The sequence below is a fragment of the Hymenobacter citatus genome, assembly GCF_014333615.1.
GTDB lineage: Bacteria > Bacteroidota > Bacteroidia > Cytophagales > Hymenobacteraceae > Hymenobacter > Hymenobacter citatus.
On the sequence record NZ_JACSCY010000004.1, the window covers coordinates 1 to 115,343 of the forward strand.

Here is a 115,343-nt window from a genome sequence, read left to right on the forward strand (position 1 = left end):
CCGCTGCCAGTCACGTCGCTATGTCCCCAGCCACCGCTGCCAGTCACGTCGCTATGTCCCCAGCCACCGCTGCCAGTCCGTGCCACGTCGCTATGTCCCCAGCCACCGCTGCCAGTCCGTGCCACGTCGCTATGTCCCCAGCCACCGCTGCCAGTCACGTCGCTATGTCCCCAGCCGCCGCTGCCAGTCACGTCGCTATGTCCCCAGCCACCGCTGCCAGTCACGTCGCTATGTCCCCAGCCACCGCTGCCAGTCACGTCGCTATGTCCCCAGCCACCGCTGCCAGTCCGTGCCACGTCGCTATGTCCCCAGCCACCGCTGCCAGTCCGTGCCACGTCGCTATGTCCCCAGCCACCGCTGCCAGTCACGTCGCTATGTCCCCAGCCGCCGCTGCCAGTCACGTCGCTATGTCCCCAGCCGCCGCTGCCAGTCACGTCGCTATGTCCCCAGCCACCGCTGCCAGTCACGTCGCTATGTCCCCAGCCACCGCTGCCAGTGATAGTACTCTCTGATTTAACTAAGAGATTATCGTTAGCACACAGCATTGTGCTAGTGAAAGAAGCAACTTGAAAAAGAGCGATAGTGAGGAGCTGAAACATGGCTATTTTTGTTTTGTGTGTGAGTCAAGTAATTGAACAACACAAAGTTGTAGCACTTTCTGCCCCTATTAAAGGAAGGGATTAGCCGTATTAAGACTAGCTATTTTATTAGTATTTTTTGTATTATCTATATAAAATATTGATTTTTATATTTTATATTTAGCTGAGGTGTGTGTGCTGATCATAAAAATGTGACATTATATATATACACAGGAAATAGTTATGATTTTACAAAAGAAGATTGATGCTGGTTGGTTTAAAAGGTTATTGTTGCTTAAATTGTGACTAACTATAAACGGCATAACTGTATTATTTTTTCTATGTGTTACTTTAAAAAAATGCGTTTCTGCAATGGAAGAGTTGAATAATCTGGTTAAAATTGTGACAGATAGAAAAATATCTGTATCACCTTTACTGAATTTGGGAGATAGAAAGGGGAGTAAGGAAAGCGCTCTTGTTTATTTAATAGAAAAGGATCCTGGAGCAACTTCCTCAAAAATTATAAAGGAGTTATATGGCAACACCACGGAAAGTACTTACGCATCCTTTCGTAAGCTCAAGTCACGAGTCCAGCAAAAACTACTGAATAATCTATACTTTCTGGATCATAACGATCCTCGTTTTCCTGTCTCCCGGAATTACGAAACGCAATGCATTCAACTTTTTCATCAGGCGAATATTCTCAAACTTGAAGGAGAGTATACGCTTTCCGAAAAGCTGATGCGGAAGTGCTTACGTATCGCTATGGACGCTGAGTTTACAACGTACAGTATACTCAGTGCGCGCGCATTGCGCACATTATATGTAGACAGGCGTCAGCCCACCCGCTTCGCTTCGGTGTCAGCAAAATTGAAAAGGCTTCAGGAGGTATCCGACCTAGAGGAAATTGCAGAGCATATCTATTGGGACACCAGAATGTCATCGGCGCATAATGTACAGACGCGCCGAGTCCTATTAGAAAAGCTGGCTAAATACATAGTAGAACTTGAAGGTCTGTATAAGAAAGCAAAAAGCTTCAACACGTTTAATTATCTGTATTTTAGTAAAATAAGCGAATATGAGCTCACTGGTGATTACAATAACATCATCAAGTACACCGCCGAAGTAAATCGGCAGTGGGAGCGAGGCAAGATCAATCAGAAGCGCTTCGACAAGCGGTTCAATAACTTTATGAGTGTATATGCTCACCTGCGGAGCCGGCAGGTGCATAAGGGATTGAAGCTGGCCGAAAAGTTTCTGCTAGATATTCACTACTCTTCAGGCAACTGGTTCTACTTCATGGAGCATTACTTCCTGCTGGCCATGCACGCAGGAAAGTATTCGCAGGCCCGGGAATTGCTAGCGGCTGCGCACAAAAATCCCTACTACCGTAAGCAGCGGGTAGCAGCCCAGCAGCGCTGGGATTTGTTTGAAGCCTACCTGCACTTTGTTTTTCCGGAAAGCTCTCCGTTGCGGGCCATGCACTTCGCCCGCTTTGTGCAATCGGTGCCCGACTTCAGCCGCGACAAGCAAGGGTATAATATTGCCATCCTAATCCTACAGTTTCTGTACTTCCTGCGCAATCATGAAACCGATGCGCTGCTTGCTCGCTTGGAAGGATTGCGGAAGTACCAACAGCGTCACCTGCGCGATGCGGCTACCCTGCGCAGTCAGCTCTTTCTGCGGATGCTGCTGCTGGTAGTAAAAGAAGACTTCAACCTGAAAAACAGCACCAAAAAAGGGCTAGTGCTACTAAACCGCTTGCGCGATGTTCCGCAGCCTGGTGAGGCATTTGCGGAAATAGAGATTATTCCCTACGAAGACCTGTGGCTGCTGACGCTGGACATCCTGCGCCAATGGCACGATGTAGATCCAGAACGAAAGCTGAGAAAATAAAAAGGCGGGCCCGTTTAATCGGGCCCGCCTTTTTATTTCCCAGTTATTTTGAACTCGGTGCGCCGGTTGAGCTGCCGGCCTCCATCCGTTGTATTGGGAGCCACGGGCTGGGTATCGCCGTAGCCGGCGGCGGTGAGGCGGTTAGAGTCTACGCCATGCTGGGTGAGGTAATCTACCACGGCTTTGGCGCGGCGCTGGCTCAGATCCTGGTTGTAGTCAGCTTTGCCTACATTATCGGTATGGCCGGATATTTCCAGGCGTAGGGTAGGAGCTTCGGCTAGCAGCTTTTGCAGGCGCTCCAGCTCCGCGGTACTCTCGGGACGGAGGGTAGCTTTGCCAAAGTCGAAGAAAATGTTGTTCAGCACCACTTTCACCCCGAGGTCTGCTTTTTTCAGGGCAATGTCTTTTACTACCTCAGCGTAGGCGGCGCCAGCCGGCACATCAAAGTTTTCGGAATAAAACAGGTAGCCATCCTGCCGCACCACAATGCCGTAGTTCACGCCCGAAGGCAACGACACTAGGTAGCGCCCCGACTGCGCGTTGGCCCGAAAGGCAGCAATCGTTTGATTGAGTACGTTGTCTACTACCTCAATGGTCGCCTCTACGGGCTGGTGCGTCATATCATCCGTCACGGTACCTTTCAGAATGGTAACCTGTGCAGTAGCAATAGGTACGGCAGCGGCCAGCAGCGTTTCCTTAACCGGTTGAGCCCGCGAAGCCAGCAGTTGGTCTTCCTGGCTAAGCACGGGCGGTTTTTCGGGGCCAAGAAACGTGATTTGGTAAATGTCTTTGGAGCCTAGCCCATCTTCCCGAAAGGATGAGTAATAGCCGTGCCGACCCGATGCTGAAATCACAAAAAACACATCATCATCTGGCGTATTGATGGGCCAGCCCAGGTTTTCGGGCTTGCCCCATTGGCCGTTTTCGTAGACCGATTTAAAGATGTCATACCCACCCATCGAGTTGTGACCCTCGGAAGAGAAGTACATGGTTTTGCCGTCGGGATGCAGGTAGACGCCTTCTTCGCCATACGGTGTATTAATAATAGGACCTAAGTTCTGTGCGGGGCCACGACCTTCGGGCTGAACGCGGTATATGTCGCGCCCGCCCAGGCCGCCTTCTTTATCCGTCACAAAATAGAGTGTGCGGCCATCCGGCGAGTAGGCCGCCGACGATTCGTGACCGCGGCTATTGATGCGCGAGCCTAGCTTCTGCGGCTTGCGCCACTCGGTGCCGCGCAGTTCGCTTTCGTGCAGGTCGCCGCCATTGTCTTCTACATATACTACTAACCGTTGACCATCGGGCGAAAGGCCCACGGTCGCATCGTGGCCGTCGGTGTTGATGGGCGCACCCAGGTTGAGGGCTGAGCTCCACTGGCCGTTGGGTAGGCGCGTGCTTTGGTAAATATCCTCGAAGAAACCACCCGTTTCGGGGTCCTTCTGGCCACCCGTAGAGGTAGCGCGGCGCGAGGTAAACAGGATAACCGATTCGTCGGCCGAAATCACTGGGCCGTAGTCGGGGTAGGGCGAGTTGACGCCGGCGCCGGCATTATCGATGAATACGCGCGCGGGCTTACGCGTAAGCTGCTGCCCATTTTCGCACTCCTTTATCTTCTTCTGAATATCCGCTGCCCAAGCCGCTTTGTCTTTGCTACTGGCGTTGGGCTGGGCTGCTTTATATTCTTTGATGGCTTCTGGCCAGCGTGCGTTCAGGTGTAGGCCCCGCCCGAGCAAATAGTGGATGGTTGGATCTACATCAGGATTGAGTTTGTAGGCTTTCTGCAAATACGCCAGCGCCTTTGGCTTAAATCCTGAATGCAGGTAGCAGTCCCCGATTTTTAAATTGAGCTGCGCATTATCGGGGTTGAACTTCTGGGCCGCCAAATAGTGCGGTAGTGCCAACTCATAGCGCGAAGGGTCCATATCGTACCAACCGTCGCCTTCTTTCAGTTCGCGCTGAGCCGTTTTCAATCCTTCTTTGTCGTTGCCGAAACGGTCTTTGCTAAATTCTACGTTTTGCGCTTGCGTAGTCAGCGTTAGCAAAAAGCCACACAGGGTTAACGCCAATTTTCCCCAGCGGTTTGCGGAGGTAGGCACACGAAGGTCTAGAGGTCGTTGCATCGTCACAGAAATCAGCCGTTCACTTATCTACTCACCGTTGCAGCCTGAATTGGCCGCGTATGTTTTGCCAATTTCTAAACCCAACTCAGCCGCCTTGCGCCAATCCTGGCAAGCCCCGCCGGCATCGCGCAGCATTTCGCGGGCGTGGCCACGATTGAGGTAGGCCTCAGCGTACTGCGGGTTGAGCGCAATGGCCTTGCTGGCATCATCTGCGGCCTTTTTATAATCTTCCAGCTTGAGGTAGGCAGCGGCCCGGTTATTCCAGGCAAAGGCGTAGCCAGCCTGCAAGGCCACGGCTTTGCTGAAATCGTCGGCGGCACCTTGGTAATCACCGGCCTCGTAGCGCGTGGCGCCGCGGTTGGAGTAGGCCACGGCATTATCCGTTTTTTTAGTCAGGTACTCATTGTAATCAACCAGTGCAGCTTTCAAGTCGCCGGCGCGGCGGCGGGTGGCCGCGCGGTTGAGCAAGGCCGGCAGCAAATCAGGCTGAAGTACCAATGCCTTGGTATAATCCTGAATGGCAGCCGCGTAGTTACCGAGCTGGCGCTGGGTGCTACCCCGATCATGATACGCGTAGGCGTAGGTAGGGTCTGTTTTGATAGCTTGGTCAAAATCGGCTCGGGCAGCTTGATAATCAGCCTTTTCGAAGCGCAGCGCGCCTCGGTAATACCAGGCGGGCGCGTAACCGGCTTGCAGCTCTGTAGCTTTCGTATAGTCCTGCTCTGCCTCATCGCGTAGCTTTAGCGCCTCGCGGGCCTGCCCCCGACCAAAATAGGAAGTGCCGGTAGGCTCCAATTGAATAGCGTGGTCGTAGTCTTGCACGGCAGGCTGATATTCCTGCAACTCATAGCGCGTAGTGGCGCGGTTGTAATACGCCTTGGCAAATTCAGGCTTGGTGGCCAGGGCTTTGTCAAAATCGAGCAGGGCGGCGCGGTAGCTTTTCTGATTATACTTGGCTACGCCGCTATTATAAAGCTTCTCCGCCAGCTGGTCGGGCGGGAGGGTAGTGGCTCGTACTGTATCTACCTGCGCATGAGCGGCGCCAGTGCACAACAGGCCAAAAGTCAACGCAACTATCTTTCGCATACTATTCCGCCGGACCGTACCAACGCGGAATAAATATAACTTCTATTACTGAAGGCTGCGCTAACTACTTGAAAATTCGTTTGTTAGTATAATTTAATCGGGGCAGAACAAAATAATCAGCCCAGATTTAGGCGCCAGAACCGAGTACTTACTGGGGCAGCTGCGTGCGCACCAACTCTTCCCACTCGGCCCGCAATGAGCCCGTGTGCACCGGTCGCCCAGCTCGGCGGTACCAATACGCAGCGTTTGTCTGGTCGCCTTCTTGGCGGTGAAGGCAGGCGTGCAGCCAGTTATACGTTGGGTCATCCTCGTGGTCTTGGGCGATAGCGTGGGCACGGTGCCATTCGTCGCGCCCGGCATACCATAAGGCTTCAAGTAAAGGGGTAAGGCCGGTTGGTGGTTCCGATTGGGTAAGGGTAGCGGTGAATTGCGTGCGGTTCATAGAGAAGGAGAGCTATAGTTTGTTTCTGTTTACGCAGAAAAACAAGGTTTGGTAAACCGCAACGGCTTCTTTGTGGTTGTGACAGCAAATGCCTTTCGCATAGCGGAGTTTCTGTATTTTTGCAGTACTCCGCTGAGAGTCAATCGTTGATTTTATTTCATTTAGCCCATTTCACGCAATGGCAACGTATCCTGAATACATGGTAGCTCCCATCCGCCAAGACCTCGTAGAGGCTGGCTTCGAGCAACTCATGACCCCCGAAGAAGTAGACGCCGCCCTTAATCCCGATCAAGGTACTGTGCTGGTGGCCGTGAACTCGGTGTGCGGTTGCGCCGCCGGCAAAGCCCGCCCGGCCCTGAAGCTGGCCGTGGCCAGCGCCGATAAAAAGCCCGACCGTCTGGTAACTGTGTTTGCCGGTATGGAAGCCGACGCGGTAAACAAAGTGCGTGAGCACCTGCTGCCCTACCCGCCTTCTTCGCCCTGCATCGCCCTATTCAAAGATGGCGAGTTGGTGCACATGATTGAGCGCTACCACATTGAAGGCAACGACATGATGCGTATTGCCAACAATCTGCAAGGTGCTTTTGAGGAGTACTGCTAATCACGGATTTTTCGGATTGGTTGGATTTTGTAGCCGATTCCTGTAAAAACAGAAGGACTTGCCATGTTGGCAAGTCCCTCTGTTTTTAAGCGAATACGGTTGGCAATCAAGTGAATTGTCTACAAAATCCGACCAATCCGTCTAATCCGAAAAATCCGTGAGCCTAGTTGGCCACTTCACTCAAGAATTTAATCCGCATCAGGCGCAGGTCTTCTTCGGTGTAATCGTCGGTGCCGAGTTCTTTGAGCGCTACGGCAATGTTGTCGGTGTTTGACTGCATGAAATAGTCGTAAATCTCATCCTGGCGCTCCTCGTCCAATACATTATTAATGTAGTAATCGAGGTTGAGTTTGGTACCAGCGTAACAGATGTGCTCAATTTCCTCCATCAGCTCGCGCATATCGAGGCCTTTGGAGGCGGCAATTTCCTCCAGGTCCATCTTTTTGTCGATTTGCTGGATGATGTAAATCTTGATTTTCGACTTGTTAACGGCCGATTTCACCACCACGTCGGCGGCTGTTTCAATGTCGTTTTCCTCTACATATTTCTTAATGAGGGCCAGGAACGGCGCCCCAAACTTCTGCGCCTTGCCCATGCCTACCCCGCCAATGTGGGCCAGGTCGTCCATCTTGGTGGGGAAGGTCGTCGCCATTTCCTTCAACGACGGGTCCTGAAACAGTACGTACGGCGGCAGGTTTTTCTGCTGGGCAGTCTTCTTCCGCAACGCCTTTAGCATGTCAAACAGCGTCTCGTCGTGACCGGCGGCCTGCTGTTCTCCCTCTTTTTCTTCTTCCTGCTGCACCTCTTCCTCGTAGTTATGGTCTTTGGTGAGCTTAATCGCGTAAGGATTTTCGATAAAGTCAAGTCCTTTGGCCGTAATTTTTACAACGCCAAAGCTCTCGATGTCCTTCTGCAAGAAGCCGTTAAGTAGTGCTTGCCGCAGTAGCGAGTGCCAGAACTGCGCATCGTGGTCTTTGCCCTGGCCGTAGACCGGCAGCTTGTTGTGGCCGTAGCTTTCTACGTGGGCGTTTTTCATGCCCATCAGCACCGTGCCGATGTGGTCGAGTCCGAACCGCTCGTTGGTTTGCACCACGGCTTTCAGAGCCATTAGCATTTCATCTTTCGCTTCGAAGCGCTCTTTGGGGTGGCGGCAGTTGTCGCAGAAGCCGCAGTCTTTCTCAAAGGTCTCGCCAAAGTAGTGCAGCAACTGCCGGCGGCGGCACACGGCCGAGTCGGCGTAGTTGGCCATTTCCTGAAGCAGCAGTTTGCCGTTGTCGCGCTCCGTTACGGGCTTGTCTTTGTTGAACTTCTCCAGCTTCACGATGTCGTCGTAGCTGTAGAACATCAGGCAGTTGCCCTCCAGGCCGTCGCGGCCGCCGCGGCCGGTTTCCTGGTAGTAGCCTTCTATGCTCTTAGGCGTGTCGTAGTGAATCACGAAGCGCACGTCGGGTTTGTCGATGCCCATGCCGAAGGCAATGGTGGCCACAATCACGTCAGCTTCCTCGTTCAGAAACGCATCCTGGTTGGCCATGCGCACGTGCGGGTCGAGACCGGCGTGGTAGGGTAGGGCCTTCACGTCGTTGACCTTCAGCAGCTCAGCAATTTCCTCTACCTTCTTGCGGCTCAGGCAATACACAATGCCGGCCTTGCCTTTGTGCTGTTTCACGTACTGAATCAGCTGCTTCTTGGTGTTGTGCTTGGGCCGCACCTCGTAGTACAGGTTGGTACGGTTGAACGAGGTTTTGAACACTGAGGCATCGTCCATTTGCAGGTTTTTCTGGATGTCCAGCTGCACCTTGGGCGTGGCCGTGGCCGTGAGGGCAATGATGGGCACATTAGCGCCCAGGTTATCGATGATGCCGCGAATTTTGCGGTACTCGGGCCGGAAATCGTGGCCCCACTCCGAGATGCAGTGCGCCTCATCAATAGCCACAAACGAAATAGTCGCCTTGTTCAGAAACTCAATGGTTTCGTCCTTGGTCAAGGACTCCGGCGCCACGTATAGCAGGCGTACTTCGCCGGTGATGACGTCCTTTTTCACCCGGTTCATTTCCGACTTCGACAAGGTCGAGTTCAAGAAGGCTGCGTTTACGCCGAACGCATTCAGCTGATCCACCTGATTCTTCATCAGGGCGATAAGCGGCGAAATAACGATGGCCGTGCCCGGCAATACCAACGCCGGCAGCTGGTAGCACAGGCTCTTACCCGCGCCGGTAGGCATAATCACGAAGGTGTTCTTGCCTTCGATGACATTCTGAATGACTGCTTCCTGGGTGCCGCGGAACTGACCGTACCCAAAAACTTCCTTTAACTTGCCTTTCAGATCAGCCTCTGGCAGGGGAGCTTGTTTAACGGCTGGCATAGACTTCCTCACTTCTCGGTTGGGTGATAGTAGACGAGAGTCTCAACTCATACTGAGTTGAATTCTCAAGCTAAGAAATTTTACAATAGCGGTGGAGGATGCCGAAAGCCAGAAGCGAAGTACTATTTCGAACTACCGCCAGCAGCAGCTTAACCGTTACGTAATATCAAATTTAGATTGAAAGCGCCTAACGACATCTACTCCGTCGCAAAAAAAGTGCTGTTGCAAGAAGCCGAGGCTATCCGGCAGGTAGCGGCGAGGCTGGATGCTACCCCAGATTTTGCACAATGTATAGCTGCCATCCTCGCGCTGCCGGGTAGGGTAGTCGTGACGGGCATTGGCAAGAGTGCCCACGTGGCCAGCAAAATAGTGGCTACTCTGAACTCGACGGGCACGCCCGCCCTATTCATGCACGCCGCCGATGCCATTCATGGCGACCTGGGTATGATTCAGCCGCAGGATTTTGTGGTAGCTATCAGCAAAAGCGGCGACACACCCGAGATAAAAGTGCTGGTGCCCTTGCTCAAGCGCCGAGGCGTGCCGCTGGCCGCGCTGGTAAGCAACGCCGATTCCTACCTGGCCCAACAGGCCGATTACGTGCTGCACGCGCCCATAGAGCGGGAAGCCTGCCCACTGAACCTGGCGCCTACCACCAGCACCACCGTAGCCCTTGCGGTTGGCGATGCGCTGGCCATGTGCCTGCTCGATGGTAGACAATTCACCTCCCAGGACTTTGCTACCCTGCATCCAGGCGGTACGCTGGGCAAGAAGCTCTATCTGAAGGTAGGCGACATTTCGGTGCAGAATGCCAAGCCACGCGTGAGTACGGAGGCGCCGCTCAAAGAAATTATTCTGGAAATCTCAGGGAAACGATTAGGCGCAACCGCCGTACTACACCCCGCTACCGACGAGCTGCAAGGCATTATCACCGATGGCGACCTGCGCCGGATGCTGACTAATTTCGATGATTTGGGGACCATTAGCGCCCGCGATATCATGACGCCGAGTCCGGTAACCGTAGATTTAGAGGACTTTGCCGTGGAAGCACTCAACCGCATGCAACAGCGAAATATCACGCAACTCGTAGTCCTCGATGGAAAGCAGTTCAGCGGATTCATCCACTTGCACGATTTATTACGGGAGGGCTTGATATAAGCTCCGTCTCGAATCTAATCATTATTAAAGTATAATTAATTTGGTATTGTGTAGCACTTGATAAATAAAATAGGATATTTGTACTTCTACAGTTGAATTTTTCTTATCTAAGACACTCCGCATCAGATTGTATGGCGCAGAATACCTACCTCGTTGTGATGGCCGGCGGCATTGGCAGCCGGTTTTGGCCATTTAGCCGCACGCATCATCCTAAGCAGTTCCATGATGTGATGGGTATCGGGCGCTCCATGCTGCAACTCACCATTGACCGCTTTGCTGAAATATGCCCGATTGAGAACGTATTTGTGGTAACCAATCGGGATTACCACGATTTGGTGCAGGAGCATTTGCCCCACCTACCCTCCGACCAGATCTTGGGTGAGCCCATTGGCCGCAATACAGCCCCGTGCATTGCCTACGCCAGCTACCGCATTGCTCAACGCGACCCACAAGCTACCATCATCGTATCGCCGGCCGACCACGCCGTGGTAAATGAGGAGGAGTTCCGGCGCGTTATCAGCCAAGCCGTAGATGCGGCCCGCTCCAATGACGTTCTGATTACGCTGGGCATTCAGCCCTCGCGCCCCGATACGGGCTATGGCTACATTCAGTACATGGATGATGCCGACAACTCCTTGCCCGGCGGCCTGTTCAAGGTGAAAACCTTCACAGAGAAGCCGAATCTAGAACTGGCACAGATGTTTGTGAGCAGCGGCGACTTCCTCTGGAACTCCGGCCTGTTTGTGTGGCGCGCCGATGTTATTCTGCACGCCTTCCGGCAATACCTGAGTGATATTTCGGAAGTGTTTGATGAGGGTGCTACCCAATTGGGTACAGCGCAGGAAGAGGACTTTATCTCGGAGGCGTATTCCCGTTGCCGCAACATCAGCATCGACTATGGTGTGATGGAAAAAGCAGATAACGTGTACGTCCTACCCGCCGACTTTGGCTGGAGCGACCTGGGTACTTGGGACTCGCTGCACCGCATCGGCAAGCGCGACGAGTGCAACAACGTTATCGACGGCGACGTGATTCTCTACGATACCTGCGAGTGCGTCATCAAAACCCCCTCTGAACGCCTAGTAGTGGTGCAGGGCTTGGATGGCTATATCGTGGCCGAGTACGACAACGTGTTGCTCATCTGCAAGCGCACCGAGGAACAGCGCGTGAAGGACTTCGTAGCTGATGTGAAGTCGAAAAAAGGGGTAGGGTATAATTAATCAGCCCTACCTAAATAAAAAGCGGCCGCCTGTACTGTACAGGCGGCCGCTTTTTATTTGATCCTACTTTACTGCTTAGCTGCTAATCGTTGGCGTAGTACTTCAAACAGCATAATACCGCTGGCAACAGACACGTTGAGCGAGCTTATTTGCCCGGCCATTGGGATACGTAGGGTATGGTCGGTGAGGCGTAGGTACTCAGGGGAAATGCCATCTTCTTCGCTACCCATGAGGATGGCTACGGGGCCGGTGAGGTCTACGGCGCCGGTTTCCAGGCTGTCCTCGGCCTTTTCGGTGCAGCCTACCACCTGAATGCCCGAGTCGTGGAGGAAACGGATGGTGTCCTTTAGGTTCGGCTCACGGCACACCGGAATCAGGTTGAGCGCACCAGCCGAGGTTTTCAGCGCGTCGCCGTTGATCTGGGCAGCACCGCGGCTGGGGACCACAATGGCGTGGGCACCCATACACTCGGCATTACGGGCGATAGAGCCAAAGTTGCGCACGTCCGTGATACGGTCCAGAATTAGCAGCAAAGGCGTCTTGCCTTCCTCAAACAGCCGTGCCACAACATTATCCAGCGGGGCGTAGTCAATAGGCGAGACGAACGCCACGGCACCTTGGTGATTCTTGCGCGTCAGGTTGTCGAGCTTTTCCAGCGGTACCATCGCCACCGGAATATTCGCCGCTTTCGCGAGGGCCGAAATATCCTGCGTGATGCTGTTTTTGGTGGTGCGCAGCAGGAAAATTTTCTCCAGCGTGCGACCAGCGTTTAGCGCTTCCAGAATAGGACGCAGGCCAAACAACATCTCAATGCTGCGGTCGGCAGCGGGCCGGTGGGGGTAGCGCGGCTTGTCGCCGTCGGCGCGGGGCTCACGGGGGCGCTCCTCGCGGTTGTCGCGGCGGGGTACGGGACGGTTGTTTTCGTCGTAGAAGGTGCGGCGCTCGGTTACCGGGCGGCTTGGGCGGTCAGTCCTTTTCTCCATTGGTCCACGGCGGCGTACCAAAGCATTTCATACTCAGGGCGGCGCACCAAATCATAGTTGTCGGGAGCAAAGGTACTGGGTTTGGCCCGGAACACATACGTGCCGCTGGCAATTGCCGGCGCGTGGTACACCCAGCGTTCCTCTGTGCCCGCCCGATACACCGCATCTGGCGGCCCCAACACCAAGTAGAGCATACCACGGTCGGTCATCCAGCCGGCTTTATGGGCCGAAAAAAGTCGGTTTGCTTCTGCTACCCTGCCATAATACATACGAATCATTTGCCGGGCCGTATTTTGATTGTTGCCTGCAATATTCAGCCAAAATGAATCGGTGGCCCGTTTTGGGTCGTTGGCTGAGTATATCTGTTTACGTTCAGCGGAGGTAGTCAGGTAGATGAGCGGCTCAATTAGCTCTGGCGCAGTAGTTATTTCCGGATAGGCATTATTCTCGGCCAGCAAACCCATTGCCGGCGTCTGTGCATCGTCTTGCAATGCATAAATACCCTGACCAGCCAGCCGTACCAACTGGCCTGGTCGGACATTCACCGTATCACGAATGGTGAGCGTGCGGGGCTGCGCAGGTTGTGCCGCAGGGTTGGTCATGGGCGGAAGGGCCGCGGCAAAGGCAGCATCGTACTGCTTTATCTTAAAAGGATGCTCCAGCCCGTAATAGGCTACCCCAAACGTCTCGTTGGTGCGCACGTAGCGTCGTAGGAGTGGGTCGCCCAGCGAGTCTACGAGCACATAAGGTCGCGTCAAACGGCTAGCAGTAAGCAGTAGCCACGCCTCGCCACTGGCATCAGGAAAGGGGGTAGGATCAGGCTGTACGCTGATGATTTGGTTGGCCTGCAAACGCGCTGCTGGCAAGATCACCTCCACTAACGTACCGTCTGGGGCTTGGCGCAGTTGCCGGGCCAAATGCCGTACTGAATCGCGCCACAGGGGCTGTTTGGCATCATAGCTGGCCCACACCGCTACGTATAGTGCCTTGCCAATAGGCGGCGCGCCCGCCGGAAATCGGACGTACAGCCGCAGGCTGTCCGCTTCGCGGCGGGTATCGGCCTGCGGACAGTTGGGGCGGTACTGGCCGCTGAAATCGTGGCGCGGTGGAAGAACGGCCTGCGTGCAAACTGGCAGCAGACTCAGCAGACAAAGCAGAAAGAGCTTCACACTAAACAGATTATAGAACAGAAGTAAACTTCTGGATACGTAAGAAGCGACGGCAAAGGCATTGTTCTGTGTTTTTGCATAGCTAATAAAAAGGCAAACAGCCGGCTTCCGTTAGAGAGACCGGCTGTTTGCCTTTTCAATAGTCAAGAAAGTGAGACTTACCTCCCGCCTTGCAGGTACGGCCCCAGCGTTTGCATGGCTTTGCTGGCTCGTTGCTGGTCGCCTACTTGCTGGGCTGCGAAGTAGATGCTTTGTAGCGTAATCAGCGCCTGGCTCACCTCCTGATCAAACAGGGCACTGCTGTGCGTGGTATAATAAGCCACGCTCCGCTCCGCCCGGCTAGTCATGAGGTCCATAATCTGGTTGGCCTTGGGCCGCTCGCCCACTGCTACCAGCGCGGGCACCAACTGCGGCGTGTAGTAGTCGTAGGGAATCGCCTTATCGGGCATCACCGTCAAGCATTTGTCTACTACCTTCTTAGCGGTAGCCGTGTCGCCATCGGCGAGGTAGGCATTGGCCAAGCGTACAAACTTGTCGCGGTAGTTAGCCGGGAAGCGCAGGTTGTTTTCGTCGTAGAAAATGCTGGCGTTGTCGAGGCCGCGGTACAGGAACTGGTTCATCAGCTTGTCATACATCAACGCTTTTTCCACGTAGCCATCGTCATTACTCTTCGGCGAATAGTTGGGGTCCCGGAGGGGTAGGATGCGGTAGGCCATGCCCTCTAGCTGAAAGTACGGCTGCAAGCCCAGCATATCCGACGGCACCACAGTGCTAGAGAAATAGATGGGCCGCTTCCAGTTGTTGGTGGCGAGCATATCCAGAATCACCAGGCTCTTCTTTTCAATGGCTCGTTTGCCAATGGAGAATTCCATTTTACCCACCAGCTGATTGCGACGGTCTTTCGGGATGATACCGCTTTGCAGTACCGCCGTGGTATCAATAGGCAAGTAGAAGCTTGGGGAGGGGAAGGAGAGCAGGGTAGGGCCGCCCTCGCCGTAGCTAACCTTCAGTAAGTCGCTGTTCTGACCTACAAGGCTGATAAAGTCCTTCAGGTTGACTTCGCCTACGCTGGGATTTTCGGCGTAGGGCAGGTAGTCGTTGGTGCCTTGGGCATAGCGCGAGCTGTCCAGCGAGATGGGTAGGGGCTGGCTCTGGTAGCTGCGGCGCTTCATCTGCGCGATGTACCAGTCCGTGTTGAGGTAGCTGAGCACGGCCACGCGTACGTCGGTGCGCACACCTTCTACTTCCTGAGCGTACCACAAGGGGAAGGTGTCGTTGTCGCCGTTGGTGAACAAGATGGCGTTCGGGGCGCACGAGTTGAGCAGGTTCTTGGCCGAGTCCACGGAGTTGTAGCGGCCCGAGCGGTCGTGGTCGTCCCAGCCCTGGGCCAGCAAGAGGCCTGGGGCCAGCAGCCCGAGCAGCGTCACGGCGCCCGCGCGGGCCGTGTCGGCTTTCACGACTTTGCCCAGCAAGTCGGCCAGGGCCAGCACGCCCAGCCCGATCCAGATGGCAAAGGCATAGGTGGCCCCCGTGAAGGTGTAGTCCCGCTCCCGCGGCTCAATCGGGGGCTGGTTCAGGTACACGACGATGGCCAGGCCCGTGAAGACGAACAGCAGGCCCACGATCAGCGCATTCTTGCCGTCGCGGCGGGCCTGGTAGAACAAGCCCAGCAGGCCTAGGATGAGCGGGATGGCAAAGAACTGGTTGCGGGCTTTGCTCTCAGCCACGCGCTCGGGCAGGCCCTGGCTGGTCTCGGTGGGCCACACGGTGCCGGCCTGCTGCACGTCCGACTCGCGCCCGGCGTAGTTCCACAAAAAGTAGCGCCAGAACATGTGCCCCATCTGGTAGCGAAACAAGAACGACAGGTTCTGCCCCATCGTCGGCTTCACCCCCTCGCGAATGTCGACCCACTTTTGGTATTCCTGAATATGGCGCGGGTCATTGCTATAAAGACGAGGAAGGAGCATTTTATCCTCGTCGCGGTACACCAGTTCCTGGCGTCGCTCGGCTACCACGTACTTATCGCCTTGGCGTACGTAGCGCGGGGCACCGTCCTGCTGGCTGACCGCTTGCGCGTTGAACTGCGGGCCGTAGAGCAAGGGCCGGTCGCCATACTGCTCGCGCTTGAGGTAGCTCACGAAGCTAAGCACGTCCTCGGGGTCGTTTTCGTTGATGGTGGGGTGGTAGGAGCTGCGAATCGGCACAATCAGGTAAGACGAGTAGCCAATCAGGATGAACACGAAGCACAGCATGAACGTGTTCAGCAACTGTGAGCGGCGCACGAAGCTTTGGCGGAAACCCAGCCAGATCAGCCCCACCAGCAGCAGCATAAACAGGACGATTCCTGAGTTAAAAGGTAGCCCCAGGTTATTGATAAAGAACACCTCGAAGTTGCCGGCCAGCGTGGGCAAGCCCGGAATAATGCCCACCAGAATAGCCCCCACCAGCACAAAGCTGACCACCAGCGTGGCGATACCACCGCCCCAATTCGGGTTGGTCTGCCGGCGGAAATAGTAGAGAAAGCCCAAGGCTGGAATGGCCAGTAGGTTCAACAGGTGCACGCCGATGCTCAGGCCAATCACATACGCCAGCAAGACCAGCCACTTGTCGGAGTCGGCCTCATCGGCGCGGTTCTCCCACTTCAGCATCAGCCACACCACCGCCGCCGTGCCCAAGGCCGACATGGCATACACCTCCGCCTCCTCGGCGTTGAACCAGAACGAGTCGGAAAAAGCAAACGACAACGCCCCCACCGCGCCGGCCCCCACAATCAGCAGGCTCTGGCCCAGGGTAGGGGCCAGGCCCCGGTCGTCGTGCAGGCCGGGGCGGCGCAGCACGAGCTTTTTCGCGAGCAGCGTGATGCTCCAGAACAGAAACAAGACGGTGAAAGCGCTGCTCACAGCCGAGAGGCCGTTGACGAGCACGGCCACTTTCGTCACGTCGCCGAAGCTAAGCAGCGAGACCAGGCGGCCGAGCAAGAGGAAGGTGGGGGCGCCGGGCGGGTGGGGCACAAGCAGCTTATAGGAACAGGCGATGAACTCGCCGCAGTCCCAGAACGAGGCCGTGGGCTCCAACGTGAGCAAATACACCAGCAGCGAGACGCCAAACACGCCCCAGCCCACACCATTATTCAATCGAGAATACGAACGCATACAGAAGTAAGAGTAGGCTGACGGAATGCTCCACCTGCCGCGGCACTAAAAAGGTTAAGCTAAAGAAGAAAGCATAGCGAGCGAAGCGCCAAAAATAGACAATAAATCGGGCCGTGTGTAGGCTAACGTTCGGAGAGAGTCTGAGAATGCGCGGGGCATAAAAAAAGCAGCCGGGGTGCCGACTGCTTTCCAAATATATAAAGAGGAGGGTAGAGAACTTAGTTTTGAAGAACTAAGCGCTTGGTGCTCACAACTTTCTCATTCATGAGCAAGCTGTAGAAATACATGCCGGCGGGTAGGTCCGATAGGTTTACAGGCATAGAAAACTCACCGGGAGCAGGCTGCAACGCAACCGTGCGTACTTCACGGCCCAGAATGTTGCTCAAGCGTAGCTTATATTCCTGTCCGGCTTTCTGCGTGATGGAAACCATCACCATGCCACGGGCCGGGTTGGGGTAGAGGCTTAGAGTAGAAGTCAGGGAGCGGGCACTTTCGCTGGCGCTGGTAGTGGCGGCAGGCGGCGTCACCGACGACTGCGCCGTAACGGGCATCGCCAGCAGCGTCAGCCGCACGCTCATAAACAGGCCAACCAAAAAAAGTCGTGTAAAGGTGTTCATGACATCGGGCAGGGTCAAAACCGACGGGTAGGAGTTGTCGGTTGAAATGGAAAAGATGAATTTTACTAGAATAGGTAGTACAACAAGCACGCCAGACCAGCGTTACGCCTTATTCGGTAGGCTTGTTACTGTCTTAGATGCTAATTGTAGCCGAAAGGTTGCGCATAATGTCATATAAAATCTAAAATTTAGATGAACTCCCTAAAATAATCGACAATTCAGATATAAACGTCGCAGATGCGGCTTGGTGTTCGTTCCATTTTTTTGGAATGAAGCTGTTGAGAAAGTTCCAAAGGCCGTCATGCTTCGACAAGCTCGGCATGACGTTCTTCTTTGCGCAGATATTACTTTAAGAACAAGTCTAAAGTATTCTCTGCCCTGCCGCGTCTACCTCCATACCAGTAGCATGCAGTGCTTAGCGATAAACGATTTCCTGTAGCCCAAACGCTCGCAACTCATGGTCGATGCGAACTAAGAGACGACCGGTAGGGTCGACCCCTTCAATCCAACCCGTTACTATTTGTCCTGCTACCTCATATAAAGCTGGCTGCTGGTAGCGATACAGCACATGAAGGTAATCCTGCTGCTGTTGCGCTACTTGCCCGGCTCGTAGTTGCAAATAGCGTGCTTCTAGGCTTTCTAAGAGCCGGGCAGCTAGTGCGGGCCGCACGTGTGGCCTGCCCGTAAGCAAGGCCAGTGAGGTAGCAGTAGGCATTGCAAAGTGCTGCTGATTGATATTTAAGCCAATTCCAACGATGCTATGCTGAATCTTTGCGCCGCTCAGCGTGTTCTCAATCAGTATTCCCCCTAGCTTTTGCGTACCGAAATACAAATCGTTCGGCCACTTCAGTCGTAGGGCTGGGTCTGGCCCGAGCAGGGTAGCAGCCCAGTCATGCACAGCCAGGGCCACGGCCCGGCTCAGCTGAAACTGATCGGTGGCGGCCAGAAAGGTAGGGCGCCACACCACCGAAAGCGTTAGGTTTTCGCCGGCTGCTGCCTCCCAGCGGTTGCCGCGTTGGCCCCGCCCAGCGGTCTGATTGTCGGTAATGACGGTACAGCCGTCGGTGGCGCTGTTTTTGACTACAAGATTATGGGCTTCCGTGTTGGTGGAAGCGCATTCGGGCAGCCAAAGCAGCTGTTGACCCGTGAAAAGCGTTTGGGGGGCAAGTTCCTCCACGTCTTTATTCGTATGTTGTGACGTTCAAACCTAATAATACCTTGATGAAAAGTACCCCGGTTCGGCAGGATTCGGACACATTGGCAGATATTGTAGTGCGCGGCATGCAGGACAAGAAAGGCGTCGACATCGTCGTGCTTAACCTGCAGGAGTTGAAGAATGCCGTAGCTGATTATTTCGTGATTTGCTCCGCTTCGTCTGATACGCAACTGGACGCGCTGGCGCGCTCCGTGGAAGAGGAAGTAGAGAAAGTAACTGGCCAGCAGCCCTGGCAAATGGAAGGCCGCACCAACCGAGAGTGGGTGCTGCTGGATTATGTAGACGTAGTAGTACACATTTTCCTACGCGACCGGCGCCAGTTCTACGCGCTGGAAGAGCTGTGGGGCGACGCTGAGATTACGTACGTAGAGGAAGAAGCCGCCACTCAGTAAGTTACGCGCGCCTACCCCGAACATTTAGCGCTGGCGGCGTGTTCCGCCTATGTTTTTCGCTTTAGCATTTCTAGTTCATGCCTGATCCAACGCCCAAAAAGAAAAAACCTACGCTGCCTTCCCCCGCCCCGCGGCCCGGAATGCAGTTGTGGGTGTTGCTGGGGCTGGTAGTGTTCATCCTTGGGGTGGTCTACTTCACCGGCACCAATTCTGCTACTAAAATCAATCAACAACGCTTCGAGCAGCTGCTGGCAGCTGGCGAGGTAAGCAAAATTACGCTGCTCAACGACAAGCTGGTGCAGGTAACGCTGACGCGCGAAGCCGCCCAGAAGAACCTAGCCAACCGCGACGCACGTAACCGGCCGGCGCTGGGTGCTACCAGTGCCAATGCCCCACAATACTACTTTCCGGTAGTGGATGGTAAGTCGTTTAAAGACGATCTGGACAAGCTCCAGGCAAACCTGCCAGCCGGCCAGAAGAAAATCGGGCTGGACATAGAGACCGATCAGGGCTATGGCCAGTACATCAGCACCTGGGGCGTCCTGATTCTGCTCTTTGTGGGCTTCTGGTTCCTGATGCGCCGCATGAGCGGAGCAGGTGGCCCCGGTGGCCAGATCTTTAATATCGGCAAATCCCGCGCTGCTTTGTTTGAGGGCGGCGACAAGGTGAAGGTGACGTTTAAGGACGTAGCCGGCCTGGAAGAAGCGAAGGAGGAAGTGGAGGAAATCGTAGAGTTCCTGCGCAACCCTTCCAAGTTCACGGTGCTTGGGGGTAAGATTCCGAAAGGCGCTTTGCTGGTAGGTCCTCCCGGTACGGGTAAAACTCTGCTAGCTAAAGCCGTAGCCGGTGAGGCCGACGTGCCTTTCTTCTCTCTATCGGGCTCCGACTTTGTGGAGATGTTTGTGGGGGTAGGCGCCGCCCGCGTGCGCGACCTGTTTAAGCAAGCCAAAGCCAAAGCGCCCTGCATCATCTTCATTGATGAGATTGATGCCATTGGCCGCAGCCGCAGCCGTGGCAATGTACCCGGCGGCAACGACGAGCGCGAAAACACGCTCAACTCCCTGCTGGTAGAGATGGACGGCTTCGGTACCGACTCAGGCGTTATCATCTTGGCCGCTACCAACCGCCCCGATACGCTGGACTCGGCGCTGCTGCGTCCTGGTCGTTTCGACCGCCAGATCAGCATCGATAAGCCCGACATTAACGGGCGCACGCAGATTTTCAACGTGCACTTGAAGCCGATTACGCTGAACGACGACGTGGAAGCGAAGAAGTTGGCTGCCCAAACGCCCGGTTTTGCCGGCGCCGAAATTGCCAACGTCTGCAACGAAGCCGCCCTCATTGCCGCCCGCCGCGACAAGAAGAAGGTAGGCATGCAGGACTTCACCGACGCCATCGACCGCGTGATTGGTGGTCTGGAGAAAAAGAACAAGATCATCAGCCCCGATGAAAAGCGCATTGTGGCCTACCACGAAGCCGGCCACGCCATTGCAGGCTGGTTCCTGGAGCACGCCGACCCCTTGGTGAAGGTGAGCATTGTACCACGTGGGGTAGCAGCCCTAGGGTATGCCCAGTACCTGCCCCGCGAGCAGTTCCTCTACAACACCGAGCAGCTAACCGACGAAATGTGCATGGCCTTGGGTGGCCGTGCCGCTGAAGAGTTGATTTTCGGTAAGATTTCGACGGGTGCGCTGAGTGACTTGGAGCGCATCACCAAGATGGCTTACTCCATCGTAACGATGTATGGTATGAACCCCAAACTGGGCAACATATCGTACTACGACTCGAAAGGTCAGAATGAGTACGGTTTCTCGAAGCCCTACTCGGAGGCTACCTCACAGATGATTGACGAGGAGGTACGCAGCATTATTGAAGCCGCCTATGCCCGCACCAAAAATCTGTTGACTGAGCGCAACAAAGAGTTGGAAACCATTGCCCAGGAGTTGCTGGCGAAGGAAGTGCTGTTGCAGGACGACCTGGAACGTTTAGTAGGTCCGCGCCCGTATGGTGCCCAAACTAGCTACCAGGCTCATATGGCTGGCACCGACCGCAGCGAAACGCTGAGCGAACTGAAGGACGAGCACCCTATCGCCCTTGGCGACGACTTGCCGGATATGAACCTACCCGGCATCGACGACAAGCCTGAGGGACCACGCTCTACCGATGTTCCCAGCGGCGGTGCCGTAACGCCGGTATAGTGTATTTGCTTTTGCATGCAGAAAGCCAGTGTCTCGTAAGAGGCGCTGGCTTTTTTGTGTTCGGATACTTCTCAAACTAAACTGTCATCCTGAGCATTCCGCGCATCAAGCGGCGACGAAGGACCTTTTCACGTGAGAACGACAGTCGTTGCTACAACTCGTTCTCACGTGAGAAAGTCCTTCGTCGCCGCTTGATGCGCGGAATGCTCAGGATGACAGACAAATTACTTCACGCTGACAGAACACTATACAGAAGCCCTTACCTTTGCCCCATGGCTGAGTCGTCTCGTGATATTCTGTTGCGCCGCATTCGGGGGGCGGTGCAAAAGCCGGCCCCGCAGCCGCCCGCGCCCGATTTTGGGCTGCCGCTGCACCCGCGTGTACCCGCTGAGGAGCTGGATATTGCGTTCGTAGAGAGCTTCCGGCGCATAGGGGGCGAGTTTTACTACTGCGAGTCGGAGGAGCATTTTTTCGATCAGCTTTTTATCTATAAAAAGGAGAAAGAGCTGAACAACCTGTACGTGTGGGAGCCGGAGCTGAAAAAGCTGTTGCACCAAGGCGGCATTGTCTTCAACGGCGACGAAACCGACTTCATCAGCAACGCCGACGCCGGCCTGACCACCTGCGAAGCGCTGATAGCCCGCACGGGTAGCATCTTGGTAAGTGCTGCCACGGCCAGCGGCCGCCGCCTTAGCATCTACCCCGATCAGCACTTGGTGCTGGCCCGCACCTCGCAGGTGGTAGCTGATATTGGCGACGGGCTAGCGCGGGTGCGCGAGCAGCACGGCGACAAGCTGCCCTCCATGATTTCCCTAACCACCGGCCCCAGCCGCACGGCCGATATTGAAAAAACGCTGGTGCTCGGTGCCCACGGCCCGCGCAGCCTCGTGCTGTTCTTACTGGATGACGCCACCTCGCCTGCCTGACTTAGCCCTACCCCCCGGCCGCCGGGTGTACTTTGCCTCTGATTTCCATTTGGGCACGCCCACGGCCGCCAGCTCTCTGGCGCGGGAGCGAAAAATTGTGCGCTGGCTGGACGAGGTGGCCGCCGATGCCGCCGCCATCTACCTGCTGGGCGACATTTTCGATTTCTGGTTTGAGTACCGCCACGCCATTCCGCGCGGCTTTATTCGGTTGCAAGGCAAGCTAGCCGAGCTGACGGATGCGGGCATCCCTATCATCTTCTTCACCGGCAACCACGATATGTGGATGTTCGACTACTTCACCCAGGAGTTGGGCATTCCCATTTACCGGCATCCGGTAAGTCAGCGCATTGGCGGGCACGAGTTTCATATGGGCCACGGCGACGGGCTGGGGCCGAAAGATTACGTGTATAAAGTGCTGAAGCGCGTGTTTGCCTCGCCCGTGTCGCAGTGGCTGTTTGCGCGCATCCACCCCAATCTGGGCATTGGTATTGCTAACGGCTGGAGTCGGCGGAGCCGCATTCAGAATACCAAGGTAGAAGAGGTGTACCAGGGCGACGCGGAGTGGCTGTTGCAATACTGCCGCGAGCTGGAGCCGCAGCACCACCACGAGTACTACATTTTCGGGCACCGCCACTTGCCGCTCGACGTAGAAGTAGCCCCCGGCAGCCGCTACCTCAACCTCGGCGAATGGGTCAATTTTTGTTCCTACGCGGTGTATGATGGTGAAAACCTGGTCCTTCGGTATTTCGAGCAAGCTGACTAACTGCCTCCTGCTGATAGGGAGCTTCTTGCTGCCCCTGGCAGGGGTAGGGCAGGTAATAGTGCCCGCGGCTGGCTCAGTAGCGCCGCCTAGCCGGCCGGTGCCGGTACCTACCACCACAGCCGCACCTACCCTCGCCGCCCCGGCCGCCGACGGCTGGACGCTGGTACGCACCATTAAGCTAGCTACTACCGGCGTGGCTTCTCTTGATAGGCGCGGCACGCTCTACGTGGTAGACCGGCAGAATAATATTGTGCAGCTAGGGGCCGAAGGGCAGGTACTAAACACCTACTCGCCGGCCCTGCCGGGGCACATAGCCCAGCTCGAAGCCTGGAATACCACCAAAATACTGGCTTTCTACGATGACCGCCAGCAACTGCTGCTGCTCGACCGGTTTCTGGCCCCCCTCACGCAAGTACGCACCGCCGATTTCCTGGACGGCACCATCCGCGCCGCCACCATCGCGCCCGATGAGCGCCTGTGGCTGTTCGATGAAAGCAACATTGCCCTGGAGCAGTTCGACCTAGCGCAGCAACGCCCTACCATCACCACACCCATGGACCTGCTGGTGGGTAGGAGCAAGCCCGATTTCCGCTTCCTCAGGCAGTATCAGAACAACGTGTATTTGGTAGACAGGGTAGGGGGCATTCTGGTGTTTGATAATCTAGGGAACTACCGCAAAAAGCTGCCCTTCTCGGGTCTAAGCTATGTGGGCTTCTTGGGAGACGAGCTGTATTACGTGGCCGATAATGCCCTGCATTTCTTTCATCTCTATAACTTCACAGACCGCGCCCTGCCCTTGCCAACAGCCGATGTGCAGCAGGTATTGGTGAGCGAGCAGTATGCGTATGTGCTGCTGCCAAAAGAAATTCGGGTGTATACGCTAGCGGGCGCTCCGAAGTAAGTGGAATAGCAATTAAACGGTACAGGATTTGAGTTGTCTAAGAAATAAGAGCGTGATAGGGTAGGGAGTAGTAGGGTTATACGACCTTTATTCCCAGTCGCATCGCTCCCACTTTCTAACTCCTCATCTCCATGATAACCCTACTAAAAAGAAGTGCGTTGGCTTGGGTATGCTTGCTGATGCTAGGTGTCGTGGCTCCCTGGACTGCCACAGCGCAACCCAGCGTGAGCGTCACGTACCAAACCTTCTACGACGAGCTGAGCCCCTACGGCCGCTGGGTGCAAGACCCCGACTACGGCTACGTGTGGCTACCCAATGTGGGCCCCGACTTTCAACCCTACAGCACCAATGGCTACTGGGCCATGACGGAGTACGGCAACACCTGGGTATCGAACTACGACTGGGGCTGGGCGCCGTTTCACTACGGCCGCTGGCGCTACTCCGACTACTACGGCTGGAGCTGGCTGCCCGGCACTGAGTGGGGGCCGGCCTGGGTGAGCTGGCGCAGCGGCGGCGGCTACTACGGCTGGGCGCCGCTGGGGCCAAGTGTGAACATCAACGTATCCTTCGGGCCGCGCTACGTGGTGCCAAACACGGCGTGGGTATTTGTGCCCCAGCAATACATAGTGAGCCCGCGCTGGCATGACTACTACGTGCGTCCGGCCCGCAACGTCACCATCATCAACAATACCACGATTATCAATAACACCTATGTGCAGAACAACCGCACGTATGTAGCCGGCCCGCGCCGTAGCGAGCTGGAAGCCGTAACTCGCAGCCGCGTAAACGTATACAACGTGAGCAACGTGAACCGGCCGGGCCGCGTGGCGATGCAGCAAAACTCGCTGGGCTTCTACCGGCCCGATGTGCGTACTGGCCGGGCCGATGCGCCGCGCACCGTGGAGCGCCGCTTCGACAATGGCGCCGATAACCGCGGCGACTACCGCAGCCGGGGTAGGGTAGTGAGTGCTGGCACCGATACTCGCCCCGAATATGGCGCCATGCGGGAGCGGCGGGATAGATCTGGCTATAATCAGCCGCGCACTCTGGCCGATGCCGACCGCGCCTACCCCGCGCAGCGCCCAGAGCGTACGCAGCCCTTCGGCGACGCAGCTGCTGCTCCTAATAATCCCGAGCGCGCCGCATGGGGTGGCTACAGTGGCCGCGGCCGGGTGGGGCAGCGCAACGAGGTGCAGCCGGAGCGGCAGCTTGGTCAGCAGCGCGAAGGCCGGGGCCAATGGCAGCGTGCAGAGCAGGCCCCACAACGCCAGCAGGCTGCGCCCCAGCTCCAGCAGATGCAACAGCCACCGGCTGGCCGAAGTGAGCAAAGCGAGGGTAGCCGCTCCTTTGGACAAGGCGGCGGTAGCCGCGGCCGGGTGCGGTAAGCCAGTACAAAGTTTGAGTTTACAGAAGCCTTCTGCACGCATTGCAGAAGGCTTTTTTTTGCTGGTTGGCGGGCGGAAGCTGAGCGCTACAGTAAATTCGGATTCAGGGTGTAGTGTTTAGAAAAGCAGCATGTTAAGTCTCGTCGTTGCTGACGTTGTGCAGGCTGTCGAAAGCCGTTGACGTGCTCCACATTGAGACCCAACCTATGGTGTCTCTACCTCCTACAGGTGCACTGACTTCGAAACTGCCCTAGTAACTCGCCCGAGTACCGCGCATACTTTTGAGCGGCTGGGTAGGTCGGCGCCAAGGGCCCTTCTCTTTCCCAAAACCCGACCTGCGGGAAAGCTCCCGGGCGGCCAGACGCCCGCCCAAGCCCACATCGACAAGCTGCTGCACTACGTGGTAGAAGGCAACATGAAGCTCGACGACATCATCACTCACCACCTACCCCCGTCGGAAACCCCCACGGCTACGACATCTTCAAGAGGAAGAAAGACAACTGCGTGAAGATGGTATGACGCCGTAGCGCCTCCACGCAATCAAGCTGATTTTGCGCCGCGCCCCTATTCCCTTTCCGGAGTAGGGGCGCTTTGTTTTGGGTGGCGGCAAGAATGGCATACGGCAAATGAAGAAGTCTGCCAAAACAATATTGGTACATTAAATGTAGGTACATCATTGAACGCCGACATGCTACCCGTTTCCTACATAATCTGAAGTAGCTGTTTCGCAAGTGATGCCCTCACCGGCCATCGGGCCGTTTTTCATTCCAATTTTTTATGAACATTCTCAACATCGTTTCCAGCCCTCGCGGCGACCAATCGTTCAGCATCAAGCTAGCCGACGGCATTATCAGCAAGTTGCAGGAGGCCAACCCTGGCAGCACCATAACCACCCGCGACCTGGCCACCAACCCCTTTCCGCACCTGGAAGCCGCCAAGCTCCAGTCGCTCTTCACGCCCGCTCCCGACCGCACCCCCGAGCAGCAAGCCGCCGCCAAGCACTCCGACGATGCCATTGCCGAAGTGCAAGCCGCTGACGTTGTGGTGATTGGCGCCCCACTCTACAACTTCGGTATTCCTTCCGTGCTCAAGGCGTGGGTGGACCATCTGTGCCGCGCCGGCATCACGTTCAAATACGTGGATGGTCAGCCGCAGGGCCTCATCAAGGGTAAGAAGGTGTACGTGGCCATGTCCAGCGGTGGCATCTACTCCGAAGGCCCTGCTGCGTCCTACGATTTCGTGGCGCCCTACCTGCAAGCCGTGCTCGGCTTCCTGGGCATGACGGACGTAACTGTGGTGCGCGTAGAAGGCGTGTCGATTCCCGGCGTGCAGGATACGGCCCTAGAAAAAGCCCTGGCTACGCTGCAACTCGAGCCTGCCGACGCGGCCGTATAAGCGCGAGCCGCAGCGCTTTACTACCCCCTGCGCATCAACGAGCCGGACAGACTATAGCCTGTCCGGCTCGTTGGCGTATAAGGGTACTGCACCCGCTGCATGGCGGCTTGCGTATGAATGGGCACCGCAGGCAGTATCTTGCCAGCTCTGCCTGGTACCTGGTTTTCCTTGTCGTTGCCTTTTTCTTATGACCAAAACTGTCTTCATTGCCACGGCCGAACCCTACAGCGGCAAATCCCTGATAGCCTTGGGCCTGGTAAATATGCTGCTCAGCAAAGCCCAAAAGGTAGGCTACTTCAAGCCCATCATTGATGCCAGTCCGCGGGAAAAGAAGGACATACGCCTCCAAACGGTGCTCCAGCACTTCAAGCTGCCCATCGCTTACGAAGACACCTACGCCTACACCCGGCCGGAGGTGCTGCGCCTGATTGAAACCAACGGCCAGGGCGAAATCATCGATACCATCATCCACAAATTCAAGCAGATAGAGGAAAACTACGACTTCACGGTGGTGGAGGGTAGTGATTTTGTAGGGCCGGGCACGGCCTTCGAGTTTGGCTACAATGCGCAGATTGCCAAGAACCTAGGCGCCCCAGTTATCCTCGTAATTTCGGGTGACGATAAGCCTACCGCCCAGATCATCAACACCGTGCTCACTACCCTGCGCAGCTTCGAAACCAACGAGGTGCAGGTGCTGATGGTGGTAGTAAACAAGGTAGCCCCCGCGCAGGTCGACGACGTGCGCGAGCTGCTGCAAACCCAGCTCCCCGCCGAGCTGATCTTGGCCGTGATTCCGGCCGAGAAAGAACTATCGCAGCCGACCATGCGCGAGATATACGAGGGGCTGGGCGCCAAGCTGCTATTTGGGGAGGAGTCGCTGACCAACCAGGTCGACAACTTCGTGACCGGGGCCATGCAGGTGCCCAACTTCCTCAACTTCCTCAAACCCAACGTGCTGATTGTGACGCCCGGCGACCGGGGCGACATTATTATTTGCGCCTTGCAGGCCAACCTATCGGCCAGCTACCCGCGGGTGGCTGGCATTGTGCTCACGGCCGGCTCGGAGCCCGAGGCGCCCGTATTGCGGCTGATTGAAGGGTTGCAGACGGTGGTACCAATTATAGCCGTGCCCACCGGCACTTTCGAAACCAGCACCCGCGTGGCGGCCGTCAAATCGCGCATCACTCCCGATAACACGCGCAAGATTCGGCTGGCCATCAACACCTTCGAGCGCTACGTGGATATGGCAGCGCTGGAAGAGAAGATGGTGAGCTTCCGCTCCGAGGGCATCACGCCGCACATGTTCCAGTACCGGTTGTTGCAGTGGGCGCGGCGTCAGCGCAAGCACATTGTGCTACCCGAAGGCAACGACGACCGGATTCTGCGCGCCGCCGCCCACCTGTTGCGCCAAGAAGTAGTCGACCTCACCATCCTGGGCAACCCCGACGAGGTAGCGGCCTCCATAAAACGCTTAGGGCTGACCCTACCCCTGGGCCACGTGCAGGTGGTCGACCCGGTGCAGTCGCCCCACTACCCCGAGTACGTGGAGACGTTCTACGAGCTGCGCAAGGCCAAGGGCGTGAACCAGGACATGGCCCGTGACCTGCTCCGCGACGTGTCCTACTTCGGCTCGATGATGGTGTATAAGGGCCACGCCGACGGCATGGTGTCGGGGGCGGTGCACACCACCCAGCACACTATTCGGCCGGCGTTGCAGTTCATCAAAACCAAGCCGGGCATGTCGGTGGTGTCGTCGGTGTTCTTCATGTGCCTACCCGACCGCGTGGCCGTGTTCGGCGACTGCGCCGTGAACCCCAACCCCACCGCCGAGCAGCTGGCCGAAATTGCCATGGCCTCCGCCGACAGCAGCAAGGCCTTCGGCATCGAGCCGCGCGTGGCGATGCTGTCGTACTCCTCGGGCACGTCCGGCGAGGGCGCCGATGTGGACAAAGTGCGCAAGGCTACCCAACTAGTCCGCGAAAAACGCCCCGATCTGAAGGTGGAAGGTCCTATCCAGTACGACGCCGCCGTAGACCCCCTGGTGGGCCGCCAGAAGCTACCCGGTTCCGAGGTGGCCGGCCAGGCCAGCGTGCTCATCTTCCCCGACCTCAACACCGGCAACAACACCTACAAAGCCGTGCAACGCGAAACCGGCGCCCTAGCTATTGGGCCGGTTTTGCAAGGATTGAATAAACCCGTAAATGATTTGAGCCGTGGGTGTACGGTGGATGATATCCTGAACACGGTGATTATCACGGCCATCCAGGCCCAGCAGGGGTAGGGGGGCGCGCCTACATGCGTGCTACTTTGTTTGCGAAACTTATAAAGTGTTGCTGTTGATCTTAGAAATAATGGGAATGATTCCGTACAACGAGGAAAACGAGTCGCCGCTTGGGTCGTCTACAAACTTTTGGACCTTGGTAAATGGAAATATGATATTGTTGTCTGATAATTTGACTGCCCATATGCCGGGTTCGTGTTCAATCCATTTGCCACCATAAGAACTGATGATGCATTCTCCCAAATAAGCGCCGGTTTTGAGGACATACTTCTGCTGTTCAGTCTCTGGTTTACTTTCCAAGAAGGTTTCTACCTCTTGCAGACCTGCTTCACTGCAGACCGGCCTTATTTCCGCCGACTGTAATTCAATTCCAAACGCTCCGGCCAAGTTTTGAATATCGGAGACGCCAGTAATCTTATCTGATTTGTCAGTGCAGGATACGAAGCAGCATAGTACTAAAGCTGTGCGTATATTCTTTATCATATCGAAGCTGGGGTATGGGGATAAACGGCCATGACGTTAGAAGATAAGTTCTAATAGGTAGCATGCAGCACAATAAGGTAGATGGTTTTTGGTCCTCAGCTGTAGTGCTATGACGCTGTTGGGTACTGAAGGTCCGTTACCGCTACCTGCACGACTTTGCCATTCTGAGATACGACAACGCAGGCGTTTTCTCGTTTTTTACGATCAAGCAGCCGCTGAATGGCCAATTTGCTGCCTGTCAGTACTTTGTCTCTGATTTCAATGTGCTTCATGGTCAGCCAAGGTAATAAACGTGTGCCATTTTTCAGGTGAAGCAACCCCCGCTTCGCCGGTTTCACTCCTTTCTGCAATAACTTCCGGTGTCGTGTTAGAGTTGTCAATCAACAGCCAAAAATCGGCTATATCTTTATACAGGCGCATGAAGTTGCTGATACCGGCATAGTACCTTCGTGTGATGGTAAGGTCTGGAATGCTGTGGCCACCTTCTGCAACCCGACTCCGTACCCGCTCCTTTGCCAACTCAGGAGAGTCGAGCCAATAATAAATCAGGTTGATGGTATAGCCAGCGGCTTTGGCTCGCTGAATCAGCCCCACGAAGCTTCTGGTTGACAGAGTTGTTTCGAAGGCGAAGTCCTCTCGCAGTACCATCAGATCGTCAATCCGCCGTAGCATGATCCTGCCGGCTGCTACAGCAGCTTTTTCGGGTTGAAAAGGAGAAAGCCCACGCGCAATTTCATCGGCGTTAACAAACTCACGTACGTAAAGCAACTCCGGCAGCACCGTGTATGAAGCGGTTGTTTTGCCTGCGCCGTTGCAGCCGGATATGATGAATAGTTCAGGCAATGCTTTTAGGTGCAATTAACATAAACTTACCCATATGAATTGCGCTGGTCGCAGAACAGCCCAGCCGTGCAGCATCGGAGTTGAAATGCTGCCGTTCTCTGTAAATTGCCGCAACCTGTGCCAGTCCGAAGTCATAAACCAGTCATGCTGAGCCTGTCGAAACATCTCGCGTGCTGACATCAGAGTAGTAATCCTGCGTCAGCACGCGAGATGTTTCGATAAGCTCAGCATGACGTTCTCCTTTCTTTTAAAATACAACTACCGCACTCTCCCAACCCCTTATGCCCTCCGGATTTTTTGCCCTCCTCGATGATATTTCGGCCTTGGTGAAGGCCAGCGCGGCCAGTCTGGACGACGTGCCTACCCAGATAGCCAAGACCACCGGCAAAGTATCCGGCATTGTGATTGACGATACGGCCGTGACGCCCAAGTACGTCGTGGGCCTCGACCCATCCCGCGAGCTGTCCATCATCTTTCAGATTGCGAAGAAGTCCCTAATCAACAAGCTGCTGATCTTAACCCCGGCTGCCTTGCTACTCGGCTATTTTGCCCCGTGGGCCATCACGCCCATTCTGATGGTAGGCGGCGCGTACTTATGTTTCGAGGGCTACGAAAAGGTGCACTCCATCTTCAGCAAAAGCCACGAGGTAGACCCCGAGAGCGAAGAAGTAGCAGTGATTACGCCCGAGGAGCTGGAAAAGCAGCGCGTAGCCAGCGCCGTGCGCACGGACATTATTCTATCCGCCGAAATTATGGCCATTGCCTACAGCCAGGTAAACGGCCAACCCCTCACAAACCAGCTTCTAGTGATGCTGGCCGTGGCCGTGTTCATCACGGTAGGGGTATACGGCTTCGTGGGCCTCATCGTGAAGATGGATGATATAGGCGTGCACTTCGCCAAAGGCGACTATAGCCCTACCGTCCAAAACATCGGGCGCGGCATGGTGAAGTTTATGCCGCATTTCCTAAGTATCCTGGGGTACGTGGGCACGGCCGCCATGCTGTGGGTAGGCGCCGAAATCATTGCCCACGGTATTCCCTTCACCGCCCATTTGCTGCACGAACTGGAACACGCCTTAGCCAACATACCAGCCGTAGCGTGGCTGGCAAAGGTGCTGGCGTGCGGTGTATTTGGGTTGGCTGTTGGGTTTGTTATTGAGAAGGTAGTGGGGGTAGTGAAGGGGATAATGCCTGGTAAAGGATAAATTGTTGATAGCGTGGTAGTTTAGATGTTTGCGATAGTGCAGAAAGAGAAAGCTGTCAGTCGAGGTTTGTAATAAAGATAAATATAATTACCAAATTTTAGTATTTAACGTCAAGTTGCATTACTGAAAATACCCTGTTGCCTGCCGTATATTCATTCGATTAGTCCGTTGATTTTATAATTAATACGAGTTGGATAATAGTTGTTCAAAGGATGTGTTAGTTTTTCAGTCTTAGGTATGTAAGAATGTATGTAACGTACCAGTTCAAAAAGCGTTTTATCTGCTGAATGGACAACGCAAAAGCCAATAAGTTTTTTTCCGTCTTCTGTCGTCCAAGCTCGTCCCTTTCCTTCTCTAAAGTTTATAATAAAACCTCTGTTCAAAACAAATATTGCGTCGGGTTGTGAATAAAAATTAATATATTTATAATTATTTGCTAAATTATTTGCAACTGTATCAAGAGTAAGCTGACTATCAACAGCAACTACGATATATGGAATTCGTTCTAGAAAATATTCTGCGTCTTCGATCTCTCCATAAAATTTGTCGCCATTACTAGGCTTTCGTTTTAACATTTTTAGCCTCTCGCAATTTTTTACAATTCTTGGAATTTCTTGGCTTGTAATAGTCTTTTTGACTTGTATAACAAAATCTACTCCTTCCGCAATTAAGGGCTGACCATACTTAGCACTGAATGGTTGATACTGGTTATTTATACAAATATCTATTTCGTCTGTGCGATTGCCAAAAGAATCAATTATTTCAACTCCGATAGAATTAAAATTAGAGTTGTAGTTTTCTTTAATAAAGTCAGCGATGATCTTTTCATTTTGACCACCTTTAACATCAGAGTCGCCATAAATTGATTTTATTTTTTCGAATTCATGATTCAGAATTTGGCTTTGTTTGATAAGGTATTGTTCAATGTTGTTGTTCATTTTGACCATGTCGGTTAATAAAGTAGGTAATATTTCTGTTGCCAAATTGACAATAGTTGTTTGGTTTCGGTTATGTCTACTTAGCTCGCAGGTAGATTTTGGTTATATGTATATTGATGGTATTATAACCGAAACAAACAATGCTGTAGCCCAATGCTATTAAGTCATGAAGTATGACGGTTTGTTGCCTAACATGGAGTAGTAAATGTAACAAACTACCCTGCAGTGGCAAGTTTTGCTGTTTTGCTCATAGCTACTACACCGCGTCGCTGGTTCGTACTCTACCGTCGCAACTTCCGTACAGCCTCCATAAACGCTACTATGGCTCCTGCCAGGAAGTGAAACCAGGACAAGCCTACAACCCATGAACATCTTCGTTATCAACTGCGGCAGCAGCTCCATCAAGTATCAACTGTTTCGCTGGCTTACCGAGCAGCCGGTGTGCAGCGGGCTGGTAGAGCGCATCGGGGCCGATAATGCCACCATCACCCACAAGGTGTTCAACGACGCCCACGACCCCACCACCCAGCAACTCGCGCTGGCCCTACCCGACCACGAAGCCGGTCTGCGCGAGGTAGTGAAGCTGCTCACCGACCCCACCGCCGGCGTGCTCCACGACCCGGCCGAGATAACCGTGGTGGGCCACCGCGTGGTGCACGGCGGGGAAAGCTTTGCCGCCACCACGTTTATTGACGCGGAGGTGAAGGCCGAAATCCGCCGTTTGTTTGCGCTGGCGCCCCTGCACAACCCCGCCAATCTGCTGGGCATAGAGGTGGCCGAGCGCATCTTCCCGCAGGCCCGGCAAGTGGCGGTATTCGATACGGCCTTTCACCAAACCCTACCCGAATACGCCTTCCGCTACGCCCTGCCCGAGGAGCTGTACACCGAGCAGCGCATCCGGGTGTACGGCTTCCACGGCACCAGCCACAAGTACGTGGCCGAGCAGGCCGCTGCCTACCTCGGCCAGCCCGATGCCCGCCTGATTACCATTCACCTGGGCAACGGGTGCAGCATGGCGGCCGTACGAGGCGGTAAGTCCCTGGATACCAGCATGGGCTTCGGGCCGCTCATGGGCTTGGTGATGGGCACCCGTTCCGGCGACCTGGACCCCTCGGTGGTGCTGCACCTGCTGCAAGAGCTGCACTACACGCCCGCGCAAATCAGCAACCTGCTGAACAAGGAAAGCGGCATGCTGGGCCTCACCGGCTTCAGCGACATGCGCGACATCACGGCCGCCCTCAACCAGGGCGACGCCCGCGCCCAGTTGGCCTACGACCTCTACGCCTACCGCATCCGCAAGTACATCGGCGCCTACGCCGCCGTGCTCAACGGACTCGACGCGCTGGTGTTCACGGCAGGGGTAGGCGAAAACGACGCCCTGGTGCGCCAGCTAGCCTGCCAAAACCTCGATTTCCTCGGCATCCAGTTCGACGAAGCCAAAAACCAAACCCGCGCCCCCGGCCTGCGCGAAATCAACCTCCCCGAGTCGCGGGTGAAGGTGCTGGTGGTGCCCACCAACGAGGAGCTGGAAATAGCGCAGCAGTGCGCGGCGTTGGTGGAAGGGAAGTAGTTTTCCTCGTGTCATCCTGAGCTTGCGAAGGACCTTCTCACGTTAGAACGAGTCGTTGTTACGTTTGTCGTCCTGACGTGAGAAGGTCCTTCGCAAGCTCAGGATGACAGTATAAATAACGACTCTTCTTGACGTAATAAGGTCCTTCGCAAGCTCAGGATGACAGTATAAACAACGACTCGTTCACGCGTGATAAGGTCCTTCGCAAGCTCAGGATGACACAGTAAACAAAGGCTATATGAAGTGATACAAAAACGTAATCACGCCATTGTACGCCGGTTTCTTCTGGCCTTCAATGTCCATTTTTACCTCAATGCTGGCTTTGGCGATGCCGCGCAAGTCCTTTACCGACAACAATTTAGCGTGTAGGCGCACCCTACTATCTACGAGCACGGGCTGGTTGAAGCGCAGCTGCTCAATCTCGTAGTTCACCTGCATCTTCAGGTTCTCGATGGCGATAATCTGGTTCCAGAAGTAGGGTAGGAGCGAAACGGTGAGGTAGCCGTGGGCAATGGGCGCCCCAAATGGCGACTCGGTGCGGGCCCGCTCGGTGTCCGTGTGAATCCACTGGTGGTCGAGGGTAGCGGCGGCAAACTGGTTGATTTGCTCCTGCGTGATAGTGAAATAGTCGGAGGTACCGAGGTGCCGCCCTTCGTGTTGCAACAGTTCGGCCAGGCTGCGGATCGTAAGCTTGCTCATGAGGAAAAAGGGTAGGGGAGTGTGGTTGGTGCTGCAAGTATAGGCAGTTGCGCACAGTTGCGGTGCCTACGATGGTGGGTGTGGAGAAGGTTACGCGGCGGTGTTTAGGCCAGATTTGGGCCAGCTACCCCCGTACCCGCTAATTCTCTATCTTTGTTGAAACCCGATTTCGTGCGGCTTTAGGCCGCCTCATCATAGATAGATTATTAGCCGTGGCTTGCACTTCCTGTTCCTCCGGGGGCGGCTGCTCTACTACATCCGTTGGGGGCTGTGGCTCCAAAGGGGGCTGTAGTTCTGGCGGCTGCAACCGACTAAATGTATTCGACTGGCTCCAGGACGTAGACCTGCCCAGTGATTTTAAAGGCTTCGACATTGTCGAAATTCGCTTCAAAGGCGGCCGTAAAGACTTCTACCGCAACGCTTCCTACCTACCTCTCACCACCGGCGATGCTGTGGTGATAGAAGCCGCCGGCAACGGCTGGCACCTGGGCCATGTGTCGCTGAAAGGCGAGCTGGTGCGCCTGCAAATGAAGAAGAAAAAGGTGCCCACCGACAGCAAGGAAATCCGCAACATCCTGCGCATTGCCTCTTCTGACGACGTGGAGCGCTGGGAAGCCGTGCGCGACCTGGAAACCGGCACCATGTTCCGGGCCCGCTCGGTGGTGGAAGAGCTGCGCCTGAAAATGAAGCTCTCCGACGTGGAGTACCAGGCCGACCGCACCCGCGCCACGTTCTTCTACTCCGCCGACGACCGGGTGGACTTCCGCGACCTGATTAAGCGCCTGGCCGACGAGTTTCGGGTGCGGGTGGAGATGCGCCAGATTTCGTTGCGCCACGAGGCCGGCCGCCTGGGCGGCATCGGCTCGTGCGGGCGCGAGCTGTGCTGCTCCACCTGGCTCACCGATTTCAAAAGCGTGAGCACCACTGCGGCCCGCTACCAGAACCTCAGCCTGAATCCCGCCAAGCTCTCGGGCCAGTGTGGGCGTTTGAAGTGCTGTCTGAACTACGAGCTGGACACCTACCTCGATGCCCTGAAGGACATTCCGCAGGTGCAGCGCCCCTTGCAAACCGAGCGCGGCGACGCGTTTTTGCAGAAGACCGACATCTTCAAGAAGCGCATGTGGTTTGCCTTCCGCGGCGACAACAACTGGGTGATGCTGCCCACTGAGCGCGTGCGCGAGGTGCAGGAGATGAACAAGCGCGGCGAAAAGCCCGAAAACCTGCTGCCGCCCGTGCGCGAGGAAGACAAAGCGCCCGACCTCTCGGCCATCGTGGAGGGTAGCCTCGACCGCCTCGACGATAAGATTGCCGCCTCCAAACGCGGCAAGCGCAAGCGCAAAGGCGGTGCTGGCGAAACAGAAAACGTTGCGCGTGCAGCGCGTCCGCCCCGGTCGGCCACCTCGGAGCGCCCCGAAAGATCAGAACGTTCTGAACGGCCAGAGCGGCCCGAACGAACGGAGCGGCCAGAGCGCCCCGAGCGCACCCGTAGCGGCGACCGGCCACCCCGGCCGGCTGTACCCGCTGCCGATGCGCCTACCCCCGCAGCCGGAGAGGCAGCCGGAGCATCGGAAGAGAGTCGCCGGCCTCGTGGCGCGGCCGCCAAGCCGCTCAACCGCCGCAACAACCGCGGCCGCGGTGAAAAAGGCGACCGACCAGAGCGGCCCCAGAATGCTGAAGGTCGCCCTACCCCGGAAAGCGGTGCTCCTCGCGAGGAACGTCCGCCCCGCGCCAACAACGACCGGCGCCCACCCCGCGCGCCCTCACCCGAAGGCGGCGAAGCCTCCGCCCGCCCCCGCGACCGGAATGACCGCAACCGCCGGCGCGGCGACCGGCCCGGCCGCACGGGCGGCGATACGTCCACTCCTCCTACCCCGCCTGCCCCGCCTGCGGCTTCCTAATTTTTGTATGCATCGTTCTTTTCGTTTTCCATCGTTGTTGTTGGGGGTGGCGTTGGTAGCCTTGCTGGCGGCCTGCAATCCAAATCAGGTGTTTGAGAAAAACCTTGATTTTGACGACCGCACGTGGGCCGTGCAGGAAAAGCCCACGTTCGAGTTTCAGATTGAGGACACCACCCAGCGCTACGATGTGTACTTCAATGTGCGCAACACGTCGTCGTATGGCTACTACAACCTGTATGTGCGGCACACGCTGGTGGGCCCCGACGGCAAGCAGCTTTCGCGACTCCTGCACCAGATGATTCTGATGGACCCGCAGACTGGCGAGCCGCTGGGCAGCGGGGCCGGCGACATCTTCGACCACCAGTTTCTGGCCCTACCCCGCCAGCAGTTTCACCGGCCGGGTACGTACAAGGTGATGCTGGAGCAGTACATGCGGCAAGATCAACTGCCCGACATCATGGCCGTGGGCGTGCGGGTAGTGAAGAGCGCCGCCCAATAGCAGAAGCACAGACTACCCTACCTACAACCAAAAAGCGCCCCGGCTCATGTGAGCCGGGGCGCTTTTTGGTTGTAGGTAGGGTAGAAGAAAGTGCGTTTAGATGCGCTCTACCTTCACGGCGTTCTGGCCTTTCTTGCCATCGATGACATCAAACGAAACCCGGTCATTTTCCTGGATTTCGTGGATTAGGCCGGTTTGGTGTACAAAAATTTCCTGGTTGGTATCATCCTGCACGATGAAGCCGTAGCCTTTGGCTTCGTTGAAGAATTTTACAGTACCCGTTTTCATGGAATGCTATGGTAATGGTTGAGTTAGCGAATCGGGGGTAAATCTACGGGTATTTCTGTATTTGCAGCAGCGCCAAATACAGGCGAAATGCGAATAGAAAAGGAGGGTAGCATGAGATGTAGTGGGGAGATGCTGTAGCCGGAATTTGCTGTTCGTGAACAGGATAAGCCAAGATTTTTTCTGGTTCTGATCTTAACTCATCCGGAAAGCAGTGCGTATAAAATTAAATACCCACCCGATCATTTTCTCACTACAACCACCCCCACACCATGGAACCGAAAGAGAAAAACCAGGATAATCAGTACAGTAATTCGTCGGCCAATACTGCACTCACCAACAAAACCGGCCAGGACGCCAAGATGGGTGCCGACGCCAGCCAGACGCTGGCTAATAACCCCAACCAACCGGAGACTCCCGGTATGAAATCCGGAGAAAATAAAGATAAAAATGCCGTGTCGAGCCAATCGTTGGCCAACTCTGAAATGAGCGTAGGCAAAGGCGCCGTAACAGGCGAGCAAGGCAATCAGAAAAACAAGGAAGCCAACCCGGCCGACATGAAGATGTCGTCGTCGAAGAGTAATAGCAAAGCCTCGACGGATAAAGACAAAAAGCAGCCTGCTACGGTACAAGCCAGCAGCAAAGACAAAACCAAGAAATCGGACGGCAGCAAGCAGGCACTTCGCAACGTAGCCGGTACTAGCAACGTGGACGACGCCAGCAACAGCACCACCGACATGTACCGCGACCATGAGCGTCGCGAAAACGAAAACAGTGGTGCCGGCCGCGGCGAGTTTGGTAGCCAAGGCTACGGCGGCACGCACGGCGGCTACGGCAACCAGTACCGTGAGCCCGAAACCCGCGGCAACTACTACAACGATGAACAAGACCGGCGCTATGGTGGCAACTACGGCTCCGGCGGCTACCACCCCCAAGACGACCACAACCGAGACCGGCGCAATGCCCCGCACTACGGCAGCGACTATGACCGTAGCTACCAGGGAGCGTACAACCGGTCGTATTCTTCCACCCAAAATTCTAACGCTATGAACAACGAAAATCAACGTCGTGATTCGTATGGAAATCAGAATCGCGATAATCAGAACCGATACAACGACGACAACTACCGTAACAACCAGCGCGGCAACGACGACTACCGTGGCAACTCGCAAGGCTGGATGAACAACTCATCCAACCAGCAAGGCGGTAACTATCGCAACGACAACAACTACCAAGGCGGCTTCCAGAACGATAATGGCTCGCGCCAGGGCCGCGGTGGCTACAGCAACGACTACGGCAACTCGTCGATGGGCGGCAGCAACTATAGCGAAAACCGGGGCTACGATGCCAACCGCAGCAGCTACAGCAATGAGTACCGCAACCAAAACGAGGACTACCGCTCGTCGCGCGGAGGCTACGACAACCAAGGCTCGCAGCAAGGTCCCGACCGTAACAACTACGGCAACGGCTATGGCCGCTCGAACAACTACGGCGACCAGCAGCGCAACAGCCGCCACAATGATGAGCAATACGGCAGCAACTCGCGCAACGACAGCTACCGCAACGACTACAACCGCTCGGATGAGCGCGACCGGGGTGGCTATGGCAATGGCCGCAACAGCTACGGTGGCAACAGCAATAGTGGCTACGGCTCGCAGGGCGGCTCTTATAATGATGAGTACGGCTCCGCAAACCGGAACCAAAATGGCAGCTGGCAGGGCTCGCCCGACCGCGGCGACTACCGCTATCAGGACCGTAACCAGCAGAATTACGGCGAGCAGCGCCGCGACCAATACCGCAATCAGCACGACGATTCGGACTACGGCTCTGCCCCCCGCCGCAACCGTGGCCGCGACAATGACAACAACAACGACTACTAAGCGTGCTGACTACGAAAGAAAAGGCCTCCCCACGTTGGGGAGGCCTTTTTGTTGCTACTAGCAAGCAGAGAAACGGGGCAGCTCTACACTTCCTGTTCGGAATGCTGATGCTTTTGCAAGTAAATGCGGAAGGTAGTGCCTTGCCCTACTTCGCTCTCCACTTCAATATGCCCTCCGTGCGACTGCACCAAGCGGTTTACCAGAAACAAGCCCAGCCCAGTGCCTTCGCCTGCATCGGGGTGGAAGCGGCGGAACAATTGAAACAGCTCGGCGCCGTGGCGTTTCAGGTCGATGCCCAGGCCATTGTCCTGCACTTCGAGTACGGAGGCGTCGTGAAGTACCAGGGTGCGCAGGTGAATGGTGGGCTGCCGATTGTGGTGGCGGTATTTGAGCGCATTTGCCAGGAGATTGAGCAGAATGGTGCGCAGATTGCTGCGCACATACTGCAACGAGGGTAGAGCGTCGAAATTGGTGGAAACCGTGGCCTGCTCGGCCATTAGTTGCGGGCGCAGGGTTTGCAGCACATCGGCCATGAGAGAAGCCAGATCTACCTCTTCCTGCACATGCGTGCCGGGTAGGCGCTCTACCTGCACGGCCGCGGCCAGATCGGTGATGGTAGATGTGAGGTTCTGCAACGATTCATCAATCAGGCGGAGCAGAATAGCTTCCTCGGGGTCGTGGAAGGTAGCCGCGCGGCGCAGCTCGTCGAATAAGCCACGGAGGTTGTTGACGGGTTGCCGCAAATCATGCGAGGCCGCGTACACAAAGTTGTCCAGGTCGGCATTGGTGCGGGCCAGCTGTTGGTTGGCGGTGGCCAGCTCCTGGTTGCGCAGGCGCACTTCTTCGTTGGCAGCCAGCAGGCGGGCGTTGGTGTCGTCTACCTGCTGGCGAGCAGCGGTAAGATCGGCCAACGACTCGCGCAAGTCTTGGTTTATGGCCTGTAGCTGGCCGTTGTACCGCGCTTCGTATTGGCGCCACTCATTTTTCTCAATGGCGTGGATAACCGTTTTATACAGCAACTCCGGGTCGAATTGCTGCTTTACCAGGTAGTCGAGGGCGCCGCTGCTGAGGGCGCGCACGGCCAGGGCTTCGCTGCCACCGCCCGTAATCATCACCACGCACAGCGTATTGGGCGGTGTGCGCTGTTTTAACTCGGCCAGCACCTCCAGCCCGTCGGTATCCAGTAAGTTATAATCCAGCAGAACGCAATCGGGGCGGTGGGTTGCAAACAGCTCCACGCCTGTTTCCCCCGAGTCGGCCTCATAGATGGTCATACGCTCCTGCCCCGCCTGCTTATCGAGGTAGCGCTTATAGAGCATCCGGTCCTGCTCATTGTCGTCAATGAGTAAAATCTTTTTCAACGGATAGGAGCTTAAATAGAAAGCGGCAACTGCGATGCCTGTAGCCAATAGTGGATAATCAATTCAACCTTCTCCTCTAGCACAGTATACTCAATGGGCTTGGTGAGGTAGCTGTTGGCGCCCAGGCGGTAGCACTCTTCCACGTCGCGGCGGTTGGTAGAAGTGGTGAACACGATAACCGGAATAGACAGCAAGCGAGGGTCGTGCTTGAGCACATCGAGCACCGCCCGGCCATCGGTGCCGGGCATGTTCAGGTCGAGTAGGATGAAAGCGGGCAGATGAGCTGGCCAGTCGGGGTGCTGTCCGTATCCCTGCAAGTACTCCAGCGCCTGGTCGCCATCTTCGCAGCGCAGCAGCTGGTTGGGTAGGGCATGTTTGCGAAAGGCCCGTCCCAGCGCCGTAAAGTCTTCCAGACTATCTTCCACTACCAGGATGGGTTGGGTGAAGGGAACTATCATAGAGCTTTGGGAAGAGAGAAATAGAAAGTGGCGCCTTCTCCGAGTACGGATTCAACCCACAGTTTGCCGCCATGTTTTTCAATCATTTTTTTGGCAATGGCCAAACCAACACCCGTGCCGCCGCCATACTTATCCTGTGCGTGCAACCGTTTGAAAATCTTAAAGATGTTTTCGTGGTGCTTGGGGTCGATGCCAATGCCTTGGTCGCGCACGTAAAACACATCAAACTGCTCAAGCGACGGAAAACCTATCGTGGAGGAAGTGCTAGCGGTGGCTACCCCTATAGTGACGTATTTCTCTGGAGAGTTGCTGTAGCGCATGGCATTGGTAATCAAATTATTGAATACCTCGCCCAGGCGGATGGGGTCAGCTAGGATGGTAGGAAGCGGGCCGGCCACCGTAACGGTGGTGTGGGTTTGCTCCAGACGAGGGGCCAGCAGTTCTAGCACGCCATTCACCAACGCGTTCATATCCGTCTGGACCGGCACGAGGTCCATACGGCCTACCCGCGAAATCTGCAGCAACGACTCAATGAGGGACTCCATGCGCTGGCTGAGTCGGACCAGCGTTTGAAGCTTGCTTACGCCTTCCGCATCGAGGCGGTCGGCGTAGTCTTCGAGCAGGAAGATGGAGTAGTTATGAATGCCTCGCAACGGCTCTTTCAAATCGTGCGAGGCCACGTAGGCAAAAGAGTCCAGCTCGTCGTTGCTGCGCTCCAGCTCGGCATTGAGACGGCTGAGGCTGGTGGCGCGGGCTTGCAGCTCATTGAAAATCTTGAGGCGGATATCGGCAATGTGCAGGCGCAGCTCCTGAGCGGCTTCTATTTCCAGTGGCAGCCAGGCAGCAGCCGTGTTTTCTACCGTTTGCTTCCAGGCCTCAAACGACTGCCGCGGCGACAGAAAAATCTGGCCGTCGGCCTTGGTTTCCACCTTCTGCGTGCGGCCGGCCCACGTAACGGTCTGAAGTTGCTCGGGCCGAAACCACAGAATGTAATCGTTGGCAGCCTGAGCCAGCGTGATGGCCAGAATACCACTGGCTGTGCCCCGAATGGCCACCCCATCGGGGTTGAGTTGGGTGTAGGAGTCGGTATGGAAAACATCCTGCGGCGCGTGCTGGCGTAGCCACGCTACCACATCCCATATTTGGTCGGGGGTAGGGGTGGTGCCCAGCGTAACAATTTCGCCCTCAAAGCAGATAGCAGCGCCGCCACACGCAAATACATTCAGCAGCGTAGCCGTGTGCTGGTACAAGCCGGTTATGAAATCGGCCGAGCTATTCATCTGCTCAAACAGCCGTGCCTGGGTTTTCTGAATATGCAGCTGGTAGGCCTGCAAATCCTGCTGTTCCTTGGTAGGAAGCAGGGCCGAGAAGGTTTTACCAATGAACAGGCACAACTCCCGCAACTCGTAGCTCACCAAATGGGGCGTGAGGTGGTGGCAGGTAATCATACCCCACAGCTTACCCTCCCGAATAACGGAAATAGTCATGGTGGCCGCCGAGCCCAGGTTGTGCAGGTACTCCAGGTGAATGGGCGACACGCTGCGCAGCACGGCATGCGTCATGTCGGGGGGGCGGCCCGTGGTGGGGTTGCGCACCGGCACCAGTGGGGCCGGTTGGTAAGAAGCATCCGGAATGAAGCGCAGCCAGTTTTTGAGGTACATGGCCCGTGCCTGCTGCGGAATATCGGTGGCGGGGTAGTGCAGGCCCAGCCACGGGTCCAGGTCGGGGCGGATGGCTTCGGCCACTACCTCGCCACTCTCATCGGCCGCAAAGCGGTACATGGCTACCCGATCAAACCCCGTGATGTTGCGCACCTGCTCCACCGCGTGTTGGCAAAAGTCGAGCACGGAGGTGGCACCCAGCATCTGGCCCAGAGCCGTGTTCAAGGTGGCCAAATCCACCACGCCGGGACTATTAGAGTCAACTGGCTCGAACTCGGCCCATAGCAGGCCATCGTAGCGGTGCACAATGAGCTTGTAGAACGGCTGCCCAGGCGTGTGGTGTAGTTGCACGCCCAGCAGCTTGGGCGTTTCGGTGAGGGTAGGCCAGAGGGCATCTAGCTCTGCCAGCTGCGTGGGGGGTAGCAGCCGCTCCAGGCCCGCGCCCAGCAGCTCATGGGCTGGAATGCCCAGCAGCTCCTGCGTATTTGCGCTGGCCTGCACCACCCGCTGCGTTTGCTCATCCAGGCACAGCAGGAACCCATACGGCTGCACCGACCCCGGGATATGAATCGGCTCCCGGTCGCAGTTGGTGAGGGTCGTCGGCATATCCGACAAAAGCTCGCTGGTATAACTTACGGTTGACTGATCCACGCGTGTAAGTGTTGAAAGGTAAGCACGGCCGACTGCACAATTTCTGTCTGCTCCTCAGTGGTAGCCGCTGCCGTCAGCAGCTGACAAAAACTTTTCCACATTGGTCCCGTGCGCTCCGCGTAGCCTGTAAAATAGGTTTGCAGCGGAATATCGGCCTTGGCTAGTTGCCGCCTAATTACTTGTCCGCCCAGGGTAGAGCCCTCTAGTACATACATGGCCCCCAGCAATTGCGCACGGGTGCGCAACGGTGGCAAAGTAGGGCAAAGTACTGGCTCCGATGGGTTGTTGGTCTGCGCCATATCCTCCAGAATCAGATGGGCACGGTAGCGTTGGTCTAGCTGCCACTCTGGTCCAAATGCATCGGCATGTGCCCGCAACTGGGTTTCGTAGGGCTGCAAAAAACCATATATCCGGCGCAGAAAATGCGCCGTAGCCGCCTGAGAAACTGTTCCTGCCGTCAGCTCCTGATTGAACGTGTTTTGCTCCAGCGCATCGTGGTAAGGCCGGGTTTCAACACGCAATCGGGACAGAATATCAGGATGTTCGGCAGTAACAGACATAAGCGGATGAGAGAGAAAAGAACAGTAAAAGTAATTGCTACACGGAAAAGTTATGAGTTGCGAGTTGTCGGGAGGCTGTATTGTAGGCCGCGTAGCAACCGAAGGTTTGTAGAACAACACCAGTGTTACAACCCGCGCCGCGTAGCGAGGTAAGGAACGTATGGCTGACTCCTGCGCCGCTATGTGGCGCAGGAGTCAGCCATACCCGTGTGGTGCTGCAACCCTATGGGCACTACGCGGCTTCTGCTACTGTAGCCGCCCGAATAACTCGCAACTCAACTACTCTTCCGGCTGGAACTGCGCCTTGTAATCATTGGCAAATTGCTGGATGGTGTGGGGAGCGTGGCCGGTAAGTGCTTGCACTTCGTTGCTGACAGTAGCGGCGTGGCCGGCGCGGTAATCGGCGTATAGGGCCAGCAATTCGTCTACCCGCTCGGCGGGCAGCTCCTGCATGGCCGCGCGGGCGTCGTCTTCCGAAACCGGTACGTAACGCACTTCCTGGCCCGTGGCCTGGCTAAGGGCCTCGGCTACCTGCTGGCCGGTGAGAGCAGCTGGTCCGGTGAGGTGGTAAGCCTGGCCGGCGTAAGCGGCGGGGTCGGTGGTGAGCAAGGTGGCCGCGGCGGCAGCAATATCACGCACATCAATGTAGGCTACCTGCGCATCGGAAAGGGGTAGGTAGAATTTGCCTTCATCTCGGATAGTAGCACAGTGCTGGTGCACAAAGTTCTGCATAAAGCCTTCGGGGCGCAGTACGGCATATGGCAGGCCGCTAGCGGCTACCAGCTGTTCTATCTCGCGGTGGCGCTGGTCAATTTCAATCTGTGAATCGCGGCCAGCGCCGGCGGCCGAAAGCTGCACCAGCTGCCGTATGCCTGCTTGCCGAGCGGCCGCAAGCAGGAGCCGCGCCAGCTCCACTTGGTCGGGGGTAGGCGGGGGAAGCAGGAACACGCGCTCGACACCGGTAAGGGCTACTGCCAGCGTTTCCGGGTTGTGGTAATCTATTTCCACCAGCTGCACATCGGGGTTGAGGTGCTTCAGCCGGTCGCCTTTGATAATAGAATGTACGCCCGCCCGAACCGTGACGCCACGGTTGGTCAGTGCTTTCACCAGTTCAGTGCCGATAGTACCCGTAGCGCCGGTAACAAGAATGGTAGATGCCATACTATAGAAAGTGTGAGTTGCGAGTTTGTGAAGTTGTGCATGAAAGCGCCTGTCATCTTGCGCTTGCAAAAGGCTTTCTCACGCGATAACCGATAGTCGTTCTCGCGTGAGAAGGTCCTTTGTCGCCGCTTGAGACGCGGAAGGCTCAGGATGACAGATGCACTGTTGCTTACGGCAACAGGCGTAAAACAGCCAACTAGTGCGGTTGCTATTGGTGCGTCACCTGGTAGAGCCGGCCCTTCTCGCTGCTGATCATGAAATCGTGTTGATTGATGAAGGAGAGGGCCTCTACCTGATGATCAATGGGTAGGCGCAGCATCTGTTTGGCGCCGTCGAACAAGCGTTTGCCGGGCTCGCGCTGAAACAGATACACGCGTCCGCGCCCCAGTAGGGCCACCGTGCGGCCGTCGGGGCTGAGGTCGGCGGCCGTAATCCAGGTGTCGAGCAGCAGGCTGTCGGCTAGGCGGGCCACATACGTGCCAGGCCGGGCCGGCAGCACGTATTGCTTCACCCACAAATCCTCGGGGCTGCGGTTTTTGGTGAACAGATAGAGGCTATCTTGAGAATAGTAAAAGGCCTCGCAATCGAAGTTGCGGTTGCTTTTCTTGGGCGGAAAGGCCCGCTGATCGGGGTAGGCAAACCGAATGGTATCAATCTGCTGAAAGGTAGGGCCGCTGAGGCGATACACGGCCAGGTTGCGGCGCTTGTTCTGGTTATTGCCGAAGTCGCCGAGGTAGAGGCGCTGCTCGTCGTCGTGAGCTAGGTCTTCCCAGTCAATGTTGGTGAGCGGGGCCAGATCCAGGGTTTTCAGCAAGTCGCCCTGGCGGGTAATCTGATAGAGGTGGGAGCTGTTGCCGCCGTCGCTATGCGTCCACAGGTCGCCTACCTTGTTGGCCGGCGCCAGCCCCGAGTTTTCCGTCACCTTGCCTTTTGGCAGCCGCCCCACCTGCTCGGTAGTATACTGCCTGCTGACATCCACAAACCGGCTGCGGGCCGACTTATCGGCGCAGCCGCTCAGCAGGAACGCGCACCCAGCTAGCAGGGCACAAGCAGTACGGGAAAGAAATTGGGAAGCGGAAGGCATAGGCTAGTTGCCGGGCATACGTAGCCGCCGCCACTGCCGTTGCGGCAGTGGGCAGGCCCCCCGAAACCATTGTATTCTTCATCCAAAAAACAGCTTTTGCAGAAGTATCTTACAGGAAACATCCATTGCGCTTCTTCTCCACCCGCTATGCGTTTTCTTCTGGCGTTGCTGCTCTGCCTGCCAGCTCTATTGAGCGCCCGTGCGCAAACCGCCTACCCTCCGGCTGATAGCAGCGCCGCGTGGCGGCCAGCGCGCACCCTGCGCGTGGCCGTGCCCCTCACGCTGCTGGCTGTGGCCTACGCGGGCAAAAATGAAAACGTGGTGGACGAGTGGAAAGAGCACCTGCGCGACGAAACCCGCGAAGCCTTCCCGCGCTTCCATACCAAAATCGACGACTACACGCGCCGCGCGCCGCTGTGGGGTGCCTACGGGCTGATGGCTGTGGGCGTACGCGGCGAGCGGGGTGCAGTGGCTTTCACCCTCAACTATGCCCTGGCGCACGTGGTCAGCTCCACGGTGGTATCCAAGCTCAAACACTACACCCACGAGCAGCGCCCCGACGTAGCCGGCGACTTCAGCTCCTTTCCCTCCGCCCACACCGCCGACGCCTTCCTAACGGCCACGCTCCTGCACGAGCAGTTTGGCAAAGAGCATCCTTGGGTGAGCGTAGCAGGCTATACCGTGGCCACAGCCACCGGCGCCATGCGCGTGCTCAACGACCGGCACTGGGCATCCGATGTGGTGGCTGGGGCCAGCATCGGGTTTTTGTCGGCCGAGGCGGTGTGGCGGCTCTACCCGCACCTGGCGCGGCTGGTGCCCGGCAAGGTAGGCGGCTGGCTGACGGTAGTGCCCGCCTACGCGCCCGGCCAGACGCTGGGCCTGGTGGCGGTGCTGCGCCCCGGCAGCGCCGTGGCTCAGAGCCGTAGGTAGGGCAGGAGCTTCTCGTACGTGGCCTCGTCCAGAATGCGAATCTGGCGCAAATCGGTGGCCTGCCGGAACGGGCCGTGCTGCTGGCGGTAGGCCACTACCACCCGCGCCAGGCGCTTGCCCACGTAGGGGTGCGCCTGCAACAGCTCGAAGGGGGCGTTGTTGATGTCGATGGGGGTAGGGGCGAAGGAGCCCGTCACGAAGGTGTATTTGCGCAGGCTGTCTACCAGATCAGGGGCGTCGCGTAGGCTGTAGATTTCGGCCAATTGCCCCGCCCGTACAAAGCCACCCAGCCGCACGCGGTACTCCACCACGCGTGCCGAAAGCCCCCGCCCGATGCCGCGAATCTGCATCAGCTGGGTGGTATCGGCCGTGTTCAGGTCGAAGGCCGCCAGGTGGGTAGGCTTGCGCGGAAACTTGCTGGCCGGGTAGGGCGCCCGGTCGGGGAATTTTTTATCAAATTTCTGATCCTGGCGGGCATAGGCCGTGCGGGCGGGCATCGTCTCGGGGAGCTGCATGTAGGGCGCCAGCCGCTGGTACACCGAGTCGGGCAGGCCGTAGGTGCGCCGGATTTGCTCCTTGGCCTTGAAGCCGCCTATCACGTCGCGGAAGTGCACCAGGCGCTCGGCCAGGAAGTGACCTAGGCCGCGGGCTTCCCAGTTGCGGGCCGTTAGGGCATTGGGGTCGAAGGGTGCCAGTGCCACCTGGGGCACCGCGGGGTAGCGGCCGGGATAAGTGCGGCGGGCATAGCGGGCGGCTTCGGGCTGGCGGCGGGCAGCCAGTTCTGTGGTCAACTGGTTGAGTTGGCGCTGGTCGGCTGCTGGGTTGTAGTGGGGTAGGGCTGGGCGCAGGAGCATCGGCACAAACAGCCACGCCAGCAGCAGGAGCAGCAACACTAGAAAACCGGAGGTTTCGCGGCGCGAAAAGCCGAAGTAGCGCCGCACGAGGGTAGGTAGCCAAGCAGCGCGTTTGCGCGGGGTAGGAGCGGGCTTGAGGCCAGGCATAAAGGAGTAGCTTAACGATAGAGCATAAAGGCAATAGCCGGAGAGTGCGTATCTAAAATCGGGCCGCGGCAACGGGCAGGGACGCGGAAACCCGCGCATGGGGTTGCCTCAACGCCCTCGCTGCCGTATCATTACTGTTTCTTCCGATGTTCCTGCCCGGAGCTACCCGCCAGTCACCGCCCGCTATGAGCCAGCCCGCTACCCGCACCACCGACTTCCTCGACCAGCTCACGGCCGATCTGCGCGCTTTGCAGGCCACCGCGGCGCAGGAGTTTCGCCCCCTCACCGACGACCAACTGAACCGTCGGCCTGGCCCGGGCAAGTGGAGCGTGGGGCAGTGCCTGGAGCACCTCAACATCATCGGGGGCCTCTACCTACCCCTGATAGCGCGCAAGTTGCAACAGGCCCAGGGCCGCAGCTCCCGCCCCGCCGATACCATAAAGCGTGGCTTGATAGGGCGCCGCATGACGGAGGCCATGCGCGTGCCGGCCAGCGAAAAAGTCATCAAATCGCCCCAGCAGTACGCTCCCAGCGGCTCGCGCCTACCGCGCACGGTGGTAGAGGTATTCAACCGGCAAGCCGATGAGCTGGTGGGGCTGCTGCAACAGGCGCGCGGGGTCAACATCAACGCCATCCGCATCCCCAACGTGGTGATACCATTGCTACGCCTGCGCCTCACCGACCAGTTGGAGCTGCTGGTGGTGCACGCCCAGCGCCACATCGCCCAGGCCGAGCGGGTGCTGGAAGGCGGGAAGTAGGGTAGGAGAGACCGTCATGCTGAGCGCAGCGCAGCGAAGTCGAAGCATCTCGCGTGCTCCCGGTAATTACTACCTGCCATCAGCACGCGAGATGCTTCGACTCCGCTGCGCTGCGCTCAGTATGACGGTCAAAAAGAAAAACGGTAGCGCCGTATGGAATCCGGGCAGGTTCTGCATCTGAAATGCATAAACTTGTTCAGATTTCCGTTTCCTACCCATGCGCTACTTCCTGCTGCTCACGCTTGGCCTGTTTCTGATGTTTACTGCCGGCTCCTCCGCCCTCACCTCGCCCCCCGACGGCCCCAATCCGAAGAAATGGAAGCAGATTGATGCCCTGCTGAAGAAGGATCAGACCGCCTCGGCCGGCAAGCTGGTGGAGGAAATTTACCAGCAAGCCCGTCGCCAGCAAGACACGCCCGAGTACCTGCGCGCCCTGCTCTACAAGCTGCGCATTCTGGAAGAAAAAGAGGAAAACGACGACGAAAAAGCCATTGCCTTAGTCGAAAAGGACCTGCAAACGGCCAAGTTTCCGGCCCGCCCAATTCTGCATAGCCTGTTGGCTCAACTCTACGCCAGATACTACCAACAGCACCGCTACCAGCTCTACAACCGCACCCCCGGCGGCGCCCAACCCTCCGACAGCCTCGCCACTTGGGATGCCGCCCGCCTCGGCAATGCCATCATCACGCATTACCGGGCTTCTCTTGAGGACGAGCCCCAGCGCCAGCAGCAGTTGCAGCTCTCGAAGCTCGGCTACGCCGTCCGTGGCGGCGACGCCGAGGGCCGTGCCCTGCGCCCTACCCTCTACGACCTGCTGGCCCACCGCGCCGTAGATGGCCTCGGCAACGACGAGTTCTACGTGACGCGTCCCACCGAACAGTTCGAGTTGAAAAATCCGGCTTTGCTCGGTTCTGCCCAAGATTTTGCCCGCCTGCCCCTACAAGCACCTACCGCCGATTCGCTCAACGGTCAGTTTCACGCGCTACGGGTGTGGCAGCAGATTACGCAGTTTCGCCTCACAGATACCAAAAACCTGGCGGCGCTGGCCGATGTGGATTTGCAGCGCCTGCGCTTTGTGTGGCAGCACGCCACGTTTGCCGACAAGGACTCGCTCTACCGCGCTGCCCTAGTGCGCGGCGCCGAAACGTACCGCGCCCTACCTAGTAGCACAGAGTTTCTGGTAGCAGCGGCTGCAACGTTGGAAGAAACCCAGCCAGCCCAAGCGCTGAAACTTGCTCAGGAAGCCGAAAAGCAGTTCCCGAAGTCACGCGGGGGGCAGCTGGCGCGGGTGCTGCGGCAGCGCATCGAGCAGGTGACAGTCGGCTTTACTACCGAAGATGTGGTGCTGCCCAACCAACCCTGGCTGCTGAAGCTGGACGTGCGCAACACCCAGCGCCTCTACGCCACCGCCTACCGCGTGAGCAGTGCCTACAATCTGCGCCTGACGGAGCCAGACACTTCCAATGAGCCATTCAACTTTCAAAAAACCTTTGCCCGCGCCCTGGCCGGCAAGCCCGCCGCCACCTGGACGCTCGACCTGCCTACCCCCGCCGACTACCGCGCCCACACCGTGCAGCACGCCGGGCCGGCCCTACCGCTGGGTTACTATATCATCCTGCTCAGTACCGCTCCCGAAAATCCAGCCCGGAAGCGGCCGGGCGTCGTAACGGCCCGGTCTTTTTTGAGCGTGAGTGAGTTGAGCCAGGTGCACCGCAACACGGCATCGGGTATGGAGCTGCTGGTGCTGCATCGCCAGAGCGGCGAGGCCCTACCCGGCGTGCGGGTTCTACCCTTATTTCAATATTATAGCCAGAAAGAAGAGGCTTACCAGCAACGGCGTGGTACCCCTTCACTCACCAGTGCCGAAGGAACAGCTCAGATTCTAATGGGCATGAAGACCGGTGACAACAACCGGCTACAAAGTATTTTCCTCACGCGCGGCACCGATTCGCTGCTGGTAGAAAACCTGAACGGCTACTACTTCCCGCGCCGTAGCCAGACGCCCGAGGCGGAGAAGCCCCAACGCCGCACCTTCCTCTACACCGACCGCGCCATTTACCGGCCCGGCCAGACGCTCTACTTCAAAGGTATCCTGACAGAAAGCCGCGCCGGTAAAAACCAGCTGCTCACGGGCCAGTCCGTAGCCGTGCGCCTGCGCGACGTGAACGGCCAGACTGTGCAAACGCTCAATTTCACTACGTCTGATTTTGGCTCCTTCCACGGCTCTATTGTACTACCCACCGGCCTGCTCAACGGCGAAATGGCTCTGGAAACCGACAACGGTAGCGTGGGCTTCGCGGTGGAAGACTACAAGCGCCCTACCTTTCAGGTGACGTTTGCGCCGGTGCAGGGCACGCCCGTGCTGGGCCAGCAAATAGCAATGCGTGGCACCGCTACGGCCTACGCCGGCCAGGCCATTGATGGGGCCACGGTGCAGTACCGGGTGGTGCGGCGCACGGTGTGGCCGCTGTTCGGGCGCAGCTACGGCCGCCCCATCTACCCAGGCGGTGGCGCGGACGTGGAAATCAGCAACGGCACTGCCCAAACCGATTCGGCGGGCGGTTTCGTGGTGACCTTCACGGCCAAAGGCGAAGCGCCGGACGGCAACCGCCGCGGCCCCTGGCAGCCCGGCTACGTGTTCAGCGTCACGGCCGACGTGACCGACGCGGCCGGCGAAACCCGCACCGGCGAGCAAACGGTGAGTCTGGGCACCAATGCCCTCACGCTACGTCTGGAAGTGCCCGAACTGCTGAACCGCGAGGATTTGCCCGCGCTCCAAATACTCAGCACCAACGCTACCGGCGAGGCCGTGCCCGCCCGCGGCACGTTGCGCCTCTACCGTCTCGTGCCGCCCGCCCGCACCCTGCGCCCCCGCGCTTGGGAGCGGCCCGAGCGTGAAGCCCTACCCCGCAAGGAATTCAAGCAGAAATTCCCGCTCGACGCCTACGCCCAGGAAGACAACGACAGCACCTGGGCCCGCACGCTGGTGGCCACCCAGGAGTTTACCACCGCGCAAAGTCCGGCGCTGCCTGCGCTGGCCGCCGAGCTGGCCCGCCAGCAACCCGGCCGCTACCTGTTGCAGGTTACCGCTACCCCCACCACCGACACCAAGGCTACAGAAGCCACCACCGAGCAATTCTTCACGCTGTTTTCGACCCAGAGCGCGGCCCTTCCCGTGCCTACCCCAGATTGGTTTGTGCCGCTGCAAGACAGCGTGGCACCCGGCCAGCCGGCCCGGTTCCTGGTCGGCAGCTCTGAGGCCGGCGCACGCATTCTGCTCGAAGCCGAGGCCAAGGGCGAAACCCTGCGCCACGAGTGGCTGACGCTTTCGGCCGGTGAGCAGCGCGTGGTGGAAATCCCGACTACCGCCGCGCTGGAAGGCACGCAGCTTTACCTGCACCTCACGCAAGTATGCGACAACCGCCTCTACCAGCACAACATCACCGTACAGGTCGTCACGCCGCCCGCACCGCTACGCATCAGCCTCGCCACGTTCCGCGACAAGCTCCAACCCGGCCAAAAGGAAACCTGGCGCGTTACGATTCATAGCGCCGACGGCAAACCGGCCAAGGCGGAATTGCTGGCTTCGCTCTATGATAAGTCGTTGGATGTGTTCCGCCCGCACTCCTTTATGGAACTGGATTTTCCAAAACCCTACTATCAGGCTATGTTGGCTTGGAATGGGCGGTTTGGGACAACGAATGGGGGTGAACTGTTTGAAGATCGTGAGCAGGTAAGCGACGCTCCTACCTTATTCTATCCGCATTTAACTTGGTGGGGTTACTCGCTTGGCGATGAGGAAAGTGCCAATGACTATTTGTTAGCGCCGCGGAATGGGAAAGTGAAATTTACGCCTCCCGTTGTAAAGCGTGATGAGGAAGTGCTGAGAATAGCAAGTGGAGCCCAGATGATGAGTCTTGGTGTAGCTCGGGGCACTGCTACAGATTCCTTTACACCGCCCCCACCTCCACCTCCAAACGCATCCCCTGCGCCTGGCGAAACAGACGACTTGCCAGATATGGATAGGTTACAACTCGCCCCCGACCTCTCCACTGTCTCTACCCGCACCGACTTCCGCGAAACCGCCTTCTGGCTGCCCGACCTGCGCACCAACGACAAAGGCGAAACCGTGCTGGAATTCCAGATGCCCGAAGCCGTGACGCGCTGGCAGCTCCTGACCCTGGCCCACGACCAGCAGCTACACACCGGCACGCTGGCCCGCACCCTCGTCACGCAGAAGCAGTTGCAAGTGACCACCAACGCCCCGCGCTTCTTCCGCCAGGGCGACCAGCTCACGCTCTCGGCCAAAATCAGCAACCTCACGGTGCAGGCAGCAAGCGGCCACGCCCAGCTGTTCCTGCTCGACGCCCGCACCCAGCAGCCGCTGAAAGAGTTGATTGTAAGCCCGGCGCAGCAGCCGTTCAGTCTGAACGGCAACGCCAGCACCGCCCTCAGTTGGAACATCACCATCCCCGAAACCGCCGAGGGCCAGGTGCCGCTGGAAGCCATTACCTACCGGGTGGTAGCGCAGGGTCAGTTGTCAGTTGTTAGTGAGCAGTTATCAGGAAAACAGAAGCGAAAGCAACGTCGCCAGAACAACCTGACAACTAACAACCAACAACTAACAACTATAGAAGACGGCGAGGAAAACATGCTGCCGGTGCTGCCCAACCGCCTGCTCATCACCGAGAGCCTACCCTTACCAATCGTAGGCGCGGGCACCAAGACGTTTGACTTGCAGAAGCTGACGAGCACCACCTCGCCTACTCGGCGCAACTACTCGCTCACGCTGGAAATGACGCAGAAACCGGCGTGGTACGCCGTGCAGGCGCTGCCCTACCTCATGGAGTATCCGTATGAGTGCTCGGAGCAGGTGTTTAGCCGCCTCTACGCCAACTTGTTGGCGGCTAGTATTCTGAAGCAGAATCCGCGCATCAAACCGGTGCTAGCCGAGTGGCAGCGCGCCGCCCAGAGCGGCGATAAACAGGCCCTCACCAGCAAGCTCGAACAAAACCAGGAGCTGAAAGCCCTGCTGCTGCAAGAAACCCCGTGGGTGCGCGACGCCCAGACCGACACCGAGCGTATGCGCCGCCTCGCCGAGCTGTTCGACGAGCCCCGCCTGCAAGCCGAAACCACCAAAGCGCTGGCCAAACTGGCCCAAATGCAGCTACCCGACGGCGCTTTCCCGTGGTTCGAGAAGATGCCCGCCGACCGCTACATCACCCAACTCATTGTAGCGGGTTTCGGCAAGCTGCGCAAGCTAAATGCCTTCGACGCTACCCAGAACCCGCAGGCACAGCAAGTGCTAACCCGGGCGCTGGCCTACCTCGATGGACAGTTGCAGAAAGACTACGCCGACCTGCGCAAGCAGAAAAACGTCAACCTGGAAGAGAACCACCTGAGCCCTACCCAGGTGCAGGCCCTGTACGCCCGCAGCTTCTGGCCGAAACCGGCTGTTGCCAACGCCGCTCAGCCTGCTGCTGCCTACTATCAACAGCAATTGGCTACCTACTGGCCCCAGCAAAACCGCTATCTGCAAGGCCTGGCGGCCCTCACGCTACACCGCGCTAGCAACCCAAAAACGGCCCAGCAAATTATGATGGCCCTCACCGAAAACGCCCTGCACTCGCCCGAACTGGGCATGTACTGGAAAGACGTGCGTGCCGGCTACTACTGGCAAGAGGCCCCCACCGAAACGCAAGCCGCCCTCATCGAAGCCTACGACGAAGTAGCCAACAACCAGCAAGCCGTAGACGAAATGAAGCTCTGGCTGCTCAAGCAAAAGCAAACCCGCAACTGGGAAAGCACCCGCGCCACCGCCGATGCCTGCTACGCCCTGCTGCTGCGCGGCTCCGACTGGCTCACACCTACCCAGCCCATCCAGGTAACGGTAGGCGGCGAGCCAGTGACGCCCAACAAGCTGGAAGCCGGGACCGGCTACTTCAAAAACACCTGGTTGGGTGCGGAGGTGAAGCCCGCGCAGGGCCGCGTGACCGTGACCAAGCCCGACGCCGGCGTGGCCTGGGGTGCACTCTACTGGCAATACTTCGAGCAAATCGACAAGATTACACCCGCCACCACGGGCTTGCAGCTCACGCGTCAGCTATTCCGGGAGCAGCGTACAGCAGGCGGGCCGGTGCTGGAGCCCCTTACGCCTAGCGCCCCCTTGCGGGTAGGCGACGTGCTGGTGGTGCGCCTCGTACTGCGCGCCGACCGCGACCTGGAATACGTGCACCTGAAAGACCAGCGCGCCGCCGGGTTGGAGCTGATCAACCAGCTTTCGGGCTACCAGTACCAGTCGGGGCTGGGCTACTACGAGAGTCCGCGCGATGCGGCCACCAACTTTTTTATCAGTTATTTCCCCAAGGGCACACACACGTTCGAGTACCGTTTGCGAGCGGCGCAGGCCGGTAATTTCTCGGGCGGCTTGTCGCAGTTGCAGTGCTTGTATGCACCGGAATTCTCGGCTCACTCGGCTGGGCAGCGAGTGCAGATTGCCCTGTAGGGGCGCCTTGCAGGCGCCCGTCGTATGGGGTATTGGCAAGCGTTTGTGCAGAGTGCGAACTGTTTAGCTCGTAGCTATGATTGTAGTCAACTTTGACACTCTGGCCCGATAACTGTACTTTTGTAGCTTCTTAGGATTTCAAATGTGATGTTGATGAATAAAATCTTAGTGCTTGCCGGTCTGTTGCTCTGTAGTGCTCCAGCCTTGGCGCAAAGCCATAAGAAGCCAGAGCCAGCCGCCGTGCCGGATGGAAAGATGGCCGTTCCTGTGTCGCCGGTGCTGCCGGGTGAGGAAAACCTAACGGCCCGCGAGCGGGTGGAGCGCGATATGCTGATGCCTACCCGCCGCAACCGCGCCGCCACTCTGCAAGCCGCCGAAGAAGCCGAGGAAACTACCACTACAGCGCCCGAAACACACGGCCCGGCCGTACCCGAAGAGTCGCCCGCGGCCCCCGAGCCAGAGGCCAAGCCCGCTGCCTCCGCGCACCGCACCACCTCCCATCGGCGGCGCAGCAGCTCGGCGCACCGCAGCACTGCCGCCCGTAAAAAGACTACAACCCGCAAACCGGTGGCCCACCATACCACCACACGCAGGCGGCGCTAATACCAGCGCACTCTATAGCATAGAAACAAGAAGGACGAGCCATAGTAGCTCGTCCTTCTTGTTGTAAGTGGGTAGGCTGCCTACGCGTCTTGGGGCATGAGGCGCACCACGAGGCCATCGAGGCGGGGCGTGATGCGGATTTGGCACGACAGGCGACTGGCATCGGTGAGGATGGGTAGGGACTCCAGCATGTATAGCTCGTCGTCGCTGGGCTCCAGGAGGGCAGGGCCGGCCAGCACCTCCACGTGGCAGGTGCCGCATAGGGCCATACCCCCACACGTGGCCTGAATGTCGTAGCCGGAAGCCTTCATTACCTCCATCAGGCTCAGGCCCATATCCGTAGGGGCAATAATCTCGGTGCGCTGGCCGGGGGCATCTTCCACATATACCCGGACTTCGGTGGCGTCTAAACTCATAGGTAGGGCGTCGGTTGTAAAACAGAGGGTAGGGAGCGGCTACCTTGGGGTAGCTACCCCGCAAAGGTAACAGCGGGCGGCGGGTAGCGCTTACGTTGCCGTGTGCACTGCCTGCCGCCCGCTGCGAGTTTAACAGTTTAGCCGAAATTATTTGCCGGCAGCCACCGCTTACAGGGTAGGTACCCCGTTCACAGTGGTATACTTCAGCACATATTTTTTATCGGGGTAGATGTGCTTGTAAGCACCCTGGGCCATGAGAGCGGCCTCGTGGAAGCCGCACAAAATCAGTTTCAGCTTGCCGGGATACGTGTTGATGTCGCCGATAGCGAAGATGCCGGGCACGTTGGTGGAGTAATCCAGTGTGTCCACTTTCACGGCATTGTCCTCAATCTCCAAACCCCACTCGCCAATAGGGCCGAGCTTGGGCGTGAGGCCGAACAGAGGCACAAACGCATCCACCGGCACCTGCTCCGGCTCGCCATTGTTGCCCGTGATGGTCACGTGGGAGAGCGTGCCGTTGCCGTGCACGTGGGTCACGTTGCTGCTGAGTACCAGCCGCACTTTGCCGGCTTCGTGCAAGTTCTTCACCTTCTCGGCCGAGTCGGCGGCGCCGCGGAAGGTGGTGCCGCGGTGCACCAGCGTCACTTCCTTGGCCACATCGGCCAGGAAAATGGTCCAGTCGAGGGCTGAGTCGCCGCCGCCGGCAATCACCAGGCGCTTGTCGCGGAAGTGCTCGGGGTCGCGCACCATGTAGTACACGCCTTTGCCACCCTCAAAGCTTTCCAGCGACTCTACGGCCGGTTTGCGCGGCTCAAACGAGCCCAAACCGCCGGCAATGGCAATGGCCTTGCAGTGAATCTCGGTGCCATCGGTGGTGGTCAGCTGGAAGGAGCCGTCGTCGAGCTTCTCAAATTTCTCTACCCGCTCGCCCAGCGTGAAGGTGGGGTGGAAGGGGGCAATTTGCTCCATCAGGTTCTGCACCAAATCACCAGCCAGCACCGACGGGAAGCCGGGGATATCGTAGATGGGCTTCTTGGGATAAATCTCGGAGAGCTGCCCGCCTACCTGGGGTAGGGCGTCTACTACGTGGCAGCGCAGCTTCAGCAAGCCAGCTTCAAATACAGCAAATAGCCCCACCGGGCCAGCGCCGATAATGCAGATATCGGTGGAAATAGAACTCATCAGGAACAGCGAAAATGAGAAAACAAACAGCGCCCGGTCAGGACGTTATCTAAACAAACAGAAAGCGCAAATCGTTGGCGGAAAACAGCAAAATGCCCAGGAAAAAACATGGGTACTACCGCATTGCTACCCCCACTACGGAGTTGCGCCCGCAAAGATAGCACCGCCTGCCTTACGCTTCAGCCGAAGCGGGTGAGTTGGCGTAAGCAGGACGCATAGGCCGCACCATGCGGCGGTGCTCCACCGTACCCGCACTGGCTGGGCGGTGTTTGGTTGCCTGCTTATGGCGCTTACCCCACCAGATGTAAAAACCCGTAACGGGTAGGGTAGCAATCAGCAGGCTGGCCAGAAAGGCGATGATCTTACCAGGTAGGCCAAGGACCGAGCCCACGTGAATATCGTAGTTCATCATCACCAGCAACTCGCCTTTGGGCTTCTCGTGGTAGGTTTCTACCTTCTCAAATTGCCCCGCCGCCGAGTAAGTGAGTTGGCCGGATTGGTAGCGGCTGTTGCCTAGCGCAGCGCGTAGCGTAATGGGCTGCTCGGGGGTAGGCTTACCTGTTGAAATGGCTTTGGCTTGGGGTAAGCGCTGCCAGGCGTCGCGTAGGGCCGCGTCGGTGGCTGTAGGGGGCGGGGCCAGCTGAACCGCGAGCGGAAGGTCGGGTTTGGCGCCTTCTTTACTGCCTTTTCCACCCTTGCCACCCCGGCCGCCGGCAAGTTCTGTCTGGCCGGTAGCCAGGTAGGTGATGCCCTGCTTCATCCAGTTGAACGACCACGTGAGGCCCGTGAGAGCAATGATGAGGGCTACCAACGTAAGATAGAAGCCCACGGTGTTGTGCAAATCGTAATTCAGGCGCTTGCGGGTGGCATTCCATTTCACTGTGAAGCGCTGCTTGCGGGCGGCCTTGTTTTTGGGCCACCACAGCACCAGTCCCGAGAGCAGCAAAAACACGAAAATCAGCGTGCTCCAGCCCACAATGTACTCGCCGGCCGTGCCCAGCCACAAGCCCCAGTGCAGCCATTTCACCACCTGAAAAAACTCGTACTTGTTATCAAGCACGCCGTTCACCTGGCCCGTGTAGGGGTTCACGTACACCGTGCGGTGATACTCAATCATGTTCCCGAAGTAGGGCTCCCCGGCGTTGCCCTTGTAGGTCATAAACGTCCAGGCGCGGGTAGGGTCGGCGTAGGTGGTGCCGTTTTGCAGGGGCTTATCGGGACCCAGGGCTTCCTGCGCTTTCGCCCACACCGCGCTCAGCGGCAACGGCTGCGCCTGAGCCGGTGCTTCTACACGCACCAGATCCTGGTGCAAAACATCAAAAAGCTCCTTCTGAAACACATAGATGCAACCGGTGAGGGCCACAATAAACACGACTAGCCCAGACGAGAGTCCGAGCCAGAGGTGCAGCTTACCGACGAGTTTCTTGAACGTCATGCGCTGAGGGGTTAGCGGTTAGAAGTTGTAGCCGATGTTCAGGCGGAAGTTGGTGGGTGCCTCGGCCTGCCAGGAGTAGAAGGCGCCCGTGGTGGCCGTGCCCGCGTAGTAGCTGGCGCCGTTGTAGTTGTAGCGGTTGGTGAGGTTGTTCACCAGCAGGTTCACGTTCATGCGCTCGTTCTGCCACGAGATGCCGCCATCCAGCCGGAAGTAGCTGTCGGGCAGCAGTAGGCCCACGCCACCCAAACCGGCGTAGCGGTCGAGCTGCCACTGGTAGCCACCCGAGAGACCAAAACCGCGCAAGGCGCCCTGCTGAAAGCGGTAGGTGAGCCAGCCGTTGTTGGTGTGCTTGGCCGCGCCGCCCAGCTTGCGGCCCTGGTTGCTGGGCGCCACAATGTCGCCGGCGATGTTGCGGCGCGGGTTGTCCTTGGTCACTTCGGGGTCCAGGTAGGCGTAGTTCAGCACCGCGTTGAGGCCGGGCAGCAGCTCGCCGGTCAGGTCAACTTCCACGCCACGCGAGCGAACTTCGCCTACCTGAATCTGCGAGTTGGGGTTGCGCTCCAGGTTTGCCCGGTTGTTGTCGGGCGCCAGTACATTGGTTTTGGTGATGTTGAAGGCCGTCACGGTCGACGAGAAACGGCCGTCCATCCAGTTGCGCTTCACGCCTACCTCGGTGTTGCGGCCCCGCTGCGGGTCGAAGGGCACGTTGTTGATATCAACCCCCGCCACCGGGATAAACGACTGGTCGTACAGAGCATACACAGAAGTATTGGGGGCCACCGTGGCGCTCAGGCCCACGCGGGGCGTCACTACATCATCCTGGGCGCGGGAGCGCACGTTGTAGTTGTTGGAGTAGCGGGCAGCCAGCGTTAGGCGCAGGCGGTTGTCGAAGAAGCCCAGCTCGTCCTGCACGTAAGCGCCAGCGTAGCGAATGAAGCCTTTATATGGTCCGCTACGGCTCAGGCTCTGCGCCCGGTTGGGAGTACCCAGGGTAGCCGGCGCCGAGGTAGGGTACTGCGTGTAGGTGGGGTCGTCGAGGCGGCCCAGGTCGAGGGCCATGGTGCCATATTGGGCAAAAGCAGCATCGTACGACTAGAGGCATCGAAGCCCACAATGATGCGGTGCTGGATGGGGCCAGTCGTCACGTTGCCGTTCACAAACACTTGGCCTAGGGTGCTGGTGTTGTCTACGTCGTAGCTGCTCACCGAGCGTTGCAGCACGTTCGGGCCAATTAGGCGTTTGGAGCGGGTAGGGGTAGGCACAAACGAGCTATCAGCCACCCACGTCGACAGGCCGCGCATCTTGTAGGAGAGGTAGGAAACCTGCCCCGTCACCTTCCAATTGTCATTGAACTGATGCTCCACAGTCAGGAAGGAACTATGGTCGCTCACGTTTGATTTGCCCATCAACGGGTCGTATATGGACACGTTGCGCGACACGGACTTGAAGCCATCAGGCGAGAACAGGTAGTTGCCGGCTTGCGAAAACTGGGAGCGTTGGTAGGTATACTGCGCCGTGATGGTGGTGCGCTCGTCGAGCTGGTAGCGCAGGGAGGGTGCCAGGGCCACGCGGTTGTTGAACTCGTAACCGGCGTAGGAGTCGCTGGTCTGGCCCATTAGGTTGAGGCGGTATTGCAGCTTGCCGTCGTTGCTGAGCTTGCCGTCGATGTCGGTGGTAGCGCGGTAGGTGCCGAAGCTGCCCAGCGTGAGGCCTACAGATTTGCGGCCCGTGCCGGTAGGTGTTTTGGTCACCACGTTGTAAAAACCGCCAGGCTCAGTATTGGCCATCAAGAACCCGCCGGGGCCCTTCACAAACTCAATCCGGTCTACAAACGACATATCCTCCATCAGCGGCCCGAAGTAGTTGCCCACATTCATGCCATTGCGCAGCGAGCCAAAGCCCGAGTTAAACCCGCGGATGGTGATGCGGGCATACACGTTGTTCCAGTGACCGGGGGCTACCACGCCGCTCACGTTGCGCGTCACGCCCTCCGTAGGATTGAAGATCTGCTGATCGGCCAGCAGCTTGCTGGTTACTACCTGAATGTTCTGCGGAGCCTCTAGCAGCGGCTCGCCCAGCCGCAACGACTCCGAGGGTTTGTTGCGGTTATAACGGTCGTGCTCACCCGTCACGACTACTTCCTGCAAGCGCTGGTTCGATGGGTTCAGCACAAAGTTGGCCGTCACGGTTTGGTCGGCCCCTACCGTCACCACGCGTTCCTGTGTCACAAAACCTACCATACGTACCCCCAGCGTGTAGGTGCCAGGCACCACATTAGCAAGCCGAAAATCACCGTCGGCATCGGTGTTCATACCCAGCGACGTGCCCTGCAGCCCTATCGAAACACCAGCCGTAGGTTGGCCATTACCATCTGTGATGCGGCCTTGCACTGTGCCGGTTTGGGCGTTGCTAATGAAGCTGCTGAAAAGAAACACGAAAATGCCGAAAGCGCGGTACAGGAAAGGAAACGGTGTGCTCATAGAAGAGGCGGTAGGTTGAGCCGCAAAGCTACAAGCAGAATCTGTTTATTTATACTTAATCTAATTAAAAATAAGAGATGTAAGTTTATCAGAGGATGAGGTGCAACTGTATTGCATTGGACACTAGTTATTTACAGCCGCTCAGTTTTTTTGTGTCATGCGGTAGATTCCGAAATTGACTTCAACCTGTCGGACACCGGTTGGCTTGTCATGCTTGCTGCCGTGGAGTTGTTTGCATAGGCAGCCCGATGCACTTCAACTTCTCGTACAGTTGAGCTTGGTTAATAAACTTCGTATATTGTTGTAGCCTAGTGCGTTGCTTGACTTATCCACTTGCTGTCTTATAGAGCATATGCCCGTCACTCCTACGCCGCAAAGCGAGCAGGCCCGGCTGCTTGCCTTGCAACCCTACCTCTCGCTTAAAGCAACGCCGGATGCAGTGTTCGACGAGGTAGCCCATCTGGTAGCCCGGCAGTTCGAGGTGCCTATCGTATTCATCGCCCTCATTGATGCCGAGCAGATGTGGATTAAAGCAAACTCTGGCATGCCCCGACCCAACCGGGTGGCCCGGCAGGAAAGCGTTTGCGCCCAGTCCGTCATGCAAAACGATATGACCATCTACGCCGACCTGCCGCGCGATGCTCCCCAACTTGCGCAGTTGAAGCTAGTACGGGACTATCAAATGCGTTTCTACGTATCCCAGCCGCTGCAAACGGATGCAGGATACAACATTGGTACCCTGTGCCTGATTGGGCGCTACGAGCGGCATTTTAGTACGCAGGAGCAGCAGCACCTACGTTTGTTTTCTCAGGCGGTAATGCAATTATTACGCTTGCGGCTGTTGCTGCCAGATGCACCAGGCCAACCGTCATTAAAGTGGGCCGATCTACGTGAGCAGCTAGCGCAAGTGGCCATGCAACTAGACCCAGTATGGCAGCCAGCGGAAATGCAATACCAACCGCTCTATGTGCCCTGGGAGAAAAATCTTGTTGGCCTGCACCACAACCTGCTGCCCGAGAGCCTGCACCGACATGTGCAGCGCCTCATTGCGAGTAGCAACTAACGTATTCTCATTCTAGGCAAAGTTGAACCGAAACTGTTGCCTACTGAATAAAAAAGGCCCTCAGATTGCTCTGAGGGCCTTTTCTTGTGGTCGCGTAGGGAGTCGAACCCCAAACCTCCTGATTCGTAGTCAGGTGCTCTATCCAGTTGAGCTACGCGACCGTTTTCCTGTTACGGTGTGCAAAGATAACAGCAGATTTTTCCGAAAAACAAGCTGAGTCGCATTTTACAGGAGAAAAAAGGCAAGAAAATATGCAAGCAACTGATTTTCAGATTTAATAATTTTCGTGTTTTTCCACTTGTCTGTTTAAAGCGCGCTGTACGGCCCGGTTGAAAACGTAGTAAAGACCCAGCGCAGCTACGGCCAGCAGCACCAGTACCAGAATTTTGCCGGTAGTACCGGTGTCGGGGTTGTGCAGCAGCGAGAGTGCATCCTGGGCCTGGGTGCCTATCCAGTAGAAGAACAGGCTGCGCGGTAGCATGCCAAGCACGCTGGCACTCAGAAAGCGGGTGCGGTCTACGCCGAGGATGGCTAGCACAAAGGTCATGAGGGCGAAGGGTAGGACAGGGGCCAGGCGCACCAGCAGAATCAGCTGCCAGCTCTGGTGGCGCAACTCCTGCATAATGGCTTCGGCCTTTGGGAAAGAATGCACAAAGCGGAGCAGCTTGCCTTGGTCGAGGCGGGTAGCCAGCTCGTAGCCCAGCAGCGCCGCCAGCGCATAGGCGACGATGGTACCTGGCAAGCCGGACCAGCCCAGGAAAAAACCCGTGAGCAGCACCGCTACCGTGGAGTGCACCAGCGAAAACGCCAATACCAGTACCATTAGCCCAAAATACAGCAGCATTTGGGGTAGAGAAAGGTCGCGCAGCAACTCCTGATGCTCATACAACAGGTACGTAACGGCCGAGCTACCCACTACGGGTAGCACTACCAGCAAAAACATAGACAGCAGCGAAGACGCGTTGGTGCGGAACAACGCTTTCAGGGTAGAGAGCATAGGCAAAGAAAAACAGGCTGGCAAAACTACCAGCCTGTTTGCTCTTACGGATTTGTAGCGCGTGTCGCTACGCTTCTGGTTCCGATGGTGGCGTTTCGCCTGTGTCGAGGGCCAGTTGCTCGTCGTTGCTTTTGGCGCCGAAAAAGCGCCGGATGGCCGTCCAGGCGCCGGCCAGCAAGCCCAGCGCTACCTTCCAGAACTTAAGCAGGGTGATAAGGATGACCTTGCCAAACTTCAGAATCACGGCGAAGAAGCCCACTTTAGCCAGCACCTTGCCCGCTACCAGGCCACCAATGCTGTAAGCGGCTACCTCATCAATACCGGGGCTAAAATCGGCGTAGCGCAGGCCCTTAGCGAAGGCTACCCCATCGATAACCGTAGGGATAGTGCCCCGGATTTCGGCTAGCTGCGCGGGCGTGCCCACGGCGTTGAGCACCAGCACGCCCTTGCGACCCAACAGGCGCAGGTTGTAGTTGAGGGTATGCTCGGGCTCGTCGCCAAACTGCAATTCCTTGGCCCAGTGCAGGGCGTTTTTGTCTTTGTCGTAGTAGGGCTTGGCGGCCCAGCCCAGGAGTTGCACGGTTTCGTAGCCGGCCTCGGTACGCTCCTCGTTCTCATCGGCCACGTCGCCCTGCATTTCCTCCAGCAGGTCGTCGTAGTTGATTTTATCGGCGTCATCGTCCTTTACATAGCCCATCGACTCGTAGCGGATAATAAAGGCCCAGCTTTTCTCATCCAGCGGGCCATAGGCGGCCGGCACCAGCATCCCCAGCGACTCTTGTTTGGGGTTGCCCCACCAATCGGTGAGCACGTGGCGGCTCTGGGCCGAGTCGAGGTAGCGGAAACCCTGCGGCACGGTCAGCTCGCCTACCCCGCCGGGCAGCGTGATGCGGCCCTGCTGGTAGTGCAGCGTGGCTTGCAGCGAGTCGATAACAAATTTGCGCCGGGCGGCCTCAGCATCGGGTGGCGCATCGGCCGCGGAGGCGGCCAGGCCCGTGCAGAGGGTAAGCAATAGGAGTAAGATTTTTTTCATAAAGAATAAAAATGGAGAAAGAATGAAATTGAATTTTGCCAACAAGATAGCTACTTGATAGTTAACTACTATAGAGAAAACTGGATGTTGTGGTGAGGCCCAGGCAAGTGCCCGCGTCCTTTTACCTTTGAGCACGCCCTTTTAGGGTGTTTGCTTCTCCTGTCCACCCCACTACAATATGAAATTCGGAACCAAAGCCATCCACGCCGGCGTGCACCCCGACCCGGCCACCGGCGCCATCATGACGCCCATCTACCAGACTTCCACCTACGTGCAGACCTCGCCCGGCCAAAACCAGGGCTACGAGTACTCGCGTACGCACAACCCTACCCGCTCGCAACTGCAAGATGCGGTGGCAGCGCTGGAAGGCGGCAAGCACGGGCTGGCCTTCGCCTCGGGCATGGCCGTGGTCGACTGTATCATCAAGCTACTGCAACCCGGCGATGAGGTGATTTCCACCAACGACCTCTACGGCGGCAGCTACCGCATCTTCACCAAAGTGTTTGCGCCGCTGGGCATCAAATTTCACTTTGTGCCGATGCACGACATGACGGCCGTGCGCGAAAAGGTGACGGATAAGACCAAGCTGATTTGGGTGGAAACGCCTACCAATCCGCTGCTCAACATCATCGACATCGAAGCTGCCGCCGAGGTAGCCCACGAGGCCGGCGCCCTGCTGGTAGTCGACAACACCTTCTCGACGCCCTACCTGCAAACCCCGCTGGCCCTGGGTGCCGATATTGTGATGCACTCCCTCACCAAGTACATGGGCGGCCACTCCGACGTAGTGATGGGTGCCCTGGTAGTAAACGACGACGCGCTACAGCAACGCCTGGCCTTCCTGCAAAACTCCTGCGGCGGCACGCCCGGCCCCCAGGACTGCTTCTTGGTGCTGCGCGGCCTCAAAACCCTGCACCTGCGCATGCAGCGCCACTGTGAAAACGGCCGGGCCGTGGCCGAGTACCTGCAAGCGCATCCGAAGGTAGAAAAGGTGTTTTGGCCGGGATTCCCCGAGCACCCCAACCATGCAGTGGCCGCCAAGCAAATGCGCGATTTCGGGGGCATGATTTCCTTTGTACTGAAAGGCGACAAGCAGGAAGACGCCATTGCCGTGCTGGAAAAGCTGAAACTCTTCACCCTGGCCGAAAGCCTAGGCGGGGTAGAAAGCCTCTCCGGTCATCCCGCTACCATGACGCACGCTAGTATTCCGGCCGAGGAGCGTCGCAAAGCCGGCCTCTCCGACTCGCTTATTCGCCTAAGCGTGGGCATCGAGGACATTGAGGATCTGCTGGAAGACCTGGGCCAGGCCATTGGGTAGGGGCAGGGCAAACAGCCTGTCGGTAAAATATAACGGGTAGCGAATCGTCTACTTCCCTACCCGTTCAAACAGAACGTCACTTCGACCAGCACGCGAGAGTTTTCCGCTGGTCGAAGTGACGTTCTGCTTTTCCTGATCGGCTGATTACGTCATACTATGAAAATCTCCTCCCGCTTCGACGGCAAGCGCTACCACAACGCCCTACCCACCTCTATGTCGACGGCCAGTAGCTACTGGCAGATGGCCCGACGCTGGCTCTTTGGCAAGGAGCAGCGCGTGCCCAAGCCGCCATTGGCCGGTTTTTCGGTGGATGTGGCCGCGCTGGCTCAGCCCGTGCCGTCAGACGCGTTGCGGGCTACCTGGCTGGGGCACTCCACGGTACTGCTGGAAATCGACGGCCGCCGCTTCCTGACCGACCCGGTGTGGCGCTCCTACAGTTCGCCAGTCAATTTTATGGGACCGAAGCGCTTCTTCCCCAACCCGCTACCCCTGCCACAGATACCGCCGCTGGATGGCGTGCTCCTCTCCCACGACCACTACGACCACCTCGACCCCATCGCCATACGGGCGCTGGCGCGCACGGGCGTACCGTTCTTCTGCCCCTTAGGGGTAGGGCAGCACCTGCGTCGCTGGGGCGTGGCCGCCGATAAGATTACGGAACAGGACTGGTGGCAGGAAGTGGCGTTAGCACCCGATTTTACGCTGGTGGCTACGCCCGCCCGGCACTTCTCCGGCCGTCGCCTCGGCCTCGATCAGGATGCCACACTGTGGGCGTCGTGGGTGCTGCGGGGGCCTACCCACCGCGCGTTCTTCGGCGGCGACTCCGGCCCGTTTGCCGCCGCCTTTCAGCAAATAGGCGACACCTACGGCCCCTTCGACCTGGCCATGTTGGAAATAGGCGCCGCCGACCCCGACTGGGCCGACGTGCACATGGGCCCTACCGTGGCCGTAGCCGCCCACCAAGCCCTACGCGGCCGGGCGCTGCTGCCCATCCATTGGGGTACCTTCAACCTGGCCTACCACGCCTGGACCGCCCCCGTCGAGGAAGTGCAGCAAGCTGCTACCACGGCTGGCGTAGCACTGCTACTACCCCGGCCCGGCGAGCGGGTAGAGGCGGTGCAAGCACCGTATGTATCGGGGTGGTGGAAATAGGGGGAGAAACAAGTACGTGATAAGTGACTTTGTTAGCAAACTACCTTAAAACCGGTTCAGGAAGTCGTCAGGCCGTCATGCGTGATCTAACATCTGCTTGTCGAAGCATGACGGCCCTTTTGCATTTGAAAGCTTCCCAGGCAGCTTCTTATGCTATCAATATTGAATCTGTAAGTTTCCTTTTCGTAGGCTAGGAAGGCTAATAGAAGGTCGTGTTGTCTAACGCTAAACAGCATTAGACAACACGACCTTCTATATTTGAGCAATGGTTATGAAAAAAATATACCCGCACATATGGCTGTATGCCATGCTGTTTATTATGCTCCTGTTACTAGTGCCTCGAGCTGGTTTTGAAGGAGATGTAGGGTGTTGGGTTCGATGGGGCACGCACATCCATGACCAGGGTTTACGAAATGCTTACGAGCATCCTGGTAACAACTACAATCCGTTTTATCATTATGTATTGTGGGCCTACGGTAAGCTGGTAGGCACGCCAGAAAAGATCCAGCGGTATCGGCACGCGCTGAAGGCTTTCACTCTTTTGTTTGATTTTGCGGGGGCTATTATGCTTGCGGCACTGGCTACACCGGGTAGTCAACGCCGGTTTATGCTATCATTACTACTGCTGTTTAATATTGGGTACCTCTACAACACGCTGGTGTGGGAGCAGATAGATGCTATTCTAACCTTCTTTGCAGCATTAGCAGTAGTGCTGGCATTGCGTAAAAACATCACCCTGAGCGTATTAGCGTATGTAATTGCTTTTAATGTCAAACCGCAGGCCATTATATTTCTGCCGCCTCTATTCTTTCTTTGGTTGCCTTTATTGCGTACCCGTGGTATCGTAATAGGGCAGGCCATAGGTGCAGCAGTAGTATTGCAACTACTTATCTTGACGCCTTTTGTGTGGATGGCTGAGCGCAGTGGCTGGCCACGGCTGGTGGAAATCAACCTGCATGCCGCTGATATGTATCCATTCATCTCCATGAGTGCCCGTAACTTATGGACGTTTATTGCACCAGACGGCCCATTTCCGTTGATATCTGCCTGGGACGATACCACAGTAGGTGCTTTAGGCCTAACGTATCGCCAGTGGGGACTTATCCTTTTTATGTTGTGCTCGGCAATAGCTCTGCTACCCTTGCTATTGTTGTGTCTTATGGCTTTCCGGCAGAAGCGACAACAATACGTTGTGCGGGAACAAGCTCTAGTGCTGATCAGCTGTGCTACCATCCCGCTGCTCTTCACGTACTTGAATACGCAAATGCACGAGCGATATTGGCATGCGGCTGTACTGTTTTTGGGTGGCTACGGATTCCTGACGGGGCGTTATCAATTGCTGATATTAGTATCAGTGGCTTATACTATTCAGTTGGAGGCCATTCTACGCTTCTTAGAACTCAAGAACTATGGGACATTGCTATTTAACGCTTGGTTAAACGCTACGATGTTTACGGTTAGCGTTGTATGGGCTATTGCGGAAATCTACCGAATTGCTCCTGTACGGCGTATGTGGGCGAGTCTAACATCATCAATACAAGGCAGCAACAGAGTAAGTAACCCCTTGGTTGCTAGTGTAGAATAGAGTTGTTACAGCCATACTAATAGGCTCTTGAAGCACTATAGCTAGTAACGTTGCAATAGACAAAATAACGTGCCTCTTCACGCTTGTAGCAGATGCCTCCTGCTGTCATCATGGCGTAGGGTTAGTTGTAATCCTGCGGGCTGGAGAAGCTGTTTACATTCCTTTTATCGTGATTGCGCTAAGAACAAGTGCCACTGCTCACCGGCGGCCCATCACTTAGGCGCTTTGAATCCAACTTATCACGTACATCGATCTAGTTGAGAAAGTCTAAGAGGACGCTGCTGTGTACTGTTGCTACAGCGAAGAAGGGCCATGCAAGCTCCTTGTATCTAGCTGGAGAAGGTAGGAGAAGGGCCTACTTGCGCGTAGCTTTGTTACCGGATGATTAGTTATGGATTCTATGAAAAATGTATGCAAGAGGCAAGGCCAGTAAGCTATATAGCTGGTAGCTGGCGGTGGAAGTGGAAAGATGCGGCTTGCTACGGGCTCTTGCTATTGCTAGTGTGGGTGATGAGTGGCGACGCTCGCCATCAGGCAGATGGGTATAGTTGGTGGCAATGGTCGTCGTATGCGACTGAGCATGGGCTGGCGAATGTATACAAGGTGTGGCGTAATGATTACCCGCCCCTGTACCATTATGTATTATATGGGTTTGGAAAGTTGCTGGATAGCCCAGAGGCAATTTGTCGCAACTTGCATTACCTTAAGCTGGTAACCCTGCTCTTTGATTTCGGTGGCGCACTGCTAGTTGCTTCGTTAGCATCCACTCGTCGACAGGGAGTATGGATATCGTTGTTCTTGCTGCTCAATGTGGCATACTTGTATAATACACTGGCTTGGCAGCAGGTAGATGCTATCTACACCTGTCTATGCTTTGGGGCGCTGTTAGCCGCCTTGCGAGGTCGATCTGTTGTGGCAGGGGTGCTGATCGTGCTGGCGCTCAACATGAAGCTACAGTCTGTTATTTTCATTCCTCCTGTGGTGCTGGTACTACTGCCGCACTGGCAACTGACCCCAAAGGTGCTGGTATATACAATAGTAGCAAGCGCGCTGCTGCAACTGATCATTTTACTACCCTTTATCTGGGGCGGCGACCGTAACTACCTGCCTCAGATTTGGCTGATCACGCGCAGCGCCGGGGACCGGTACCCTTACATCTCACTTAATGCTTTTAATCTTTGGTATCTACTGACTTGGGCGTCTTCCTTGATGAATGTGTCTGATACTTTATGCTTTGCAGGCCATCCTTATAAGCATTGGGGACTGTTGCTGTTCGCAATGGCTTCGGCAATAACGTTGTGGCCGCTGTTTCGGCAAACAATGCGGCTGCTTGTACGCCGCCACGTGATGGGCGCGGAGCAGTATGCGTTGGTGTTGCTAAGCTGCGGTTTGCTGCCCATAGTATTTAGTTACTTCAACACACAAATGCACGAGCGGTATTGGCACGCAGCATTGCTTTTTCTGGCTGGGTACGGCTACCTGACAAAAAAATACTGGTTGTACGGGCTCACGTCCATTGCATACTTTCTAAATCTGGAAGCTGTATTGCAGTTGCTGCACCACGACCCATACTGGTTGTATAATCCTCAGCTAGTGGCTGCAATGTTCACAATAGTGCTAATCATTGGCATCATGCAAGCCTACAAACTTATGTACAAAAACGCGCACTCTACTCTGATAGCGGAGCCAGTGGCTATCCTTCGTAGTGCGTAGCGAGGCATAGATGGTAATCTAGAAACAGGAGCGAGTACGTATATCTGGCACAATCGGGTGAAGCATCTACCCGGAGCCTTACCATGCAGAGTATTATTGCGTTTTTACTATCCCTGTCTTTATTGGCCTGTACGCACACCGATGTAGCGCCCACGCCAACTGTACCACCAGCGCCGGCTGCTACAGTCAGTTTTTTATCCTTAGGCGATTCCTATACCATTGGCGAGGGCGTGGCTGAACAGGCCCGTTGGAGTGTGCAACTGGCGCAGCAACTGCGCCAGCACGGCACCAATGTAGCCGCGCCCGACCTTATTGCCCGCACCGGTTGGACAACCCAGGACCTGCAACGGGCCATGGCGGCCTCCGATAATCGGCGTACCTACGGGCTGGTGTCATTGCTGATTGGCGTCAATGACCAGTACCAGGGCGAGCGTGCCGCCGACTATCGGCCTCGTTTGCGCGAACTGCTGCAAACGGCTACACGCTTTGCCGGCGGCAGCCCCGGCCGGGTAGTTGTACTCTCCATCCCAGACTGGGGACACACGCCTTACGCCCAAGGGCGAAACCGGGTACAGATTGGACAGGAAATCGACCAGTTCAACGAGGTGGCACGACAGGAGTGCCAGCAGGCCGGTATTGCCTTCGTAGACATTACCGGCCTCACGCGCGCCGCCACTAACGATGCCTCGCAGTTTGCGCCCGATGGCCTACATTATTCTGGTTTGCAGATGGCAAAATGGGCGGAGGCAACACTACCGGTTGTGCAGAAACTAGTATCTACAAACGCAAAATAGGTGCAGAAGCAAGTGCTGCCATAGTGGCTAATCGTGTGTTAGTGCACTGGTCGCTTGAGGCATTTAGGCAGATGCTACAACTATCGTATTAGGCAGGCAGTATACTTATTTCGTCGAAATCTATACATCCTGCAAAGTATTCTGTTCTACAGCAGAAACCGTAGCTAAGGGCCTCGCAGATTGTTGTTGGCATTGTGCTGAATGCTCGCCAGAAGTTACACTCATTTTTTGCCCTCTTTTTGAAACCATATGCGCCAAACCTTACTCACTTCTATTGTGTGTGCCAGTCTGTTGCCCGCCGCCGCGTGGGCCCAGACGCAGACCGTAACCGGCCGCGTGACTGGCCCCACCGGTGCCGCCCTACCCGGCGTAACGGTGCTGGAAAAAGGTACCAGCAACGGCACCTCTACCGACGCGGACGGCCGCTACCGCCTGGCAGTGCCTACGTCGGCTACCCTCATTTTCTCGGCCATTGGGCAAACCTCACAGGAAATCCCATTAAATGGCCGCTCCGTGCTCAACGCCCGCTTGCAGGACGCCAGCACCGACCTTAGCGAGGTGGTGGTAACCGGCTCACGCGCCACCGAGGGTCGTTCCAACATCCTTACCACGGCACCGGTCGATGTTATTTCGGCCCGCGAGATTAAAGCCTTTGCCCAGACCGATGTGAGCCAAGTGCTTACCTACGTGGCGCCTTCTTTTCAATCGTCGCGGCAGGCTATTGCCGATGGTACCGACTTTGTGGATCCGGCCAGTCTGCGCGGCCTCGGTCCCGACCAAGTGCTGGTGCTGGTGAACGGCAAGCGTCGCCACAACTCGGCCTTGGTAAACATCAACGGTACGGTGGGTAGGGGCTCGGTGGGCACCGACCTCAACGTAATTCCCACGGCCAGCATCAAGCGCATCGAAGTGCTGCGCGATGGTGCCTCAGCCTTATATGGCTCTGATGCCATTGCGGGCGTTATCAACATTCAGCTCAAAGACGACTCGACGGGCGTGACCAGCACCGGCTACTACGGCCAGACGGTGGAAAGTGACGGCAAAACCGAGCAAGTTGATATCAATGTGGGCATTGGCCTGAACAAGCGCGGCTTTCTGGACCTGAGTGGGCAGCTTCTGAATCGTGGCTACACCGACCGCTCCTTTGCCGACCGGACGCCACTGATCTACCTGGGTAGCGGCGGGGCCTACCCGGCTTCTGCCAACACGGAGGAGGCTCGTCGCGCCCTCAAGGCGCAAGACGACGCGCTGGTAGCAGCCAATGGCTACGACCGGCGAAACCTGCGCGTGGGACAATCGGCCACGCGCAACTTTGGCGGCTTCCTAAACGGGGCCTACCGTCTGGGGCGCGGCTATGAGGTATACCTATCGGGGGGCGCGTCGTACCGCACGGGCAAGGGCTCAGGCTTCAGCCGCCTACCCAACCAGGCCACGCAGAGCGACCTGACCATCTTCCCAAACGGCTACCTACCCTTCATCAACACTACTATCTACGACCAGTCGGCTATTGTGGGCGTGCGCAATACATTCGGCGGTTTTGCGGTTGATCTGAGCAACACCTTCGGCCGCAACGAGTTGCGCTACGACGTTAGCAACTCCGTGAATGCCTCCCTGCCCCAGGGACCCGGCATTGTGAACCCCATGGACTTCTACGCGGGCCGACTGGCGTTTCTGCAAAACACTACCAACCTAAGCGTATCGCGGCGTTTTATGGATGTGGGGCCGTTGGCTAGCCTAAACGTAGCCGCCGGGGGCGAGTTTCGGTACGATAACTTCCTGATTGGCAAGGGTGAGTACGCTTCGTATATCAATGGCGGCCGCAGAATAAACGGTGCGCCTACCGCCTCTGGTGCTCAGGTATTTCCAGGGTATCAGCCCCAGGACGAAGTGAACAAGGGCCGCACCAACGTGGCGGGCTACCTCGATTTTGAAAGCGACATCACGGATAAGCTGCTGGTGCATTTGGCCGGCCGGGCCGAGCGCTACAGCGACTTTGGCGGCAACGTGAGCGGCCAGTTGGGCGCCCGCTACAGCATTTTGCGCACGGTGGCTGTGCGCGGCTCCATTGGCAATGGTTTCCGTGCGCCCTCGTTGCAGCAGCGCTACTTCACCAACACCAGCACGCAGTTTATCAGTGGATTACCCAACCAGGTGCTCACCGTCAACAACGACAACCCCATTGTGCGCAACAGTTTTGATGACCCGAGCCAGCGTGGGTTTGGGGTAGGGTCGCTGAAACAAGAGAAGTCGAAGAACTATAGCTTGGGCCTGACCAGCAGCATCGGCCGCACGTTCACGCTGACGGTAGACGCCTACCAGATTGATATTCGCGACCGGATTGTGCTGTCATCACAGTTTGCCAAAAGTAACCCAGCCGTTACGCCGCCTACCATTGTCGACCAGATTCTGGCGGGTCGCGACGTGAGCCGGGTGCAGTTCTTTGCCAATGCTGTGAATACCCGCACCCAAGGCATTGATATTGTGGCTAATGAGCGCCTGCCCTTGGGCGAGAACAGCCGCCTGACGCTGACGGCCGCCGCCAACTTCAACAAAACGGAAGTGACCAGTTTCAACAGTACGTCCTCTACCATCAACAACGACCAGACGGTAGGCACCGGCAACCTGCAAAACACGCTCTTCGACCGGCAACAGCGCACCCGCCTCGAATACGGCAACCCGCGCAGCAAAATCAACCTGTCGGCGGCGTATACCCGCGGTATTTTCGGCGTGGAGGCCCGCACGGTACGCTTCGGCGAAATCCGCTCGGCCGACGCCAACCCGGCCCGCGCCAACCTCGACCAGACCTTCTCAGCCAAATGGATTACCGACCTGACGCTGAATGCGCAAATTACCAAGCAAATAGGACTGGCCATCGGCTCCAACAACCTGTTCAACGTGTATCCCGACAAGATTTACGTGAATCCGCGCAACGACCCAAACAATTTCTCAGTTGACCCCAATCTGAGCTATAGTTCTTCGCTGGACAACTCCAACCGAGGCCGTTATTTATACAGCGCCAACCAGTTTGGCTTCAACGGCGCGTTTTACTTTGCCCGCGTAAGCGTTTCGCTGTAAGTGCAAGACTGCTAAGCAAAAGGGCCAGCCTTCTGAGAAGGCTGGCCCTTTTGCTTAGGGTAGGAAGCTATGGGACTATTGCCCGCCAGTAGTCGCCGCCGAGTTACTATCCAGAATCTGAAACAGCTCGTTGAGCTTGGGCGTGAGGATGATTTCCGTGCGACGGTTCAGGGCTTTATCGGCGGCGTTGTCGTTGGGGGCTACGGGTAGGTACTGCGAGCGGCCGGAGGCCGTCACGCGCTGGGGCGCTACCCCGCTCACGGTGAGCAAACGGGCAATTTCGGTGGCGCGCAGCACGCTCAGGTCCCAGTTGTCCTGCATGCCGGCCGTGCCACGCGTGATGGGTACATTGTCGGTGTGGCCTTCCACCACCACGTTCACATCGGGTTGCTCCTGTAGCACCTGGGCCAGCTTTTTGAGGGCATCCTGGCCTTTGGGGTCTACCTTGGTAGAGCCCGATTTGAACAGCAGTTGCTCCGAAAGTGACACGTATACTTTGCCGTTGCGCAACTCCACCTTCAGGTCGTTGGATTTGAAGCCGAGCAGCGCGTTGTTGACTTTGGCGCGCAGGTCGTTCACGGCTTTGTCTTTGGCGGCCAGCGCCTGCTGTAACTCCGCCAGGCGGGCTTCGCGGGTTTTCAGATCAGCATTCAGCTGGTCGATTTGCGTGCGGCTTTTTTTCAGGTTCACGTCCAGCTCGCCTAGCTCGGCTTCGCGGCGGGCCAGGTCCTTGGCTACCTTGTCGTAGTCGGCCGATTTGTTGGCCATGGCCCGGTCGCTGTTCTTGAGCAGCTTGTCGTACGAGTCGTTCAGCTCGCCATACAGGCTCTGCGTTTTGCGCAGGATGTTGCCCGTTTGCGTAGAATCATTCACGAGGCGCTTCTTGTCGAGGCGCAGTTGGGCCAGCTCGTCGTTGGCTTTCTGCAACTCGGCCACTGCCTGGCGTTGGCGCTTTTCCAGATCTTCTTTGGCTTGCTGGGTAGCGGTTTGGCGAGCCTGCAATTCATCGTATTTGCGGGAGGCTACGCAGCTGGGTAGGGTAGTAGAAGCAGCCACTACAAGCGCGGCTAAGGTCAGCGAAGAGAATTTATACACGGAATAAACGTAGGTGAAACAGCAAGAGTAACGGAATAGTCCGATAGGGCCTACCCTGTAGCAAGGTAGCCAGTTGCGGGGGCAACTTCCAATTCTTCTGGCTGGCTCAAATCAAATTTCGGACTATCTTTGTTCTTGCTCGATGCTAATTACAGCGTTATAAGTCAGATAGTTAGCTTAAATTTCTGTCTGAGTTTTAGAAATAGCCAAGCAATTCTTCCGGCCAAAAATCCGGCCCGTAGCCACCCGGCGTAGTATCTTTGTCGTCACACGCTAGTATCCGCCCCTCAATCTTTACCTGATGTCTTGGTTTAAACGCGTAGAAAAAGGCATTGTCACGCCCACGGAGGAAAAAAAGGAAACCCCCGACGGCTTGTGGTACAAGTGCCCGGAATGCAAAACCGTGGCCACCATGGCCGAGCACAAGCGCCTGCTCTACACCTGCGCCAACTGCAACCACCACGACCGCATCAACTCAGCCGAGTATTTCGAGGTGCTGTTTGATGACAACCAGTTTACGGAACTGGACGCCGACCTCACTTCCGGCGACCCGCTGCACTTCGTCGATACCAAGCCCTACCCCCAGCGCGTGGCGGCTACCGAGCGCGCCACCGGCCTGCACGATGCCGTGCGCACGGCGTATGGCCGCAGCCAGGGTGCCGAGCTGGTGATTGCCTGCATGGATTTCAAATTTATTGGCGGCTCCATGGGCTCGGTGGTAGGCGAGAAGATTGCCCGCGCCATCGACTACGCCCGCCAGCACCGCATCCCGTTCCTGATGATCAGCAAATCGGGGGGCGCGCGCATGATGGAAGCCGGCTACTCTCTGATGCAGATGGCCAAAACGTCGGCCAAGCTGGCCCTGCTTTCCGAAGCCGGTGTGCCCTACGTATCCTTGCTCACCGACCCCACCACGGGCGGCGTAACGGCCTCGTTTGCCATGCTGGGCGATTTTAATATTGCCGAGCCGGGTGCACTCATTGGTTTCGCCGGTCCGCGCGTGATCAAAGAAACCATTGGCAAAGACTTGCCGAAAGATTTCCAAAGCTCCGAGTTCGTGTTGGAGCATGGCTTCCTCGATTTCATTGTAGATCGTAAAGACCTGAAGCAGAAGCTGGCCGATTTGCTGCACCTGCTACGCCTTGCCGCAGTGGCAGAGCCTGCAACCGCGACGGCAGCCCGCCGTTAGAGTAATTGCCGGCAAAAGCGGCAAGCTTTTTGAAAAAGCCTCTTCAACTGTATTATTCACATGTTGAAGAGGCTTTTTTTGTGTTGAGGTGCTTGACTTAGATAGCCTTACAGATAGAAAGCAATTTCGAACAAACATTTTCGGCCGAAGTACAGTACCCAACACCGGACAACCATCGTTTCTCTTTCCCTACATTTTTCACCAAAGTTCCTACTGATGAAATCTCCTAACGCAATTATTTCGCTGTGCCTGGCACTGATGCTGTTTTTGGGCTCGTGCGCTACTTCGCGCAACCCCAACATTCCGGACGCCAACGGCACTGGCCCACGCAAAACCGGCATGAATAAAACCACTAAGGGTGGCTTGCTGGGTGCTGGTGGCGGCGCTGTAGTAGGTGGCGTACTCGGCCGCGTAATCGGCGGCTCGGGTGGTACAGCTGCCGGCGCTATTATTGGTGCTGCCGTAGGTGGTGGTGCTGGTGCCCTCATTGGCCGCAAAATGGACAAGCAGGCCGAAGAGTTACAGCGCGATATGCAGAACGCTAAGGTAGAGCGCGTGGGCGAAGGCATTAAAGTGACCTTCGACTCGGGCATCCTGTTCGATACCAACAAATCGGATCTGCGTCCAGCTTCAATGACGGAAATCCAGAAGATGGCTACTACCCTGAAGAAGTACCCCGACACCAACATCCTGGTAGAAGGCCACACCGACAACACCGGCACCGACGCCATCAACGACCCCTTGTCGTTGCGCCGCGCCCAGGCCGTGGCCAACTACACGCAGACGCAGGGCGTAGATGCTTCGCGCATCACTACCAACGGCTACGGCTCGAAGCAGCCCATTGCGGATAACTCGACGGAAGCTGGTCGTCAGGCCAACCGCCGCGTAGAAATTGCCATTTTCGCCAACGAAAAAATGAAAAAGGCTGCCGAAAACGGCACGCTGTAAGCTCAACTATAGCGTAAGGCAAAGGGCTACTCCACACCGGGGTAGCCCTTTTGCGTGTAAGAGTTCGGCAAAAAGGAGCATACCTCAACTTGAAGTAGTAGCCTTACGTTATAAAGCCTAAATTTTTCTCATTCAGGCCGTTTTTGCGCCTTTTATGATAGCAAGACCATGAAGAAGTTACGTTTGCTCGCCCTTGCCGGCGCTTGTTTTTTTATGACAGAATGCCGGACTAGCACGGCCGTAGGCGCTGGTGCTGGTGCCGTAGGTGGCGGCCTGATTGGTGGTGGCAAAGGCGCGGCCATTGGGGCTGGGGTAGGCGCTATAGGTGGTTCGCTCTATGGCAAAAGTCGCGATAAGAAAAAACGCGAGCAGCGCCGGGAAGAACGCCGTAACCGTCGCAATAACTAGCCCAGCAATATACTTCGCGGGCAATAGCAGCAGAAGGACTATCCACGATGGGTAGTCCTTCTGCTTTTAGCGTTGGTATCAAATACCGTATTTCGCTGCTAGCGCAGTGGCGAACCAGAAGACTCCAAAGGGCAATTATTTGATAATCAAAAAGCAACTAAGAATTGTGCTGAAGGCATAACAAATAGGGGGATTTTGGCAAGGTGGTTGCCAATAGGCCCATAGCAGTCCGGTGCTGTGCGTATTCTCTCCCATTTATTTGATTTTCATGAAAACTTCCCGTTCCATCCTTTCTTTGCTGCTAGCGTTGCTCTTGCTGGGTAGCCACTTCGCCGAAGCGCAAACCACCACCAAAAAGCCCATGAGTAAAACCGCGAAGGGTGGCCTGCTGGGTGCCGGTGGTGGTGCCCTGGTGGGCGGCGTGCTGGGCCGTGTAATTGGTGGTAAAAACAGCACCGCTGGCGGTGCTATTATTGGCGCTGCTGTGGGTGGCGGTGCGGGCGCTCTTATTGGCCGCCGCATGGATAAGCAGGCGGCCGAGTTGAAGCGTGAAATGGCCGGTGCTACCGTGGAGCGCGTAGGCGAAGGAATCAAAATCACGTTCGACTCGGGTATCTTGTTTGCCAAGAACTCTTCGACGCTGACCTCTGCCGCGCAGGAAAACATTGCCACCTTGGCTGCTACCCTCAAAAAATACGGCGACACCAACGTACTGGTAGAAGGCCACACCGATAACACTGGCACCGACGCCATCAACAACCCGTTGTCGCAGCGCCGGGCGCAGGCTGTGGCTAATTACACCCAGAGCCAAGGCGTAGACGCTTCGCGCTTCCAGGTGACCGGCTACGGCTCGAAGCAGCCGATTGCCGATAACTCGACGGAGGCCGGCCGTAGCGCCAACCGCCGTGTGGAAGTGGCTATTTATGCCAATGAGAAATTGAAGAAAGCGGCCGAGAAAGGCACTATCTAATACAATTCGCGTTGCCAGGTACTACAGTCGGCGGCTTTCCTACCCAGGGAAGCCGCTGCTTTTTTTGGGGGTAGGGAGGCAACTCCGCGGGGCGCTTGTGGGTAGAAAGCACATGACCAACGCCGCCCCGCTTTCGCCCGCCCAGAAAACCTGGCAAAACCACCTGATCCTAAACGATTTTTACGGCGAATTATCCTCCACCCCGCGGCGCACACCCATGCGCGAGTTGATCAGCACGGTGTTGTCGCATCGCACCACGCACGCCGACGAGGAACTGGCCTACTCCCGTATGCTGGAAACCTTCGGCGACTGGGAAGGCGTGCTGGCCGCGCCTACCCCCGAGTTGGCCCACGCCATCCGTACCACGCGCTGGCCCGATACGCAGGCGCCACGCATCCAAGATATTCTGCGCCGCATCAAGGCCGAACGGGGCGAGTTTACGCTGGATTTCCTGGCCGACTGGCCCACCGAACAGGGCTTGCAGTGGCTGACCGACATGCCCGGCATCGGCCTGAAAACGGCCTCACTGGTGTTGCTGTTCAACTTCCAAAAGCCCGTATTGCCAGTCGATACGCACGTGCACCGCATTGCCCAGCGGGTAGGGATGATTGGGCCAAAGGTTTCGGCGGAGCGGGCGCACAAGCTGCTGTTGGAGCAACTGCCCCAGGATGCACGCGTACTGCTCAACTTTCACAAGCATAACTACTGGCACGGCCAGCGCGTGTGCCTCTACACCAAGCCTGACTGCGCCCGCTGCCCGCTCAAAGCCTTCTGCGACTATTACATGGAGCACTATGGGCCGGCCACGCCTGAGGCGCTGGCTGCTACCCCCAAGCGCTGGGATACGGCCTGGGGGGAGTTGCCACATTAGCTTCTGTTAAGCAGCAGGCTATATTAAGCTCTATACTATCTCAATAGATCAATTCTGGCTTTCACTTCATCATGAAAGGCATGCAGGGAGGTAGGGACATTCGCTTTGTTAGCGTCCATGTACCAATATCTTTTCTCCCCATCCTGTTGTATTTCCACATAGTACGTGTAAGCATCAAGTATCGCAACAATGTTGACGTCTCCATTTGGCATGGCTAGCAAGCTTGCTGGGATCTTGTCCGATAAACCCTTAACCTGATCATATAAGGCTTGACTCCTCAATGCGTACTTCCCTTGACGGTCCGGATGTGGATAGGCAGGAATAGTGTCTTCATACAAGTGTTGCTGCACGTTGTCAAGCTTGTATGTTTTAAAGCATTCACCAGAGCACTCCTGGGAGAAGGCTCCAAATACTATGTAATCTGATTTAGGGGAAGTTTCTTCTTTTGAGCACGCAGAAAATAGGGACAAGCTCAAGAGGATAGCGGCGATTTTTAATAGTCTCATGTGAAATTAAGTATAGATGGTGTTAATGGTAGAGCCTTCCGCAACCAATAAGGTTGCAAGGCTTGCCATGTAGTATCAGGTAATATCTACCTTCGTATTCTTATGCGCCTTGTTCGTCATCCGGTTCTGTGCAATTATTACGTCACCTACCGGTGCAATGCGAAGTGCTCATTCTGTGATATTTGGGAGAAGCCATCGCCCTATATCAAGCTGGAAGATGTAGAGCAAAACCTGCGCGACTTGAAGCGGCTGGGCGTGTCGGTGGTGGATTTTACGGGTGGTGAGCCGCTGCTGCATCGCCAGATACACGAGTTTGTGGGGCTGGCGCACGACATGGGCTTCATCACCACGCTCACCACCAACTGTCTGCTCTACCCCAAATACGCCGAGCGGCTGCGCGGCAAAGTAGACATGCTGCACTTTTCTCTCGATGCCTCCGAGAAAGAAGTGCACGACCGGGGTAGGGGCGTGGCTTGCTACGATTTTGTGCTGGAAAGCATCCGGGTGGCACGGGAGTTGGGCGAGCGGCCGGATATTCTGTTCACCGTTTTCCGCGAAAACCTGAAGGACCTGGAAGCCGTGTACCGCGACATCGCGCAGCCCAACAAGCTGATGCTGATTCTGAACCCAGCTTTTGAATACAACGGCGTAGACACCGGCGAGCAGCTGACGATTGAAGAGCTAGATTACCTTTCCGCTTTTGGTCGTCGCAAAGGTGTGTATCTCAACGAGGCCTTCATTCAACTCCGCCGCGACGGCGGCAACCACGTGGCCGCGCCCGTGTGCCGTGCCGCCAGCACTACCCTGGTTATCTCGCCCAGCAACGAGCTGGTGCTACCCTGCTACCATCTGGGCCAGCAGAAGTTTCCGGTAGAGGGCCGGTTGTTTGACCTCTACAACTCCACCGAAGTGCAGCGCCTTGCCGCGTTGGAAGGCCGCCTACCCCAGTGCGAAGGCTGCACCATCAACTGCTACATGCAGCCCAGCTTCGCCGTCGAAACCAGTAAGTATTTCTGGCAGGCCCTACCCAGCACCGTGAAGTATAACGTAGCCAAAGGCACCTGGAAACGGATGCTGACGCGGTGAAGTGGTGAGTGGTGAGTGGCAAGGTCATCCTGAGCTTGCGAAGGACCTTATCACGCCAGAACGACAAGCGTACCAACGACTCGTTCAACTGGCAGAAGGTCCTTCACTGCGTTCAGGATGACAACCGTATTTTTACGTACCATCTCACTACTCACCACTCACCATCTCACCACTCCTTATGCTTCTCCTACCTGTTCGCGGAAAACAACCTGAAATTGGTCCTGACTGCTACGTGGCCGATAATGCTACTATTGTGGGCGATGTGGTGCTGGGCGCCCGCTGTACCGTGTGGTTCAACGCCATTATTCGCGGCGACGTGAACAGCATCCGCATCGGCGAGCAGACTAATATCCAAGATGGTGTGGTGATTCACTGCACTTACCAGCGGGCAGCTACGGTCATTGGTAGCCGCGTAAGCATTGGGCACCGCGCCATCGTGCACGGCTGTACTGTGGAAGACGACGTGCTAATTGGCATGGGCGCCATCGTGATGGACCACGCGGTGGTAGGCACGGGCTGCATTATTGCGGCTGGCGCGGTGGTGCTGGAAAACACGCAGTGCGAGCCGGGCTACCTCTACGCCGGCATTCCGGCCCGCAAAATCAAGCCCGTGACCGACGAGCAGCGCGCTACCATTCAGCGCACGGCTGATAACTATGTGCAGTACGCAAGTTGGTTCAAGGTAGAAAACCAGATAAAATAAAAAGGTCGTCCTGCTGAGCTTGTCGAAACATCTCTACCATAAATAATTACTATCAGTAGAGATGCTTCGACAAGCTCAGCAGGACGGCTTATTCGCCAACTTTTCCTACAAATCCAGCTCCTCGGCCGTCTCCTCCAGCTCCTGCGGACGCGTTACGCGAAGCTGTACCAGCTCTACGGCGCGGCGGGAGCGTTGCAGCACCCGGAATTCGTAGTTGTCGAGGATGGCCGTGTCGCCTACGTCGGGAATGTTGCCGTAGATCATGTTCAGCAGGCCGCCTACCGTCTCGTAGTCGTCACCTTCGGGGAGAGGGTAGGGGAGATACTCGTTGGCATCGGGGATGGGTGTGGCGGTATTCACGCGGTATTCGTTTTCCGATACCTTTTCCACCACCGGCACTTCGTTGTCGTACTCGTCCTGGATTTCGCCTACCAGCTCCTCAATGATGTCCTCAATCGTCACAATACCCGACACGCCACCAAACTCATCGCTCACGATGGCCATGTGCATGTGCTTGCGCTGAAACTGGCGCAGCAAGCGGTTGATTTTCTTGGTTTCCGGTACGAAATAGGCTGGCCGCATAATGCGCGACACTACAATCGGCTCGCTACGGCGCACAATCTGTAGCAAGTCTTTCACGTAGAGCACACCCACGATGTTGTCGATGCTATCCTCGTACACCGGAATGCGCGAGTAGCCTTCGCTGTACGCAATTTCCAGTACCTGATCCTGAGGCGCGTTGATGTCGATGGCTGCAATCTTGGTGCGGGGCACCATAATCTGCTTCACCATGCGGTCGTTGAACTCGAATACATTTTCGAGCAGCTCGTGCTCCGAGTCCTGCAACTCGCCGCTTTGCATGCTTTGGTCGAGCAGCAGGCGCAGTTCCTCGGTGGTGTGCACCTCGGAGCTGTGCGAAACTTGTCCGCCAAACAGGCCGGCCACGGCGTTGGAGAGCTTGTTGAGCACCCAAATCAGCGGAAATGTGATGATGTAAAAGCCACGCAGCGGCGCGGCAATGGCCATCGAAATAGTCTCGGGCTTCTGGATGGCCAGTACCTTGGGGGCCTGCTCGCCAATTACGATGTGCAACGACGTGATGACGATAAACGAGGCGGCTACCACCGAAAACGTGTGTACCGTCACGTCGCTCACGCCAATGCCCAAGCTATGCAAAATGCTCAGTACCACATCCGATACCACGCTCTCGCCAATCCAGCCCAGTGCCAACGATGCCAGCGTAATGCCTAGCTGCGTGGCCGAGAGGTAGGCATCTAGGTTTTGCAGCATGCTCAGCGTGAGGGTAGCCAGGCGGTTGCCGCCCTGGGCCTTCAGCTCAATCTGCGAGCTGCGCACTTTCACCAGCGCAAACTCAGCTGCCACAAAAAATCCATTCAGCAAAACAAGCAGAATGGTAAACAAGATCTTTAAGCCCATAGGTGCGGACGCTGCAGCTCACGCGGCTCAGCGCCCTTTGTATCGCAAAAATACGAGATTATTGGCAAGCGGTTGGGGCAGTCGGCTGTTAAGTAAGTAAGCTGCCGTTTCAAACCTCTGCTGGTGAAAGCGGTTAGCTCCGCAGGATAATGTGTCAGCGTGCAACTCTGACACACTAATTTTGTGTTAGTTCCTACCGTTCTTTGTGCTACGCAAGCTCTGCCGTGTCGAAAAAAAGTTTATGTCTATTCTCAAAAAGCTAGTACCGCTGCTGGTGCTGTTGTTATTGCCGCTGTGGCCCGTTGCCGCGCAAGTGCTCACGCCCACCAAGCTCACGGCCGCCGTCAGCAAAACCACCGCGAAGGTAGGCGACGAAATCGACCTGATTGTGAATGCGCGCATGGATGCCAACTGGCACCTATACGCCACCAACTTCGACCCCGATCTGGGGCCAACGGTTTTCACGCTCACCATTCCTAAGAATGCCGCGTACGCGCTGGTCGGCCCGCCGAAATCGGTAGGGGAGAAGAAGAAATTCGACGACGTGTTTAAGGGCGACGTCACGTATTTTGAAGGCACAGGCCAGATCAAGCAGCGCATCAAAATTCTCCAGCCTGGCACCCTCACCATCAAAGCGGAAGCCGACTACCAAACCTGCACCGATGTAGACGGACGTTGCGTGCCTGGCAACGATGCGCTTTCGTTTGGTCCGATTACGGTAACCGGCACGGCTGCTACCCCCAGCACGGGAGCCGTAACGCCACCCGCCACCTCCACATCGACCACTACCTCTCCCACGGCGACGCCCACGATGCCTACCGCCACGGCGGCCGTAACGCCCGAATCTACGACGGCAATGGCCGCAACCGATGCCACCCCGGCACCTACTGCCGATACGGCTACCCTGGCCTCTGCAGCAACTGCGGAGCTGGCTGCGAGTCCGGCGGCTGTTACGGCGGTTCCTACCCCGGCAGCTTCGGTAGCGGCCACGGCCCCGGCTGTCGATCCGGCGGCGGGCGGCTTGTGGGCTTTTGCCTTCGGTGCCTTCGTATTTGGGCTGGGTGCGTTGATTACGCCCTGTGTTTTTCCGCTGATTCCGATGACGGTTTCGTTTTTCACCAGCGGGGGCGACAGCCGGCAGCGGGGCATCACGAAGGCCGTGGTCTACGGCTTGTCCATCATCTTTATTTATGTAGTGATTGGCCTGCTGGTGACGGTGTTGCTGGGGGCCGATGGCCTCAACCTTATCAGCACGCACTGGTTGCCCAACCTGATTTTCTTCGCGGTTTTCGTCACGTTTGGCTTGTCGTTTTTGGGCTTGTTCGAGATTACCTTACCCCATGGCATGGTCAATAAGATTGACGCGCAGGCCGACAAAGGCGGCTGGGGCGGCGTGTTTTTCATGGCCCTCACGCTAGTAGTGGTGTCGTTTTCGTGCACGGGCCCCATTGTGGCAACTATTCTGAGCTTGGCTGCGCAGGGCCAGCGCGTGACACCGGTGGTTGGGATGCTAGGCTTTTCGCTGGCGTTTGCGCTGCCGTTCACGTTGTTTGCCATCTTTCCGGCCTGGTTGAAAAGCCTACCCCGCTCCGGCGGCTGGCTGAACACGGTGAAAGTGGTGCTGGGCTTTGTAGAGCTGATGCTGGCGCTGAAATTCCTGAGCATGGCCGACCTCGCCTACCATTGGAACCTGCTCTCCCGCGACCTATACCTCACCATCTGGATTACGCTTTCGGGCCTATTGGGCCTCTACCTGCTGGGCCGCTTCAAACTCTCCCACGACTCCGACCTGCCTCACCTGAGCGTTGGCCGGCTGCTGATGGCCGTGCTGGCGTTTGGTTTTATGGTGTACCTGGTGCCGGGCCTGTTTGGCGCACCGCTGCCGCTGCTGGCCGGCTACCTGCCGCCCCAAACCAGCCACGATTTCTCGCTGGCCTCGGCTGCTACCCCTATGGCGCCGGCTACCTCCGCTACCAACACGCTCTGCGAAGAGCCCCGCTACGCCGACTTCCTGGAGTTGCCCCACGGCCTACACGGCTACTTTGACCTGGCCCAAGCCCAGCGCTGTGCCCGCGCACTGGATAAGCCCATCTTTATCGACTTCACCGGCCACGCCTGCGTGAACTGCCGCAAGATGGAAGCCACCGTGTGGAGCGACCCGCAAGTACTCAAGCGCCTGCGCGACGACTACGTGGTAGTGGCCCTGTACGTAGACGACAAAGCCGCCCTACCTGCCAACGAGCAGTACACCTCCGCCCACGACGGCAAGGAAAAAACCACGCTCGGCAAGAAAAACGCCGACTTACAGCTTACCGGTTTCAACGTAAACGCCCAGCCCTACTACGTGCTGCTGGACCCCAACTCCCCCGCCGACTTAGCGCATACGCTGGCGCCGCCCATTGCCTACGAGCCCGATGTGGCCGCTTTCGTGCGCTTCCTGGATGCTGGCTTGGCGCAATACAAGCGGCAAAACCAGCCGGTGGCGACCCGTTAGAGGCAGCCTTTGCCGTGTCCTATTTGTCTATTGCTCAGTGAAAGAGGAAACAGCGTCAGCTTCTGTTTCCTCTTTTGCGTTATTTCGGTCCACTGCTACTCTGCTTGTTGCGCTGTCTTATGAAAAATTACCTGTTGGTTTTCCTGCTTCTGTGGTGTGCTGTTGCCGGTAGGGCGCAAACCGCTGCCCCCGACCCAAACCGCATCACGCTGGTAATTCATGGCGGTGCGGGCACTATCACACGGGCTAATATGTCGCCGGAGAAGGAACAGGCCTACCGCACCGTGCTGAACCAAGCACTGCAAACTGGCTACGCTGTGCTGAAGAAAGGCGGTACCTCGCTGGACGCCGTGCAGGCTACCATTCAGATAATGGAAGACTCTCCGCTGTTCAACGCGGGCAAGGGGGCGGTTTTCACGCACGAAGGCCGCAACGAAATGGATGCTGCCATCATGGACGGCAACACGCTGAAGGCTGGGGCCGTGGCGGGCGTTACGGTAGTACGCAGCCCCATTACGGCGGCTCGTGCCGTGATGGATCAGTCGGAGCACGTGATGCTGGCTGGCCAGGGCGCCGAGCAATTTGCCAAGGAAAAGGGCTTGGCTATTGTTGACCCTGGCTATTTCTACACCGAAGCCCGCCACCAACAGCTCGAAAAAGCCTTGGCCGCCGAGAAAAGCGCCGGCACACCCGATCAACTGAACACCCCGACAAAAACCGAAGTATCGCCGGTGAAGAAAGCCAAAACCAAGTTGAAGCCCGGTAAATCTCAGAGTGCTGCCCCCTACGAAGACCAGATCTTCACGGAGGGTAGGAAATACGGTACTGTGGGTGCCGTGGCCGTAGATCAATATGGTAACCTAGCCGCCGCCACCAGCACCGGCGGCATGACCAACAAGCGCTACGGCCGCATTGGCGATGCCCCCCTTATCGGGGCCGGTACCTACGCCGATAACAACGCCTGCGCTGTATCGTGCACGGGCTGGGGCGAGTTCTTCATCCGTGCCACCGTAGCCCGCGACGTAGCTGCCCGCATGGAGTATCAAAAGGTCCCCCTGGCTCAGGCCGCGCAAGCCACCATCGGGAAGGTAGGAAAAATGGGAGGCGATGGTGGTCTGATTGCCGTAGACCGCCAGGGAAATATTGCCATGCCGTTCAATTCAGAAGGCATGTATCGGGGCTACATCAAAGCCAACGGCGACGCGCAGATCCTGATTTATAAGGAGTAAGCATCTGCTGACAAACAGAATTTTGCAGGGTTATAAGATAGCCTTCCCTGATGAATGCAATAATTGTAATGAAACGACTGTTTTATTAAAGAAAATGCCTGAACTTTGCGTTGCTTTCTATCCTACCAGGGTAGAGAGTTTGCAAATGTTACAGCCCTGTGCTTAGAAAAGGGCAAAAAGAAAGGCTGCACCCACCCAGATGCAGCCTCCTAATAAAGAACGTACCCACCCAGATACGTCCTGGTACTCTTCCACTTCCCAAAATCCACCCAAAAAAGCTGTAGAAGAAGGATTCGAACCTCCACGGTGTAGTTAGCCGGCCGCCGGACCAGTTTATCCCGAATCACCACCCGCGAGAGAGGCGGGCATGTCTGCCAGTTTCATCATTCTACAGTGTCTGCTGTACTCATCCGCCGTTCGCGTTTGATTATGACAAATGTAGTAGTTGAATCGTTATTATAAAATTTTATCAGGCATTTGCTATAAAATTTACATTAAATTTAATAAAAGGCAATATATATTGCCAAACGCTTAAACCCACCGCTGAAAAATGGCCCGCAATTACGAACTTGATGACACCGACCGCAAAATATTAGCGCTATTGATAGCAGATGCTAAAATGCCCTACACCGAAATTGCCCGTAAGGTGCACGTATCTGGTGGCACAGTACACGTGCGCATGGCCCGGCTAGAGGAGCTAGGAATTGTGCAGGGAGCTACCCTACGCATTGATTATGAGAAGCTTGGGTATGGCGTAACGGCTTTTATCGGTATCTATTTACTCAAAAGCTCGATGTACAATGGGGTAGCAGAAGAGATGAAAAAGATTCCGGAAATCGTGAGTATGAACTACACAACTGGCAACTATGGCATCTTTGCCCGCCTCGTGTGTCGTGATACGCAGCACCTGCGCGAGGTACTGCACGACCAGATTCAGTTGATTGAGGGTATCGAACGTACGGAGACGTTGATTTCTCTGGAAGAGTCGCTGAACCGCCCTATTCAGCTGCTGTAGCAATTCACTGCCGAATGCAGAAGCCCTACGGGACAGCGGATTTTCGCCGTCCCGTAGGGCTTCTTGAGTATATACTGGCTATACCAATTGGCACTTTGTGTTCTTTCTAGCTAGCAGCAGGTTTCGCCCAACCTGCTGCTCTCAGTGTCTATGCTCTGATTTTATTCTACTATTTGCTCTACACACACTACTGTTCTCTATTGGTATGTTCTATTTCATCTATGAATTATGCCAATTCATCGGCGTGAAAAAAATATGTTTTTAGGTAAGTCATTGTTATATAAAGGATTGTAGAAAGCAAGAGAAAAGGCGTTCAGAGTTGCTGGCATAAGGCTTGTTTTAGCACAGATAGCAATGGTTGCAACGCTGCTGATACACGGAAAGAATTGATTGTGAAACCTTTCCAGAATGACTTTCACTCTTTAAACTGCCTTTTCTCATGAAAACTTCCCTGCTTTCCTTCGCTGTTGCCCTGGGCTTGTTTGCCACTACTACCTCGTTTGCCGCCTCTCCCAAAGCCAACCACCACGACGACCGTCGGACAGAGCTGGCCCGCCGGAAAGAAGTGGAAGCCCGCCGCCGTTACGAGCTCGCCCAGCGCAAGCAAGAACAAGAACGCCAACGGCAAATAGCGATGGAGCGTGCGCGTCTCGAAGCCCGCCGCAACCAGGAGCGCCGCCTAGCTGCCGAACGTGCCCGCCGCGAGGCCGCCCGCCGCTACAACGACCGGCATGATGACCGTCGCAGCTATAGCTACAACCGCCACTAGAGTTGATGACAGATAAGCAAAAAGCCCCGTTCCTGGGTAGGAGCGGGGCTTTTTGCTTTAACAAAATAGAATGCCTTAGGCAACAGTTACCTGTGCATCCAGCTTTTGGGCTAATACGTGCTTTGGTACAGCACCTACTTGCTTATCTACGATCTGGCCGTTCTTGAAAACGAGCAGGGTAGGAATGCTGCGGATACCAAATTTGGCCGAAGTCTGGGGGTTGGAGTCTACGTCGACTTTGCCTACCACTACTTTGCCTTCATATTCGCCGGCCAGCTCTTCTACTACGGGGCCTACCATGCGGCAAGGGCCGCACCACTCAGCCCAAAAGTCGACCAGTACCGGCTTATCGGAGTTGATGATTTCGTCGAAGTTAGAATCGGTAATCTCGATTGCTTTGTGTCCCATGACAGTAGGGGGGTTGATGGTACAAGGTAAAATGCTTCTTACGAGCCTTGGGCCTGCAAGGTAGCAGATTGTGTGTGTAACATGCGAGTAGATGGAAAGTTCAGTTTTGCTACTTCGTACAGGCAAGTTGCCTCATCACTTGCCTGTACCCGTAGCAATAAAAGAGAGTAAGCTGGCCTACGCAACCTCATTCAATTGCGTACGATGCCGCATTTTGTAGAAGACGTATAGATTGAAAAAGTGCATTGCGCCTAGAATCAGAATGATAGTGCCGAGCTTTAAGCTAAGCGCCTCCACAGTTTGCTGGTAGCTGGCAATAGGGTCGGTGGTGCGAAGTGTAACGGTAGCGTACCCAATATTGATTAAGTAGAATCCCATCAGGAGCAGCTTGTTGACAGAGTCGGCCAGTTCTTGGTTGCCATCAAATATGTCGACCAGGAACGTGCGGCCGTGCCGGAACAGGGTTTGGGCTACCCAAAGCGTAAGCGCAATGGTGGCGGGCAAATAAAAAGCGTACAACAGCAGATAGTAGTTCATACAGCAAAGAAGAACATGAGGCGAATGTGTCGCCTCGGGTTGGAAAAAGAAGAGTTGTCTGTGTGAGGCGCGCGCGCAACTCAAGAAAGTAAATCAGCCAAGGCCGCTTCGCAGGTAGGGAAGCGAAAAGTGAAGCCAGCGGCCAGTAAGCGTTGGGGATACACTTTGCGACTTTTCAGGATGAGCTCGGTTTCGGTGCGTAGGAAGAAAGCGCCGAGTGCAAGTAGCCACGCGGGCTGAGGAAGACGCACTACCGGCCGAAAATGCTGGTAGAGCAACTGGTTGAAAGGGCGGTTGCGCACTGGATGCGGCGCGCATAGATTATAAACGCCAGTGGCTTCGGGTGCGCGCAGGAAAAATTCGACGGCCCGGCAAAAGTCCTCGCTATGCAGCCAGCTAATCCATTGCTGGCCAATACCCTGCGGCGAGCAAAGTCCCCACCGCGCTAGCCGTGCCAGCACCGGTAGCGCACCTCCTTGGCGGCTCAGTACAATAGCAGTGCGCAGCGCCACACGCCTTGTGGCTGGGGTAGGGGCTGCCCAAAATGCTTCTTCCCACGCCTTGGCTACCTCCTCCGAAAAATTACTGCCTACCTGACCCGCCATTTCCGTGTTTGCAGGTTGCTCGCCGGAAGTGTGCTGGTAAATGGTAGCAGTGGAAGAATTGAGCCAGACGGCCGGTGGGCGCTGGCACTGGGCTACTGCTTCGCCTAGTATGCGGGTGCTCTCCAGGCGACTTGCCAAGATGATGCGTTTGTTGGCATCTGTATACCGGCAATCAACTGACCGGCCCGCCAGGTTGATTAGCGCGGCCGCTCCTTCCAGCTCTTGCACCCACGCGCCAAGCGTTTGGCCGTCCCAGGAGACAATGTTCGGGTCGTGGCTCGGGGTGCGGCTCAGAACAACTACTTGGTAGTGTAAAGCCGTGAAATAGTCCCGTAGGCACTGGCCAAGAAAACCGTTTCCACCAGCAATGACAATTTTGGGAGCTTGCATACTAAGCGAATGAATAAGTTATTTTTATGGAATTTTCAATAAATATTGAAATATACAAGACAAAAAAAGGCCGCGTGTTACGGCCGCATGAGCTTCATGAAGTTGCTGAGAAACCAATTCTCATCGGCTTTGATGAGGGTAGAAGCCGCCCGGTCGGCAAAGCCCGCAAACTTCTCAATACTATCCACCATCGTGGTAAAAGCATTGAGCTCTTCTTGGGAAGAATCGGCGGAAGAATCCACGTGGCTGATTTCGCCCAGCACTCGCATCAGTGGCTCCAGCTCCCGCTTGCGCCGCTCTTTCAGAATCAGCGTAGCTACTTTATGAATGTCTTTTTCGGCTGAGAAAAACTCTCGCCGCTCACCAGGCCGCAGTTCCTTGCGCACGATGCCCCAATCCATAAGTGCCCGCACATTCAGATTCACGTTGCCCCGCGAAATCTGCAGCTGCTCCATGATATCATCCGCCGATAGTGCCTCGGGAGCTATAAGTAATAAGGCGTGTACCTGCGCCATCGTACGACTCACGCCCCAGGCTGAGCCTAGTGTGCCCCACCCTTCAATAAACCGGCTTTTTGCTTCATTGAGTTGCATGGTCCAAATGTGTATGTTTATTTTGAATTTTCAATAAAAATTGAAAATAATATTTTTTGAGTAGGGTAGGATGCTAAGAAGCAATTTTTACAAAAAGCTATTTCGACTTTTTAAACAGCCTGCGCACAAGTAAGAGGTCTTATCGTGCTATTCCTCGTGCTCTTCTATGCCCAATTGCGCGTTAATAAGCGGCGTTTTCGGGGCCAGGAAAAAGCCGGTGAGGCTGGCAAACATGATCGGAACGATGCTATGAAAGCCGGTGAGAGTAGCCAGTAGAATAGTGGTGCTGATGGGCGTGCGCGTGACACAGGCGTTAATTGCCGCCATACAGCTAATCAGAATCAGGGGTAGGTTTTGATCGGGATACCATGAGTTGATCAGCAGCCCTACCACCGCGCCTACGAAGAACAACGGAATAATAAAGCCCCCACGCCAACCCGACGTAACCGTGAAAGCAATAGCCAATACTTTAGCTACGAGTAGAGCCGCTAAGAATTGCAGCGAAAACGAAGTGTGGAGCAGTTCCGTCAGCTGATCGTGGCCGAAGTAACGCGATAAAGGAACGAAGTAGGCAATGATACCAATCAGCAACCCACCCACGGCCAGTTGCCAATAGATGGGTAGGCGCACCTTGCGGAAGCCTCTGCGGCACTGCCGGACCGTGAAGATAAACAGCCAACCAGCCGCCGTACCCGCCAGCGCGTAGAGGATGGCAAAGAAAAAGTCGTTGATGCTGGAAGGCGTGTAGAGCGGAAACACCCAGGTAGGACCCAGGCCGGTGTGCGTAATCAGCACGAAGATGACGTAGCTGGAGCAGCTGGCTACAAAGGCCGGAATCAGGGCTTGGTAGTACTCTACCACGTGCCGGTGGTGCAGGATTTCGAGCGCAAACAAGCTGCCGCCTAATGGGGCGCCAAATAGCGCCGTGAAGGCCGCGGCCATGCCTGCAATGGTGAGGGAGCGGAGGTCTTCGCCCCGCAAGCGAAATTTCTGGGCCAGCCACGTACCAGTAGATCCCACTACCTGCACCAGTGGTGCCTCGGGGCCCGCGCTGCCGCCGCTGGCAATACACAGCAGCGACGATAGAATCATGGAAGGGTTGTTGTGCGGGTCCAACTGGCCACCCTTGAAGCGGATGTTATTGACAATCAGATCCATTTCGCCAGGGTCGCCCAGCTTGTGAATGATGAGGCCTGCGAGCAGTCCCGCGCCCATCATCAATGGAATAACCAGTACGCCCTGCACACCGGAAAGCCATTCCAGTAAGTGTTCAAGCACAATCCAGTAGCCGCCCGCCAGAATGCCACCCGCTACCCCAATCAGTACCCACAGGAAAAAAAGCCGGCTGAAAACGAAGGGGTTGAAACGCAACGAGTCATTGACGTGCTTTTGAAGTACCAGCGCACGGCGTCGGGTAGTAAATCTCATAACGGCAAAAAGTGGACAGGATACAAAGCAACAGCCCAACCCACCTGAGGTTACCAGATGCGCTGGGCTGTTGCTGAAAAGCACGGAGGGTAGGAAATTAGATCAACTGACAAACCTCCAGCTCCATTTCCCGCATTTTAGTGATAAACGCCTTCGGTTCAATTTGAAAGCGGCGCGAAAACATGTCTACCGCCAAGTGCTCGTGCGGCTCGGCAAACTGAATTTCCAGACGCTTGCGGCCGGGGGCGGCTTCAATAGCGGCTTCCAGCTTGTCAATCATGGGGCCCGACACGGTGCGCAGGTCCAGGCGCACGCGCACGCCTTTGCTGAGCTTTTCGGCCACTTCACTGAGGGGCTCCATGTTCATGATTTTCAATTCCCACTGGTCCTCAGTGCCGTAGCGCAATGCTACTTTGGCCCGGATGTACATGGGCGGTACCTGCTCGTTGGGATAGTTGCGCGGGTTAATCACGTGCGTAAAGCGCGTGTACTCGTCCCGGAACAACGCCAGTTGCAGCGACGAATCGTAGTCTTCCAGCGTGAAGGCCGCAAACGGCTGGCCGTTGCGGGTGGTGCGGTAGGCCACGTTCGTAATTAGCCCGGCCACGTTGATTTCCTTATTCTTATGGTTCTCTATTTTGTCGAGGGAAGTGGTGCAGTACGAGTCGATTTCCATCTTGTAGTTATCGAGCGGGTGGCCCGATAGGTAGAAACCTACCACATCTTTCTCGCGGCGCAGCTGCTCGGTGGCGGGCCACTTCTCCATGTCGGCCACCTTGGGTAGGGGCATGGCTACCGCGCCAAAGGCGCCCCCGCCGAACAAGCTCTGTTGGGCTGAGTCTTGGTCAGCTTGGTGCTGCTGGCCCAGCTTTACGGCCTTGTCGATGAGGTTCTGGTCGCCCGAGGGGGCCTCCACGAACTGACGGCGGTGGTAGCGCTCAAACGAATCGAACGCACCCGATAAGGCCAGACTTTCAAACGTCTTCTTGTTCACGGCGCGCAGGTTCACGCGCTTCGCGAAGTCGAAGATATCAGTGTATTTGCCCTTGCGCTTACGCTCCTGCACGATTTCCTCCACGGCGGCTTCGCCCGCGCCCTTCACGGCAGCCATCCCGAAACGAATCTGGCCCTTCTCGTTCACGTTGAACTTCATGATGGATTCGTTCACGTCGGGACCAAGCACGGCCACGCCCTGCTTGCGGGCTTCCTCAATGAAGAACGTCACCTTCTTGATGTCGCCCATGTTGTTGGTGAGCACGGCGGCCATGTACTCGGCGGGGTAGTGCGCCTTGAGGTAGCCGGTCTGGTAGGCCACCACCGAGTAGGCGGCGGAGTGGGAGCGGTTGAAACCATAAGCCGCAAACTTCTCCATCACGTCGAACACCTCGTTGGCTTTTTTCGCCACAATGCCGTGCAGCTTTTTAGCGCCTTCGCAGAACTTCTCGCGTTCCAGGGCCATCTTCTTCATGTCCTTCTTACCCATGGCACGGCGCAGCAAGTCGGCGCCGCCGAGGGAGTAGCCGGCCAGAATCTGGGCCGTCTGCATGATCTGCTCCTGGTACACCATGATGCCCTGGGAGTAGTTCAGAATGGGTTCCAACAGCTCGTGCGGGTACTCCACGGGCTCTTTGCCGTGCTTGCGGTTGATGAAGTTCGGGATGAATTGCATCGGGCCGGGTCGGTACAAGGCGTTCATCGCAATCAGGTCCTCGATGTTGGTCGGACGCAAGTCCTTGAGGTACATGCGCATGCCTTCCGATTCAAACTGGAACGTACCGATGGTGTCGCCGCGCTGGTACAGCTCGTAGGTCTTCAGGTCGTCAATCGGGATGTTGTCGATGTCGATTTTAATGCCGTGGTTCTGCTCAATCAGGCGCATGGCATCCTCGATGATGGTCAGGGTTTTTAAGCCCAGAAAGTCCATCTTCAGCATGCCGGCCGATTCAATCACCTTGCCGTCGAACTGCGTCACGAGCAGGTCCGAGTCCTTGGACGTGGACACCGGAATGTACTTCGTGATGTCGTCGGGGGCGATGATGACGCCTGCGGCGTGAATGCCGGTGTTGCGCACCGAGCCTTCCAAGCGCTCGGCTAGACGCAGAATCTGGCCTTTCAGGTTGTCCGGCGCTTCGTCGCGGCGAATCATGTCCAGCTCCTGCACCTCGGCAAAAGCCTTGGCCAGCGTAGTGCCTACCTGCTCGGGCACCATCTTGGTCAGGTCGTTGGTCTGGGGTAGAGGCAGCTCCATGGCCCGCGCCACGTCCTTGATGGACGATTTGGCGGCCATGGTACCGAAGGTGATAATCTGGGCCACCTGCGTTTTACCGTACTTGTTTACCACGTAGTCGATGACCTTCTGACGGTTCACGTCGTCGAAGTCGATGTCAATATCGGGCATCGACACACGCTCCGGATTCAGAAAACGCTCGAACAGCAGGGAGTACTTAATCGGGTCGATGTTGGTGATGCCGATACAGTAGGCCACCGCCGAGCCCGCCGCCGAGCCCCGGCCCGGCCCCACGGCCACACCAATGCTACGCCCGTGGTTGATAAAGTCCTGCGTAATCAGAAAGTAGCCCGCAAAGCCCATCGTTTCGATGATGCGCAGCTCGTAGTCCAGGCGCTCCTCAATCTCGGGGGTACGCTCCGAGTAGCGGGGCCGGTCGCCCTCAAACGCGCCCTTGTAGGTAAGGTGACGTAGGAAGGCGTCGGCTGTAGGGTGCTCGGCGGGTAGGGGGAAGTTGGGTAGGAGAATATCGCGCTGCAACTTGGGCGGCGTGATTTTATCCACGATTTCGTTGGTGTTGTCCACGCTCTGCGGCACGTCGGCAAACAGCGTGTTCATCTCCTCCTGGCTCTTGAAGTAGAACTGGTCGTTGGGGAAGCCGAAGCGCGCCCGCGGCCGCGGCATCTGCCGTTCCTCGTCAATACGCATGAGCTGGCGGCGCACGGAGTCGTCACTCGCCGCCATGGGGCGAATGCTGTCGAGGTGGTCGTAAATTACCTTATTGTCGCCGCTGATCAGGCGGAAGTAGTTCGTCTCGAAGTCGCCAACCGGGATGCTGTGTTCTTCGCCGGTGTTCACGCACAGCAGCAGGTCGTGGGGCGCAAAGTCGTTCTGCTCCACGTAGTGCGAGTCGTTGGTGCAGATGACCTTCACGTTGTATTTGTGCGCGAGCCGCAGCAGCACCTGGTTCACATCTTCCTGGCTTTTACCGGTGTTGTCGATGTTCATCAGGCCGTGGCGCTGGATTTCGATGTAGTAGTCCTCACCAAACACATCGAGCCACCACTTCAACATCTCTTCCGCTTCCGCCTCCGATTTCCATAGGATTGCCTGCGGCAGCTCCGCGCCAATGCAGCAGGAGGTAGCAATCAGGCCCTCATGGTATTGCAGCAATAGCTCCTTGTCGATGCGCGGAAACTTGGAGTATACGCCCTCGATGTAGCTCATAGAGCACAGCTTGGCCAGGTTGTGGTAGCCGGCTTGGTCCTTAGCCAGCAGGAGTTGGTGGCGGCGAATATCCCGCTCACCCTTCTCGCGGCTGAACGCTTTTTTGTGGCGGTCTTCTACCAAATAAAACTCGCAGCCCACAATAGGCTTCACGTTGTATTTATTCGCCTCGGCCACAAAGTTGAACGCCCCGAACATGTTGCCGTGGTCGGTGAGGGCTACGGCAGGCATGCCATCGGCCTGGGCCTTTTTCATCAGGGCCGAGATGCTGGCTTGGCCGTCGAGGAGGGAATATTGGGTGTGGCAGTGTAGGTGCGAGAATACGGGCATGGGCAACGAGCCCCGCGCCGTTAGGGCACGAAGCGGATAGTAAAGTTACCCACGAATCAGCGGACAGGAAAGGTTGCGCAGTAAAGGATTTTAGCTATCGAACGCACCCTTTAAATTTGTATTTACAATTTACAAATTGTAAATTATGACCAATTGAACTGAAGGATATGGCTGTAATGCGTCAACATAATGGAATGCGTCCGCAAGACATTGTTATTATTTTCAAGCTGATCAGTAAGCGGTACCTGTCTGATGACGGGCCAGATGTTGATAGATCAACTTTTTTTACAGCCAAATCCATTAGTGATGAATTGAAAATCAGCCAAGCTGAAGTAGGGCACTCTATGCGGCGTAGTCAATTTGCTGGGTTGATAAGCAGTGACAAGCACACGGTAGCAGTCAGGGCACTCTACGAGTTTTTGGTTTTCGGTATCAAATATGTTTTTCCTGTGAAACCAGGCCATCTGACCAAAGGTATTCCTACGGCACATTCTGCTTTGCCTTTGCGTGCTACGATTCAAGCCATAGAGCAATATGTGTGGCCGCATGAAGCAGGGGAGGTACGCGGTCAGGCCATAGAGCCGCTGTTCCATACAGTGCCCGACGTAGCTCCTTCAGACGAGCGTTTTTATCAACTGCTGGCCCTAACGGATGCATTGCGGGTAGGCCGCAGCCGGGAAATACTGCTGGCGCGGGAGGCTTTAAAAAAATTACTTTTTATAGAAAACTAATGGAACACGCACACATCGTAGCATTGCGGGCAGTGGCCTTGGCTCTTGGAGATCTGCTGCCAAGGGTAGTATTTGTGTGAGGAGCCACAGTGGGATTGTACGCCACAGCTACGGCTGTGCCAGAGTCACGCCCTACAGATGATGTAGATTGCGTTATTGATTTAGCCAGCTATCCGGAGTTTACGGAAGTGGAAGAGCGACTACGCCAGCGGGGCTTTCAACACGATCAGAGCAGTGGTATCCAAATTCGTTGTCTTTGGAAGGGCGCTGCCGAAACCTATACTGTCGACATCATGCCCGCCGATGGAGGCGTCGTGCTCGGTAGCACTGTAAACCAATGGTATAAAAGTGGAATAGCTACCAGTCAGCACCATGCTCTTCCTTTGGGCGGCCCTGAAATTATGCTGTTGGATGCGCCTCATTTCATCGCTACTAAGCTGGAGGCTATGAAAGGCCGGGCTACCGATTTGCGGTGGAGTCAGGACTGGGAGGACATTATCTATGTAGTGGAAACCAGGGGTGAATTACTAGACGAAATACAGCAAGCACCTGAAAACCTAAGACAATTTATCGCGAGCTATTTCGCTGTTTTAATAGCTCATGCTGAAATGAATGAGTGGCTTGAAGCCATACGCGACCCGGCAAGTAGCCTGTCTGTGCTGTGGAAAAGATGTCAGGCATTGGCAGCCTTGCAGTAAGCCCAAGGAACCCACTGAGTTTAAAAGCGTTTACCTTAGCACACCGTGTCTTGTTTTTCGGGTCCCGTCGGATTCTCCTCGATATGCAACGCATTCTTCTCTCCGTCTCCTAACGGTTGCTTCTTTCTGCAGGCAGCAACCCTACCCTTATGAAAACCCTTGCTGCCCTTACCGACCCGGTGTATACCGAGCCTGTTACGCCTACCCGTCTGGATAAGCTCCTGCTGCGTTTCTGCCAGGACAAGCGCGATTTACCCTTTCTCTACCTGATTCTGGAAATCTCGGCTACGCTGCTTCCCATGGCCGTGGCCTTGTTTCTGCCGCTGCCGGGTTGGGCGTGGTGGTCGGTGCTGGTAGTCTATCTGGGGTTGACTACTTTTTATTTTAAGGGCCCCTTTGGTCTGATGCTGCACTGCACCAGCCACCGCATTCTGTTTAAAAAGAAATATGGCTGGATGAACCATTACATTCCGTGGGTGATTGGGCCACTGTTTGGGCAAACGCCCGAGACGTACTACACCCACCACATGGGCATGCACCACCCCGAAAACAACCTGCCCGACGACGAAAGCTCCACCATGTTCTACCAGCGCGACTCGTGGCGGAGCTTCGGCCGCTACCTCGCCGACTTCTTACTCCTGGGTTTCCCCAAGCTGTTTGGCTATCTGTCGCGCACGGGCAAGCAGAAGTTTAAGTGGCGGGCTTTCAAGGGCGAGCTGTCCTACATTCTGGCTTGCGTAGTGCTGTCTTTTGTAAACCTGCCCGCTGCTTTTGTCGTGCTGATTTTGCCGGTGATTGTGGCGCGCGTGGTGATGATGCTGGGCAACTGGAGCCAACACGCCTTCATTGACAGCAACGACCCCGGCAATAGCTATACGAACAGCGTCACGTGCATCAATACCAAGTACAACCACAAGTGCTGGAACGATGGCTACCATATCAGCCACCACCTCAAGCCCGCCCTGCATTGGACCGAGCACCCCAACCACTTCCGCAAAAACGTAGTTGAATATGCCCGCCAGAAGTCAATAGTGTTCGACGGTATTCACTTCCTGCACATCTTCGCCTACCTCATGACGCGCCGCTACGACCTGCTGGCCCGCAACTTCGTGAACCTGGACGGCCGCTTCAAGTCAGATGCAGAAATTATTGATTTACTGAAGGCAAGAACACAACGCATTGCCCGCGTGCCGGAGCCAGTGCTGGCATAACTACTGAGTAAGAATTGCTAATTAGACAGCAGCAAAAAGGCCGCTGTCATCCTGAGCGGAGCGAAGGACCTTCTCACGTAGAAACGAGTCGTTGTTACGAATGTCGTTCAGATGTGAGAAGGTCCATTGCTCCGCTCAGGATGACAGCGGCCTTTTTGCTACCAACTACCTACCAACTCATTTCGCTGGCGTAACGGTCAGCACCTCGCCGGGGCGCACGTTGAAGTCAGGCTTGTTGTTCCACTCCATAATCTGCTTGATGGTGACGCCGTACTTGCGTGAAATGCCATACATCGACTCGCCGGCCTGCACCGTGTGCTGCACGGTGGTAGGAGCAGCAGGCTGGGCTTTGGTGGGGGTAGCGGGGGCAATAGGCGTAGTCTGCGGCTTAGGGGCAGGTGTTGTTGCGGCCGGTTGAGCGCTTGTCGCTTCTTCCGGGGGCGTCACGCGGAGCTGCTGACCGATTTTTAGGGCCGGGTTCAGGGGTAGGCCGTTCCAGGCTTCCAGGTCGCGAGGGCTGATGTGATAGAGACGAGCAATACCGTAGAGCGTTTCTTTGGTGCGCACCGTATGCAGGCCGTTTGGCGGAACGGCGGCGGGTGTGGCCGGAGCCTCCATCATGGGGTAGGGGGCGGCAGCCGCAGCAGCGGGAGCCTCCTCAGTAGCGGTTGCCGTAGCAGAGGTAGGGGAGGTGCTGGCCGCCGAAGCCGGAGTGGCTAGGCGGGCGGGAGCCGGCCGGTATACGCTGCGCGGTGCTGACGGTGCAGGGCTAGCTACGGGCATGGCCACCGTATCGGCTACGCCGGTGGTGGCAACTTCGTTGTTCAGCATGGCAACCGTATCGGCCGGAGCAGAAGCAACTGCGGGCGCTGCTGTTGGGGCCGGAGCGGCAGGCTGGGTAGAAGGTGGGAACGTTTTGGTGGAAGGTACCGGGGCCGGGCCGGGCGCGGCCTGGGTTGCGCGCGTTGGGCGGGCAAAAGCCGCCAGTGCCGCTTCGTTCTGCACCGTTTTATACTCCACCGGCACGTCGCGGGGGCGGGTGTGCTGGAGCCACAGCACGCGACCGGGACGCAGCTCCTCGTTGCGGGCCATGCGGTTTTTGCTCAGGATAGAGCGCACCCGTATGCCGTATTGCTGCGAGATGGTGGTAATGCTCTCATTGGGCTGCGCTACGTGGTACTCCACAGCCGCTTTATCGCGCTTTTTCTGCACGAAGTAGGGCTGACCAGCCACCACATTATCAAACGCATAGAGGTCGTTGAAGCGCATGAAGCGACGTAGCTTCATGTCCGCGCGCTGGGCCAGGGTCTCCTTGGTTTCGCCGGGTAAAGCCACCACCGCCCGCAAGCCGTTGATGAGCACAAAGCCGGGGTGGCGCGGGTCGGGGGTAGGCTGTGTTAGCGCAGGTACCGTGGAGGCAACTGGCTGCTGAGCGGCCAAAGTAGCCAGCTGGGTAGGATCGGTGATGGGCACCAGCACCGTGTAGGCCTTATCCGACGGCACAGCTTCAGCCAACAACCAACGGTTGTGTTTGGCTAGCTCCTCGGGCGTGGTCTGAAAGCTGGCGGCCATAGCAGCCAGCGGCTGCCCCGCAACGGCCGGAAACTCCTGCAACGCCAGCGCGGGGTTGCCGTTCAGCCCTACGGCCTGCTCAAAGGCTATCTTATGTGCCAGAAACGTGATAATGTACGGGTGCGAGCGTTCCGTCACTTCCATCTCCGTGGCCGCGGCGTCGGTGGGTAGGGTGTAGGGCTTGGTGCCCCCAATGCCCAGGTTATAGCTCAAGAGCACATCCAGCCAGTTATGGAAAGTGTTGTGGCTGCGCTTGAAGTACTTGGCTGCCGCGTGCGAGGCCGCTACGATGTGCTTGCGCTCGTCTACCTGGTCGTTCATCAGCAGGTTGAAATCCGTGGCGGCTTCGCGCTTGAACTGCCAGTAGCCCACGGCATCATGAATGCTCTGTGCATCGCCCTGCAAGCCGCTTTCCTGCAACGCCAGGTAACGAAAATCCAGTGGTACGGCTTCCTCCTGAAACACCCGGTCAATGATGGGGAAATACGCATCGGCTAGTAGCACGCGGGCCTGAAACGAGGCCGGGTGGCTGCGCAACGCATCTACTTTCTGCTGCACGGCGCGCTGGCCGCCATTGCTGAGGCGCAGGGTTAGGTTGGCAAAGGGGAGGGTAGCGGGCACCGAAGGGCTACCCGACTGCGCTGCTACCAGCAAGGGAAACAGGCACAGCACTAAAGCAAAAAGTCGTTTCATGGGCTACAACAGGGGCGCGCCGGACTGGTGGCGGGCCATCCAACCCCAAAATAGGCGAAAAAATCCGGCTTACGGGCAGGCAATGGTAGCTCTCGTGCCAAAGCAGGGTAGGCCCGAAAACGAAAACGGTGGTTACTCAGACCACCGTTTCCCACGCAACTATTAGTTAGAAGGCCCGCCTCCACCGCCGGGTGGCCGCCCGCCGCCGGGCGGGCGGCCCTCGCCGCCGCGGTAGTTGCCTCTACCCTCGCGGCCACCCTCGGTAGGCATATTCACGTTGCCGCGGCGCAGGTTGTAAGTAAACATCAGCATGAAGTACTGCTGTAGGTTATTGGTCACCACTCGCTCATTGTAGGCCACCGTGATGTTGTTCTGGATGCTCTGGTTTTGCTTCAGAATATCAAAGGCATACAGCTTGATTTCGCCGCGCTGGCCGGGCAGAATGCGCTTGCCCAGGCTGGCGTTCCAGAGCAGATACTGCTGGCTGGCCGCCGACAGGCCCTGGTTGTACTGGTGCGTTACGTTGGTCTGGAAGTTGATGCCCGGCCCAAAGGTCCAGCTCAGGCGCACCGAGCTGTTCTGCACGTAGTAGTTGGTGTTGAGGCGCACGTTGGTGGTGTTGCGCGCATACGTCAGCCGGCCATCCGTCGACACTGTGAAGTCGAGCGTGGTACTGATGTTACTGCTCAACGTGAGGCCCAGTCCCACGTTCGGCGACTTCGAGTAGTTAACTACCCCGTTGTTGATGCCCGGCGTGCGCGAATAGCCCACCGAGCCGTTCAGATTCAGGTTGGTTTTGATAAAGTTCAGCGGCAGGCCGTAGTTGCTAAAGGCCCGCACCGAATACTGCTGGCCCAGGTTCACGGGACGCGTGAGCTGCCCGCCCAGGGGTAGGGCCACCTCGCCGCCGTTGATGCTCAACACCGTGTCGCGGGGCGTTACGAAGGTGCTATTGGTGATGTAGTCGTCGGTGATAGTGCCAAACACGCCGGCAAAAAACGACGTCGATTTCTCGGGTTTCGAAGCCGAGTAGCGTAGTGCCAGCACGTGCTGGTACTGCTGGCGCAAGTTGGGGTTGCCGGTGGTCAGCTGGAGCGGGTTGGCGTTGTTTACCACCTCCTGCAACTGGCTGATGTTGGGTGCCGAGGTACGGCCGTTGTAGTTCAGGCGCAGGTTTTTCTCCCTTGAAAAGCGGTACCGCAACTGCGCGTTGGGCAGAATATTATAGAACGTGCGGTTGATGCCCGGCCCGGCCGGAAATTTCTGGTCGCTGTCGAGGTCAGCCTTTTGGGCCGTGATGCCCGCCGAGGCTTGCAACGTTTCGGTCTGGTGGCGGTAGCTGGCGCCTACCCCCTGCGTGAGGTAGGTATTGGTGAAGACGTTGCTCAGGCCCGCATTGATGTCGGAGTAGGCGTTGTCGGTTTCCGCAAAATCGTAGGTTTTCTTGTCCGAGTTGTTGGGCGTGTAGGCTACGTTGTAGTTAAATTGCAACAAGTCCTTTTTGCTCAGCGGCTCCGTATACGACACCCCCGAGTTCAGCTCCCAGCCCCGCTGGTTGAGGGTAGCGTACTGGTTCAGCACCGTCGTATCCGAGAGCGAGTAGAGGTTGCTGTTGCCATCCTTGCTGTTGTAGTTGGCATTGAGGTCCAGCGAAACCGTGCGGCCGGCCTTGGCAAAACGGTGGCGGTAGAGCAGTTGATTGGAGGAGTTGATGCCCGTGAGGCGCGAGCGGTAGTCCGTGGAAACCACGCCCCGCGGCGCGTCGCCTACCAGCGTCTGACCATCTAGCGTGCTATTGCCAGTGTTCTGTTGAAACGACAGGCGCGGAATGAATAAAATGGAGTTGGCCGAGTCGATCTTGTGCTCCAGGCGCAGGTTGAAGCGGTGGTTGATGTTGCGGCTGTTCACGAAAGAGTTTTCGAGGTAGCGCTGGTTTTGGGTGGCATACTGGCGGTCGGTGCTGCTAGTGATGCGGTTGTTGGTCTGGTTGAAAAAGTAGCTACCCGTCACTTGGGTGTTCTTGCCCCACTGGTCGGAGTAGTTCAGGCCCACCGCATTGGTGGTCGAAATGCCTCCACTCTGCGGCACCAGGAAATTGCCGCCCCCGCCGCCACCCCGGCCGCCGCGCCCGCCCCCGCCGCTGGCTCCTACCAGGTCGGCTGAGGCAAAGTTTTGCATGTTAATGTTGTTGGACTGTGCCACCAGCGAAATGCGCCGGTCGCCGTTGAAGCTGTTCACGCTCACGCTGGCCTGGTAGCGCTCCGGTCCGGCCCCCAGCGACAAGCGTCCAAATTGCCCCTTGCGGTACTGCGGCTTGGTTACGATGTTGATGGTTTTCTGCGTGTTGCCATCATTAAAGCCTGAAAACTGCGACTGTTCGCTCTGGCGGTCAAACACCTCTATTTTGTCAATAATCTCAGCCGGAATGTTCTTCATGGCCGCATCGGGGTCAGTGCCGAAAAACTCTTTGCCGTCTACTAAAATCTTCTGCACCTGTTCGCCCTGCGCGTTCACCTTACCGTCCTGCACTGTAATGCCGGGCATCTTCGTCACCAAGTCGCGGGCGTCGGCGTCGGGGTTGGTTTTGAATGCGTTGGCGTTGTATTGGGCCGTGTCGCCCTTCTGCACGGCGGCGGGCGTTTTGCCTACTACCTCCACGCCTTTCAGCGTGATGCCACCAGCTTGCAGTGTGAGCGTGCCCAGCGCCCGGTTGGTGGGCGTGAGCTGCACCTGCCGCCGGGTAGTCTGATACCCCAAAAACGACACCGCCAGCACGTAGCGCCCGGCTGGCACATCGGCTATGCTGAAGTTGCCCTCCGTATCGACGGCCGCGCCGCGCCGCACCGAGTCGGGCACCTGAATCAGCACTACGTTGGCCCCAATCAGGGGTGATTTGTCGGCGGCATCTTCTACCCGGCCGGTCACCGGGAAAACGGTCTGTGCCAAAGCGGATCCGCTGAGCAACAGTAAGATAGCGAAGAGAAGAAGTCGTTGCATATAGAGTGGTTAGCGGCTTATTGGACGAAGGTAGAGGGGGCAGGTTTAAGCAGTCAGCCTGTACTCGGCTGGAACTCTGCGGTTCGCCCGGAAATACCGATTAACTGGCAAAAGAGGCCGACGAAATATTTGGCTGAAAACACAAGCGTTGAAGCAGACCCCGAAGCGCGCCGGAGGTTGCAGTCCGGCTTCTACCTCACCTTATGTTGGGGTTTACACTACTCTGTGTTGTCCCTCAGGCTTGAAAGGAAGCATAAGAAAGTAATTCGGCAGTGGCTGTATCCCGCTTCCTTTTCCAACACATCGGCAACGCTCAGCTTTTGATTAATCTGTAGCTGTGCGTCTGAGGCACAACAGTATCGTTTCAGTCTGATCTTGCTTTACATGCAGAAGCCAACTTCTACTTGGTAAAGCCGTTATAAGTTTCTACTGTGTTATATTCGTATAATAATGATTATAAAAAATATAACTATTTAAATAAAAAGCAACGCTAGCATTTGGATTACTACGGCGCCGTAGTAGTGTAAGACAAGCGTACGCATTTATAAATAGAAGAATTCCTGTTTCGTTCTTCTGGTTGAAAAAACCATTACATGATCAATGTTACCAAGCCTTTTCTACCGCCTCAAGAAGAATACAACCACTACCTGCGGGGAATTTGGTCGAGGACATGGCTTACCAATAATGGCCCGTTGGTCAATGAGCTGGAGCTTACGCTGAAAAACTATTTCAGCGTGCCGCATTTGTTCTTTGTAAGTAATGGCACCATTGCGTTGCAGTTGGCTATCAAAGCGTTGGGGCTGCAAGGGGAGATTATCACCACGCCGTTTTCTTTTGTTGCCACCACCAGCAGCATTGTGTGGGAAGGCTGTACTCCAGTGTTCGTCGACATCGACCCCACCACGTACAACATTGACCCCAAGCTGATTGAGGCGGCCATTACGCCCCACACCACCGCCATACTAGCCACGCACGTGTTTGGCAACCCGTGCGCCGTGCAGGAAATAGCCGCCATAGCCGCCCGGCACAAGCTGCGCGTTATCTACGATGCGGCCCACGCGTTCGGCACCCAGTATCAGGGGCGCTCGGTGCTACACCAGGGCGACATTAGTACGCTGAGCTTTCACTCCACCAAGCTATTCCACACCATTGAGGGTGGCGCGCTCATCACCCACAATGCAGACCTAGCCAATACGATTGCGCACATGCGCAACTTCGGCTTTCACGGTCCCGAAACGTTTCAGGGCGTAGGCATCAACGGCAAAAACAGCGAGTTTCACGCCGCCATGGGCTTGTGCAACCTCAAGTACGTAGGGCAAATTCTGGCCCGGCGGCAGGAGCTTACGGAGGTATACCACCAAATGCTGAAGCCGTTGCAGGCAGGCACGCCTTTTCTGCGGCCGAATGCCGGGTTCAACTACGCCTACTACCCGGTACTGTTTGATAACGAAGCTGTTCTGTTGAAAATGATTGAGGCGCTGCACGGCGTGTACGTCTACCCGCGGCGGTACTTCTACCCCTCGCTGGAAAAGCTGAGCTACGTGCGGCCGGGGCAGCAGATGTGCGCCTCTTCCAACATTGCGTCCCGCGTGCTGTGCCTGCCGTTGTACCACGAGTTATCGGTAGAGGAAGTGAAAATGATTTGTCGGGCCATTCTTCGCGCAGATCGGTATTGAGGGCGGCCTACCCAAAACGGGGCTGGTTGGCCAGGCCGACTACCCCCATGCCTTTGCTGGTTTGTAGCGTACTTGCCGCGGATCTATGAAGGAAAAGACCTTAAAAGACCGCGCGGCCGTGAGCATGGTGTGGCTGACGGGGGAGCGATTCGGCAACCTGCTCAGCGACTTCCTGATATCCGTATTCCTCGCCCGCATTCTGGGACCCAGCGAGTTTGGCCTGATAGCCATGGTAGCGGTTTTTATTGCTCTGTTGCAGCCCTTCACGGATGCGGGCCTGGGCAGCGCCCTGCTACGGAAAAAAGACGCCACGCCCGCCGATTACGACACCGTATTCTGGAGCAATCTGGGCTTGTCTGGTGCGGCCTACGCCATCGTGTTTGCCTGCGCGCCGCTGGTGGCCCAGTTTTACAAACAGCCCCTGCTCACAGACATTATCCGGGTGCTGGGTATCGGCCTGGTATTGAACTCATTGAGTGTCGTGCAGAATATCCGGCTGACGAAGCTGCTGGACTTCCGCACCATCAGCCTACGCTCGTTGGTGAGCAATATTCTTTCCGGCGGTATCGGGCTGTACCTGGCTTACCACGGCTGGAGCTACTGGGCGCTGGTGGTGCGGCAGCTACTCAACGCCATGATTACCAACGTGCTGTACTGGGCGGCGCGCTCCTGGTTTCCCTCATTCACGTTCTCCACAGCCTCATTCAGGGACTTCTTCGGGTTCGGCTCCAAGCTGCTGCTTTCCAGCTTGCTCGATACGGGTTTTCGCAACGTCTACCCCTTGCTGATCGGCAAGTTTTACTCGGCCTCTGCCCTGGGGTTCTATAACCGGGCGGTGAACCTGAAAGACATTCCGCAGACCCTGGTTTCGCAGGTAACGAGCAAGGTGTCCTACCCCGTATTGATTGAGTTGCAGGACGACCCGCCCCGGTTGGCGCAGGCCTACAAGCGCCTCATGCAGCTGGTGTCGTTTGCCTACTTCCCGCTTCTGATGGGCCTGATGGGCCTGAGCAAAAGCGTGATACTGGTGCTATTCACCGATAAATGGGCCAGCGCTATTCCGCTGCTGCAAGGCTTGGCGTTTGTGGGGTTGCTCTACCCCATTCATGCCCTCAACCTGAATATCCTGACGCTTAAAAAGCGGTCTGACCTGTTTCTCACGCTCGAGATAATCAAGAAAGCGCTGACGGTGGTGTGCCTGCTACTCACCTATCGGTGGGGCGTGATGGGGTTGATTTACGGGCAAATTGCCCTGTCGTTCGTGGCGCTGATCATCAATACACACTACTCCAAACGGCTGATTGCGTACGGTTTCGCGCACCAGCTGCGCGACCTGCTGCCTAGCTTCTGCACGGCGCTTGCCATGGGAGTAGCCCTGCTGTGGGGTAGCGAGCAACTCCAGATTTTCACCTGGTGGACGTTGCTGCTGTGGGTGGTGGTAGGCGGGGTCATTTACCTCACACTGTCGGTCATCTTCAACCGCAAAAACCTGCTGTACCTATACGATTTCTCCAGGGAGAAATTTCAGGCCATGCGTGTGGCCAGCTAACCTCTACTGTGTCAAACACCACGAAAAGCCTACCCCAACCGCTACAAGCAAACCACGAGCAGCCTATGAAAGTCGCCATCATGCAGCCGTACTTATTTCCCTACCTAGGATATTTCCAGCTGCTGGCGGCGGCCGATTTGTTTGTGGTGTACGATGATGTGCACTACATCAAGAAAGGCTGGATCAACCGCAACCGTATTCTATTAAACGGGGCCGAGCACCTGTTTACGCTGCCCTGCCTGAACGCCAGCCAGAACAAGCTCATCAACGAGGTAGAGGTGGACTGGGCAAGCAAGGACGTGCGCAAAGTGCGCCTGACTATAGAAACAGCCTACCGGAAAGCGCCTTTTTTCGAGCAGGTGTACCCGCTGGTGCAAGGCGTGCTGGAGGGTAGCGGCGCCACCAGCATTGCGGAGGTAGCCACTCACAGCATCCGGGCCGTGTGCGCCTACCTCGGCATTGATACGCCGTTGGTTGTCAGCTCGCAGCAGCCCTACGAAAATACCCACCTCAGCAAGGGCACCCGCCTGGTAGACATCGTGCGGCAAGAGGGCGGCGACCAATACCTGAACCCCATCGGCGGCGAAGCGCTCTACACCAAGGAGTTCTTTGCTGAGCACGGCCTTACGCTGCACTTCGTGAAGCCCCTACCCATCCAGTATGCGCAACCTGTGCCGGATAACGGGTTTGTGCCCTGGCTCTCCATCCTGGATGTGCTGATGTACAACGACAAAGAGACCGTCACCGCATTTTTACAAGACTACGAACTCCTATGAAAAACGTACTAATACTAGGCGGGCAGGGCAATGCCTCCGTTATCGGCAATGCTATGCTCGATGCCGCCCAGCGGGGTAGCCAGGAATACCAGTTTTGCGGCTACGTGAACGACCGGGACGGTTGCGAGGAAATAGAAGGCTACCCTGTGAAAGGCGGGCTACAGGACATCCCGCGGCTGCTAGAAGAAGGCTACTACTTCCTCAACACAATTTATAAGATAGACGGGCAGCGAGAGCGGATTGCCCTGTTCGAGTCGCTGAATATCCCCGACGACCGGCTGGCTACCTTCGTGCACCCCACGGCCTACATTGCCGCCAACGTGGAGCTGGGGCCTGGGTGCGTGGTGATGCCCCACGCCATCGTCTCGACCAGTGTGCAGCTGGGCAAGTGCACCCGCGTGATGATTGGAGCCATTATCAGCCACAACTGCACCATTGGCGCCCACACGTTTGTGGCGGCGGGCTCCTGCTCGGGCTCCAACTTGCAGGTAGGTGAGGGCGTGCACATCAGCATGAACGCCACGGTGCGGGAGTTTCTCACCATCGGCAACTACTCTACCCTGGCCATGGGGAGCGTGCTGCTGAAGGACGTAGGCGAGCTGGAAATCTGGGCCGGCAACCCAGCCAAAATGCTGCGCAATGCACAGTGAGGTGCCGCTGGTAAGCGTGCGCGTCATTGCCTACAACCACGGGCGCTTTCTGCGGGAGTGCCTGGATGGGATTATGGCCCAGGAAACCTCTTTCCCCTTTGAGGTAGTGATTGGGGAAGATTGCAGCCCCGACAACACCCGGCAGATTTGCCAGGAGTTTCAGGCGCGCTACCCTGATAAAATTAAGTTGCTGCTACACGCGCAAAACGTGGGCGCGCAAGCCAACGCCCGCCTGGCCCGCGAGGCCTGCACCGGCAAATACATCGCGTTTTGCGAGGGCGACGACTACTGGACCGACCCCACCAAACTCCAACAGCAGGTAGATTTTCTGGAAGCAAATCCGGCGTACGTACTGTGCTTTCACAACTGCTGGATGAAGTTTGAGCAGAACCCGGACAAGCCGATGGAGCTATTCCACCACTACACCAAAACTGACTATGCCATTCCGGACCTGATTGGCAAATGGATCATCCCAACGGCTTCCGTGGTGTTCCGCAACCACCTCCTCACCGAGTACCCCGAGTGGCTGCGCAATGCCGTGGTAGGCGACACACCGTTCTTTATTCTGTTGGGGTCGTTTGGGCAGCTAAAGCGGTTGCCGGGCGTGATGGCCGTGTACCGCCGCCACGATGGCGGTGCCACCAACCTGCTGCACGGCTACCGCTATTGGGAGCGAATGATTGAGCTGTATACGGGTATCAATGAGCATTTTAAATATCAGTACAGCAAGGAAATAAACCCGATTCTAAAGTGGTTTCACTACCAGCTCACGCAACTGGCCCTACAAGATGGCGACTACCCCAAGTACCGCCACTACGCGCAGAGTTGTTTTCAATTCAATAAAGAACTGTTGGTGCGCTTTCGTCACCCCGGCCTGTTTCATTACCGCTACACGCAGATGTATCTGACTGCGAAAAGCCCACAGCTGTTTAAAGCCCGCGCACGGCGGCAGGTCCAACAAGAGGCTAAAGTTGTTTAGGAAGCTTACTGCCCGTCAGCAAAATAAGTGTACCGCACTGGCGCTTGCCGGTCCGACGCCGTAGGCGTCCGACCGGTTGCCGCGTGCTGCCGTTGCACGAACGGGCTGCGAATGTTCCCAACGCGCCGGTTCACGCAGCGTCGATGTCAGCGTCAGCAGAGGGCACGGCCGTCAGCAACGACAACCGGTCGGACGCCTACGGCGTCGGACCGGCAGACGCTCGGGGCGGAAGTCCTGTAACCATCAGATACTATCCCGCTTGCGCACCAGCAGCAGCCCGTCGCGTAGGGGTAGGAACACGTTTTCCACCCGCTCGTCCTGCTGCACTTTGTCGTTGAATGCGCGCACAGCCCAGGCATCCTTATCACCAGCCTTGATGGGATAGGAGGGTAGGACTTTACCACTCCAGAATACGTTGTCGATCAGGATAAAACCGCCCGGCCGCACCTGCGGCAGTACCAGCTCGTAGTAGGCGTCGTTGTTGATTTTATCGGCGTCGATGAACACCATATCCCACTCGCCGGGCAGGGTAGGGAGTATTTCCAAGGCTTTCCCAATGTGCAGGTGCACCCGGTCGGTGAGACCAGCCTCGGCCACATAGCGCCGGATGCGTGTTTCCAGCTCAGGGTTTTGCTCCACGGTGTGCAGCTCGCCATCGGTGGGTAGGCCCTCGGCTAGGCACAGGGCCGAGTAGCCCGTGAAGGTGCCCAGCTCCAGCACTCGCCGCGGCCGAATCATGTGGCTGAGCATACTCAGCAGCCGCCCCTGCAAGTGTCCCGAGAGCATGCGGGGGGCCAGCACCTGCACGTGTGTTTCGCGGTTGAGGCGAGCCAACAGAGGCGTTTCGGGCGAAGTGTGTGCCTCGGCGTAGAGGTCGGTTTCGTCGGTCATGTAGGAGTAGAGGTAGGCTGCTCGGCGGGCCAATCATTACGAAGGAGCCGCACAAAGGTGGAGGTAAGCACCACCGCCAGTATGCTTGCGCTAATACTGCTCACGGCGGTGGCAGTTAGATACCCATAGCCTACTGGGTAACGATGCTGGATATACCGGACAAAAAGCAGCACAAACACGCTAAATAAAACCGCCGTAATCAGCCAGAAAATGGCCTGCTGACGGGTAGAGACGCGGGGCGGCCGCCGCGTAACAGGCAATTGCCACACAAACCACAGGATGATCAGCAGCCCTACCAGCGAAGAACCGTATTGCAACCACACAAACACTGGCCGATTGTGAACGGTATCAACCAGAAAGGGCAACTCATGCGCAATGCGGCCCCGCGTGTGCGTCACGCCGTCCCAAACCAAATGGGAGCCAGCCCCAATGATAATGGCCAGTAGCAGGCGCGGGCTCCACAGGTTGCGGAGCGGCCAGTGCTGAGCAGCAAATCGTCCAAAGCGCCGCCGCAGAAAAACCGGCAGACTACGCACCAACGGCCGTTTTACCAACCCGTGAAACAAACCAGTGAGTACCAGCGCCAAGGGTAAGTCGAGCGTAAAAATACCCACCGTAGAATGCCCAAACCCGCCGCCCGGCCGCAGGCGCAGAAAGTACTCGAAGTCGGGTGACATGCTGCCCAGAATCAGGCCCGTAGCCGACAGCCAGCGGCGGCCTTTGTACAGCAACGGTACTATGATGGCCGGGTGAGCAAGGGTAAACGGCATACGCGCGGAGGGTAGGGCAGTAGGGCTGCAATAAGCCCGCAAAGTAACACGCAATCAGGTAGGGAACGAGATTACGCGCCAGACATCATTCATTATTGTGATACAAATGCTCTCGATGATAAGCTAAGCACTGCATATCTAACACATGCGCTGGGTGAGAGCGCAAGCTGCCAGGAAGTCCTAAAAATAAAAGAGTAGGACTGATGGAAAAACTCCCAAGATCAAATAGCACGTGATGGTTCGGGCATAAGCACAAAACATTACTGAGGGCATCTGGGCCATGATGAGGTGCGCCAAGTGGACGGATGTGTGCCGCCTCGGCATACGGGCCCACAGGACCAAGCAATTGGGTAGCACAAACTTGGCACCGATACTCGTGCAGGTGCTTTACCTCGCGCGTTACGGCAGTGTCGCGCACAAGGCGAAGCAATGTGGTTTCGCGACGCAGTGGTGTGCTATAGATGCTGCTGGGTTCTTGGGCCTGGCCAATTTGGTCGAGCTTTAGGGTAGGCGCTACATCAGCGGGAGCCACTAGGGTAGGGAGTTGTTCTAGTCGAAAGCGCCAAACGCTGAAGCCGGATTTACCTACTTCATGCCAATAGTGTGCTACCCGATACAAACCGGCATAGCGGTAAAACGTCTGACCGTTCTCCTGCACTTTTCGCGTCACACGTACCGGAAGGCCAGTAGTTTGGTTGCGGGTCAGCTCTAAATTTGCACCCGTTAGGGTTTGGTTGGCTACCTGTTGTCCAGATTCTTGACTACGCCCACCTTTGCCTGTGTACAAGATGACGGAACCGTAATCAGCGTCATCCTCATACCCGCCCGACAGCACGATAGATTCAGCTCCTACCCCTCGCCGCGCGCTTATGCCTGCCTGCGTTTGGCGGTGCACGCCAGCTCCCCATAAGGCCAAACGGTTTTCAAACTCGTGCCCCGGCAGCACCCCAGGAATATCACCAAAAATAATAGCGGCTTGTTTTGTCATACAGGGTAGCCGTAACACAAATAGGCCATTGGTACGTTTCTGTACCAATGGCCTATTTCAACATTTATTCACGAATTGGCAAACGCACCTGCCTTACTCCGGCACGTACTGCAATACGCTCAGATTATCCTCCCGCAGCACATCATTGGCCATGTCCAGCAGCTCCGTGGCGGTGATGGTGCGCACGCGGTCGAAGATTTCGGTGATGGGCTCCACGCGGTTCAGGTCCAAAGTGCTTTTGGCGAGGAGCTGCATGAGGCCGCCGTTGCTTTCCTCAGCCATAGCTAGCTGGCCCATCAGTTGCTCTTTAGCCGTGTGCAGCTGCAGGCCGCCGAGAGGTTTCTCGCGCAGCTTCTTCAGCTCCTTCTGTACCAAGCCAATCGTGCGGTTGACCTGCTTTTTCTCAGTACCGAAGTAGATACCGAACATGCCCGTGTCGGTGTAGGGCGAGTAGGTGGAGTCGATGGCGTAGACCAGACCAAACTTCTCGCGCACGCCCAGGTTCAGGCGCGAGTTCATACCGGGGCCACCCAGCACGTTATTTAGTAGGAAAAACGGAATCCGGCGGGCATCGTCAATGGCGTAGGCGGGACCCCCAATGAGGCAGTGCGCCTGCGTGATGGGCTTGCGCTCCAGCAGCTCGCGGCGCTGGTAGCCGGCAAAAGCGGTGCGGGGCCGGTTGCCGAGGCGGGCGGGTAGGGGCGCGAGGTATTTCTCGGCCAGGCGCTTCACCTCCTTAAAGGGTAGGTTGCTCACGGAGCTGAACACCAGCCGGTCGGTGCGCACATTCTCGCTCAGAAACTGCCGGAAATCGGCCTGCTGAAAGCCACTCACGCTCTGGCGCGTGCCCAGAATGTTGTGCCCCAGGGCATGCTGCCCGAAAATTACCTCGTCAAAATCGTCGATAATGGCATCGTCGGGCGCGTCGAGGTACATCGACATTTCTTCCAGAATCACGCCGCGCTCCTTCTCGATTTCCTTTTCAGGAAACACCGAGTGGAAGGTGAGGTCGGTCAGAAGCTCGAAAGCCCGCTCGAAATGCGTGCTGAGCAGCGAGGCGTAGAAGCAAATTTTTTCCTTGGTCGTGTAGGCGTTCAATTCGCCGCCCACGGTTTCGAGGCGGTTGAGGATGTGGAAGCTCTTGCGGCGCTCAGTGCCTTTGAACGCCATGTGCTCCCAGAAGTGCGCCAAGCCTTGCTGCTCGGGGCGCTCATCGCGCGAGCCAATATCGAGCAGAAAGCCGCAGTGCGCGATTTTCGTGTGGGGTACCTGTTTATGGAGTACCCGAATGCCGTTGGGCAGTTCGAGCAAATCGTAGTCGAGCATTCGTCGGGAAAAGCAGAAAAGTAGAAAGGCAAAAACCCCAGCGGGCCGGGGTAGGGGCCGGCCGGGCTACTATAACAGCCAAGCCCGGTGCGTAGTTGCAAAGGTACAAGATGCGCGAGGGTAACCTGCGAAAAGCGCAACGAAACCCGACGAGATACGCCGTTGCCCTACGCCCGCATCAACTCGCGGTACACCACTTTCTGGGGTGCGGCCATGCGCTTCAGCTGTTCCGCTTCGGCCAGGGGGGCCAGCAATTGAGCCGTGCCGATGCCTCGGCCACATAGAAAATGCGTGAGCGGGCACTGGGCATAGCCCGTCACATCGCAGGAGCGGCACTCCAGCGCCGCCGCGGTTTCCACTACCCAAGAGTGCGGGCTGAGCGGCCCAAAGCCGAATGCCGGCACCGTAGAGCAATATATGGCACAGGTAGGGGCCGCCACCGCCGAGCACAGGTGCAGCATCGCCGAATCGTGCACGTAGTTGAGCACGCCCCCCCGTAGTAGCGCGGCCGTTGCCAACACCGACAGCTGCCCGGCCAGATTCACAACTCCCGGCCGGTGACTGCGCCTAGCAAGTTCTGCGCACAGATCGGTATCAGCCGTTGTGCCTACCAGATACACTTGGTAACGGGTGGGTAGAGCAGCCAACAGCTTCAGCCACTGCTCGATAGGTAGCTGCCGGGTACGCTGGTCGGCGCCGGGTGCTAGGCAGAGGTAGTCGCCGGCAAGCGTATAGGGCGTAATGGCATCTACATCAGCAGTAGTAGGGTAGAGGCGAGGTAGAGTGAGGGGGGTATAGGGAGCAGGCGCCAGCAACTGCATGTTGCGCCCTACTTCATGTGTATCGGCGCCGATGAAATATGGAATGGCCCGCGTAAAGCCCGTGGATAACGGATTTTTAGTAAATCCGATTCTTTCCTCAGCGCCCGAAAAAGCCGTAAGTAAGCCAGTAGCTGTGGAGTGTTGTAAGTTGATGACGCGGTGGTAGTTAGCCGCCCGAATCTGCCGTAGTAGCTGGTGCGCAACGGGTAGCTTAATTTGTGATTTCTCTACCGTAATTACTTGATTCACATAAGGATGATTTTGTAACGCGCTGGTGTATTCCTGCTGTATTAGTACATCCAGAATGGTAGTTGGCTCAGTGAGGTGTAAATATTCGAGTAGGGCTGTAAGCAGAATAACATCAGCCAGCAAGCCAGTTTGAATAAGTAGCGTAGAGCGGGTGGGAAACATAGCTATATCGGAAAAAGCCAACCAC

General features: G+C 56.6%; 92 protein-coding genes, 1 tRNA gene and 1 pseudogene. 47 read left to right on the forward strand and 47 right to left on the reverse strand.

Going from position 1 to position 115,343, the window contains the following annotated elements; genetic code table 11:
- Positions 1-545: pseudogene (locus tag H8B15_RS06290) on the reverse strand (hypothetical protein); the annotation flags it as partial.
- Positions 546-950: 405 nt separating this feature from the next.
- On the opposite strand from H8B15_RS06290, the gene H8B15_RS06295 reads away from it, so the two are divergent.
- Positions 951-2,474: a hypothetical protein gene (locus H8B15_RS06295; protein ID WP_187318828.1), complete on the forward strand. Its 1,524-nt coding sequence runs from the start codon at positions 951-953 to the stop codon at positions 2,472-2,474.
- Between the two features lie 32 nt (positions 2,475-2,506).
- Here H8B15_RS06295 and H8B15_RS06300 read toward each other — a convergent pair whose 3' ends face one another.
- The 3 genes from H8B15_RS06300 to H8B15_RS06310 form a co-directional block, all read right to left on the reverse strand.
- Positions 2,507-4,516, reverse strand: a complete 2,010-nt coding sequence (locus tag H8B15_RS06300; RefSeq protein WP_187318829.1) for an OmpA family protein — start codon at positions 4,514-4,516, stop codon at positions 2,507-2,509.
- 105 nt (positions 4,517-4,621) lie between these two features.
- Positions 4,622-5,680: a tetratricopeptide repeat protein gene (locus tag H8B15_RS06305; RefSeq protein ID WP_187318830.1), complete on the reverse strand. Its 1,059-nt coding sequence runs from the start codon at positions 5,678-5,680 to the stop codon at positions 4,622-4,624.
- Positions 5,681-5,828: 148 nt separating this feature from the next.
- Complete coding sequence (locus tag H8B15_RS06310; RefSeq protein WP_187318831.1) at positions 5,829-6,122, reverse strand: hypothetical protein; 294 nt, start codon at positions 6,120-6,122, stop codon at positions 5,829-5,831.
- Between the two features lie 199 nt (positions 6,123-6,321).
- On the opposite strand from H8B15_RS06310, the gene H8B15_RS06315 reads away from it, so the two are divergent.
- Positions 6,322-6,723 carry a BrxA/BrxB family bacilliredoxin gene (locus tag H8B15_RS06315; protein ID WP_281383903.1) on the forward strand — a complete coding sequence of 134 codons (402 nt, stop codon included), beginning with the start codon at positions 6,322-6,324 and terminating at the stop codon, positions 6,721-6,723.
- 163 nt (positions 6,724-6,886) lie between these two features.
- On the opposite strand, the gene recQ is transcribed toward H8B15_RS06315, so the two are convergent.
- The gene (gene recQ, locus H8B15_RS06320) at positions 6,887-9,085 is read right to left on the reverse strand and encodes a DNA helicase RecQ (RefSeq protein WP_187318833.1); all 2,199 of its coding nucleotides are present in this window, start codon (positions 9,083-9,085) and stop codon (positions 6,887-6,889) included.
- A 177-nt stretch (positions 9,086-9,262) separates the two neighbouring features.
- On the opposite strand from recQ, the gene H8B15_RS06325 reads away from it, so the two are divergent.
- Both H8B15_RS06325 and H8B15_RS06330 read left to right on the forward strand, forming a co-directional pair.
- Positions 9,263-10,240: a KpsF/GutQ family sugar-phosphate isomerase gene (locus H8B15_RS06325; RefSeq protein WP_187318834.1), complete on the forward strand. Its 978-nt coding sequence runs from the start codon at positions 9,263-9,265 to the stop codon at positions 10,238-10,240.
- A 131-nt stretch (positions 10,241-10,371) separates the two neighbouring features.
- Positions 10,372-11,460 (forward strand): mannose-1-phosphate guanylyltransferase, encoded by a 1,089-nt coding sequence (locus H8B15_RS06330; RefSeq protein ID WP_187318835.1) that lies wholly within the window; start codon positions 10,372-10,374, stop codon positions 11,458-11,460.
- A gap of 68 nt (positions 11,461-11,528) precedes the next feature.
- Here H8B15_RS06330 and rlmB read toward each other — a convergent pair whose 3' ends face one another.
- The 5 genes from rlmB to H8B15_RS06355 form a co-directional block, all read right to left on the reverse strand.
- On the reverse strand, positions 11,529-12,443 hold the full coding sequence (rlmB, locus tag H8B15_RS06335) for a 23S rRNA (guanosine(2251)-2'-O)-methyltransferase RlmB (RefSeq protein ID WP_187318836.1): 915 nt from the start codon (positions 12,441-12,443) through the stop codon (positions 11,529-11,531).
- A complete protein-coding gene (locus tag H8B15_RS21240; RefSeq protein WP_187318837.1) occupies positions 12,407-13,612 on the reverse strand; it encodes a GWxTD domain-containing protein in 1,206 nt (401 codons plus the stop codon). The genes rlmB and H8B15_RS21240 overlap by 37 nt, the downstream gene beginning before the upstream one ends.
- A gap of 158 nt (positions 13,613-13,770) precedes the next feature.
- Positions 13,771-16,764, reverse strand: a complete 2,994-nt coding sequence (locus H8B15_RS06345) for a glycosyltransferase family 117 protein (RefSeq protein WP_187318838.1) — start codon at positions 16,762-16,764, stop codon at positions 13,771-13,773.
- Between the two features lie 218 nt (positions 16,765-16,982).
- Positions 16,983-17,381 (reverse strand): T9SS type A sorting domain-containing protein, encoded by a 399-nt coding sequence (locus H8B15_RS06350; RefSeq protein WP_187318839.1) that lies wholly within the window; start codon positions 17,379-17,381, stop codon positions 16,983-16,985.
- 415 nt (positions 17,382-17,796) lie between these two features.
- A complete protein-coding gene (locus tag H8B15_RS06355) occupies positions 17,797-18,558 on the reverse strand; it encodes a biotin--[acetyl-CoA-carboxylase] ligase (RefSeq protein WP_187318840.1) in 762 nt (253 codons plus the stop codon).
- A 44-nt stretch (positions 18,559-18,602) separates the two neighbouring features.
- On the opposite strand from H8B15_RS06355, the gene rsfS reads away from it, so the two are divergent.
- The 8 genes from rsfS (at position 18,603) to pta (ending at position 28,838) form a co-directional block, all read left to right on the forward strand.
- Positions 18,603-18,989, forward strand: coding sequence for a ribosome silencing factor (gene rsfS, locus H8B15_RS06360; protein WP_187318841.1), 387 nt, complete (start codon positions 18,603-18,605; stop codon positions 18,987-18,989).
- 77 nt (positions 18,990-19,066) lie between these two features.
- Entirely contained in the window at positions 19,067-21,187 is a 2,121-nt protein-coding gene (ftsH, locus tag H8B15_RS06365) for an ATP-dependent zinc metalloprotease FtsH (protein ID WP_187318842.1), read from the forward strand.
- A 272-nt stretch (positions 21,188-21,459) separates the two neighbouring features.
- Positions 21,460-22,113, forward strand: coding sequence for a LutC/YkgG family protein (locus tag H8B15_RS06370; protein ID WP_187318843.1), 654 nt, complete (start codon positions 21,460-21,462; stop codon positions 22,111-22,113).
- Positions 22,091-22,876: a UDP-2,3-diacylglucosamine diphosphatase gene (locus tag H8B15_RS06375; protein ID WP_187318844.1), complete on the forward strand. Its 786-nt coding sequence runs from the start codon at positions 22,091-22,093 to the stop codon at positions 22,874-22,876. The genes H8B15_RS06370 and H8B15_RS06375 overlap by 23 nt, the downstream gene beginning before the upstream one ends.
- Positions 22,830-23,777 carry a hypothetical protein gene (locus H8B15_RS06380; RefSeq protein WP_187318845.1) on the forward strand — a complete coding sequence of 316 codons (948 nt, stop codon included), beginning with the start codon at positions 22,830-22,832 and terminating at the stop codon, positions 23,775-23,777. Before H8B15_RS06375 ends, H8B15_RS06380 begins: the two co-directional genes overlap by 47 nt.
- A 191-nt stretch (positions 23,778-23,968) precedes the next feature.
- Positions 23,969-25,162 (forward strand): DUF6600 domain-containing protein, encoded by a 1,194-nt coding sequence (locus H8B15_RS06385; RefSeq protein ID WP_216859092.1) that lies wholly within the window; start codon positions 23,969-23,971, stop codon positions 25,160-25,162.
- Positions 25,163-25,939: 777 nt separating this feature from the next.
- A complete protein-coding gene (locus H8B15_RS06390; RefSeq protein WP_187318847.1) occupies positions 25,940-26,557 on the forward strand; it encodes an FMN-dependent NADH-azoreductase in 618 nt (205 codons plus the stop codon).
- Between the two features lie 187 nt (positions 26,558-26,744).
- Positions 26,745-28,838: a phosphate acetyltransferase gene (gene pta / locus H8B15_RS06395; RefSeq protein WP_187318848.1), complete on the forward strand. Its 2,094-nt coding sequence runs from the start codon at positions 26,745-26,747 to the stop codon at positions 28,836-28,838.
- Between the two features lie 39 nt (positions 28,839-28,877).
- On the opposite strand, the gene H8B15_RS06400 is transcribed toward pta, so the two are convergent.
- The 3 genes from H8B15_RS06400 to H8B15_RS06410 all read right to left on the reverse strand — a co-directional run bounded on the left by H8B15_RS06400 (position 28,878) and on the right by H8B15_RS06410 (position 30,164).
- On the reverse strand, positions 28,878-29,321 hold the full coding sequence (locus H8B15_RS06400) for a hypothetical protein (protein WP_187318849.1): 444 nt from the start codon (positions 29,319-29,321) through the stop codon (positions 28,878-28,880).
- Positions 29,322-29,428: 107 nt separating this feature from the next.
- The gene (locus H8B15_RS06405; protein WP_187318850.1) at positions 29,429-29,593 is read right to left on the reverse strand and encodes a hypothetical protein; all 165 of its coding nucleotides are present in this window, start codon (positions 29,591-29,593) and stop codon (positions 29,429-29,431) included.
- On the reverse strand, positions 29,580-30,164 hold the full coding sequence (locus tag H8B15_RS06410) for an ATPase (protein WP_187318851.1): 585 nt from the start codon (positions 30,162-30,164) through the stop codon (positions 29,580-29,582). Before H8B15_RS06410 ends, H8B15_RS06405 begins: the two co-directional genes overlap by 14 nt.
- Before the next feature lie 281 nt (positions 30,165-30,445).
- Here H8B15_RS06410 and H8B15_RS06415 point away from each other — a divergent pair, with 281 nt between their 5' ends.
- Positions 30,446-31,369 carry a DUF808 domain-containing protein gene (locus H8B15_RS06415; protein WP_187318852.1) on the forward strand — a complete coding sequence of 308 codons (924 nt, stop codon included), beginning with the start codon at positions 30,446-30,448 and terminating at the stop codon, positions 31,367-31,369.
- Positions 31,370-31,521: 152 nt separating this feature from the next.
- Here H8B15_RS06415 and H8B15_RS06420 read toward each other — a convergent pair whose 3' ends face one another.
- On the reverse strand, positions 31,522-32,352 hold the full coding sequence (locus tag H8B15_RS06420) for a DUF6602 domain-containing protein (RefSeq protein WP_187318853.1): 831 nt from the start codon (positions 32,350-32,352) through the stop codon (positions 31,522-31,524).
- Positions 32,353-32,671: 319 nt separating this feature from the next.
- On the opposite strand from H8B15_RS06420, the gene H8B15_RS06425 reads away from it, so the two are divergent.
- Complete coding sequence (locus H8B15_RS06425) at positions 32,672-33,877, forward strand: acetate/propionate family kinase (RefSeq protein WP_187318854.1); 1,206 nt, start codon at positions 32,672-32,674, stop codon at positions 33,875-33,877.
- Positions 33,878-34,111: 234 nt separating this feature from the next.
- Here the strand turns inward: H8B15_RS06425 and H8B15_RS06430 are convergent, their stop codons facing one another.
- Positions 34,112-34,576, reverse strand: coding sequence for a MaoC family dehydratase (locus H8B15_RS06430; RefSeq protein WP_187318855.1), 465 nt, complete (start codon positions 34,574-34,576; stop codon positions 34,112-34,114).
- A gap of 212 nt (positions 34,577-34,788) precedes the next feature.
- On the opposite strand from H8B15_RS06430, the gene H8B15_RS06435 reads away from it, so the two are divergent.
- Positions 34,789-36,474, forward strand: a complete 1,686-nt coding sequence (locus tag H8B15_RS06435; protein ID WP_187318856.1) for a regulatory iron-sulfur-containing complex subunit RicT — start codon at positions 34,789-34,791, stop codon at positions 36,472-36,474.
- A gap of 7 nt (positions 36,475-36,481) precedes the next feature.
- The gene (locus H8B15_RS06440; RefSeq protein ID WP_187318857.1) at positions 36,482-36,973 is read left to right on the forward strand and encodes a gliding motility lipoprotein GldH; all 492 of its coding nucleotides are present in this window, start codon (positions 36,482-36,484) and stop codon (positions 36,971-36,973) included.
- A 96-nt stretch (positions 36,974-37,069) separates the two neighbouring features.
- Here the strand turns inward: H8B15_RS06440 and H8B15_RS06445 are convergent, their stop codons facing one another.
- Entirely contained in the window at positions 37,070-37,261 is a 192-nt protein-coding gene (locus H8B15_RS06445; protein WP_187318858.1) for a cold-shock protein, read from the reverse strand.
- A gap of 269 nt (positions 37,262-37,530) precedes the next feature.
- Here H8B15_RS06445 and H8B15_RS06450 point away from each other — a divergent pair, with 269 nt between their 5' ends.
- Positions 37,531-39,138: a hypothetical protein gene (locus tag H8B15_RS06450; protein WP_187318859.1), complete on the forward strand. Its 1,608-nt coding sequence runs from the start codon at positions 37,531-37,533 to the stop codon at positions 39,136-39,138.
- Between the two features lie 83 nt (positions 39,139-39,221).
- On the opposite strand, the gene H8B15_RS06455 is transcribed toward H8B15_RS06450, so the two are convergent.
- The 6 genes from H8B15_RS06455 to H8B15_RS06480 all read right to left on the reverse strand — a co-directional run bounded on the left by H8B15_RS06455 (position 39,222) and on the right by H8B15_RS06480 (position 46,074).
- Positions 39,222-40,499 (reverse strand): ATP-binding response regulator, encoded by a 1,278-nt coding sequence (locus tag H8B15_RS06455; RefSeq protein WP_187318860.1) that lies wholly within the window; start codon positions 40,497-40,499, stop codon positions 39,222-39,224.
- A gap of 11 nt (positions 40,500-40,510) precedes the next feature.
- On the reverse strand, positions 40,511-40,957 hold the full coding sequence (locus H8B15_RS06460; RefSeq protein WP_187318861.1) for a response regulator: 447 nt from the start codon (positions 40,955-40,957) through the stop codon (positions 40,511-40,513).
- Positions 40,954-43,224 (reverse strand): ATP-binding protein, encoded by a 2,271-nt coding sequence (locus H8B15_RS06465; RefSeq protein ID WP_187318862.1) that lies wholly within the window; start codon positions 43,222-43,224, stop codon positions 40,954-40,956. Before H8B15_RS06465 ends, H8B15_RS06460 begins: the two co-directional genes overlap by 4 nt.
- Positions 43,225-43,250: 26 nt before the next feature.
- A complete protein-coding gene (locus tag H8B15_RS06470; RefSeq protein ID WP_187318863.1) occupies positions 43,251-43,829 on the reverse strand; it encodes a biliverdin-producing heme oxygenase in 579 nt (192 codons plus the stop codon).
- A gap of 279 nt (positions 43,830-44,108) precedes the next feature.
- Complete coding sequence (locus H8B15_RS06475; protein WP_187318864.1) at positions 44,109-44,990, reverse strand: NmrA family NAD(P)-binding protein; 882 nt, start codon at positions 44,988-44,990, stop codon at positions 44,109-44,111.
- A 208-nt stretch (positions 44,991-45,198) separates the two neighbouring features.
- On the reverse strand, positions 45,199-46,074 hold the full coding sequence (locus H8B15_RS06480; RefSeq protein ID WP_187318865.1) for a hypothetical protein: 876 nt from the start codon (positions 46,072-46,074) through the stop codon (positions 45,199-45,201).
- A 147-nt stretch (positions 46,075-46,221) separates the two neighbouring features.
- On the opposite strand from H8B15_RS06480, the gene H8B15_RS06485 reads away from it, so the two are divergent.
- On the forward strand, positions 46,222-47,004 hold the full coding sequence (locus H8B15_RS06485) for a phosphatase PAP2 family protein (protein WP_187318866.1): 783 nt from the start codon (positions 46,222-46,224) through the stop codon (positions 47,002-47,004).
- Here H8B15_RS06485 and H8B15_RS06490 read toward each other — a convergent pair.
- On the reverse strand, positions 46,989-48,005 hold the full coding sequence (locus H8B15_RS06490) for a ComEA family DNA-binding protein (RefSeq protein ID WP_187318867.1): 1,017 nt from the start codon (positions 48,003-48,005) through the stop codon (positions 46,989-46,991). The genes H8B15_RS06485 and H8B15_RS06490 overlap by 16 nt on opposite strands.
- A gap of 146 nt (positions 48,006-48,151) precedes the next feature.
- Between H8B15_RS06490 and H8B15_RS06495 the strand changes: the two genes are divergently transcribed.
- The 3 genes from H8B15_RS06495 to H8B15_RS06505 all read left to right on the forward strand — a co-directional run bounded on the left by H8B15_RS06495 (position 48,152) and on the right by H8B15_RS06505 (position 55,871).
- Positions 48,152-48,763, forward strand: a complete 612-nt coding sequence (locus H8B15_RS06495) for a DinB family protein (protein ID WP_187318868.1) — start codon at positions 48,152-48,154, stop codon at positions 48,761-48,763.
- Between the two features lie 217 nt (positions 48,764-48,980).
- Entirely contained in the window at positions 48,981-55,268 is a 6,288-nt protein-coding gene (locus H8B15_RS06500; protein WP_187318869.1) for an alpha-2-macroglobulin family protein, read from the forward strand.
- Between the two features lie 153 nt (positions 55,269-55,421).
- Positions 55,422-55,871 (forward strand): hypothetical protein, encoded by a 450-nt coding sequence (locus H8B15_RS06505; RefSeq protein ID WP_187318870.1) that lies wholly within the window; start codon positions 55,422-55,424, stop codon positions 55,869-55,871.
- Between the two features lie 80 nt (positions 55,872-55,951).
- Here H8B15_RS06505 and H8B15_RS06510 read toward each other — a convergent pair whose 3' ends face one another.
- The 5 genes from H8B15_RS06510 to H8B15_RS06530 form a co-directional block, all read right to left on the reverse strand.
- On the reverse strand, positions 55,952-56,287 hold the full coding sequence (locus tag H8B15_RS06510) for a 2Fe-2S iron-sulfur cluster-binding protein (RefSeq protein ID WP_187318871.1): 336 nt from the start codon (positions 56,285-56,287) through the stop codon (positions 55,952-55,954).
- A 168-nt stretch (positions 56,288-56,455) separates the two neighbouring features.
- Positions 56,456-57,469, reverse strand: a complete 1,014-nt coding sequence (locus tag H8B15_RS06515) for an NAD(P)/FAD-dependent oxidoreductase (RefSeq protein ID WP_187318872.1) — start codon at positions 57,467-57,469, stop codon at positions 56,456-56,458.
- Positions 57,470-57,641: 172 nt separating this feature from the next.
- Entirely contained in the window at positions 57,642-58,904 is a 1,263-nt protein-coding gene (locus H8B15_RS06520; protein ID WP_187318873.1) for a PepSY-associated TM helix domain-containing protein, read from the reverse strand.
- Between the two features lie 18 nt (positions 58,905-58,922).
- On the reverse strand, positions 58,923-59,963 hold the full coding sequence (locus H8B15_RS06525) for a TonB-dependent siderophore receptor (protein ID WP_187318874.1): 1,041 nt from the start codon (positions 59,961-59,963) through the stop codon (positions 58,923-58,925).
- Positions 59,864-61,384 (reverse strand): TonB-dependent receptor, encoded by a 1,521-nt coding sequence (locus H8B15_RS06530; protein WP_187318875.1) that lies wholly within the window; start codon positions 61,382-61,384, stop codon positions 59,864-59,866. Before H8B15_RS06530 ends, H8B15_RS06525 begins: the two co-directional genes overlap by 100 nt.
- Before the next feature lie 352 nt (positions 61,385-61,736).
- Between H8B15_RS06530 and H8B15_RS06535 the strand changes: the two genes are divergently transcribed.
- Complete coding sequence (locus H8B15_RS06535; RefSeq protein WP_187318876.1) at positions 61,737-62,447, forward strand: GAF domain-containing protein; 711 nt, start codon at positions 61,737-61,739, stop codon at positions 62,445-62,447.
- A gap of 87 nt (positions 62,448-62,534) precedes the next feature.
- Here H8B15_RS06535 and H8B15_RS06540 read toward each other — a convergent pair.
- The 3 genes from H8B15_RS06540 to H8B15_RS06550 all read right to left on the reverse strand — a co-directional run bounded on the left by H8B15_RS06540 (position 62,535) and on the right by H8B15_RS06550 (position 64,477).
- A tRNA-Arg gene (locus tag H8B15_RS06540) sits at positions 62,535-62,608 on the reverse strand.
- A gap of 113 nt (positions 62,609-62,721) precedes the next feature.
- On the reverse strand, positions 62,722-63,444 hold the full coding sequence (locus tag H8B15_RS06545; protein WP_187318877.1) for a TVP38/TMEM64 family protein: 723 nt from the start codon (positions 63,442-63,444) through the stop codon (positions 62,722-62,724).
- Positions 63,445-63,511: 67 nt separating this feature from the next.
- On the reverse strand, positions 63,512-64,477 hold the full coding sequence (locus H8B15_RS06550) for a DUF2167 domain-containing protein (protein ID WP_187318878.1): 966 nt from the start codon (positions 64,475-64,477) through the stop codon (positions 63,512-63,514).
- 178 nt (positions 64,478-64,655) lie between these two features.
- Here H8B15_RS06550 and H8B15_RS06555 point away from each other — a divergent pair, with 178 nt between their 5' ends.
- The 6 genes from H8B15_RS06555 (at position 64,656) to H8B15_RS06580 (ending at position 74,114) form a co-directional block, all read left to right on the forward strand.
- Positions 64,656-65,795: a cystathionine gamma-synthase gene (locus H8B15_RS06555; RefSeq protein WP_187318879.1), complete on the forward strand. Its 1,140-nt coding sequence runs from the start codon at positions 64,656-64,658 to the stop codon at positions 65,793-65,795.
- Between the two features lie 156 nt (positions 65,796-65,951).
- The gene (locus H8B15_RS06560; RefSeq protein WP_187318880.1) at positions 65,952-66,947 is read left to right on the forward strand and encodes an MBL fold metallo-hydrolase; all 996 of its coding nucleotides are present in this window, start codon (positions 65,952-65,954) and stop codon (positions 66,945-66,947) included.
- Between the two features lie 271 nt (positions 66,948-67,218).
- Positions 67,219-68,532, forward strand: a complete 1,314-nt coding sequence (locus H8B15_RS06565; RefSeq protein WP_187318881.1) for a hypothetical protein — start codon at positions 67,219-67,221, stop codon at positions 68,530-68,532.
- A gap of 510 nt (positions 68,533-69,042) precedes the next feature.
- Positions 69,043-70,245, forward strand: coding sequence for a glycosyltransferase 87 family protein (locus H8B15_RS06570; protein WP_187318882.1), 1,203 nt, complete (start codon positions 69,043-69,045; stop codon positions 70,243-70,245).
- 122 nt (positions 70,246-70,367) lie between these two features.
- Entirely contained in the window at positions 70,368-71,039 is a 672-nt protein-coding gene (locus H8B15_RS06575) for an SGNH/GDSL hydrolase family protein (protein ID WP_246455336.1), read from the forward strand.
- Between the two features lie 249 nt (positions 71,040-71,288).
- Entirely contained in the window at positions 71,289-74,114 is a 2,826-nt protein-coding gene (locus H8B15_RS06580) for a TonB-dependent receptor (RefSeq protein ID WP_187318884.1), read from the forward strand.
- Positions 74,115-74,189: 75 nt separating this feature from the next.
- On the opposite strand, the gene H8B15_RS06585 is transcribed toward H8B15_RS06580, so the two are convergent.
- Positions 74,190-75,209, reverse strand: a complete 1,020-nt coding sequence (locus H8B15_RS06585; protein WP_343069135.1) for an OmpA family protein — start codon at positions 75,207-75,209, stop codon at positions 74,190-74,192.
- Positions 75,210-75,510: 301 nt separating this feature from the next.
- Between H8B15_RS06585 and accD the strand changes: the two genes are divergently transcribed.
- From accD to H8B15_RS06610, 5 genes are all read left to right on the forward strand, one after another.
- On the forward strand, positions 75,511-76,398 hold the full coding sequence (gene accD / locus H8B15_RS06590) for an acetyl-CoA carboxylase, carboxyltransferase subunit beta (protein WP_187318885.1): 888 nt from the start codon (positions 75,511-75,513) through the stop codon (positions 76,396-76,398).
- A 216-nt stretch (positions 76,399-76,614) separates the two neighbouring features.
- The gene (locus H8B15_RS06595) at positions 76,615-77,346 is read left to right on the forward strand and encodes a YiaD family glycine zipper/OmpA-like lipoprotein (protein ID WP_187318886.1); all 732 of its coding nucleotides are present in this window, start codon (positions 76,615-76,617) and stop codon (positions 77,344-77,346) included.
- Between the two features lie 213 nt (positions 77,347-77,559).
- Positions 77,560-77,754, forward strand: a complete 195-nt coding sequence (locus H8B15_RS06600) for a YMGG-like glycine zipper-containing protein (protein ID WP_187318887.1) — start codon at positions 77,560-77,562, stop codon at positions 77,752-77,754.
- Positions 77,755-78,022: 268 nt separating this feature from the next.
- The gene (locus H8B15_RS06605; protein ID WP_187318888.1) at positions 78,023-78,724 is read left to right on the forward strand and encodes a YiaD family glycine zipper/OmpA-like lipoprotein; all 702 of its coding nucleotides are present in this window, start codon (positions 78,023-78,025) and stop codon (positions 78,722-78,724) included.
- A 112-nt stretch (positions 78,725-78,836) separates the two neighbouring features.
- Complete coding sequence (locus H8B15_RS06610; protein ID WP_187318889.1) at positions 78,837-79,595, forward strand: endonuclease III domain-containing protein; 759 nt, start codon at positions 78,837-78,839, stop codon at positions 79,593-79,595.
- Positions 79,596-79,630: 35 nt separating this feature from the next.
- Here the strand turns inward: H8B15_RS06610 and H8B15_RS06615 are convergent, their stop codons facing one another.
- Entirely contained in the window at positions 79,631-80,101 is a 471-nt protein-coding gene (locus H8B15_RS06615) for a hypothetical protein (protein WP_187318890.1), read from the reverse strand.
- Between the two features lie 102 nt (positions 80,102-80,203).
- Between H8B15_RS06615 and H8B15_RS06620 the strand changes: the two genes are divergently transcribed.
- Positions 80,204-81,187, forward strand: a complete 984-nt coding sequence (locus H8B15_RS06620; protein WP_187318891.1) for a radical SAM protein — start codon at positions 80,204-80,206, stop codon at positions 81,185-81,187.
- Between the two features lie 178 nt (positions 81,188-81,365).
- Positions 81,366-81,890, forward strand: a complete 525-nt coding sequence (locus H8B15_RS06625; protein WP_187318892.1) for a gamma carbonic anhydrase family protein — start codon at positions 81,366-81,368, stop codon at positions 81,888-81,890.
- Between the two features lie 105 nt (positions 81,891-81,995).
- Here the strand turns inward: H8B15_RS06625 and H8B15_RS06630 are convergent, their stop codons facing one another.
- Entirely contained in the window at positions 81,996-83,327 is a 1,332-nt protein-coding gene (locus H8B15_RS06630) for a hemolysin family protein (RefSeq protein WP_187318893.1), read from the reverse strand.
- A 241-nt stretch (positions 83,328-83,568) separates the two neighbouring features.
- Here H8B15_RS06630 and H8B15_RS06635 point away from each other — a divergent pair, with 241 nt between their 5' ends.
- From H8B15_RS06635 to H8B15_RS06650, 4 genes are all read left to right on the forward strand, one after another.
- Positions 83,569-85,821 carry a protein-disulfide reductase DsbD family protein gene (locus H8B15_RS06635; protein ID WP_187318894.1) on the forward strand — a complete coding sequence of 751 codons (2,253 nt, stop codon included), beginning with the start codon at positions 83,569-83,571 and terminating at the stop codon, positions 85,819-85,821.
- Between the two features lie 119 nt (positions 85,822-85,940).
- On the forward strand, positions 85,941-87,050 hold the full coding sequence (locus H8B15_RS06640; RefSeq protein ID WP_187318895.1) for an isoaspartyl peptidase/L-asparaginase family protein: 1,110 nt from the start codon (positions 85,941-85,943) through the stop codon (positions 87,048-87,050).
- Between the two features lie 550 nt (positions 87,051-87,600).
- On the forward strand, positions 87,601-88,065 hold the full coding sequence (locus H8B15_RS06645) for an AsnC family transcriptional regulator (RefSeq protein WP_185281168.1): 465 nt from the start codon (positions 87,601-87,603) through the stop codon (positions 88,063-88,065).
- 439 nt (positions 88,066-88,504) lie between these two features.
- A complete protein-coding gene (locus tag H8B15_RS06650) occupies positions 88,505-88,834 on the forward strand; it encodes a hypothetical protein (RefSeq protein WP_187318896.1) in 330 nt (109 codons plus the stop codon).
- Between the two features lie 75 nt (positions 88,835-88,909).
- On the opposite strand, the gene trxA is transcribed toward H8B15_RS06650, so the two are convergent.
- From trxA to dnaE, 6 genes are all read right to left on the reverse strand, one after another.
- Positions 88,910-89,242, reverse strand: coding sequence for a thioredoxin (gene trxA, locus H8B15_RS06655; RefSeq protein ID WP_185281167.1), 333 nt, complete (start codon positions 89,240-89,242; stop codon positions 88,910-88,912).
- Between the two features lie 177 nt (positions 89,243-89,419).
- Positions 89,420-89,779 carry a hypothetical protein gene (locus H8B15_RS06660; protein ID WP_187318897.1) on the reverse strand — a complete coding sequence of 120 codons (360 nt, stop codon included), beginning with the start codon at positions 89,777-89,779 and terminating at the stop codon, positions 89,420-89,422.
- Positions 89,780-89,859: 80 nt separating this feature from the next.
- On the reverse strand, positions 89,860-90,774 hold the full coding sequence (locus H8B15_RS06665; RefSeq protein ID WP_187318898.1) for a TIGR01777 family oxidoreductase: 915 nt from the start codon (positions 90,772-90,774) through the stop codon (positions 89,860-89,862).
- Between the two features lie 77 nt (positions 90,775-90,851).
- Entirely contained in the window at positions 90,852-91,367 is a 516-nt protein-coding gene (locus tag H8B15_RS06670) for a GbsR/MarR family transcriptional regulator (RefSeq protein ID WP_187318899.1), read from the reverse strand.
- 147 nt (positions 91,368-91,514) lie between these two features.
- Positions 91,515-92,795, reverse strand: coding sequence for a chloride channel protein (locus H8B15_RS06675; RefSeq protein WP_187318900.1), 1,281 nt, complete (start codon positions 92,793-92,795; stop codon positions 91,515-91,517).
- 97 nt (positions 92,796-92,892) lie between these two features.
- A complete protein-coding gene (gene dnaE, locus H8B15_RS06680; RefSeq protein ID WP_187318901.1) occupies positions 92,893-96,579 on the reverse strand; it encodes a DNA polymerase III subunit alpha in 3,687 nt (1,228 codons plus the stop codon).
- Between the two features lie 194 nt (positions 96,580-96,773).
- On the opposite strand from dnaE, the gene H8B15_RS06685 reads away from it, so the two are divergent.
- The 3 genes from H8B15_RS06685 to H8B15_RS06695 all read left to right on the forward strand — a co-directional run bounded on the left by H8B15_RS06685 (position 96,774) and on the right by H8B15_RS06695 (position 99,219).
- Entirely contained in the window at positions 96,774-97,310 is a 537-nt protein-coding gene (locus H8B15_RS06685) for a hypothetical protein (RefSeq protein WP_216859093.1), read from the forward strand.
- Positions 97,311-97,426: 116 nt separating this feature from the next.
- Complete coding sequence (locus H8B15_RS06690) at positions 97,427-98,008, forward strand: hypothetical protein (RefSeq protein ID WP_187318902.1); 582 nt, start codon at positions 97,427-97,429, stop codon at positions 98,006-98,008.
- A gap of 149 nt (positions 98,009-98,157) precedes the next feature.
- Positions 98,158-99,219 (forward strand): fatty acid desaturase family protein, encoded by a 1,062-nt coding sequence (locus H8B15_RS06695; RefSeq protein ID WP_187318903.1) that lies wholly within the window; start codon positions 98,158-98,160, stop codon positions 99,217-99,219.
- A 177-nt stretch (positions 99,220-99,396) separates the two neighbouring features.
- On the opposite strand, the gene H8B15_RS06700 is transcribed toward H8B15_RS06695, so the two are convergent.
- Together H8B15_RS06700 and H8B15_RS06705 are read right to left on the reverse strand one after the other, a co-directional pair.
- Positions 99,397-101,484, reverse strand: a complete 2,088-nt coding sequence (locus tag H8B15_RS06700) for a LysM peptidoglycan-binding domain-containing protein (RefSeq protein ID WP_187318904.1) — start codon at positions 101,482-101,484, stop codon at positions 99,397-99,399.
- A 162-nt stretch (positions 101,485-101,646) separates the two neighbouring features.
- A complete protein-coding gene (locus tag H8B15_RS06705) occupies positions 101,647-104,481 on the reverse strand; it encodes a TonB-dependent receptor (RefSeq protein WP_187318905.1) in 2,835 nt (944 codons plus the stop codon).
- A gap of 593 nt (positions 104,482-105,074) precedes the next feature.
- On the opposite strand from H8B15_RS06705, the gene H8B15_RS06710 reads away from it, so the two are divergent.
- The 5 genes from H8B15_RS06710 (at position 105,075) to H8B15_RS06730 (ending at position 110,111) form a co-directional block, all read left to right on the forward strand.
- Entirely contained in the window at positions 105,075-106,157 is a 1,083-nt protein-coding gene (locus H8B15_RS06710; RefSeq protein ID WP_187318906.1) for a DegT/DnrJ/EryC1/StrS family aminotransferase, read from the forward strand.
- Between the two features lie 85 nt (positions 106,158-106,242).
- Positions 106,243-107,706 carry a lipopolysaccharide biosynthesis protein gene (locus H8B15_RS06715; RefSeq protein ID WP_187318907.1) on the forward strand — a complete coding sequence of 488 codons (1,464 nt, stop codon included), beginning with the start codon at positions 106,243-106,245 and terminating at the stop codon, positions 107,704-107,706.
- 65 nt (positions 107,707-107,771) lie between these two features.
- On the forward strand, positions 107,772-108,482 hold the full coding sequence (locus H8B15_RS06720) for a WbqC family protein (protein ID WP_187318908.1): 711 nt from the start codon (positions 107,772-107,774) through the stop codon (positions 108,480-108,482).
- On the forward strand, positions 108,479-109,132 hold the full coding sequence (locus H8B15_RS06725) for an LbetaH domain-containing protein (protein ID WP_187318909.1): 654 nt from the start codon (positions 108,479-108,481) through the stop codon (positions 109,130-109,132). The genes H8B15_RS06720 and H8B15_RS06725 overlap by 4 nt, the downstream gene beginning before the upstream one ends.
- Positions 109,122-110,111 carry a glycosyltransferase family 2 protein gene (locus tag H8B15_RS06730; RefSeq protein WP_187318910.1) on the forward strand — a complete coding sequence of 330 codons (990 nt, stop codon included), beginning with the start codon at positions 109,122-109,124 and terminating at the stop codon, positions 110,109-110,111. Before H8B15_RS06725 ends, H8B15_RS06730 begins: the two co-directional genes overlap by 11 nt.
- A 243-nt stretch (positions 110,112-110,354) precedes the next feature.
- Here H8B15_RS06730 and H8B15_RS06735 read toward each other — a convergent pair whose 3' ends face one another.
- From H8B15_RS06735 to H8B15_RS06755, 5 genes are all read right to left on the reverse strand, one after another.
- Positions 110,355-111,002 carry an O-methyltransferase gene (locus H8B15_RS06735; protein ID WP_187319164.1) on the reverse strand — a complete coding sequence of 216 codons (648 nt, stop codon included), beginning with the start codon at positions 111,000-111,002 and terminating at the stop codon, positions 110,355-110,357.
- Positions 110,999-111,772 (reverse strand): DUF4184 family protein, encoded by a 774-nt coding sequence (locus tag H8B15_RS06740; RefSeq protein ID WP_187318911.1) that lies wholly within the window; start codon positions 111,770-111,772, stop codon positions 110,999-111,001. The genes H8B15_RS06735 and H8B15_RS06740 overlap by 4 nt, the downstream gene beginning before the upstream one ends.
- Before the next feature lie 85 nt (positions 111,773-111,857).
- Positions 111,858-112,760 (reverse strand): YDG/SRA domain-containing protein, encoded by a 903-nt coding sequence (locus H8B15_RS06745; protein WP_187318912.1) that lies wholly within the window; start codon positions 112,758-112,760, stop codon positions 111,858-111,860.
- A 93-nt stretch (positions 112,761-112,853) separates the two neighbouring features.
- Positions 112,854-114,086 carry a M16 family metallopeptidase gene (locus H8B15_RS06750; protein ID WP_187318913.1) on the reverse strand — a complete coding sequence of 411 codons (1,233 nt, stop codon included), beginning with the start codon at positions 114,084-114,086 and terminating at the stop codon, positions 112,854-112,856.
- A 167-nt stretch (positions 114,087-114,253) separates the two neighbouring features.
- Complete coding sequence (locus H8B15_RS06755; RefSeq protein WP_187318914.1) at positions 114,254-115,318, reverse strand: glycosyltransferase family 9 protein; 1,065 nt, start codon at positions 115,316-115,318, stop codon at positions 114,254-114,256.
- Between the last annotated feature and the right edge of the window lie 25 nt (positions 115,319-115,343).

Excerpts from the sequence above, each read along its gene's own strand:
- H8B15_RS06295 (WP_187318828.1), top strand. The coding sequence starts at position 951 with ATGGAAGAGTTGAATAATCTGGTTAAAATTGTGACAGATAGAAAAATA.
- H8B15_RS06305 (WP_187318830.1), bottom strand. The coding sequence starts at position 5,680 with ATGCGAAAGATAGTTGCGTTGACTTTTGGCCTGTTGTGCACTGGCGCC.
- H8B15_RS06310 (WP_187318831.1), bottom strand. The coding sequence starts at position 6,122 with ATGAACCGCACGCAATTCACCGCTACCCTTACCCAATCGGAACCACCA.
- H8B15_RS06315 (WP_281383903.1), top strand. The coding sequence starts at position 6,322 with ATGGTAGCTCCCATCCGCCAAGACCTCGTAGAGGCTGGCTTCGAGCAA.
- recQ (WP_187318833.1), bottom strand. The coding sequence starts at position 9,085 with ATGCCAGCCGTTAAACAAGCTCCCCTGCCAGAGGCTGATCTGAAAGGC.
- H8B15_RS06330 (WP_187318835.1), top strand. The coding sequence starts at position 10,372 with ATGGCGCAGAATACCTACCTCGTTGTGATGGCCGGCGGCATTGGCAGC.
- rlmB (WP_187318836.1), bottom strand. The coding sequence starts at position 12,443 with ATGGAGAAAAGGACTGACCGCCCAAGCCGCCCGGTAACCGAGCGCCGC.
- H8B15_RS06345 (WP_187318838.1), bottom strand. The coding sequence starts at position 16,764 with ATGCGTTCGTATTCTCGATTGAATAATGGTGTGGGCTGGGGCGTGTTT.
- H8B15_RS06350 (WP_187318839.1), bottom strand. The coding sequence starts at position 17,381 with ATGAACACCTTTACACGACTTTTTTTGGTTGGCCTGTTTATGAGCGTG.
- rsfS (WP_187318841.1), top strand. The coding sequence starts at position 18,603 with ATGAAAAGTACCCCGGTTCGGCAGGATTCGGACACATTGGCAGATATT.
- ftsH (WP_187318842.1), top strand. The coding sequence starts at position 19,067 with ATGCCTGATCCAACGCCCAAAAAGAAAAAACCTACGCTGCCTTCCCCC.
- H8B15_RS06370 (WP_187318843.1), top strand. The coding sequence starts at position 21,460 with ATGGCTGAGTCGTCTCGTGATATTCTGTTGCGCCGCATTCGGGGGGCG.
- H8B15_RS06375 (WP_187318844.1), top strand. The coding sequence starts at position 22,091 with ATGACGCCACCTCGCCTGCCTGACTTAGCCCTACCCCCCGGCCGCCGG.
- H8B15_RS06380 (WP_187318845.1), top strand. The coding sequence starts at position 22,830 with ATGATGGTGAAAACCTGGTCCTTCGGTATTTCGAGCAAGCTGACTAAC.
- H8B15_RS06390 (WP_187318847.1), top strand. The coding sequence starts at position 25,940 with ATGAACATTCTCAACATCGTTTCCAGCCCTCGCGGCGACCAATCGTTC.
- pta (WP_187318848.1), top strand. The coding sequence starts at position 26,745 with ATGACCAAAACTGTCTTCATTGCCACGGCCGAACCCTACAGCGGCAAA.
- H8B15_RS06400 (WP_187318849.1), bottom strand. The coding sequence starts at position 29,321 with ATGATAAAGAATATACGCACAGCTTTAGTACTATGCTGCTTCGTATCC.
- H8B15_RS06405 (WP_187318850.1), bottom strand. The coding sequence starts at position 29,593 with ATGAAGCACATTGAAATCAGAGACAAAGTACTGACAGGCAGCAAATTG.
- H8B15_RS06415 (WP_187318852.1), top strand. The coding sequence starts at position 30,446 with ATGCCCTCCGGATTTTTTGCCCTCCTCGATGATATTTCGGCCTTGGTG.
- H8B15_RS06425 (WP_187318854.1), top strand. The coding sequence starts at position 32,672 with ATGAACATCTTCGTTATCAACTGCGGCAGCAGCTCCATCAAGTATCAA.
- H8B15_RS06430 (WP_187318855.1), bottom strand. The coding sequence starts at position 34,576 with ATGAGCAAGCTTACGATCCGCAGCCTGGCCGAACTGTTGCAACACGAA.
- H8B15_RS06440 (WP_187318857.1), top strand. The coding sequence starts at position 36,482 with ATGCATCGTTCTTTTCGTTTTCCATCGTTGTTGTTGGGGGTGGCGTTG.
- H8B15_RS06445 (WP_187318858.1), bottom strand. The coding sequence starts at position 37,261 with ATGAAAACGGGTACTGTAAAATTCTTCAACGAAGCCAAAGGCTACGGC.
- H8B15_RS06450 (WP_187318859.1), top strand. The coding sequence starts at position 37,531 with ATGGAACCGAAAGAGAAAAACCAGGATAATCAGTACAGTAATTCGTCG.
- H8B15_RS06460 (WP_187318861.1), bottom strand. The coding sequence starts at position 40,957 with ATGATAGTTCCCTTCACCCAACCCATCCTGGTAGTGGAAGATAGTCTG.
- H8B15_RS06465 (WP_187318862.1), bottom strand. The coding sequence starts at position 43,224 with ATGCCGACGACCCTCACCAACTGCGACCGGGAGCCGATTCATATCCCG.
- H8B15_RS06470 (WP_187318863.1), bottom strand. The coding sequence starts at position 43,829 with ATGTCTGTTACTGCCGAACATCCTGATATTCTGTCCCGATTGCGTGTT.
- H8B15_RS06475 (WP_187318864.1), bottom strand. The coding sequence starts at position 44,990 with ATGGCATCTACCATTCTTGTTACCGGCGCTACGGGTACTATCGGCACT.
- H8B15_RS06480 (WP_187318865.1), bottom strand. The coding sequence starts at position 46,074 with ATGCCTTCCGCTTCCCAATTTCTTTCCCGTACTGCTTGTGCCCTGCTA.
- H8B15_RS06485 (WP_187318866.1), top strand. The coding sequence starts at position 46,222 with ATGCGTTTTCTTCTGGCGTTGCTGCTCTGCCTGCCAGCTCTATTGAGC.
- H8B15_RS06490 (WP_187318867.1), bottom strand. The coding sequence starts at position 48,005 with ATGCCTGGCCTCAAGCCCGCTCCTACCCCGCGCAAACGCGCTGCTTGG.
- H8B15_RS06495 (WP_187318868.1), top strand. The coding sequence starts at position 48,152 with ATGTTCCTGCCCGGAGCTACCCGCCAGTCACCGCCCGCTATGAGCCAG.
- H8B15_RS06500 (WP_187318869.1), top strand. The coding sequence starts at position 48,981 with ATGCGCTACTTCCTGCTGCTCACGCTTGGCCTGTTTCTGATGTTTACT.
- H8B15_RS06505 (WP_187318870.1), top strand. The coding sequence starts at position 55,422 with ATGAATAAAATCTTAGTGCTTGCCGGTCTGTTGCTCTGTAGTGCTCCA.
- H8B15_RS06510 (WP_187318871.1), bottom strand. The coding sequence starts at position 56,287 with ATGAGTTTAGACGCCACCGAAGTCCGGGTATATGTGGAAGATGCCCCC.
- H8B15_RS06515 (WP_187318872.1), bottom strand. The coding sequence starts at position 57,469 with ATGAGTTCTATTTCCACCGATATCTGCATTATCGGCGCTGGCCCGGTG.
- H8B15_RS06520 (WP_187318873.1), bottom strand. The coding sequence starts at position 58,904 with ATGACGTTCAAGAAACTCGTCGGTAAGCTGCACCTCTGGCTCGGACTC.
- H8B15_RS06525 (WP_187318874.1), bottom strand. The coding sequence starts at position 59,963 with ATGGCCCTCGACCTGGGCCGCCTCGACGACCCCACCTACACGCAGTAC.
- H8B15_RS06530 (WP_187318875.1), bottom strand. The coding sequence starts at position 61,384 with ATGAGCACACCGTTTCCTTTCCTGTACCGCGCTTTCGGCATTTTCGTG.
- H8B15_RS06535 (WP_187318876.1), top strand. The coding sequence starts at position 61,737 with ATGCCCGTCACTCCTACGCCGCAAAGCGAGCAGGCCCGGCTGCTTGCC.
- H8B15_RS06545 (WP_187318877.1), bottom strand. The coding sequence starts at position 63,444 with ATGCTCTCTACCCTGAAAGCGTTGTTCCGCACCAACGCGTCTTCGCTG.
- H8B15_RS06550 (WP_187318878.1), bottom strand. The coding sequence starts at position 64,477 with ATGAAAAAAATCTTACTCCTATTGCTTACCCTCTGCACGGGCCTGGCC.
- H8B15_RS06555 (WP_187318879.1), top strand. The coding sequence starts at position 64,656 with ATGAAATTCGGAACCAAAGCCATCCACGCCGGCGTGCACCCCGACCCG.
- H8B15_RS06560 (WP_187318880.1), top strand. The coding sequence starts at position 65,952 with ATGAAAATCTCCTCCCGCTTCGACGGCAAGCGCTACCACAACGCCCTA.
- H8B15_RS06565 (WP_187318881.1), top strand. The coding sequence starts at position 67,219 with ATGAAAAAAATATACCCGCACATATGGCTGTATGCCATGCTGTTTATT.
- H8B15_RS06570 (WP_187318882.1), top strand. The coding sequence starts at position 69,043 with ATGAGTGGCGACGCTCGCCATCAGGCAGATGGGTATAGTTGGTGGCAA.
- H8B15_RS06580 (WP_187318884.1), top strand. The coding sequence starts at position 71,289 with ATGCGCCAAACCTTACTCACTTCTATTGTGTGTGCCAGTCTGTTGCCC.
- accD (WP_187318885.1), top strand. The coding sequence starts at position 75,511 with ATGTCTTGGTTTAAACGCGTAGAAAAAGGCATTGTCACGCCCACGGAG.
- H8B15_RS06595 (WP_187318886.1), top strand. The coding sequence starts at position 76,615 with ATGAAATCTCCTAACGCAATTATTTCGCTGTGCCTGGCACTGATGCTG.
- H8B15_RS06600 (WP_187318887.1), top strand. The coding sequence starts at position 77,560 with ATGACAGAATGCCGGACTAGCACGGCCGTAGGCGCTGGTGCTGGTGCC.
- H8B15_RS06605 (WP_187318888.1), top strand. The coding sequence starts at position 78,023 with ATGAAAACTTCCCGTTCCATCCTTTCTTTGCTGCTAGCGTTGCTCTTG.
- H8B15_RS06610 (WP_187318889.1), top strand. The coding sequence starts at position 78,837 with ATGACCAACGCCGCCCCGCTTTCGCCCGCCCAGAAAACCTGGCAAAAC.
- H8B15_RS06615 (WP_187318890.1), bottom strand. The coding sequence starts at position 80,101 with ATGAGACTATTAAAAATCGCCGCTATCCTCTTGAGCTTGTCCCTATTT.
- H8B15_RS06620 (WP_187318891.1), top strand. The coding sequence starts at position 80,204 with ATGCGCCTTGTTCGTCATCCGGTTCTGTGCAATTATTACGTCACCTAC.
- H8B15_RS06625 (WP_187318892.1), top strand. The coding sequence starts at position 81,366 with ATGCTTCTCCTACCTGTTCGCGGAAAACAACCTGAAATTGGTCCTGAC.
- H8B15_RS06630 (WP_187318893.1), bottom strand. The coding sequence starts at position 83,327 with ATGGGCTTAAAGATCTTGTTTACCATTCTGCTTGTTTTGCTGAATGGA.
- H8B15_RS06635 (WP_187318894.1), top strand. The coding sequence starts at position 83,569 with ATGTCTATTCTCAAAAAGCTAGTACCGCTGCTGGTGCTGTTGTTATTG.
- H8B15_RS06640 (WP_187318895.1), top strand. The coding sequence starts at position 85,941 with ATGAAAAATTACCTGTTGGTTTTCCTGCTTCTGTGGTGTGCTGTTGCC.
- H8B15_RS06645 (WP_185281168.1), top strand. The coding sequence starts at position 87,601 with ATGGCCCGCAATTACGAACTTGATGACACCGACCGCAAAATATTAGCG.
- H8B15_RS06650 (WP_187318896.1), top strand. The coding sequence starts at position 88,505 with ATGAAAACTTCCCTGCTTTCCTTCGCTGTTGCCCTGGGCTTGTTTGCC.
- trxA (WP_185281167.1), bottom strand. The coding sequence starts at position 89,242 with ATGGGACACAAAGCAATCGAGATTACCGATTCTAACTTCGACGAAATC.
- H8B15_RS06660 (WP_187318897.1), bottom strand. The coding sequence starts at position 89,779 with ATGAACTACTATCTGCTGTTGTACGCTTTTTATTTGCCCGCCACCATT.
- H8B15_RS06665 (WP_187318898.1), bottom strand. The coding sequence starts at position 90,774 with ATGCAAGCTCCCAAAATTGTCATTGCTGGTGGAAACGGTTTTCTTGGC.
- H8B15_RS06670 (WP_187318899.1), bottom strand. The coding sequence starts at position 91,367 with ATGCAACTCAATGAAGCAAAAAGCCGGTTTATTGAAGGGTGGGGCACA.
- H8B15_RS06675 (WP_187318900.1), bottom strand. The coding sequence starts at position 92,795 with ATGAGATTTACTACCCGACGCCGTGCGCTGGTACTTCAAAAGCACGTC.
- dnaE (WP_187318901.1), bottom strand. The coding sequence starts at position 96,579 with ATGCCCGTATTCTCGCACCTACACTGCCACACCCAATATTCCCTCCTC.
- H8B15_RS06685 (WP_216859093.1), top strand. The coding sequence starts at position 96,774 with ATGCGTCCGCAAGACATTGTTATTATTTTCAAGCTGATCAGTAAGCGG.
- H8B15_RS06695 (WP_187318903.1), top strand. The coding sequence starts at position 98,158 with ATGAAAACCCTTGCTGCCCTTACCGACCCGGTGTATACCGAGCCTGTT.
- H8B15_RS06700 (WP_187318904.1), bottom strand. The coding sequence starts at position 101,484 with ATGAAACGACTTTTTGCTTTAGTGCTGTGCCTGTTTCCCTTGCTGGTA.
- H8B15_RS06705 (WP_187318905.1), bottom strand. The coding sequence starts at position 104,481 with ATGCAACGACTTCTTCTCTTCGCTATCTTACTGTTGCTCAGCGGATCC.
- H8B15_RS06710 (WP_187318906.1), top strand. The coding sequence starts at position 105,075 with ATGATCAATGTTACCAAGCCTTTTCTACCGCCTCAAGAAGAATACAAC.
- H8B15_RS06715 (WP_187318907.1), top strand. The coding sequence starts at position 106,243 with ATGAAGGAAAAGACCTTAAAAGACCGCGCGGCCGTGAGCATGGTGTGG.
- H8B15_RS06720 (WP_187318908.1), top strand. The coding sequence starts at position 107,772 with ATGAAAGTCGCCATCATGCAGCCGTACTTATTTCCCTACCTAGGATAT.
- H8B15_RS06725 (WP_187318909.1), top strand. The coding sequence starts at position 108,479 with ATGAAAAACGTACTAATACTAGGCGGGCAGGGCAATGCCTCCGTTATC.
- H8B15_RS06730 (WP_187318910.1), top strand. The coding sequence starts at position 109,122 with ATGCACAGTGAGGTGCCGCTGGTAAGCGTGCGCGTCATTGCCTACAAC.
- H8B15_RS06735 (WP_187319164.1), bottom strand. The coding sequence starts at position 111,002 with ATGACCGACGAAACCGACCTCTACGCCGAGGCACACACTTCGCCCGAA.
- H8B15_RS06740 (WP_187318911.1), bottom strand. The coding sequence starts at position 111,772 with ATGCCGTTTACCCTTGCTCACCCGGCCATCATAGTACCGTTGCTGTAC.
- H8B15_RS06745 (WP_187318912.1), bottom strand. The coding sequence starts at position 112,760 with ATGACAAAACAAGCCGCTATTATTTTTGGTGATATTCCTGGGGTGCTG.
- H8B15_RS06750 (WP_187318913.1), bottom strand. The coding sequence starts at position 114,086 with ATGCTCGACTACGATTTGCTCGAACTGCCCAACGGCATTCGGGTACTC.
- H8B15_RS06755 (WP_187318914.1), bottom strand. The coding sequence starts at position 115,318 with ATGTTTCCCACCCGCTCTACGCTACTTATTCAAACTGGCTTGCTGGCT.